This is a genomic window from Streptomyces sp. NPDC020884, assembly GCF_044333935.1.
GTDB lineage: Bacteria > Actinomycetota > Actinomycetes > Streptomycetales > Streptomycetaceae > Streptomyces.
The window spans coordinates 115,344-229,391 of sequence record NZ_JBIRRY010000004.1 but is presented as its reverse complement, the minus strand read 5'-3'; the positions used below and the strand labels follow the sequence as shown (position 1 = coordinate 229,391).

Annotated in this window: 98 protein-coding genes and 1 tRNA gene (1 of these 99 cut by a window edge); 37 read left to right on the top strand and 62 right to left on the bottom strand. The window is 72.8% G+C overall.

Going from position 1 to position 114,048, the window contains the following annotated elements:
- Positions 1–345: 345 nt before the first annotated feature.
- From ACH4UK_RS15245 to ACH4UK_RS15235, 3 genes are all read right to left on the bottom strand, one after another.
- The gene (locus ACH4UK_RS15245; RefSeq protein WP_398356519.1) at positions 346–1,836 is read right to left on the bottom strand and encodes a DUF6801 domain-containing protein; all 1,491 of its coding nucleotides are present in this window, start codon (positions 1,834–1,836) and stop codon (positions 346–348) included.
- Between the two features lie 389 nt (positions 1,837–2,225).
- The gene (locus ACH4UK_RS15240) at positions 2,226–2,882 is read right to left on the bottom strand and encodes a hypothetical protein (RefSeq protein WP_398356518.1); all 657 of its coding nucleotides are present in this window, start codon (positions 2,880–2,882) and stop codon (positions 2,226–2,228) included.
- 169 nt (positions 2,883–3,051) lie between these two features.
- Complete coding sequence (locus tag ACH4UK_RS15235) at positions 3,052–3,984, bottom strand: hypothetical protein (RefSeq protein ID WP_398356517.1); 933 nt, start codon at positions 3,982–3,984, stop codon at positions 3,052–3,054.
- 810 nt (positions 3,985–4,794) lie between these two features.
- On the opposite strand from ACH4UK_RS15235, the gene ACH4UK_RS15230 reads away from it, so the two are divergent.
- The 7 genes from ACH4UK_RS15230 (at position 4,795) to ACH4UK_RS15200 (ending at position 11,971) form a co-directional block, all read left to right on the top strand.
- The gene (locus ACH4UK_RS15230) at positions 4,795–6,009 is read left to right on the top strand and encodes a helix-turn-helix domain-containing protein (protein ID WP_398356516.1); all 1,215 of its coding nucleotides are present in this window, start codon (positions 4,795–4,797) and stop codon (positions 6,007–6,009) included.
- A gap of 201 nt (positions 6,010–6,210) precedes the next feature.
- Entirely contained in the window at positions 6,211–6,474 is a 264-nt protein-coding gene (locus tag ACH4UK_RS15225; RefSeq protein ID WP_398356515.1) for a hypothetical protein, read from the top strand.
- A 77-nt stretch (positions 6,475–6,551) separates the two neighbouring features.
- On the top strand, positions 6,552–7,025 hold the full coding sequence (locus tag ACH4UK_RS15220) for an SCP2 sterol-binding domain-containing protein (RefSeq protein ID WP_398356514.1): 474 nt from the start codon (positions 6,552–6,554) through the stop codon (positions 7,023–7,025).
- Positions 7,026–7,029: 4 nt separating this feature from the next.
- Entirely contained in the window at positions 7,030–8,244 is a 1,215-nt protein-coding gene (locus ACH4UK_RS15215; protein ID WP_398356513.1) for an acyl-CoA dehydrogenase family protein, read from the top strand.
- 419 nt (positions 8,245–8,663) lie between these two features.
- Positions 8,664–8,840 (top strand): hypothetical protein, encoded by a 177-nt coding sequence (locus tag ACH4UK_RS15210; RefSeq protein ID WP_398356512.1) that lies wholly within the window; start codon positions 8,664–8,666, stop codon positions 8,838–8,840.
- A 132-nt stretch (positions 8,841–8,972) separates the two neighbouring features.
- Positions 8,973–9,821 carry a hypothetical protein gene (locus ACH4UK_RS15205; protein ID WP_398356511.1) on the top strand — a complete coding sequence of 283 codons (849 nt, stop codon included), beginning with the start codon at positions 8,973–8,975 and terminating at the stop codon, positions 9,819–9,821.
- Between the two features lie 56 nt (positions 9,822–9,877).
- Entirely contained in the window at positions 9,878–11,971 is a 2,094-nt protein-coding gene (locus ACH4UK_RS15200) for an MDR family MFS transporter (protein WP_398356510.1), read from the top strand.
- 30 nt (positions 11,972–12,001) lie between these two features.
- On the opposite strand, the gene ACH4UK_RS15195 is transcribed toward ACH4UK_RS15200, so the two are convergent.
- The 3 genes from ACH4UK_RS15195 to ACH4UK_RS15185 form a co-directional block, all read right to left on the bottom strand.
- Complete coding sequence (locus tag ACH4UK_RS15195) at positions 12,002–12,589, bottom strand: GNAT family N-acetyltransferase (RefSeq protein WP_398356509.1); 588 nt, start codon at positions 12,587–12,589, stop codon at positions 12,002–12,004.
- Between the two features lie 77 nt (positions 12,590–12,666).
- Positions 12,667–13,101 carry a YchJ family protein gene (locus ACH4UK_RS15190; protein ID WP_398356508.1) on the bottom strand — a complete coding sequence of 145 codons (435 nt, stop codon included), beginning with the start codon at positions 13,099–13,101 and terminating at the stop codon, positions 12,667–12,669.
- 43 nt (positions 13,102–13,144) lie between these two features.
- Complete coding sequence (locus ACH4UK_RS15185) at positions 13,145–14,110, bottom strand: GlxA family transcriptional regulator (protein WP_398356507.1); 966 nt, start codon at positions 14,108–14,110, stop codon at positions 13,145–13,147.
- 52 nt (positions 14,111–14,162) lie between these two features.
- Here ACH4UK_RS15185 and ACH4UK_RS15180 point away from each other — a divergent pair, with 52 nt between their 5' ends.
- Positions 14,163–14,615, top strand: coding sequence for a cupin domain-containing protein (locus tag ACH4UK_RS15180; RefSeq protein ID WP_398356506.1), 453 nt, complete (start codon positions 14,163–14,165; stop codon positions 14,613–14,615).
- 2 nt (positions 14,616–14,617) lie between these two features.
- On the opposite strand, the gene ACH4UK_RS15175 is transcribed toward ACH4UK_RS15180, so the two are convergent.
- The 3 genes from ACH4UK_RS15175 to ACH4UK_RS15165 are packed head-to-tail and all read right to left on the bottom strand — an operon-like array spanning position 14,618 to position 16,564.
- Complete coding sequence (locus tag ACH4UK_RS15175) at positions 14,618–15,427, bottom strand: SAM-dependent methyltransferase (RefSeq protein ID WP_398356505.1); 810 nt, start codon at positions 15,425–15,427, stop codon at positions 14,618–14,620.
- Between the two features lie 40 nt (positions 15,428–15,467).
- Positions 15,468–15,704 carry a DUF397 domain-containing protein gene (locus ACH4UK_RS15170; RefSeq protein ID WP_398356504.1) on the bottom strand — a complete coding sequence of 79 codons (237 nt, stop codon included), beginning with the start codon at positions 15,702–15,704 and terminating at the stop codon, positions 15,468–15,470.
- Complete coding sequence (locus ACH4UK_RS15165) at positions 15,704–16,564, bottom strand: helix-turn-helix domain-containing protein (RefSeq protein WP_398356503.1); 861 nt, start codon at positions 16,562–16,564, stop codon at positions 15,704–15,706. The genes ACH4UK_RS15170 and ACH4UK_RS15165 overlap by 1 nt, the downstream gene beginning before the upstream one ends.
- Before the next feature lie 207 nt (positions 16,565–16,771).
- On the opposite strand from ACH4UK_RS15165, the gene ACH4UK_RS15160 reads away from it, so the two are divergent.
- Positions 16,772–17,248 carry an ATP-binding protein gene (locus ACH4UK_RS15160; RefSeq protein ID WP_398356502.1) on the top strand — a complete coding sequence of 159 codons (477 nt, stop codon included), beginning with the start codon at positions 16,772–16,774 and terminating at the stop codon, positions 17,246–17,248.
- The gene (locus ACH4UK_RS15155) at positions 17,242–17,679 is read left to right on the top strand and encodes a hypothetical protein (RefSeq protein ID WP_398356501.1); all 438 of its coding nucleotides are present in this window, start codon (positions 17,242–17,244) and stop codon (positions 17,677–17,679) included. Before ACH4UK_RS15160 ends, ACH4UK_RS15155 begins: the two co-directional genes overlap by 7 nt.
- On the opposite strand, the gene ACH4UK_RS15150 is transcribed toward ACH4UK_RS15155, so the two are convergent.
- The 9 genes from ACH4UK_RS15150 to ACH4UK_RS15110 form a co-directional block, all read right to left on the bottom strand.
- The gene (locus ACH4UK_RS15150) at positions 17,676–19,022 is read right to left on the bottom strand and encodes a 6-phospho-beta-glucosidase (protein WP_398356500.1); all 1,347 of its coding nucleotides are present in this window, start codon (positions 19,020–19,022) and stop codon (positions 17,676–17,678) included. The two genes, ACH4UK_RS15155 and ACH4UK_RS15150, sit on opposite strands and share 4 nt — an antisense overlap.
- A 135-nt stretch (positions 19,023–19,157) precedes the next feature.
- A complete protein-coding gene (locus ACH4UK_RS15145; RefSeq protein WP_398356499.1) occupies positions 19,158–20,702 on the bottom strand; it encodes a cytochrome P450 in 1,545 nt (514 codons plus the stop codon).
- A gap of 147 nt (positions 20,703–20,849) precedes the next feature.
- On the bottom strand, positions 20,850–21,464 hold the full coding sequence (locus tag ACH4UK_RS15140) for a GTP-binding protein (protein WP_398356498.1): 615 nt from the start codon (positions 21,462–21,464) through the stop codon (positions 20,850–20,852).
- The gene (locus ACH4UK_RS15135; RefSeq protein ID WP_398356497.1) at positions 21,445–21,816 is read right to left on the bottom strand and encodes a DUF742 domain-containing protein; all 372 of its coding nucleotides are present in this window, start codon (positions 21,814–21,816) and stop codon (positions 21,445–21,447) included. Before ACH4UK_RS15135 ends, ACH4UK_RS15140 begins: the two co-directional genes overlap by 20 nt.
- A complete protein-coding gene (locus ACH4UK_RS15130) occupies positions 21,813–22,220 on the bottom strand; it encodes a roadblock/LC7 domain-containing protein (RefSeq protein ID WP_006128841.1) in 408 nt (135 codons plus the stop codon). Before ACH4UK_RS15130 ends, ACH4UK_RS15135 begins: the two co-directional genes overlap by 4 nt.
- Positions 22,217–23,857, bottom strand: coding sequence for a sensor histidine kinase (locus ACH4UK_RS15125; RefSeq protein ID WP_398356496.1), 1,641 nt, complete (start codon positions 23,855–23,857; stop codon positions 22,217–22,219). Before ACH4UK_RS15125 ends, ACH4UK_RS15130 begins: the two co-directional genes overlap by 4 nt.
- Positions 23,858–24,316: 459 nt before the next feature.
- A complete protein-coding gene (locus tag ACH4UK_RS15120; RefSeq protein ID WP_398356495.1) occupies positions 24,317–24,823 on the bottom strand; it encodes a MarR family winged helix-turn-helix transcriptional regulator in 507 nt (168 codons plus the stop codon).
- Entirely contained in the window at positions 24,820–26,526 is a 1,707-nt protein-coding gene (locus tag ACH4UK_RS15115) for an FUSC family protein (protein ID WP_398356494.1), read from the bottom strand. The genes ACH4UK_RS15120 and ACH4UK_RS15115 overlap by 4 nt, the downstream gene beginning before the upstream one ends.
- A 49-nt stretch (positions 26,527–26,575) precedes the next feature.
- Positions 26,576–27,370, bottom strand: a complete 795-nt coding sequence (locus tag ACH4UK_RS15110) for a phospholipid scramblase-related protein (protein ID WP_398356493.1) — start codon at positions 27,368–27,370, stop codon at positions 26,576–26,578.
- A gap of 73 nt (positions 27,371–27,443) precedes the next feature.
- Here ACH4UK_RS15110 and ACH4UK_RS15105 point away from each other — a divergent pair, with 73 nt between their 5' ends.
- From ACH4UK_RS15105 to ACH4UK_RS15090, 4 genes are all read left to right on the top strand, one after another.
- Positions 27,444–27,875, top strand: a complete 432-nt coding sequence (locus ACH4UK_RS15105) for a hypothetical protein (protein ID WP_398356492.1) — start codon at positions 27,444–27,446, stop codon at positions 27,873–27,875.
- Positions 27,876–28,002: 127 nt separating this feature from the next.
- On the top strand, positions 28,003–28,653 hold the full coding sequence (locus ACH4UK_RS15100; protein ID WP_398356491.1) for a DUF3105 domain-containing protein: 651 nt from the start codon (positions 28,003–28,005) through the stop codon (positions 28,651–28,653).
- Positions 28,650–29,309, top strand: a complete 660-nt coding sequence (locus ACH4UK_RS15095; protein ID WP_398356490.1) for a DUF305 domain-containing protein — start codon at positions 28,650–28,652, stop codon at positions 29,307–29,309. The genes ACH4UK_RS15100 and ACH4UK_RS15095 overlap by 4 nt, the downstream gene beginning before the upstream one ends.
- 91 nt (positions 29,310–29,400) lie before the next feature.
- Positions 29,401–30,648, top strand: coding sequence for an ROK family protein (locus ACH4UK_RS15090; protein ID WP_398356489.1), 1,248 nt, complete (start codon positions 29,401–29,403; stop codon positions 30,646–30,648).
- Positions 30,649–30,711: 63 nt separating this feature from the next.
- On the opposite strand, the gene xylA is transcribed toward ACH4UK_RS15090, so the two are convergent.
- Positions 30,712–31,878: a xylose isomerase gene (gene xylA / locus ACH4UK_RS15085; protein ID WP_398356488.1), complete on the bottom strand. Its 1,167-nt coding sequence runs from the start codon at positions 31,876–31,878 to the stop codon at positions 30,712–30,714.
- A gap of 214 nt (positions 31,879–32,092) precedes the next feature.
- On the opposite strand from xylA, the gene xylB reads away from it, so the two are divergent.
- Positions 32,093–33,577, top strand: a complete 1,485-nt coding sequence (gene xylB / locus ACH4UK_RS15080; protein ID WP_398356487.1) for a xylulokinase — start codon at positions 32,093–32,095, stop codon at positions 33,575–33,577.
- Here the strand turns inward: xylB and ACH4UK_RS15075 are convergent.
- Together ACH4UK_RS15075 and ACH4UK_RS15070 are read right to left on the bottom strand one after the other, a co-directional pair.
- Complete coding sequence (locus tag ACH4UK_RS15075; protein WP_398356986.1) at positions 33,528–34,733, bottom strand: macrolide family glycosyltransferase; 1,206 nt, start codon at positions 34,731–34,733, stop codon at positions 33,528–33,530. The genes xylB and ACH4UK_RS15075 overlap by 50 nt on opposite strands.
- Before the next feature lie 90 nt (positions 34,734–34,823).
- The gene (locus ACH4UK_RS15070) at positions 34,824–36,440 is read right to left on the bottom strand and encodes an ABC-F family ATP-binding cassette domain-containing protein (RefSeq protein ID WP_398356486.1); all 1,617 of its coding nucleotides are present in this window, start codon (positions 36,438–36,440) and stop codon (positions 34,824–34,826) included.
- A 153-nt stretch (positions 36,441–36,593) separates the two neighbouring features.
- Between ACH4UK_RS15070 and ACH4UK_RS15065 the strand changes: the two genes are divergently transcribed.
- From ACH4UK_RS15065 to ACH4UK_RS15045, 5 genes are all read left to right on the top strand, one after another.
- Complete coding sequence (locus tag ACH4UK_RS15065) at positions 36,594–37,229, top strand: TetR/AcrR family transcriptional regulator (protein ID WP_398356485.1); 636 nt, start codon at positions 36,594–36,596, stop codon at positions 37,227–37,229.
- Positions 37,230–37,309: 80 nt separating this feature from the next.
- Positions 37,310–38,590, top strand: coding sequence for a VWA domain-containing protein (locus ACH4UK_RS15060; RefSeq protein ID WP_398356484.1), 1,281 nt, complete (start codon positions 37,310–37,312; stop codon positions 38,588–38,590).
- A complete protein-coding gene (locus ACH4UK_RS15055) occupies positions 38,590–39,438 on the top strand; it encodes a hypothetical protein (RefSeq protein WP_398356483.1) in 849 nt (282 codons plus the stop codon). Before ACH4UK_RS15060 ends, ACH4UK_RS15055 begins: the two co-directional genes overlap by 1 nt.
- A gap of 99 nt (positions 39,439–39,537) precedes the next feature.
- Complete coding sequence (locus tag ACH4UK_RS15050; RefSeq protein ID WP_398356482.1) at positions 39,538–41,118, top strand: aspartate:alanine exchanger family transporter; 1,581 nt, start codon at positions 39,538–39,540, stop codon at positions 41,116–41,118.
- Positions 41,119–41,222: 104 nt separating this feature from the next.
- Entirely contained in the window at positions 41,223–41,687 is a 465-nt protein-coding gene (locus tag ACH4UK_RS15045; RefSeq protein ID WP_398356481.1) for a hypothetical protein, read from the top strand.
- Here ACH4UK_RS15045 and ACH4UK_RS15040 read toward each other — a convergent pair.
- Positions 41,663–42,391 (bottom strand): GNAT family N-acetyltransferase, encoded by a 729-nt coding sequence (locus ACH4UK_RS15040; RefSeq protein ID WP_398356480.1) that lies wholly within the window; start codon positions 42,389–42,391, stop codon positions 41,663–41,665. The genes ACH4UK_RS15045 and ACH4UK_RS15040 overlap by 25 nt on opposite strands.
- Before the next feature lie 220 nt (positions 42,392–42,611).
- Here ACH4UK_RS15040 and ACH4UK_RS15035 point away from each other — a divergent pair, with 220 nt between their 5' ends.
- Positions 42,612–43,979 carry a cytochrome P450 gene (locus tag ACH4UK_RS15035; protein WP_398356479.1) on the top strand — a complete coding sequence of 456 codons (1,368 nt, stop codon included), beginning with the start codon at positions 42,612–42,614 and terminating at the stop codon, positions 43,977–43,979.
- A 51-nt stretch (positions 43,980–44,030) separates the two neighbouring features.
- Here ACH4UK_RS15035 and ACH4UK_RS15030 read toward each other — a convergent pair whose 3' ends face one another.
- The 14 genes from ACH4UK_RS15030 to ACH4UK_RS14965 all read right to left on the bottom strand — a co-directional run bounded on the left by ACH4UK_RS15030 (position 44,031) and on the right by ACH4UK_RS14965 (position 65,861).
- A complete protein-coding gene (locus tag ACH4UK_RS15030; RefSeq protein ID WP_398356478.1) occupies positions 44,031–45,005 on the bottom strand; it encodes an ABC transporter substrate-binding protein in 975 nt (324 codons plus the stop codon).
- A 1-nt stretch (position 45,006) separates the two neighbouring features.
- Entirely contained in the window at positions 45,007–46,989 is a 1,983-nt protein-coding gene (locus ACH4UK_RS15025) for an ABC transporter permease (protein WP_398356477.1), read from the bottom strand.
- Positions 46,989–48,155, bottom strand: coding sequence for a glycine betaine/L-proline ABC transporter ATP-binding protein (locus tag ACH4UK_RS15020; RefSeq protein WP_398356476.1), 1,167 nt, complete (start codon positions 48,153–48,155; stop codon positions 46,989–46,991). Before ACH4UK_RS15020 ends, ACH4UK_RS15025 begins: the two co-directional genes overlap by 1 nt.
- Positions 48,152–49,759 carry a GMC family oxidoreductase gene (locus ACH4UK_RS15015; protein ID WP_398356475.1) on the bottom strand — a complete coding sequence of 536 codons (1,608 nt, stop codon included), beginning with the start codon at positions 49,757–49,759 and terminating at the stop codon, positions 48,152–48,154. The genes ACH4UK_RS15020 and ACH4UK_RS15015 overlap by 4 nt, the downstream gene beginning before the upstream one ends.
- 103 nt (positions 49,760–49,862) lie before the next feature.
- Positions 49,863–51,365, bottom strand: a complete 1,503-nt coding sequence (locus ACH4UK_RS15010) for an aldehyde dehydrogenase family protein (protein WP_398356474.1) — start codon at positions 51,363–51,365, stop codon at positions 49,863–49,865.
- A 199-nt stretch (positions 51,366–51,564) separates the two neighbouring features.
- Positions 51,565–53,361: an aKG-HExxH-type peptide beta-hydroxylase gene (locus ACH4UK_RS15005; protein WP_398356473.1), complete on the bottom strand. Its 1,797-nt coding sequence runs from the start codon at positions 53,359–53,361 to the stop codon at positions 51,565–51,567.
- A 67-nt stretch (positions 53,362–53,428) separates the two neighbouring features.
- Positions 53,429–53,617, bottom strand: coding sequence for a hypothetical protein (locus ACH4UK_RS15000; RefSeq protein ID WP_398356472.1), 189 nt, complete (start codon positions 53,615–53,617; stop codon positions 53,429–53,431).
- Between the two features lie 105 nt (positions 53,618–53,722).
- Positions 53,723–54,889 carry a caspase family protein gene (locus ACH4UK_RS14995; protein WP_398356471.1) on the bottom strand — a complete coding sequence of 389 codons (1,167 nt, stop codon included), beginning with the start codon at positions 54,887–54,889 and terminating at the stop codon, positions 53,723–53,725.
- The gene (locus tag ACH4UK_RS14990) at positions 54,886–56,049 is read right to left on the bottom strand and encodes an alpha/beta fold hydrolase (protein ID WP_398356470.1); all 1,164 of its coding nucleotides are present in this window, start codon (positions 56,047–56,049) and stop codon (positions 54,886–54,888) included. Before ACH4UK_RS14990 ends, ACH4UK_RS14995 begins: the two co-directional genes overlap by 4 nt.
- A gap of 84 nt (positions 56,050–56,133) precedes the next feature.
- The gene (gene fxsT / locus ACH4UK_RS14985) at positions 56,134–60,567 is read right to left on the bottom strand and encodes an FxSxx-COOH system tetratricopeptide repeat protein (RefSeq protein ID WP_398356469.1); all 4,434 of its coding nucleotides are present in this window, start codon (positions 60,565–60,567) and stop codon (positions 56,134–56,136) included.
- On the bottom strand, positions 60,567–61,655 hold the full coding sequence (locus ACH4UK_RS14980; protein WP_398356468.1) for an AAA family ATPase: 1,089 nt from the start codon (positions 61,653–61,655) through the stop codon (positions 60,567–60,569). Before ACH4UK_RS14980 ends, fxsT begins: the two co-directional genes overlap by 1 nt.
- A complete protein-coding gene (locus ACH4UK_RS14975; RefSeq protein ID WP_398356467.1) occupies positions 61,652–63,187 on the bottom strand; it encodes a hypothetical protein in 1,536 nt (511 codons plus the stop codon). Before ACH4UK_RS14975 ends, ACH4UK_RS14980 begins: the two co-directional genes overlap by 4 nt.
- A 125-nt stretch (positions 63,188–63,312) precedes the next feature.
- On the bottom strand, positions 63,313–64,566 hold the full coding sequence (locus ACH4UK_RS14970; RefSeq protein WP_398356466.1) for a cytochrome P450: 1,254 nt from the start codon (positions 64,564–64,566) through the stop codon (positions 63,313–63,315).
- Positions 64,563–65,861, bottom strand: a complete 1,299-nt coding sequence (locus ACH4UK_RS14965) for a cytochrome P450 (protein ID WP_398356465.1) — start codon at positions 65,859–65,861, stop codon at positions 64,563–64,565. The genes ACH4UK_RS14970 and ACH4UK_RS14965 overlap by 4 nt, the downstream gene beginning before the upstream one ends.
- A gap of 329 nt (positions 65,862–66,190) precedes the next feature.
- Here ACH4UK_RS14965 and ACH4UK_RS14960 point away from each other — a divergent pair, with 329 nt between their 5' ends.
- From ACH4UK_RS14960 to ACH4UK_RS14935, 6 genes are all read left to right on the top strand, one after another.
- Complete coding sequence (locus tag ACH4UK_RS14960; RefSeq protein ID WP_398356464.1) at positions 66,191–66,913, top strand: response regulator transcription factor; 723 nt, start codon at positions 66,191–66,193, stop codon at positions 66,911–66,913.
- Positions 66,906–68,894 carry a sensor histidine kinase gene (locus tag ACH4UK_RS14955; protein WP_398356463.1) on the top strand — a complete coding sequence of 663 codons (1,989 nt, stop codon included), beginning with the start codon at positions 66,906–66,908 and terminating at the stop codon, positions 68,892–68,894. Before ACH4UK_RS14960 ends, ACH4UK_RS14955 begins: the two co-directional genes overlap by 8 nt.
- Before the next feature lie 135 nt (positions 68,895–69,029).
- Positions 69,030–69,452, top strand: coding sequence for a hypothetical protein (locus ACH4UK_RS14950; RefSeq protein ID WP_398356985.1), 423 nt, complete (start codon positions 69,030–69,032; stop codon positions 69,450–69,452).
- A 140-nt stretch (positions 69,453–69,592) separates the two neighbouring features.
- The gene (locus tag ACH4UK_RS14945) at positions 69,593–70,222 is read left to right on the top strand and encodes a class F sortase (RefSeq protein WP_398356462.1); all 630 of its coding nucleotides are present in this window, start codon (positions 69,593–69,595) and stop codon (positions 70,220–70,222) included.
- 137 nt (positions 70,223–70,359) lie between these two features.
- Positions 70,360–71,352 (top strand): sphingomyelin phosphodiesterase, encoded by a 993-nt coding sequence (gene sph / locus ACH4UK_RS14940; protein ID WP_398356461.1) that lies wholly within the window; start codon positions 70,360–70,362, stop codon positions 71,350–71,352.
- Positions 71,353–72,154: 802 nt separating this feature from the next.
- Positions 72,155–73,453 (top strand): hypothetical protein, encoded by a 1,299-nt coding sequence (locus tag ACH4UK_RS14935; protein ID WP_398356983.1) that lies wholly within the window; start codon positions 72,155–72,157, stop codon positions 73,451–73,453.
- On the opposite strand, the gene ACH4UK_RS14930 is transcribed toward ACH4UK_RS14935, so the two are convergent.
- Positions 73,368–75,521, bottom strand: a complete 2,154-nt coding sequence (locus ACH4UK_RS14930; protein WP_398356460.1) for a tetratricopeptide repeat protein — start codon at positions 75,519–75,521, stop codon at positions 73,368–73,370. The two genes, ACH4UK_RS14935 and ACH4UK_RS14930, sit on opposite strands and share 86 nt — an antisense overlap.
- Before the next feature lie 199 nt (positions 75,522–75,720).
- Here ACH4UK_RS14930 and ACH4UK_RS14925 point away from each other — a divergent pair, with 199 nt between their 5' ends.
- Positions 75,721–76,521 carry an N-formylglutamate amidohydrolase gene (locus tag ACH4UK_RS14925; RefSeq protein WP_398356459.1) on the top strand — a complete coding sequence of 267 codons (801 nt, stop codon included), beginning with the start codon at positions 75,721–75,723 and terminating at the stop codon, positions 76,519–76,521.
- 108 nt (positions 76,522–76,629) lie between these two features.
- Here ACH4UK_RS14925 and ACH4UK_RS14920 read toward each other — a convergent pair whose 3' ends face one another.
- The 4 genes from ACH4UK_RS14920 to ACH4UK_RS14905 all read right to left on the bottom strand — a co-directional run bounded on the left by ACH4UK_RS14920 (position 76,630) and on the right by ACH4UK_RS14905 (position 81,422).
- The gene (locus ACH4UK_RS14920; protein ID WP_398356981.1) at positions 76,630–77,853 is read right to left on the bottom strand and encodes a VWA-like domain-containing protein; all 1,224 of its coding nucleotides are present in this window, start codon (positions 77,851–77,853) and stop codon (positions 76,630–76,632) included.
- A gap of 128 nt (positions 77,854–77,981) precedes the next feature.
- Positions 77,982–79,238 carry an AAA family ATPase gene (locus ACH4UK_RS14915; protein ID WP_398356458.1) on the bottom strand — a complete coding sequence of 419 codons (1,257 nt, stop codon included), beginning with the start codon at positions 79,236–79,238 and terminating at the stop codon, positions 77,982–77,984.
- 164 nt (positions 79,239–79,402) lie between these two features.
- A complete protein-coding gene (locus ACH4UK_RS14910) occupies positions 79,403–80,869 on the bottom strand; it encodes a hypothetical protein (protein WP_398356457.1) in 1,467 nt (488 codons plus the stop codon).
- Between the two features lie 163 nt (positions 80,870–81,032).
- Positions 81,033–81,422: a VOC family protein gene (locus ACH4UK_RS14905; RefSeq protein WP_398356456.1), complete on the bottom strand. Its 390-nt coding sequence runs from the start codon at positions 81,420–81,422 to the stop codon at positions 81,033–81,035.
- A gap of 108 nt (positions 81,423–81,530) precedes the next feature.
- Between ACH4UK_RS14905 and ACH4UK_RS14900 the strand changes: the two genes are divergently transcribed.
- Positions 81,531–82,199 (top strand): TetR/AcrR family transcriptional regulator, encoded by a 669-nt coding sequence (locus tag ACH4UK_RS14900; protein WP_398356455.1) that lies wholly within the window; start codon positions 81,531–81,533, stop codon positions 82,197–82,199.
- 85 nt (positions 82,200–82,284) lie between these two features.
- On the opposite strand, the gene rbsD is transcribed toward ACH4UK_RS14900, so the two are convergent.
- The 16 genes from rbsD to ACH4UK_RS14820 all read right to left on the bottom strand — a co-directional run bounded on the left by rbsD (position 82,285) and on the right by ACH4UK_RS14820 (position 101,329).
- Complete coding sequence (gene rbsD / locus ACH4UK_RS14895; RefSeq protein WP_398356454.1) at positions 82,285–82,674, bottom strand: D-ribose pyranase; 390 nt, start codon at positions 82,672–82,674, stop codon at positions 82,285–82,287.
- Positions 82,671–83,594 carry a ribokinase gene (locus ACH4UK_RS14890; protein ID WP_398356453.1) on the bottom strand — a complete coding sequence of 308 codons (924 nt, stop codon included), beginning with the start codon at positions 83,592–83,594 and terminating at the stop codon, positions 82,671–82,673. The genes rbsD and ACH4UK_RS14890 overlap by 4 nt, the downstream gene beginning before the upstream one ends.
- A 62-nt stretch (positions 83,595–83,656) precedes the next feature.
- Positions 83,657–85,615 carry a substrate-binding domain-containing protein gene (locus ACH4UK_RS14885; protein WP_398356452.1) on the bottom strand — a complete coding sequence of 653 codons (1,959 nt, stop codon included), beginning with the start codon at positions 85,613–85,615 and terminating at the stop codon, positions 83,657–83,659.
- Entirely contained in the window at positions 85,605–87,191 is a 1,587-nt protein-coding gene (locus ACH4UK_RS14880; RefSeq protein ID WP_398356451.1) for a sugar ABC transporter ATP-binding protein, read from the bottom strand. The genes ACH4UK_RS14885 and ACH4UK_RS14880 overlap by 11 nt, the downstream gene beginning before the upstream one ends.
- Positions 87,188–88,204 (bottom strand): LacI family DNA-binding transcriptional regulator, encoded by a 1,017-nt coding sequence (locus ACH4UK_RS14875; RefSeq protein WP_398356450.1) that lies wholly within the window; start codon positions 88,202–88,204, stop codon positions 87,188–87,190. The genes ACH4UK_RS14880 and ACH4UK_RS14875 overlap by 4 nt, the downstream gene beginning before the upstream one ends.
- A 281-nt stretch (positions 88,205–88,485) precedes the next feature.
- Positions 88,486–89,643, bottom strand: coding sequence for an agmatine/peptidylarginine deiminase (locus ACH4UK_RS14870; protein WP_398356449.1), 1,158 nt, complete (start codon positions 89,641–89,643; stop codon positions 88,486–88,488).
- A gap of 67 nt (positions 89,644–89,710) precedes the next feature.
- On the bottom strand, positions 89,711–90,508 hold the full coding sequence (locus ACH4UK_RS14865; RefSeq protein ID WP_398356448.1) for an ABC transporter ATP-binding protein: 798 nt from the start codon (positions 90,506–90,508) through the stop codon (positions 89,711–89,713).
- Positions 90,501–91,490 carry an ABC transporter ATP-binding protein gene (locus ACH4UK_RS14860; protein WP_398356447.1) on the bottom strand — a complete coding sequence of 330 codons (990 nt, stop codon included), beginning with the start codon at positions 91,488–91,490 and terminating at the stop codon, positions 90,501–90,503. The genes ACH4UK_RS14865 and ACH4UK_RS14860 overlap by 8 nt, the downstream gene beginning before the upstream one ends.
- Positions 91,487–92,347 (bottom strand): ABC transporter permease, encoded by an 861-nt coding sequence (locus ACH4UK_RS14855; RefSeq protein WP_398356446.1) that lies wholly within the window; start codon positions 92,345–92,347, stop codon positions 91,487–91,489. The genes ACH4UK_RS14860 and ACH4UK_RS14855 overlap by 4 nt, the downstream gene beginning before the upstream one ends.
- A complete protein-coding gene (locus ACH4UK_RS14850) occupies positions 92,344–93,303 on the bottom strand; it encodes an ABC transporter permease (protein ID WP_398356445.1) in 960 nt (319 codons plus the stop codon). Before ACH4UK_RS14850 ends, ACH4UK_RS14855 begins: the two co-directional genes overlap by 4 nt.
- Positions 93,300–94,958, bottom strand: coding sequence for an ABC transporter substrate-binding protein (locus ACH4UK_RS14845; protein ID WP_398356444.1), 1,659 nt, complete (start codon positions 94,956–94,958; stop codon positions 93,300–93,302). The genes ACH4UK_RS14850 and ACH4UK_RS14845 overlap by 4 nt, the downstream gene beginning before the upstream one ends.
- Before the next feature lie 70 nt (positions 94,959–95,028).
- Positions 95,029–96,057, bottom strand: coding sequence for an agmatine/peptidylarginine deiminase (locus tag ACH4UK_RS14840; RefSeq protein ID WP_398356443.1), 1,029 nt, complete (start codon positions 96,055–96,057; stop codon positions 95,029–95,031).
- Between the two features lie 110 nt (positions 96,058–96,167).
- Positions 96,168–97,916 carry an urease subunit alpha gene (locus ACH4UK_RS14835; protein WP_398356442.1) on the bottom strand — a complete coding sequence of 583 codons (1,749 nt, stop codon included), beginning with the start codon at positions 97,914–97,916 and terminating at the stop codon, positions 96,168–96,170.
- The gene (gene ureA, locus ACH4UK_RS14830; RefSeq protein ID WP_398356441.1) at positions 97,913–98,623 is read right to left on the bottom strand and encodes an urease subunit gamma; all 711 of its coding nucleotides are present in this window, start codon (positions 98,621–98,623) and stop codon (positions 97,913–97,915) included. The genes ACH4UK_RS14835 and ureA overlap by 4 nt, the downstream gene beginning before the upstream one ends.
- A gap of 312 nt (positions 98,624–98,935) precedes the next feature.
- Positions 98,936–99,517: a TetR/AcrR family transcriptional regulator gene (locus tag ACH4UK_RS14825; protein WP_398356440.1), complete on the bottom strand. Its 582-nt coding sequence runs from the start codon at positions 99,515–99,517 to the stop codon at positions 98,936–98,938.
- Between the two features lie 84 nt (positions 99,518–99,601).
- Complete coding sequence (locus ACH4UK_RS14820; RefSeq protein ID WP_398356439.1) at positions 99,602–101,329, bottom strand: serine/threonine-protein kinase; 1,728 nt, start codon at positions 101,327–101,329, stop codon at positions 99,602–99,604.
- A gap of 177 nt (positions 101,330–101,506) precedes the next feature.
- Between ACH4UK_RS14820 and ACH4UK_RS14815 the strand changes: the two genes are divergently transcribed.
- Positions 101,507–102,115 carry a TetR/AcrR family transcriptional regulator gene (locus tag ACH4UK_RS14815; protein ID WP_398356438.1) on the top strand — a complete coding sequence of 203 codons (609 nt, stop codon included), beginning with the start codon at positions 101,507–101,509 and terminating at the stop codon, positions 102,113–102,115.
- Between the two features lie 182 nt (positions 102,116–102,297).
- The gene (locus ACH4UK_RS14810) at positions 102,298–103,446 is read left to right on the top strand and encodes an agmatine/peptidylarginine deiminase (protein WP_398356437.1); all 1,149 of its coding nucleotides are present in this window, start codon (positions 102,298–102,300) and stop codon (positions 103,444–103,446) included.
- A gap of 6 nt (positions 103,447–103,452) precedes the next feature.
- Here the strand turns inward: ACH4UK_RS14810 and ACH4UK_RS14805 are convergent, their stop codons facing one another.
- A complete protein-coding gene (locus ACH4UK_RS14805) occupies positions 103,453–103,890 on the bottom strand; it encodes a winged helix-turn-helix transcriptional regulator (RefSeq protein ID WP_398356436.1) in 438 nt (145 codons plus the stop codon).
- A gap of 111 nt (positions 103,891–104,001) precedes the next feature.
- Between ACH4UK_RS14805 and ACH4UK_RS14800 the strand changes: the two genes are divergently transcribed.
- The 5 genes from ACH4UK_RS14800 (at position 104,002) to ACH4UK_RS14780 (ending at position 109,691) form a co-directional block, all read left to right on the top strand.
- Positions 104,002–104,640: an NADPH-dependent F420 reductase gene (locus ACH4UK_RS14800; RefSeq protein ID WP_398356435.1), complete on the top strand. Its 639-nt coding sequence runs from the start codon at positions 104,002–104,004 to the stop codon at positions 104,638–104,640.
- 91 nt (positions 104,641–104,731) lie between these two features.
- Complete coding sequence (locus tag ACH4UK_RS14795; RefSeq protein ID WP_398356979.1) at positions 104,732–105,394, top strand: response regulator transcription factor; 663 nt, start codon at positions 104,732–104,734, stop codon at positions 105,392–105,394.
- A gap of 32 nt (positions 105,395–105,426) precedes the next feature.
- The gene (locus tag ACH4UK_RS14790; protein WP_398356434.1) at positions 105,427–106,713 is read left to right on the top strand and encodes a sensor histidine kinase; all 1,287 of its coding nucleotides are present in this window, start codon (positions 105,427–105,429) and stop codon (positions 106,711–106,713) included.
- Between the two features lie 105 nt (positions 106,714–106,818).
- A complete protein-coding gene (locus ACH4UK_RS14785) occupies positions 106,819–108,504 on the top strand; it encodes an alpha/beta hydrolase (RefSeq protein ID WP_398356433.1) in 1,686 nt (561 codons plus the stop codon).
- Positions 108,505–108,515: 11 nt separating this feature from the next.
- Entirely contained in the window at positions 108,516–109,691 is a 1,176-nt protein-coding gene (locus ACH4UK_RS14780; protein WP_398356432.1) for a metalloprotease, read from the top strand.
- Between the two features lie 94 nt (positions 109,692–109,785).
- On the opposite strand, the gene ACH4UK_RS14775 is transcribed toward ACH4UK_RS14780, so the two are convergent.
- Positions 109,786–109,873 (bottom strand) — tRNA-Leu (locus ACH4UK_RS14775).
- A gap of 164 nt (positions 109,874–110,037) precedes the next feature.
- Between ACH4UK_RS14775 and ACH4UK_RS14770 the strand changes: the two genes are divergently transcribed.
- Positions 110,038–111,342 carry a DUF2254 domain-containing protein gene (locus ACH4UK_RS14770; protein WP_398356431.1) on the top strand — a complete coding sequence of 435 codons (1,305 nt, stop codon included), beginning with the start codon at positions 110,038–110,040 and terminating at the stop codon, positions 111,340–111,342.
- Positions 111,343–111,410: 68 nt separating this feature from the next.
- Here ACH4UK_RS14770 and ACH4UK_RS14765 read toward each other — a convergent pair whose 3' ends face one another.
- The 3 genes from ACH4UK_RS14765 to eboE form a co-directional block, all read right to left on the bottom strand.
- Entirely contained in the window at positions 111,411–112,499 is a 1,089-nt protein-coding gene (locus tag ACH4UK_RS14765; RefSeq protein WP_398356430.1) for a sugar phosphate isomerase/epimerase family protein, read from the bottom strand.
- Positions 112,500–112,566: 67 nt separating this feature from the next.
- Complete coding sequence (locus ACH4UK_RS14760; RefSeq protein WP_398356429.1) at positions 112,567–113,967, bottom strand: nucleotide pyrophosphatase/phosphodiesterase family protein; 1,401 nt, start codon at positions 113,965–113,967, stop codon at positions 112,567–112,569.
- Positions 113,964–114,048: the end of a metabolite traffic protein EboE gene (gene eboE, locus ACH4UK_RS14755; protein ID WP_398356428.1), read on the bottom strand. It continues 1,091 nt past the right edge of the window; the window shows 85 of its 1,176 coding nt (coding positions 1,092–1,176); its start codon lies off the right edge, out of view; it ends in the stop codon at positions 113,964–113,966. Before eboE ends, ACH4UK_RS14760 begins: the two co-directional genes overlap by 4 nt.

The window sequence follows — 114,048 nt, the reverse complement described above, 5'->3', positions numbered from 1 at the left end:
CCCGGACCGGAGCGGAGCGAACGGGGCCCGAGCATGCCGAACGGGCTGGCTGGCAGGCGTTTTCGATCGGCACGTCTGGGACGCTACGGGCCGGTAACCTGACTTCGCAATACTGGGTACAGATTTTCCTCGGCGAGAATTCATGCGCCGCGCGGGGATTGTTCACGGGTGAGTAATTCCCGAGCCAAACCTGTCGGATGATGAGGAGTCAGACGACCGCCGGACCGTCCCGGGATCACTCCCGGGGACCGGTTCAAGGGACCAGGAAAGGAGCCCTCCCGGTCCTGGCGGACCGGAAGGGCTCGGGGCTGTCCACGCTGCGGCGGCCGGCCCGCCGCCCGGGGCTCACCGCTCCGGATCGGGCACCCTCGGCGGGCAGTCCGGCCCCTCCGGGTTGGTGGCCACGCACAGGGGCGCCTGGGTCATCTTGGTGTAGTTGTCGGCCTTCTTGCCCGGACTGGAGATGGCCGAGGTGAAGATCGGGTCGAGGTCCTCGGCCGCACCGCAGCCCTCGAACGGCGGGATGTGCGCGTATCCGGTCAGGGTGCCGCCGTACGCCACGAGGTAGCCGGCCGGCGGATAGCTCTGGCCGTACCCCCTCAGCACCTGCTCGAAGGGCCGTGCGGTGCGGCAGTCCGGGCCCACGTCCAGGGGCACCCCGTTCACCTGGACGTCGGAGAGCCGCATGACGAGCTGGGCCGTGACCGTCGTCTCCTCCGGATAGGTCGGCGTGTTGGTGACCGTGTGGGTGTGGATCGCCGCCGGGGGGCCGACCTGCTCCAGCGTCATGGTCGCGGTCGTCGGCATGAACCCGTAGGTGAGGAACGTGGCCTTCGTCGGGGGGAGTTGACGGCGGCCCTCGTAGTCGAAGTCGACCTCGGACGAGACGTCGACGGTCGAGGCGCAGGAGTCGTTGATGTAGCGCTTGTTGAGCACCACCTTCATGAACGCGGGCCCCAGCGCCGCCGCGCCGTCCAGCTTGGCGGCGTTGGCGTAGCCGGCCGCGTAGGTCTCGGCGGTGGTCATCACCCACTCGGGCGGGATCTCGATCGGGCAGCTGCCCGGGTCCTCGCCGTCGAGGGCTTCGAGCCGTTCGTCGGTGAGGGCGTCGATCTTCTCCCGCGCGGTGGGCGGCAGACCCTCGGCCGGGCGGGTGGGGGTCGGCTCCGGTGCCGGGTCGCTCTCCCCGGGCCGGGGGGCGGGGGCCGTGGGGTCGCTGCCGCCCCGGATCATGATCGCGGCCAGTTCGGCGTCCTGGCCCGGGGCCGGCTCGCAGGCGACGTCGAGCCCCGGGGGCGTGGTCGGCTCGCCGTTCTCGGTGTGCGAGGACAGCGAGAGGGCGAGCGCGGCGGGGGCCAGCGTCGCGCGCCCGGGGCTCCCGAAGGTGACGGTCGGCACGTCCCCGGTCGCGGTCAGGGCGAGGGCGCCTTCGGCGGGGAGGGCGACGGGAGGGGCGGTCAGGTCCTGCCAGGAGGCGTCGGCGGACCGGTCGCCGACGGTGTTGCGGACGGTGAGCCGCGCGACGGCCGACAGGGTGGCGGCGTCCAGATCGCCGAACCGGGCGAGCGCCGTGGGCTCCAGGTTCACCTGGACCGAGACCTGATCGGGGCGGATCTCCTCGCCCGTGCGGGCCGCGGTGGGGAGCACCGCCGAGACGAGGACGTCCACCTCTTCGGGCCCGGAGGGAAACGGGCAGGCGTAGCGGAGGGCGACCTCCGACTTCTGTTCCGCGGCGGCCGATTCGGCGCTGGGGACGAGCGCGGTGGCGACGACGAGCGCCCCGCCCACGGCCCAGTGGATCGGTCGTCTCGCTGCGGCGCGTGCATCGACGGTCATACGGATGTGTCCTTCCGGCGCGCGTGGGCCCAGAGATGGCCGGGATGGCGGGTCCACTCGGCAACGGCCCCTGCGGGCGGACGTCGAGCGGACGTCGAACGGACGTCGGGTGGCCTCGGCCGTGCTCCCACCTGCCGGGCACGGCCCTACCGACGGGTACGGTACGCACGCCGACGACGCCTGGGAAGGGCCGGGTTGCCGGTCGGATCACCGGCGCGCGGACTTTGGCAGACGGTGACAACCGGCCGCCGCGCCCTTGTCGTCGGGTGCGTGAAAAAGAGGTGCGTCCGGCCGGGTCCTTCGGTGTCCCGAGCGTCGCCGTGCCCGGCCGCCGGGTGCGCACGGCCGGGCACGACGTTCAGGTGCGGTACCTCATCGGCGGTGGGTCGTCACCCGCTGATGACCGGGGACTGGCCCGCTGCCGCGTTCACGATGGTGTACAGGCCCTGGAAGCTGGCGGTGGTGCCGACGATGCCGCAGCCGCCGCCGACCTTGTTGGCGATGGAGAGGGTGAGTCCGCCGCCCGAGGTGTCCAGGGTGCCGTTGCTTCCGCCCGCGCTCGGGTTGTTGTACTTGGCCGCGACCTTGCCGGTCACGTCGAAGGTGCAGGGGCCGAGGATGCTGCTCCCGGACACCTTCGCCGTGATCGACCGGATCTCACCGGTCGTCTGCCCGGTGGAGTTGGTCCCGGCGCCCGCCGCGTAGTCCAGGCCCCAGATCTCCCACGGCGGCGTGGTGGCCACCGTCCACGTCGAGCTGAACGGGCCGGTGCACGGCGAGTTGAACGAGATCGCCGAGATGGAGGCGAGCTTGGCCGGGCTCCCGGCGACCGGGGAGGTCGGGGCCGAGCCCGAGGCGGCGGAGGTCGCGCACTGGATCTTGTTGCCGTTGTTGTCGGTCAGGACGGTCACTCCGGCGCTGCCGTTGAAGGCGCCGGTCGGGCTGATCGTCCAGCTGGTCGGCGCGGCGACGGCCGACGGGGCGGCCAGGACGACGGATGCCGCGGCGGCACCGATCGCGGTCAGGACTCGGGTTCGCTTCAACATGGGGGTACTCCCTTTTCTCGTTCGGTCGGGGATTTCGCTGAACGTGACTGGAGAGGCGCTTGCACCGTGGTTCGCCGTGCCGGACGGTGCGGCACACGCGGCGGGGTTCACGGGGTCGGACGTGCGGGCTGGCTTCGCGTCACCTCCTCGTACCGGGGGGTGAGCGGCCCTACCGCTTCGCGGAGTGCCAGAATTCCGACAGCTTCCTGCCCTCGTCCGGCGCGAGGCCGGCCGGATCATAGGGGCTGCCGAAGTACGTCGAGGTGGCGTCCAGCGTCACGCTGTTCTTTCCGGCGGCGGACGGGAGGCCGGTCTTGAGGTTCACCGCCCAGTCAAGGAGCCCGGCTCCGCAGCCGCTGGCCCCCGGAACGGCGAACCCGGCATCGCCCTGGTCGGCGCCGTCGAAGGTGTAGCGCCCCATCTCCCCCTCGTCGTCCCGGGTTCCGTCGGCCGCGAACCGCTGGAGCGAAAGGCTCGGAGCCGTCACGTTCTGCGGCTTCAGGAGCACCGGATCGGCCGTGGTCCCGATGTAGCACTTGTCACCCAGGAACGGATTCTTGAGGTGGATGCGGACCGGGATGGTGAGAATGGGCTCACCGGCGGAGAAAGCGGCGCTCATATTGAAGTCGCGCGGCGTTCCCGCCGGTTCGATGGTGGCCGTCACACGGTTGAGATTGTTGTCCGTCAGCTGCCGGCAGATTGCTGATACGAAGGGAATTCCGCTGGGGCACATCAGCCCGATCAGCCCGCCCGGGATCTGGGCCGGGTCCGCGGTCAGCGCGCCCTCGGGCGGGGCCACCAGCGAGGCGTTGCCGTCGGCGCGCTGGACGACTCCGAGTTGCAGATCGGTGTGCCCGGTGGCGACCTCCGTCTTGCCCAGGGTGATGGATCCGGTGGCCGAGCTCGACGCTATGCAGGTGGCGATGGTGTTGACACCGTCCGCTGCCAGCATGGCGGGCGCGTCGACCGGGCAGCGGTCGAAGGGCGCCCAGTCGCCGTTGAGCTGGGTGGCGGCGGCTGCTGATCCGGTGGAGAGCAGCGCGCCGAATGCCGTGAATGCCGCGAGCATGCCTACGCGGGTTCGCTTGGAAACGGATCTCATGTCGTCCCCTCTGTCGGCCGCCGTGGCGCGGCCTCGTGCACGAAGTTGACCGGTTCTGCAACGCATGCCCGCACCGCGACGACCGTCGACGGTGATGGAGCCTCGGGTGGGCCCGGGGGCGGAGGATCGGAGCATCAAATTTCGGGCAGATTTCGTGACCGAATTGATCGAGGCGTGATGTTACTCGCGGGAAACAGGGCGACACAATCCGTCCGCCTAAGATTCTTTGCACCGCACTCTTTTTGATCCGGAAATGAGCATCGCAGCGGCGCTTCCTTATCAAGGAATGCGCACAGCGGGGCAGGGAATTGTGCACCGGCGGCCGGAACCCCGCGCGCCGTGCGTACGCGGTGCGGCCGGAGCGGGCGAGCGCGGAAGTCTCGTCGCCGCACGCTCACCGGTGGCGCGGAAATCGGCCACTCGGCCGGAAACATTCGCTGAAGAAGGGCCGCCCGCTCGCGTTCTCCATGGTGAGCCGCCCCTTCGCCCGGTCTCCGCCAGGGTCCGCCGACGCGACGCGCACCCTGCCGCGAACAACTCGGACGCGAGGGAACAGCTTTGTTGTCATCACCGGAGCATGCGGCCGAAATTCATTGTCCGAAAGCGCGTAGTGCCGCCCGACCTGCACAGAGGTCGCACCGTACGGTCGAGATGTGTGCCCCCTGCACTTCGATCTTGTCCAAGTGGTGTGCAGTGCCTGTTCCTTGGTCTATCTTCGTCGCGAACTTGGTACGCACCTGTCGGTTCGTGGGAGCGCTTTCCCCCACCGCCTCACCCCACCATCGGGCGCCGAGAGCAAGGGGACCTGTCATGCCACATCTCATACAGCCGTTGGATACCGACGACCCGCTGGGGCCGCTCCCGCAGGAATTCGCGGCGATCATGCGGCCCGAACTGCCCAGCCTCATCAAGGAAATCGGCGTCGAGGTCACCCGGGCCTATCCGGAATACGCCCGACTGCTCGACGGTCCGAACGGGCAGGCCATCCGGGTGGGCGTGGAACAGAGCCTCGCGTCCTTCGTCGACCTGGTGGCCGAGCCCTCCTCGCCCACCACGCTCCGGGACGACATGTGCCGGCGCTTCGGGCGGTTCGAGGCGTACGAGGGCCGGACCATGGACACCCTTCAGGGGGCCTACCGGCTGGGCGCACGCGTGGCGCTGCGGCGGGCGAAGAAGGTCGGGCAGAGCTACCACCTGTCCCCCACCCTGATGCTGAGCTTCGCCGACGCGCTCTTCGCCTACGTCGACGAACTGGAATCGCTTTCCCGGGAAGGCTTCCTCGAAGTGCAGTCCCAGTCCGGCGAGCACAGCGAGGCGCTGCGCCGCCGTCTGCTCCACCTCATCCTCGCCGGACGCCCGGTCCCCGGCAGCGCCATCGCCGATCTGTGCGAGCAGGTCGGCTGGCCGCTGCCGGAGGAGGTCACGCTGATCGCCGTACGCGCACCGGCGGAGCTGGACCGGCTCAGCGCGGACCGTGACCTGCTCGTCGATCTCAGCGCCCCGCAGCCGCACCTGCTGATCCCCGGAGCACTGGACGACGCACGAAGATCCATGCTGGCCCAGGCCCTGCCCACCACCCGTGCGGCGATCGGGCTGACCGTCCCCACGGCGCTCGCCTGCGAGTCGATCCGCTGGGCCCGCCGGGTGCTGGAGCTCGTCGACTCCGGCGTGATCGACGACGCCCCGCTGGTCCGCTGCGAGGACCACCTCACCACCCTGTGGCTGCTGTCCGATCCCGCCCTGCTGGACCAGCTCGCCAGGCGGGAACTGGCCGCCGTCGCCGGGATCAGCGCCACCCGCCGTGACCGGCTGGTCGAGACGCTGCGGATCTGGCTCGACACCCGGGGCACCGCGGCGCAGATGGGCGCACTGCTGGATGTCCACCCGCAGACCGTGCGCTACCGCATGCGCAGCCTGGAGACCATCTTCGGTGACCAACTCGTCGATCCCGAAAGCCGTTTCGCCACCGAGGCGGTGCTGCGCGCGCTGCGTCTGCGCTCCCGCTCCACCGGCACATCCCCCTGATCCGCAGCACGTTCGGCGCGCCGGGTCAACTTACCGGCGCGTAAGGCGAAATAGACGGTCAGTCCCAAACGGTTGCGACACGGAGACGTATCCGACGAGAAACCCGGAACCGCGTCCCGTACACAGGAAGGTATCTGCCGCCCACCAGGCGGCAGGACCCGTGCACCGCCTCCTGGCCAACCATCCGAGAGGGAAAGCCCCATGACCGCCTCGCACCTCCTCGTCCCCGTGCCGATCCCGGACCGGGTCGCCGCGCTGATCGGTTCGTGCATTCCGCCGCACATCCTCCAGGCGGAGTTCGACGCCGACTGCGCGGCCCGCGAGGTCCGCCGGTTCCGCGGTCCCCGGCTCGGCGTCGAGGACCAGGCCGACCGCGAGCAGGCCCTGTCCGACCTGGCCCGCGCCAACAAGGTGCTGTCCGCACACCACCCCCTGCTCGCGGTGGTGCCCGGCTCGCCCTTCTGACCCGGCGGCCCTTGCGAGGCGTCGCCGCTCCCCTTACCTTACTCTGAAGTAAGTTTACTCTGGAGTAAGGAACTGGCGTGGACGGAACCACCAGCGGCGGCCTCACCGACGACCTGTCCGGGCTCGACTTCGGGGCGATCGGGCCCGAGGAGTTCGCACGGATCGTCAAGAGCCTGTCCGCCAAGCAGCTCGCCGAGGTCCTGCACGGCGAGCTGCGCACCCGGATACTCGGCGAGGTCTTCGGCCGGATGAAGCAGCGGTTCCGGCCCGAAGCGGCCGGCGGCCTCACCGCGCTGATCCGCTGGAAGATCACCGGCGAGAGCGACGTGGTCTACGAGACCGCGATAGCCGACGGCGCCTGTCAGGTCACCCCGGGCCGCTCCGACGCCGAACCCCGCACCACGCTGGTGATGGGCGACGCCGAGTTCCTCAAGCTCGTCTCCGGCAACGGCAATCCGGTCACCATGTTCATGACGCGCAAGCTCAAGGTCGCCGGCGACGTCGGCCTGGCCTCCGGCCTCACCCGCTACTTCGACATCCCGAAGGCCTGAGCCCATGAGCTTCTTCTCCCTGGCCCTGACCGAGGAGCAGCAGGACCTGCGCAACTGGGTGCACGGCTTCGCCGCCCAGGTGGTCCGCCCGGCCGCCGCCGAGTGGGACGCCCGCGAGGAAACCCCCTGGCCCGTGATCCAGGAGGCCGCCCGGATCGGTCTGTACGGCTTCGAGTCGCTCGCCGACCTGTACGGGGACCCCACCGGGCTCTCGCTCCAGATCGCAAACGAGGAACTGTTCTGGGGCGACGCGGGCATCGGCATGGCCCTGTTCGGCACCTCGCTCGCGGTCGCCGGAATCTTCGCGTCCGGCACCCCGGACCAGCTCGCCGAGTGGGTGCCGCAGTGCTACGGCGACGAGGCCGACCCGAAGGTTGCCGCCTTCTGCGTCTCCGAACCGGGCGCCGGGTCGGACGTCTCCGCGATGACGACGAAGGCCCGCTATGTCGAGGCGAGCGACGAGTGGGTGATCTCCGGTCAGAAGGCGTGGATCACCAACGGCGGCATCGCCGAGGTGCACGTCGTCATCGCCTCGGTCGACCCGGCGCTCGGGGCCCGCGGCCAGGCCGCGTTCATCGTGCCGCCCGGCACGAAGGGCCTGACGGCGGGCCGTACGGTCAAGAAGCTCGGGCTCCGCGCCTCGCACACCGCGGATCTCTTCCTCGACGACGTCACCGTCCCCGGCCACTGTCTGCTCGGCGGGAAGGAGAAGCTGGACGCCCGCCTCGCACGGGCCCGGGAGGGCGGCACCGCCAAGGGCCAGGCGGCGATGGCGACTTTCGAGGTCAGCCGCCCGACCGTGGCCGCGCAGGCCCTGGGCATCGCGCGGGCCGCCTACGAATACGCCCTGGAATACGCGGGTGAGCGCGAGGCGTTCGGCAGGCCGATCATCGAGAACCAGTCGATCGCCTTCGCCCTGGCCGATATCCGTACGGAGATCGAGGCCGTGCGTCTGCTGATCTGGCAGGCCTCCTGGATGGCCCGCAACGACCGCACCTTCGACGCGGCCCAGGGCTCCATGTCGAAGCTGCGGGCCGGTGAACTCGCGGTCGCGGCAACGGAGAAGGCGGTCCAGATCCTCGGCGGCGCGGGCTACAGCCGGGAGCACCCCGTAGAGCGGATGTACCGCGACGCCAAGATCTACACGATCTTCGAGGGGACCAGCGAGATCCAGCGCCTCGTCATCGCTCGGGCGATCTCGGGGCGGCACATTCGCTGAGCGGGCGGGCGGGCTGCCCCGCGCCGGGCGGCCCGCCGGTCCGTCTGACGCCGGGTCGGCCGCCCGTCCCGGCCGGTCGGTGACGGTCGGCACATGTGATCCTCGTCGCCCCGGACGCGTACGAAGACGCCTGGGCGGAGGCGTGGAAGCCGCCTTCCGGGCCGGGCCACCGGAGGCCCTCACCGGGCGCGGCGGGCAGCGCGCATCCGGCGTCGACGCCCCGCCGCACGCCTGCGACGTGCGACAACGCCCCTCGGACCGCCTGGTCGTGGCGATACGTGGCGACGATGTGGAGAGGTCCGCGGCATGCCGAAGCCGGCGCGCCGGCGCCGCTTCGAGGCCGGGACGGCGGCTGCCCGTGGCGGGTCCCACACGCCCCATCGGTGCCTCGCGCGCCTCCGTGCCACTAGCCTCTTCACATGACCTCCACTTCGACCGAGCCGACCCCTGCCCGCCCGATGGTTGAACTGAACGCGGAGATCCGCGCTCTGGTCGCCGACGGCGGTGTGGTGTCGCCGGAGGGCCGCCGGGAGTACGAGCGGCTTCTCGTCGAGTGGGTGGCGGCCGTACGGGGCGGATCCGCGGGCGCTGTCTGATCCGTACGGCGGCGGGTGTCCGCCCGGAGCGGCGAGGGCCTCGGCACCACGGAAGCACCCCCTCCGCATGGCCCGGCCGGGATGTCGGCGATAGTGATCGTCCGTCCGCCTCCGCACCCCGGGAGAACCCCCATGACCGCCGCGTCACCCGTCGGCGCACGCCGCCCCTCCCTCCTGCTCGTCACCGATCTCGCCTACGAGGCGCGCGGCCGCCGCTACGGCGACGAGGACGTCTTTCTGGCTTCCCGGCTGCGCGAGGCGTTCGACGTCGCGCTGTGCCATCCCCGTGACGCGGCCGCGCTGCTGGAGGGGTTCGACACCGTGCTGGTCCGCAACAGCGGACCCGTGCTGCACTACCGGGACGCGTACGACGCCTTCTGCGCGCGGGCCCGGGAGCTGCGGACACCGGTCTACAACCCGCTGGGCGGGCGCGGCGACATGGCCGGCAAGGAGTATCTGGTCGAGATGAGCGGGGCCGGCTTCCCGGTCATTCCCACGGTGGACCGGGCGGCGGATCTGCCGGAGCTGCCCGACGTCCCGCAGTACGCGGTCAAGCCGAAGCGGGGGGCGGACTCGGTCGGGCTGCGGTTCGTCACGGCGGCGGAGGCCGGGGCCGAGCTGGAGCGGGCGGCCGAGGGCTCCCTGCTCGTGCAGCCGCGGATCGACTTCCGCCACGAGGTGTCCTTCTACTTCGTCGACGACGACTTCCAGTACGCGCTGTACGCCCCGGACCCGGAGCGGCGCTGGGTGCTGGAGCCGTACGCGGCGAGCGCGCGGGATCTGGCGTTCGCCCGGCGCTTCATCCTCTGGAACTCGCTCACGCACGGGATCCAGCGGGTCGACGCCTGCCGGACGGCGGAGGGGGAGCTGCTGCTCGTGGAGCTGGAGGACCTCAACCCCTATCTGTCGCTCGACCGGGTCGGCGAGGACGTCCGCGAGGCGTTCGTGGCGCGGCTGAAGACGTCGATCGCCTCGCTCTGACCCCGTCCGGCCCGCCCCCGCATGCGGGGGCGGAGGGCCGGTGTGAGGGTGCAGGGGTGACCACTGCCAGCGAGCAAGCCCCCGCCGCGCAGAGTGCCGCCGCGCCGCCGCCCGTCCTCGACCGGCGGCGGCGCAACATCGTCTTCGCGACGATCGTGCTCGGCATGCTGCTCGCGGCGCTGGACCAGACGATCGTGGGCACGGCCCTGCCGACGATCGTCTCGGACCTGGGCGGCGCAGCGCACATGTCGTGGGTGGTCACCGCCTATCTGCTCGCCGAGACGGTCGCCACCGTCCTGGTCGGCAAGTTCGGCGACCTGTTCGGACGGAAGCTGGTCTTCCAGGTCTCGGCGATCATCTTCATCACGGGATCGTTCCTGTGCGGCCTGGCGTCGGACATGCTGCTGCTGATCATCTGGCGCGGTATGCAGGGCATCGGCGCGGGCGGCCTCATGGTCACGTCGATGGCGTTGATCGCGGATGTGATCCCGCTGCGCGAACGGGGCAAGTACCAGGGCGCGATCGGGGCGGTCTTCGGCATCTCGACCGTGATCGGGCCGCTGCTCGGCGGGCTGTTCACCGACCATCTGACCTGGCGTTGGGCGTTCTACGTCAATGTGCCGATCGCCATCGTGGTGGTCATCGCCGCCGCCCGGAACATTCCGTCGGTGAAGGCCGCGGGGCGGCCGGTCATCGACTACCGGGGCATCGCGCTGGTCACCGTCGGGGCGAGCGCGCTGATCCTGGCGACGAGCTGGGGCGGGAACGAGTACGCCTGGGGCTCGGCCGTGATCATCGGCCTCTTCGTCTGCGGACTGATCGCCCTGGCCCTGTTCTGCCTGGTGGAGACGCGGGCCGAGGAACCGATGCTGCCGATGCGGCTGTTCCGGAACCCGGTGTTCACCGTCTGCTCGATCCTCAGCTTCATCGTGGGTTTCGCGATGCTGGGCTCGATGATCTTCCTGCCGACCTATCTCCAGTACGTGGACGGGGACTCGGCGACGCTCTCGGGGGTGCGGACGCTGCCGCTGGTCGTCGGTCTGCTGGCCGCCTCGATCTTCAGCGGCAACGTGGTGAGCAAGACGGGCCGCTACCGGGTGTTCCCGATCGTCGGGACCCTGGTCATGGCGGCGGGGCTGTTCCTGCTGTCCCGGATGGGGCCGGGCACCGGCGTGTGGCTGGAGTCGCTCTACATGGTGGTGCTCGGCCTCGGCATCGGCCTGGCCATGCAGGTGCTGACGATCGCCGTGCAGAACACCGTCGACTACGAGGACCTGGGCACGGCCACCTCGGGCGTGACGTTCTTCCGTACGCTGGGCAGCGCCTTCGGCACGGCGGTGTTCGGCACGATCTACGCCAACGCGCTGAAGCCCAACCTCACCGACGGCGTCGCGCGGGCGGTGGCAGCGGGCGGTGACCCGGCGGTGCTGGCCGGCGCCTCGCAGAGCCCGCAGGCCCTGCACGCACTGCCCGCCGCCCAGTCGGAACCGCTGGCGCTGGCGTACGCGGACACGCTGCACACCGTGTTCCTGTGGACGGTGCCCATCGCGCTGATCGGCTTCGTCGTGGCCCTGTTCCTGAAGGAGGTGAAGCTGCGGGACTCGGCGCGGCTCGGGTCGACGGACATGGGCGAGGGCTTCGCCCAGCCGGGCAGCGGGGATTCCGCGAAGGTCCTCGAATTCTCGGTGGCCGCGATCCTGCACGGCGCGGGCCCGGACACCGCCCGGCGGATCACCGCCGGGTCCGACACCCGCCTCGACACCGCGGGGGCCTGGGCGGTGATGCAGGTGGACCTCTTCACCCGGATGGTCGGCCACGCGGGCCTCGGGCTGATCGCGGCCCGGCACCGCATCCCGCCGGAGGTGCTGGTGCCGGTCTTCGACCGGATGATCGAGGAGGGTTTCCTGACGGGCGACGGCCGGATCTTCTCGCACACGGCGGCGGGGCGGCGCGAAGCGGCGGTGATCTCCGACGCCTGGGGCAGCTGGCTGAACGAGCGGCTGGCCGAGGACGGCGCACGCCCCGACGACCGTCAGCTCCGGGCCACCGTGGACGTGATCGCCAAGCGGCTGCTGGCGGAGGACCTGGCCCAGGAGCTGTCCCCCGCGGCCGGCCCCGGGGGCTCGACGCGGGTGGGGGCTCCGGCCTGACGCGGCAGCCCGGGGCGGTGCGGGCCGGGGTCAGAACTCCCAGGACCGGGGGCGGACGAGCGCCTCCCACTCCTCGCGGAGCAGGCCGAGGACGGCGTTGTCGTGGCGGCGGCCGCGGTGCAGGCAGGAGGACCGGCGCACGCCCTCCGGCACGAAGCCCGCTCCTCTCAAGGTGGCCAGGGCAGCCACGTTGTCGGTGTGGGTGACGGCCTCGATCCGGTGCAGGGGCAGCTCGCCGAAGGCCAGGTCGGTGAGGGCGGCGAGCGCGTCGGAGCCGAGGCCCCGGCGCCGGTGTCCGGGAGCGAGCAGGAGGCAGGCCTCGGCCGTGCCGTCGACGAAGTCCTCCTCGATGAGGGCGATGTGACCGACCGGGGTGCCGTCCGCCAGAAGGACGAGGAAGTCGTCGCGGTGGCGGTCCTCGACGTGGGACGCGATGCGCTCGCGGAGTTCCTGGAGGGAGCCGGGCCAGACGCCCGTCTCGTGGGCGGCCACCGGGTCGGCGCGCCAGTGGTGGATCAGAGCGGCGTCGTCGGGCTCGACGGGGGTGAAGGCGACGTCACGGCCCCGCCAGAATCGTTCCCGCGCGGCGTACGGCGTCGCTGCCTCGTCCTCGTCCATGCGCGGATCGTACGGTCGCGCGCGGGCCGCCGGGAAACCGATTTCGCGCGTCGGCCGAGCACCGCCCCGGACGCCGCTCAGTCGACGAAGACCGCCGTCGTGTAGACCCAGGCACCCTCGTGCCGGAGGAAGCGGCTCTGCTCGTGGAGGGAGTCGGGACGCCCGTCGTCGGTGTAATGGGCGCGGAAGGTGACCGTTCCGGTGGAGTGGAAGGCGGTGCCGTCCGTGGTGTCCAGGATCTCCAGGCGTACCCAGCGCATCGAGGGGTCGAAGTCGACGCCGGGCGGCCGGGTCTCGGGGTGCCAGGTGCGCAGCAGGTACGCCGCGTCCTGGACGACGAAGGCCGCGTACCGGGAGCGCATCAGCGCCTCGCAGGTCGGGGCGGCGGCGGTGCCGGCGTGGAAGCGGCCGCAGCACTGCCCGTAGGCGGCGGGCAGTCCGCAGGGGCACGGGGAGGCGGAGGTGATCCGCGCGGCGGCGGACACCCGCGGCCGGGAGGTGCGTCGTGACATGGGTCCATTGTGACGCGGGACGGCGGGCTCAGCGGGCCGGGGCTCAGCGGGCCGGGGCGAAGCGGCGGCGGTATTCGGTGGGCGTCAGCCCGGTACGGCGGCGGAGCTGGGTCCGCAGGCTGGTCGCCGTGCCGAGTCCGCTGACGCGGGCGATCACGTCGAGGCGTTCCTCGCCGCGCTCGATGAGACGGCGGGCGAGGGTGACGCGCTGCTCGGTGAGCCAGGCCAGCGGGGTGGTGCCGAGCTGGGCGCGGAAGCGGCGGTGGAGGGTGGCGGGGCTGACCGCGGCGCGGGCGGCGAGCGCCGCCACGTCCAGGCCGTCGGCCAGGTGCTCGGTGGCCCACTCGAGGAGCGGCCCGAGCGAGGCGTCGGCGGTCATGGGCACGGGATGCTCGACGAACTGGCGCTGGCCACCGTCCCGGTGGGCCGGGTGGACGAGCCGTCTGCTGACGGCCGCCGCGGTCTCGGCCCCGTGGTCGGCGCGGACGAGATGGAGCGCGGCGTCCAGGGCCGCGGCGCTGCCGGCCGCCGTGATCACCTGCCCGTCGTCGACGAAGAGGACGTCCGGGTCGAGGTCGACCCGCGGGTACCGGACGGTGAAGGCATCCGCCCATCTCCAGTGCGTGGTGGCCCGTCGGCCGTCCAGCACCCCGGCGGCGGCGAGCGTGAAGGCGCCGGTGCAGAAGCTGACGAGGCGCGCGCCGCGGGCGTGGGCACGCCGGATCGCCGCCAGGACGTCCGGGTCGGCCTCCTCCAGCGGGTCGGGCCGGTTGGGCACGATGACGGTGTCCGCGCGGTCCACGGCCGTCAGCCCGGGGACGCCGGAGAGCTGGAAGAAGCCGTCGTGCATGCGGACCGTCGGAGTGGGCGAGCAGAGGGTGAAGTCGTACCAGTCGAAGGGCAGCTCGGGCCGGCGCAGGCCGAAGAGCTCGGTCGCCACACCCATCTCGAAGGGATTGGAGCCGGCCGAGACGATCATGACCACCCGGTGCGAGGATTCTTTCGCCATCCGCGATTCGTAGCACTCACGGGCGGTGGGGTCCACCGCCCAGGATGGATCCATGAGCGACAGGAACGCGGCACGGCCCGCCACCGAACCGATCGCGCTGAGCACCGCGCTGGCCTCCTTCGAGGCGCTGTGGAGTCCGCGCATCGTGACCCGGGTCAACGACTACGACGTACGCGTGGCCAAGGTGGCCGGCGAGCACGTCTGGCATGTCCACGAGCAGACGGACGAGTTCTTCCTCGTGCTGGACGGAACGCTGGACATCGCTCTGCGCGACGGCGACAGCGGTGGCGAGCGGTCCGTGACCCTGGAGAAGGGTGCGGTCTTCGTCGTCCCGCGCGGCGTCTGGCACCTGCCCCGGTCCGGTGGCGGCGCCTCGATCCTGCTCCTCGAGCCCTCGGGCACCTCGACGGTGGGCGATGCGCACGACGAGGTACCCGGGCATGTGGACGTCACCACGGGACACGCTCTCGGCGCCGCGTCGGGCGCGGGCGGGCCGGCCCGCTGAGGTCAGGGTTTGCGGGCGACGCCCGCGTATCCGGGGATCGGCTCGTCGCCCGGGACGTCGATGACCTCGCCCAGCTCCGGATGCCAGGCGGCGGAGAGCGAGACACCCGGCTCGACCAGTTCGAGGCCGTCGAAGAACGCCGCGAGCTCGGCGCGGCTGCGGGGCCGCAGCGTCATCCCGCGCGCCCTGTACATGGCCCGTGCCTGCGCGGCGCCCTGCGGATCGAAGTCGCCGGTGGTGTGCGAGAGCACCAGATAGCTGCCGGAGGGAAGCTGCTCGACCAGCTGGTCGACCAGTTCGGCCGCGCCGTCCTCGTCGTCGATGAAGTGCAGCAGGGCCAGCAGCGACAGGGCGATCGGCCGGTCGAAGTCCAGGACCTTGCCGGCCTCGGCCAGGATGGTCCCGGGCCTGCGGGCGTCGGCCTGGATGTACTCGGTGGCGCCCTCGGGCGTGGAGCGGAGCAGGGCCGCCGCGTGGGCGAGCACGATCGGGTCGTTGTCGCAGTAGACGATGCGCGCGTCGGGGGCCGCCTGCTGGGCGATCTGGTGGAGGTTGGGCTCGGTGGGGATGCCGGTGCCGATGTCCAGGAACTGACGCACACCGCTCTCCGCGAGCCAGCGGGTGGCCCGGTGCATGAACGCCCGGTTGACCCGCGCCATGTCACGGCCCCGTGCGTCCAGGGCGAGCAGCTGCCGCGCCATCTGTTCGTCGACCGGGTAGTTGTCCTTGCCGCCGAGGAACCAGTCGTACATCCGGGCCGGATGCGGCTTGCTGGTGTCGATCTCGGTGGAGTGCTGTTCTTGGCCGGTCATGGCACGCTCCGTGGTCAGGGGTCCGTACGTCGGCGTGGACTCAGGTGAGAAGGAAGTCGGCCTGTCCGGCCTTGGCGCCCTGGATGAACGCGGCGATCTCGCCGTTGGAGTAGATGAGAGCGGGGCCGTCCGGATCCGCGGACTGGCGTACGGCGACCCGCCCGTCGGCGAGCTTCATGGCCTCGATGCAGTTGCCGCCGTTCCCTCCGCTCCACGGCTTGAACCAGCCTTCGGAGCCGAGGTCACCGGCCGGCATGCCGTTGTATATGTGATTCATCACAGCTCCTTGCGGAAGTCCCGGAGGATTTCCTTCGTGCGTTGTGCAGTTGCGGCCTGAGCCGCCATGCGGTCCATGACTTCGAGGTAGGAGGCCACCTCGGGGCGCGCGTCGAAGTAGACGGCTCCGGTCAGGTACTCGCTGTAGACCATGTCGGGGAGTTCGGGGACGGCGAACCGGAAGAGGACGAACGGCCCGTAGGTTCCCGGGTGGTGGCCGGTGGCGAACTCCGCGATCTGTAGCGTGACGTGGGGAAGCTCCGTGGCCTCGAGCAGCTTGTCGACCTGCCCGCGCATCGCCTGCGCGCTGCCGACGGGCCGTCGCAGGACGGTCTCGTCCATGATCGCCCACAGTCGGGGGGCGTCGTCCTTGGCCAGCAGAGACTGGCGTTCCATCCGCAGCGCGACATGGCGCTCGATGTCCTCGGGTCTGGCCTGGCCGACCGCTCCGGTCCGCATCACGGAGCGCGCGTAGTCCTCGGTCTGCAGCAGTCCGGGCACGAAGTGCGGCTCGTACATGCGCAGCAGGCTCGCGGCGCCCTCCAGGCTGACGTACATGCTGAACCAGTCGGGCAGGACGTCGTGGAAACGCTGCCACCAGCCCGGCTTGTTCGCCTCCTCCGCCAGCTCGACGAAGGCGTCGGCCTCCTGGTCGGCGACGCCGTACGCCCTCAGCAGCAGCTGGACGTAGGGGATCTTCAGCCCGACCTCGGCCGTTTCCATCCTGCGTATCGTCGCTGGGGCGACCCTGAGCACCTTCGCCGCCTGGTCACGGGTCAGACCGACCCGCTCGCGCAGATCCTGCAGGCGCTTGCCGAGAACGACCTGGCCCACAGTCGGGGCGGACCGCGGTTCGCTCACTTCAGACCTCCCCATGCGCTGTTTTGCGAGCAGTGTGCCATGCGTGCGCCCCCAACGACACAGTCACTCTGGAAATTTCAGAGTGCCTCTTGCCAAGTGTCATCGTCAGGGGGAGAGTTGACTCCCGAACCAGTTCGCTCAGTCATGCCCGCTCCCGAGCACCCGGGGAACGAAGCGTGACGCAGCCCCCACTGTGAGGAATCGGTCGTGGCACCTGGCAGTGCGCTCATCCCCCGGCTCATGGACCTCAGTCCCGGGACGGAGGCGCTCCGGTACTGCTTCGCGCTGCCGGCGCACCCCGAGTCGGTGGCGGGTGCGCGCGAGCTGGCGCGAGCCCGCCTGGACGCCTGGAAGCTGAGCCGGGACGCCTGTGACGCGACGGTGCTCATCGTCTCCGAGCTGGTGACCAACGCCGTGGTGCACACCGCGAGCACCCGGGTGGTCTGCGAGCTGAGCCGCCTCGGCAGACGCCTGCGGATAGCCGTGCAGGACCAGGGACACCAGCCCTGCGGCCCGCGGCTGCGCCGCTCCTCCGACGACGAGCACGGCCGCGGGCTGCTCCTCGTCGACGCGATGAGCAGCGCCTGGGGATCGCACGACGCCGGGGACGCCTCCGGGCGCATCGTCTGGGCGGAGCTGGCGGACGACGCGGAGCAGCAGTCCGGCACGGAGCAGCCATGCTGAAGAACGCGCTGTCCCGGCTGCGTGCGGCGCACCGGGCCCGGACGCCCGAACAGGACCGCGGCGGCCGGGTGCGGCTGGCTCTGCCGGCCTCGATGTCCGCCAGTCTGGGTTGCGACGCGGTCGGGGTGCCCGCTCGGCACGGCTTTCGCCTCATGTCCCATCTGCCGCGCACCGGCTGCGTCTTCGCCGACGCGGACCGCTGGTGGTGGATCGTCCCGGCCGGCTCCGACCTGGATCTCGACTGGCCCGAGCAGGTGACGTACGCGCGGGACGCGGACGTGCCCGGCGGCCGGCCCCGGCTGATCCACTCGCCGGACAGCCTCACCCCGTACACCCCGCCCATCCCGCTCTTCCTGATGGTCTGCCAGGTGACCGGGGTGGCCCCGCGGTGGGTCGCCGCGGGTGCGCCGAGCATCGTGTCCGCGCCTTAGGGCCCGTCGACGAAGGCGAGCCCCGGATGCACCTCGGTGTACCGGTCGAGCAGCCGCCGGGCCACCGCCACCGAATCGACCAGCGGGTGCAGTGCGAAAGCCTGGACGGCCGCCGCGCGGGACCCGCTCTCCGCCGCCTCCAGCACCGCCCGCTCCACCGCCTTCACCGCGGTGACCAGGCCGACCGCGTGGTACGGGAGGGGCGAGACGGCCACCGGGTGGGCCCCGTTGGCGTCGACGAGGCAGGGCACCTCGACGACGGCGTCCGCGTCCAGGGCCGAAAGGGTCGTGCGGTTGCGGACGTTGAGGATCAGCGAGGTGCGTTCGTTGCGGGCGACGGCTCGCATCAGGGCGAGCGCGACCTGTTCGTAGCCGCCGGACTCCAGGTCGCTCTCCGCCCGCTCCCCCGCCCCGGCGACCTCGCGGTTCTCGGCCATGTACGTCGCCTCGCGCTCGGCGCGGGTGCGGTCCCAGGTGGCCAGGGCGGGGGTGCCGGGCTCGCGCATGCGGGCGTAGAAGCCCTCCTGCTGGTCGCGGAGGAAGGCGCCCCGGGTCTGTTCGGCCTCCTGGTAGGCGCGCACGGCCTCGCGGTTGAAGTAGTAGTAGTGCAGGTATTCGTTGGGGATCGCGCCCAGCGTCCGGAGCAGTTCGGCGCCGAAGAGACGGCCCTCCTCGAAGGAGCCGAGCAGCTGGGGGTCGGCGAGCAGCCGGGGCAGTTCGTCCCGCCCGTCCACGTACAGACCGCGGACCCAGCCGAGGTGGTTGAGTCCGGCGTAGTCGACCCAGGCCCGGTCCGGGTCGGCGCCCAGGACCCGGGCGATGCGCCGCCCGAGACCGACCGGCGAGTCGCAGATCCCGATGACCCGGTCGCCCAGGTGCCGGGACATGGCCTCGGTGACGAGGCCCGCCGGGTTGGTGAAGTTGATGACCCAGGCCTGCGGGGCGAGGCGGGCGATGCGCCGGGCGAGGTCCAGGGCGACGGGGACGGTGCGCAGCCCGTACGCGATGCCTCCGGCGCCGACGGTCTCCTGCCCGAGCACGCCCTCGTCCAGGGCCACCCGTTCGTCGGCGGCGCGACCGGCCAGTCCGCCGACGCGGATGGCGGAGAAGACGAAGTCGGCGCCGCGCAGCGCCTCGTCGAGTTCCGTGGTGGCGACGACGGCGGGGGCGTCCGCGATGCCCCGGCCCTGTTCCTCCAGGACGCGGGCGACGGCGGTGAGCCGGTCGGCGTCGGTGTCGTACAGCGTGACCCGGGAGACGCGGCCCTCGGCGTGATCGCCGAGGAGGGCCCCGTACACCAGAGGCACCCGGAATCCGCCACCGCCAAGAATTGTCAGCTTCACGCTGCTCGATGGTACGGGCAGGTCCGGGCCGGCCGGCGTTGCCCACGCCCGCCCGCCGGGGCGCGCGCCGCAACGGCCCCGGGCCCGGGGCGTGATCCGGGGCCGGGGCCGTTGCGGTGCACGGTCGACGGTGGGTCAGTAGCCGCTCCACCAGCGGGCGACCGCCTGCCAGAGCCGGGCCGGGGCGGCCGGGCGGCGCTGTCGCGGGATCGTCGCCCCCGGAGCGGGGTGGGAGGGGGCCGGTTCGGCCGCGGGGGGTCCGGGCGGCGCCGGCCGGGGGGCGGGGGGCATGCCCGCCGCCTCGTGCCGGGGCTCGGGGACGGGCCTGGCCGGGGAGGAGATCTCCCAGTCTCCGGCCGGGCGGGTGGCGCGGGCCATCACCGAGAGCGGGTCGGCGTCCAGCTTCTGCTGCGGGCTGGGGGCGAACTTGACCGGCAGCTCGACCAGGTGGCGGGACATGATGTTGCCGACCCAGCGCAGGTCGCTCTCGCCGACGCCGAGCTCCAGGTCCGGCAGGCGCATGAGGAGGGCGTCGACGCCGACGTCGGCGATGGCGCGGCCGATGTCCTGTCCCGGGCACTCGTGGGGGCCGCCGCTGAACGCGAGGTGGGCGCGGTTGCCGCCCATGTCGGCGGCCAGGTCCGGGCGGACGACGGGGTCGGTGTTGGCCGGGGCGATCCCGACGAGCAGGGCGTCGCCCTCCTTGATCTGCTGGCCGCCCAGCTCGGTGTCCCCGACCGCCCAGCGGCCGAAGACTGCGGTGAACGGCGGCTCGTCCCAGAGGGTCTGCTCGACCGCCTCCGGCACCGTCATGTGCCCGCCGCTGAGCCGGGCGCGGAAGCGCGGGTCGATCAGGACCATGCGCAGCACGTTGGCGATGAGGTTGGCGGTGGACTCGTAGGCGGCGATGAGGATGAGCCGCAGATGCTCGACGACCTCGATGTCGGTCATCGTGGCCGGGTGCTCGATGAGCCAGCTGGCGAAGTCCGGCGCCGGATCGGCGCGGCGCCGCTCCACCAGGCGGGTCAGCACGGACACGATGTGGGCGTTGCTGGCCACGGCCGTCTCGGTGCCGCGGGTCATGTCCCGGGCCGCCTGGACGAGGCGCTCGTCGTAGTCCTCCGGCATGCCGAAGATCGCGCACATCACCATCATCGGCAGATGCTCGGCGAACTGGCCGACCAGGTCGGCGGTGCCCTTCTCGCAGAAGTCGTTGACGAGGCGGTTACTGAAGCGGTTGATGTGCCGGCGCACCCCGCGGGTGTCGATGCGCTCCATGCTGTCGGTGACCGCGCCGCGCTGCCGCTCGTGCTTGGCGCCGTCGGCGAACACGCAGACCGGCTGCCAGGTGAAGATCGGGGCGAGCGGGTGGTCCGGGGCGACGCTGCCGTCCTGGAGGGCCCGCCAGCGCCGCGAGTCCCGGGAGAACTGGGACGGCGTACGGGTGAGGTGGAGGTTCTCGCTGTGGCCGAGCACGAGCCAGGCGGGTACGTCGCCGTGGAGCAGGACCGGGGCGACGGTGCCGTGTTCGGCGCGGAGTTTGTCGTAGAGGCCCGAGGGGTTGTTCTCCGCCTCGGGGCCGTAGAGCCGGCGCAGTCCGCCGGGGCCGATGTCGAGGTTGTGGGCGGGGCACTGCGGCGGCGGGACGGCGCCGGGTTCGTGGTGGAAGGGGGTTGTCACAGGGGCTCCAGGGATCAGGATTCCAGGGCTGGTGCACAAGCGGGCGGGACGGGGCGTCCGGGCGCGGACCGGGCCGGGGACGTACGCCGGGGGATGGCGCGCGCCCCCGGTGCGGGTCCCGTCGCCGGGGCCCGGGGTGCGGGGGCGTCAGGCGAGGGGGACGGCCAGGCTGTGCAGATAGCGCATCAGGGTCATCAGCACATCGCGGCTGGACCCCCGCAGCCGGGCGTCGCAGTCGATCATCGGGACCTCGTCCGGCAGGTCGAGGGCCCTGCGCAGGGCCTCGACCGGGTGGTGCGGCGCGTCGGGGAAGGTGTTCACGGCCACCACGAACGGCACTCCGCGCTCCTCCAGCCGGCCGATGACGTCGAAGCTGACTTCGAGCCGTCTCGTGTCGATGAGGACGACCGCGCCGAGGGCTCCTTCGAAGAGGCCGTTCCACAGGAACCAGAAGCGCTCCTGGCCGGGGGTGCCGAACAGATAGAGGATCAGTTCCTCGCTGAGGCTGATCCGTCCGAAGTCCATGGCGACCGTGGTGGCGGTCTTCGTCTCCACCCCGGCGTTGTCGTCCACGCCGACGCCGGCCTGGGTCATGGTCTCTTCGGTCGTCAGAGGCCGGATCTCGCTCACCGAGCCGACCATCGTCGTCTTGCCGACGCCGAACCCGCCGACGATCACGACCTTCACCGCGGCGGTGGCCGTGGTGGGGAGGACGTCCTCACTGCGGGGTCCGGTGATCGTGTCAGAGCTTCTGAAGTCCATGCATCACCGCTTCGAGAAGGGACCTGTCGGGGAGAGTGGCGCGGACGATCGGCGCGCGCGACTCGATGAGCTCGGTCGCCAGGAGATCACTCAGGAGCGAGGTGACCACGCTGAACGGCAGGCTGAGGTAGGCGGAGATCTCGGCGACGGACAACGGGGCCTGGCAGAGCCGCAGGATGGCCGCCTGCTCGGGCTGGAACGTCGGCGAGGGCTCCGCCTGCGCGACGACCATCGTGACCAGGTCGAGCGCGGCCCGTTCGCTGTCGTCGAGATCGCCGGTGATCACGTACAGCCGTTCCGGATCGTGGAGATCCGGATCGGTCTTGCGGCGTTCTCGTCGAGGACCACTCATCCGGACTGCCCGCCGTGGCGGGGCGGACTGGTCAGGTGGGCTCCGATCCGCACGACCATGTCCCGCATCCGGGCACCGACCAGTCCGGCGTCGACGGTCTCGCCGGCCAGGACCGCGAGATACGCACCGGTCCCGGCCGCCATCAGGTAGAAGAAGCCGCCGGTCACTTCGATGACCACGAGCTTCATGAGGCCGTCGCTGTACGGGATCTCGGTGGCCACCGCGGCGGCCAGGCTCTGCAGTCCGGCGCAGGCCGCCGCCAGCCGGTCGGCGACGTCGGGGTCGCCGCCGTGCATGGCGATGCGCAGGCCGTCCGAGGAGAGCACCACGATCTGGTGGATGCTCGGCACGTCGTCGGCCAGTTCCTTGAGCATCCAGTCCATGTTTCCCCGCTGCTGGATCACTTCAGGTCTCCCTTGTCCCACGCGTCATCGGAGTCTTCGCCGTGCTGTCGTTCCTGCGGTACGCCGTTGACGGCCTTGGTGAAGGCGTCCAGCCAGAGGCCGGGCGGCTTCTCCTCGCCGCGTCCGCCGCCGGCGCCCTCGTCCCGGCCGGGCTGGGACCCGTTGGCGGGCGCGGGGGGCGGCGGGGGCTGCTGGGGGAGGTTGTGCGAGCCGAGCGGGGCGCGGCCCCGGCTGCGGCGCTGCGGCAGCCCGTTCTCGGTCCACTCGGTGACCACGGGAAGGTCGTCCTCCACGGCCGCCGCGGGAACCGCGGGGCGCGACGCGGCCGCGGGGGCGCCGGTGGCGACCGGTGCGGCCACGGACGGCACGGGGCCGGTGGCGGCGGGCTTGGGCTTGCGCTTGCCGGGCGGCGGGACCACGTGCTGGAGCTGCGACATGTCCAGCGAGCTGGTGGGCCGCGAGGTGGCGCCGATGCCGTGGGCGATGCCCGGGGCGGGGCCGGTGGTGATCATGTCGCGCGGCACGATGAGGACGGCGCGGACGCCGCCGTACGCCGACTGACGCAATGACACCTGGAGCTGGTACATCCGGGAGAGCCGGCCGACGACGGCCATGCCCAGGCGCGGGGACTCCCCGAGGTCGTTCATGTTGATGCCGGCCTGGGCCTGCGCGAGCATGTTCTCGGCGCGGGCGCGGGCCTCCTCGCTGAGGCTGACGCCGCCGTCCTCGATCTCGATGGCGATGCCGGTCTGCACCTCGACCGCGGTGACGTGCACCCGGGTCTGGGGCGGCGAGTAGCGGGTCGCGTTGTCGAGGAGTTCGGCGCAGGCGTGGATGAGCGGCTCGACCGAGGTGCCGACGATGGCGACCTTGGCGATCGAGTGCAGTTCGACGCGCTGGTACTCCAGGATGCGGGACATCGCGCCGCGCAGCACGCTGAACAGCGGTACGGGCTTGGGCCACTGGCGGCTGGGGCGGGCGCCGCCGAGCACGGCGATGGAGTCGGCGAGCCGGCCGATCAGCGCGGTGCCGTGGTCGATGCGCAGCAGGTCGTCGAAGACCTCGGGGTTGCGCCCGTAGTGGTCCTCCATCTCCCGCAGTTCACTGGCCTGGCGGTGCACGATCGCCTGGACCCGGCGGGCGACGCTGACGAAGGCGCGCTGGGCGGAGTCACGCCGTGCCTCCTCGTTGTCGATGACTTCGAGGACCTGGTAGATCTGCTCGCGCAGCGCCTTGGGCAGATGGCGGTTGGCCACGTCCGCGTCGACGATGTCGCGCATCACTTCTTCGGGCGAATTGCCCACCCGCAGACGCCGGATGGCGGCGGGCATGACCTCCTTGGTCAGCCGTACCGTCTCGGCGTCGTGCGAGAGGATGCGGTGCTCCAGGTAGGCGATGCGCTGTTCGTACTCGGCACGCTGGACGCGCATGGCGCGTCGTCGGCGGTGCAGCGCCACGGTGAGTACGGCGACCACGAGCGTGGTGATCGCGCCGCACACGGCGACCGGTATCCGGGCGGCCGGTGCGACCAGGGCCGCTCCGGCGACGGTGGCGCCGGCGAGCAGGGCCACGGGCAGCAGGACTACGCGGACGACGGGAACTTCTCTGTCGGTCGGCGGTGATTCAACACGAACCATCTAAAACCCTCTGGCGGTTGATTCCGGGATGTATGCGCACGTGAGCGGAGACTCGGGAACAAGTGCTCGAATTCGTCTCAACTCGACTTCACTGCGCGTGAGCTTAGCCAGATCAGAACAGTGCTTCGGCATATTCACCCAACCCTCTGCGGAAGCTCGCCGAGAGGAATACACTCACCAGTTTTTGCACGCAGCGCTGTGGACCGTGCGCGGTGAGTGAGCGAGGCCGAAAATGAACTGCCCTGGACTCCTCCCGTACCGACACACGGAATAAGTCACATGCCACACGCGGGCGTTACGGGGCAAATGGGCATGCCCTCAGCGCCTTGCACCCCACAGAACAGGCCAAGGCACAGGTGATCGAACCAGATCGAAAGGGACAGATTCCTGGTCGCCGGGCGGGTGGTACGAAAAGGCGCCGTGCTGACGCGCGCCCGAAAGCCCCCCTCGCCGGCGGGGTCAGCGCCGGGCCCCGCCGAGCCGCCCTTCCAACTGCACGAGCAACTCGCCCAGCCGAGAGGCGAGTTCGTCGCGGCCTCCCTGGTCGAGTCCGGCGAGCACCGCGCGTTCGTAGGCGAGCTGTTCGGGCAGCAGCCGGTCGACCAGGGCCCGGCCCTCGTCGGTGAGACGGACGTGGGCGACCCTCCGGTCGCGGTCGTCGCCCCGGCGGTCGACCAGGGCGCGGTCCTGGAGGGCGCGCAGCCGCTTGGTGACGGCGGCTCCCGAGGAGAAGGTCTCGCGGGCCAGCTCACCGGGGGTCAGCTCCCGGTCCGTCCGGCGTACGGCGCCGAGGAGGTCGAACTCGGCGCGGGTCAGTCCGGCGGAGCGCAGCGGGGCGTCCTCCGCCTGCTGGAGCAGGGCGGCGCAGCGGTTGATCCGGCCGATGATCTCCATCGGCCCGGTGTCGAGCCCGGGGTTGACGGCCTGCCACTGCCGCACCACCGAGGCAACGATGTCGTCGGTCACTCCGCTCCGATCGAAGGGGCGTGGACCGTAGGGGGTGTCTCGGGTCCCCGCCGTTGTGCTGTCGTGGCGAGCGTACGGTGTCCGGCCTGCTCCGCCGCGAGAAGACGCTGCTCGGGCAGGGCGCGCTGCCACCATTCACCCGCGGCGGTGTCGCCCGCCTCGCGCAGTTCGACGAGGCTCGCGGTGAGGGTCCGGCGCGCCCGGTCCCGTGCGGCGGGCGCGGCCCCGGGGTCGGCGAGGGCCCGCTCGGCGGCGGCGCGGGCCCGGCGGGTGGCGTCGAGCGCCCGCTCGACCCTCCCGGCCGCCCGCCGGTTGGTGACGAGCGCCGCGGCCAGGAAGCCGGCTGCCGCGCCGAGGACGGTGTCCAGGACCCGGTCGCCGATCAGCTCCCCGGCGGGGTGGGCGCCGCCGAACTCCAGGACCAGCAGGGCCATCGGGGTCACCGCGACGGAGCCGAGCCAGTAGTTGCGGGTGATGAGGGCCTCGGCGGCGAAGCTGAAGAAGAGGCAGCAGCAGACGAGGGCGAGCGGGCTGATCCGGGAGACCGGCAGGACGGCCGCGAAGACCAGGACGCCCAGGACGTTGCCGAGGGTCCGTTGCAGCGCCCGGTTCCACGACAGGGTGATATTGGCCTGGCAGAGCGAGGCGGCGGTGACGATCGCCCAGTAGGGGCGGCCGACGCCGAGCGCGGCGCAGAGGTATCCGGCGAGCGCGCAGCCGGCCAGGGTGCGGACGGCGACGGGCAGCAGCGGCGATCCGGGGCCGAGGCGGCGCAGCAGGGCGCGGCGGGCCGCGCGGCGGCTGTCGGGGGCCCGCAGGGCGGCGCGTTCGGCGTCGATCCCGAAGGGTTCGCCGGCGGTGCCGGACGGCGGCGGCGCGGGCACGGGCCCTCGCGCCCGGGTCAGGGCGGCCCAGGCCCGCAGCCGGTCCGGATCCACCGCTCCGGCCCCGGGGCGCGGGGCCGTGAAGGCCGCTTCGGCGTGCACCACGAGCCCCTCCAGGGACCGGCGTACGGGGGTGGGGCGGCCGGAGACGAGCAGGCACTGCCGGCCGGCGTGCACGGCGGCGGCCGCGGCGTGCCGGGTGCCGGGGCCGGGGGCGGCGGCGCACCCGGCCGCGGCCTCCAGGGCACGGGCGACGGCCCGGCGTTCGGGCCCTTCCCGGCGGACCAGGGCGGGCGCGACGGCGACCAGCCAGGCGAACGCGCCCGCGCCGAGGGTCAGGGCGAGGTGGCCGGGGATCTGCTCCGGGCGCTGCGGGGCGAAGAGGGCGGCGGAGCTGACGAAGGTGAAGATCACGGGGCCGGGCGGTCCGATCCGGGTGGCGTCGCACAGCGCCTTCTGGGCGGCGGCGAGCAGCGCGCCGACCGCGATGAGCACGGCGGTCGACCCGGTGAGCGACGCGGTGACCAGACCGACGGCGAGCCCGGCCGCCATGCCGAGCACCACGCCCGCGACGGCCACGGCCCGCCGGGCGTACGGCAGGCCGTGGCCGTAGAGCGCGCAGAGCGAACCGGCCATGGTGTAGATCACGAGGTCCAGCCGGCCGACCGCCAGGAGCGTCAGGTGGGGCACGGCGGAGGCGACGACCACGCTGAGGGCGGGCTTGAACCAGGTGTCCGAGGGCCGCGAGAGCCGGAGGGCCGAGGCCAGCGGGATGCTCCGGACCGAGGGCCGCCGGGGCCGTATGGATGTATCACTCACCCATACACGTTAACAAGTATTACACCTGTAAACAATCGACGCCGACCGGTCAGCCGAGACCCCGGGCGTCCTGCTTGAGGGCGGTGTCCACCGTCAGGGCCGTGGCGACGACCAGGCTGAGCAGCGGTTCGGGCAGCCGCTGGTGGATCTGGAGCACATAGTTGTCGGCCGTCGTGAACATGGTCTTCGCGAGGCCTTCCCAGGTCTTGGTGATCCGGGCGATCTCGGTGCCGTTGTGGTCGACGATGGAGAAGTTCCAGGCGCGCCAGTTCTCCGCCCTGATCGCACCGACCTGCGCACCGCCCGCCGTCATGGCGAAATTGATCTTGCCGATGGCGTTCTGCTGGACGATCTCGCCGACCGGCTGCCCGTCGGGGCGCTGGACGACGACACGCGACTTGATGAACTTCGCGGGGCGGGTCAGCAGCAGCTGCGGCCGGCCGTGCGCGTCGCGGATCTCCAGGCGGTGCGTCAGGTACTGGTCGATGCTGGAGACGAACCGGAGCACCTTGCGCAACGCGCTCTGGCCGACCTGGACGACCGAGCCGACGGTGGCGCCGTGCTGGTCGAACACCCGGTACTCGTTCGTGACCTCGATCAGCTTGGCCTTCTGGTTCACCACCAGGACCGGCTGGTCGAAGAGCGACCCTACGGACACGGCCTGCTGGGCGGGGATCCCGGCAGCGCCCGGGGCCTGCTGGGCCGCGGCGGCGGCGGGGGCCTGCTGCCCCTCGGCGGGATGGGTGTGCTCGGTCCAGCGGGTCCCGTCCCAGTAGCGCAGCAGCTGGGGCGCGCCATGGGGATCGGGGAACCAGCCCGCGGCTATGTTCGATTGCGTGGTCACTCGGGCACACTATCCCGCTAGCAGCGCGACCCATATTCTTTGAAACTTCATACACCCACTACGATGACGGGCGATGACCAGGGTGAGCACGCGGACCGACCGGCAGCGGCGCCGCTCCCGCACGCCCCTCGCCCTGGGCTGGGTGTTCTTCCTGCTGGCCATGCTCTTCTGCTGCTCGGTCACCACCTCGTCCGCCGCCGTGCCGGTCGCGGCGGGCCCGGCCGGCGTCGGCGCCGTCCGGGCGTTCACCCCGGCGCCCGACGCGGCCTTCGAGCCGGTCGTGCTGGCCTCCCCGTCGGACCGGGGTCTCGGGACCTCGTGCCACGGCGGCTCGACGCACTCGGTGGCCGTCGTGCTTCCCGCGTCGTCCGCCCCCGTGGCCCTTCCCTCGCCCGTGGCCTTCGTCCCCGCCGCCCCGCTCACCGGCGCGGCGGCCATCCGAGGTCCCGCGCACGACGGTGTGCGCTCCGTCGATCAACTGCGTCTCCAGGTCCAACGGATCTAGAAGCCGGGTCCGCTCTCCCGCCGCGCCCCGGCGCCGGTTCACCGGGAGCGGCCTTTCGTATGCCCTGCATCCCTTCCCCCTTCATGCATCGCCCCCGTATGCATCGGTTGAACGACGAGGACATCCCATGGCTTCCGCCAAGAACCAGAACAACCCCGCATCCGCACGTCGCGCCAAGCTCGAAGAGGCCCGCCGCAAGGAGCGCGCCCGCGAGCGCCGGGTCCGCATCATCACCATCAGCGCGGCGGTGGCCGTGGTCGCCGCCCTGGTCGCCGGAGGCGGCTACCTGATGTCCCAGGCGAACGAGAAGGACAAGAAGGAGGAGCAGGCCAAGACCTCGCCGGTCACCGGCGAGCGCAGCTGGGACAAGCTGACGCAGGAGCACGTGGCGAACAAGGTCGACTACCCGATGAACCCGCCCGTCGGCGGTGACCACAACCAGGTCTGGATGAACTGCAACGCGGACGTCTACGCCGACGAGATACCGAAGGAGAACGCCGTGCACTCGCTGGAGCACGGCGCGGTCTGGGTCACGTACAACGACAAGGCCTCGGACGCCGACATCGAGGCCCTCACCAAGAAGGTCAAGTCGACCCCGTACTCCCTGATGAGCCCGGTGAAGGACCAGAAGGACCCGCTGATGCTCAGTGCGTGGGGCAAGCAGGTCACGGTCAAGAGCGCGACGGACGCCCGCGTCGGGCAGTTCTTCACCAAGTACGTGCAGGGCCCGCAGACCCCCGAGCCGGGGGCCGCCTGCACCGGCGGGCTGGACAAGTGACCGCCCTCGCCCCCTCCGGTTCCCCCCGTCGGATGGTCCTCGCGGGAGCCTGCGTGCTGCTGCTGGCCCTGGGGCTGGTGGCGCTGATGGTCCAGCGTCCCTCCGCGGCCTCCCCGTCCGGGGCGTCCTCGGCGGCACGGTCCGCTCCGGCGGAGGACTCCGTGGACGCGGGCTTCGCCCGGGACATGGCGATCCACCACCAGCAGGCGGTCGAGATGTCGTTCATCGTGCGGGACCGCACCGACGACGAGGACGTGCGGCGGCTGGCGTACGACATCATCAACACCCAGGCCAATCAGCGCGGCATGATGCTGGGCTGGCTGGAGGTCTGGGGGCTGCCGAAGAGCGCGGCCGGGCCGCCGATGGCGTGGATGGGGCACACCCTCCCGCCGACGGACGACGGTTCGCTGATGCCGGGCATGGCCACCGACGCGGAGCTGGCGGCCCTCACGGCCGCGAAGGGCACGAAGGCCGAGGTGCTGTTCCTGCGGCTGATGACCGTGCACCACCGCGCGGGTGCCGACATGGCGCGGGCGGCCGCCGGTGCGGCGGAGACGGACGCCGTCAAGAACCTGGCGGCGGGCATGGTCCGCGGTCAGCAGTCGGAGATCGGTCTGATGGCGGACCTGCTGAAGGCCCGGGGGGCCAAGCCCTGAGCGCGGAGGGGGCGGTTCCGGCCGGACGGCCGGGGCCGCCCCCTCCCGCACCCCCGCCGGGAGCCCCGCATCGCATAGGCTCGGCGACGATATGAAGAGCATCCTCACTCCGCTGGGGCCCAAGGCCGACAAGGACACCGTGCGACGGCACAATCTGAGCCTGGTACTGCGCGCCGTGCGGGACGAGGGCGAGCGAGGCGAGGCGACCCGCGCCGGGGTGGCCGCCCGGGTCGGGCTGACCCGGGCCGCGGTGTCCTCGCTCGTCGAGCAGCTGATGGACAGCGGGTTCCTCACCGAGTCGGGCAAGACGTTCAGCGGGCAGGCGGGCCGCCCCGGCACCGCGCTCAAGGTGGCCCGCATCGGTCCGGCCGGGCTCGGTGTGGAGATCAACATCGACTTCGTGTCGGTCTGCGTGGTGGATCTGGCGGGCACCGGCCGGGTCCGGCGGACCGAACACCTCGACAACCGGGGCGCGCCCGCCGAAGAGGCCCTCTCAAGGGCGGCCCGGATCGCCGCCCGGACCCTGGAATCGGCGTACGAGCAGGAGTTGCGCCCGGTGGGTGCGGCGCTGGCGCTGCCGGGTCTGGTCTCCGGCGGCTCGGTGCGGCAGGCCCCCAACCTCGGCTGGAACGAGGTCCCGGCGCAGGAGCTGTTCGCGGACGCGCTCGCCGCCCTGCGTCCCGGGCATCCCGAGCTGCCGGTCACCTCGGAGAACGAGGCCAATCTCGCGGCCCTGGCCGAGCTGTGGTTCGGCGGCCTTGAGGACGTGCGCAGCTTCCTCTATCTGACCGGTGAGATCGGGGTCGGCGGCGCGCTCGTGCTGGGCGGCGAGCTGCTGCGCGGTGCGCACGGTTTCGCCGGGGAGATCGGGCATGTGGTGGTGGACCCCGCGGGGCCGGAGTGCCGGTGCGGGTCGCGGGGGTGCCTGGAGCAGTACGCCGGACAGGCGGCGCTGCTGCGGGCGGCCGGGATCGAGGGTCTCGGGGGCGCCTCCGGGGTCCTGGAGCTGGAACGGCGCGCGGAGGCCGGGGACCCGCGTGCGGTGGCCGCGGTCGGTGAGGCGGGCCGGATGCTGGGCCGGGTGCTGTCGGGGGCGGTGAATCTGATCGACCCGGACGCGGTGGTGCTCGGCGGGATCTACCGGGGCCTGATGCCGTGGCTGTCGCCTCCGGCCGACGGGGAACTGACCGGCCGTGTGGTGTCGGGGCTCTGGTCCCCCGGCAGCGGCCGGCTCCGGGCGTCGTCGGTGGCGGGCGACGCGGCGCGGGGCGCGGCGGCGCTCGTGGTGCAGGACGTGCTGGACGATCCGGTGGCGTACGCGGAGCCGTCCGGCGGGTGAGCGGGGGCCACTGACGTACGGAGGTTCGATCCGGTACGTCGGTGGCCTCCGCTCACCCTCGCGTCAGCGCACAGCGAGCAGGTGGTCCATGGCGAGCTGGTCCAGGGCCTCGAAGGCCATACCGCGTGCGGCGGCGGCGTCCACGTCGAAGTCCTCGTACGCGCTGCGGTCGGCGAGCAGGCTCGCCAGCCCCTCCCCCGCGGTGGGGCGGGCCAGTTCGTCCAGGCGGGACGCGCGCAGGGCGGCCCGCACCTCGGGGTCGGCGCGGAAGGCGGCGGCCCGCTCCTTGAGGATGAGGTAGTTGCGCATGCAGCCCGCCGCCGAGGCCCAGACGCCGTCGTAGTCCTCGGTGCGCGGGGGCTTGAAGTCGAAGTGGCGGGGGCCTTCGTAGCCGCTCTCCAGCAGGTCGACGAGCCAGAACGCCTGGCGCAGGTCGCCCGCGCCGAAGCGCAGGTCCTGGTCGTACTTGATGCCGGACTGGCCGTTGAGGTCGATGTGGAAGAGCTTGTCGGCCCACATGGCCTGGGCGATGCCGTGCGGGAAGTTGAGGCCGGCCATCTGCTCGTGCCCGGTCTCCGGGTTGACGCCGACCAGCTCGGGCCGCTCCAGGCGCTCGATGAAGGCCAGGGCGTGGCCGATGGTGGGCAGCAGGATGTCGCCGCGCGGCTCGTTGGGCTTGGGCTCGATGGCGAAGCGGAGGTCGTAGCCCTGCTCGACGACGTACTCGCCGAGGAGGTCGAAGGCCTCCTTCATCCGGTGCAGCGCGAGGCGCACGTCCTTCGCCCCGCCGGACTCGGCGCCCTCGCGGCCGCCCCACGCCACGAAGGTGGTCGCACCCAGCTCGACGGCGAGGTCGATGTTGCGCAGGGTCTTGCGGAGCGCGTACCGGCGTACGTCCCGGTCGTTGGCGGTGAATCCGCCGTCCTTGAAGACCGGGTGGGTGAAGAGGTTCGTCGTCACCATGGGCACGACGAGTCCGCTGCTGTCGACGGCCTGCCGGAAGCGCTTGACGATCGCCTCGCGCTCCGTGTCCGTGGAGCCGAAGGGGATCAGGTCGTCGTCGTGGAAGGTCACGCCCCAGGCGCCCAGCTCCGCGAGCCGCTGGACCGACTCGACCGGGTCGATGGCCGCGCGGGTCGCGTCGCCGAAGGGGTCCCGCCCCTGCCAGCCCACGGTCCACAGACCGAAACTGAACTTGTCATCCGGAGTGGGGGTGAAGCGTTCCGTCATGGTCCGACCGCCTTCGCCTGCCGTCGGGACGCTCGGCGGCAAGCCGGCACCCCTATTTGTTCAGTGTCATGACTAATCAAGCACACCGCACCCCCGACACGGAACCCCCTTGCCTCGGGGAGCGTCCCCGACCCCTGTGCAGGGGGCCGCTCATCCCGTAATTTGTTCGTGCCGCAGCCGAATGATCAGCCCCCGCAGCGCGAAAGAGGCCCTCATGCCGTCACCCGCCGTCGTCATCGGCGTGGACAGCTCGACCCAGTCCACCAAGGCCGCCGTCATCGACGCCGCGACCGGCGAGCAACTCGCCGTGGGGCGCGCCCCGCACGTGGTCACCGGCGAGGCCGGGGCCCGGATGAGCGATCCGGAGATCTGGTGGCGGGCACTGTGCGAGGCGGTGGCCGCCGCGCTGAAGGAGTCCGGGCTCCCCGCCCACGCGGTCACCGGCATCGCGGTCGCCGGGCAGCAGCACGGGCTCGTCGTGCTGGACGGGGCGGGCCGGCCGCTGCGCCCCGCGCTGCTGTGGAACGACACCCGCTCCGCACCGCAGGCCGCCGCCCTCACCGACACGCTCGGCGGGCCCGGGGCCTGGACCGCGCGGACCGGATCCGTACCGGTGGCGTCCATCACCGCCTCCAAGTGGCAGTGGCTGCGCGAGAACGACCCGTCGAGTGCGGCGAGGGCGGCGGCGGTCCGGCTCCCCCACGATTTCCTCACCGAACGCCTCTCGGGCATCGCCGCCACCGACCCCGGGGACGCCTCGGGCAGCGGCTGGTACTCCACCGCCACCGGCGGCTACGACCCCGAACTGCTGGAACTCCTCGGCCTCGACGCGGCCCTGCTCCCGGAGGTGGCGCCCACCGGCGCGACCCGGATCGGCTCGCTCACCGGGGCGGCGGCGGACGCGCTCGGACTGCCCGCCGGCATCGCGGTGGCGGCCGGCACCGGCGACAACATGAGCGCCGCCGTCGGCCTCGGGCTGGGCGGCGAGGGGCTGCTGGACCACCCGGCCCTCAGCCTCGGCACCTCCGGCACGGTGTTCGCCGCCTCCCGCACCCGGCCCGCGTCCACCGCGCTGAACGGGTTCGCCGCCGCCGACGGCACCTACCTCCCGCTGGCCTGCACCCTCAACTGCACGCTCGCCGTGGACAAGGTGGCCGACCTGCTGGGCCTGGACCGCGAGGACGCGGCGCCCGGCGGCGAGGCGGTCCTGCTGCCGTACCTCGACGGCGAACGGACCCCCGACCTGCCGACCGCCGCCGGGCTCCTGACCGGGCTGCGGCACGACACGTCCCGCCGGCAACTGCTGGGCGCCGCCTACGAGGGCGCGGCGGTCACCGTGCTGCGGGCCATGGACGAACTGCTGGCGGCCTGCGGCCTCGATCCCCACGCTCCCGAGGTCGCCGCCCGCCCGCTGCGGCTGATCGGCGGCGGGGCGCAGGGGCGGATGTGGTTGGAGACGGTGCGCCGGCTCTCGGGCCGCCCGCTCGTCATCCCGGGCAGCGGGGAGCTGGTCGCCCTCGGCGCGGCGGCGCTCGCCGCCTCGGCCGCGGGCGGCGGCGACCCGGTGGCGCTGGCGACGGCCTGGCAGAAGTCCGCGACGGACCGTCAGCTGCCGCCGGTGGAACGGGATGTGGAGACCTGGCAGCGGGTCACCTCGGTCCTTGGGAGCGCGTCCGGTCCTCTGCTCGGCGGTCCCTGACACCCCCGAGGGCCAGCATGTCCTCGATGAGGGCGGCGGCGCGCGGGATGCCGCCCTCGCTCCGGGCCTCGGCGCGCAACCGTGCGGACCGGCGGGCGGTTCCGGGGTCGGTGACCAGTTCGTCCAGGGCCGCTCGCAGGGTTTCGGCCGTGGCGTCCGGGGTGTCGATGCGGCGGGCCACGCCCAGCTCCACCAGCCGGTCGGCGTTCATGAACTGTTCGGCGCCCTGGGGTACGGCGATCATCGGGACGCCCGCGAGGAGTCCTTCGCCGCAGCCGCCCATTCCGGCGTGGGTGACGAAGGCGTCCGCCTGTTCCAGAATCGCCCGCTGCGGGACCCAGGAGTGCACGTCGACGTTGGGCGGGATGTCGCCGAGTTCGCGCGGGTCGGTGTACTTGCCGATCTGGAGCACGACATGCCAGCCGGGCAGATTCCCGTACGCCGCGATGCACTGGCGGTAGAAATCCGGCCGGCGGGTGTACGCCGAGCCGAGGGAGACCAGCAGGACGTTCTCCGCGCCCTCCGGGCGGGTCCACCGGTCGAGGTCGGCGCGGGCGTCGAAGCAGGGTCCGACGAAGGTCACCCTCTCGCTGTCGACCTTGTCGGCGCTGGGCTGCATGGCCCGGGGAATCAGCGCGAGGGCCCGCGCGGGAGGGCCGGAGAAGGCGTCCACGTCCAGGGTGGCCGCTCCGCAACCGGCGAGCCAGTGCGCGAACTTCTCCCGGTACGCGGTGGCACCGGGCAGCGCCCGCAGGTGCGCCGCGACCTCGTCCTCGTACCCCTCCCAGGCCACGAACGACGGGGACAGCTGCATGAGGGACCGTCCCTGCGATTCGGCGAGGGCGCGTGCCGCGTAGGCGCCGATGTCGTAGAGGTACAGATCCGCGGGATCGTGGTCGTAGGCGGTGTGCAACTGGGGCAGCGCCTGGACGGCGTCGTCGAGGAAGAGGTCCATGGCGGCGACGGGATCGGCGGGCCAGTTGTTGTCGGCGACCGGCAGCAGCGTGGTGCAGGGGACGAACTCGGCGCCGGTGGCCGTGATCAGGTCCGCCACAGCCGGGTCGTCGGCGTAGGAGACCCGGTGGCCGCGGGCCACCAGCTCACGGATGAGGCCGAGGCCGGGCAGGACGTGGCTGACGATCGGGGCGCCGACCATCGCGATGTGGGAGCGGCGCCGGGAGAGGCGTGACAAGAGTGATCACTCGCTTCGGGTAGGGGTGCGGAGGGAGACCGGAGGACGCCTCGGTCAACTGAGCGCGGGCACGCGGGCGGCCCGCAGGGTGAGCTGAGTACCTCGCCAGCGCCGCCGGAGCGACCGGTCGTGGCTGACGAGGACGACGGTGCCGGCGAAACCGGCCAGGGCGGCCTCCAGTTCCTCGGCGAGGGCGGGAGAGAGGTGGTTGGTGGGCTCGTCGAGCAGCAGGACGTCGGCGGGCCGGTCGACCAGCCGCGCCAGGGCGAGCCGCTGCCGCTGGCCGGTCGAGAGCCGGGCGACGGGCACCAACAGGCGGGTACGGTCGAACAGCCCGAGGGCAAGGAGCCGTTCGGCGTGTTCGTCCGCCTCCCCCGCCAGCCCCCGGGCGTAGGCGGCCAGCAGGGTCTCGTGCGCCGAACCGGGTGCCGGGTCCTGTGGGAGGAAGCCGATCCGGCCGCGCCTGACGACCTGCCCGCGGTCAGGGGGCAGATCATCGGCCAGGACGCGCAGCAGGGTGCTCTTGCCCACGCCGTTCCCGCCCGTGATCAGCAGGTGCTCGCCCGCCCGGACCGCCAGGTCGATCGGGTCGAGCCGGCCGGCGACCACGACCCCGGCGGCGTCGAGCACGGTGCCGTGCCGCTGTCCGGCGCGCAGCACGGGCGCGAAACCCAACGGTTCCGGAGGGGCCGGGACCGGGTGGGCCAGCAGGCGGCGCAGCCGTTCCTCGGCGTTGCGGACGCGGCCGGCCAGGGACTGCTGCACGCGGGCGCCCGCTTGGTTGTAGGAGAGCTTGTCGCCGTCCTTCATCGGCCGGCCGGGGGCCACCCGGCGGGCGGTGCCCGCGATCGAGTCCCGCGTCCGGTCGACTTCCTCGCACCACCGGTCGTGGTGCTGGACCCAGCGCCGGCGCGCCGCCGCCTTCTCCGCGAGGTAGCCGGCATAGCCGTTGCCGTACCGGACGACGCCGTGCCGGTCCCCGTCCACCTCCAGGAGGCTCGTAGCGACCTGTTCGAGGAAACGCCGGTCGTGGGAGACGACCACGGTGGTGCCCCGCCTGCTTCGCAGGTGCTCCTCGAGCCAGGTCAGGGCGGCCTCGTCCAGATGGTTGGTCGGCTCGTCGAGGAGCAGTGCCTCGGGGGCCGCCGCCAGCACCGCGGCGAGACGCAGCCGGGCCCGTTCGCCGCCGGAGAGCGCCCCCACGGCCGAGGCGCGGTCCACCTGTCGCAGGCCGAGGCCGTGCAGGGCTCGCTCCAGCCGGGCGTCGGCCTCGTAGCCCCCGCGCAGTTCGAAGGCCGAGACGGCCTCGCCGTACGCGTCGACGGCCGACGCGTCGCCGTCGGCCATCGCCGCCTCCAGGCGGCGCATCCGGGCTTCGATCGCCCGGAGATCGCCCAGCGCCCGGTCGATCACCTGCTGCGCCGTCATATCGGCCGGCAGGTCCTCGTCCTGGGCGAGGTAGCCGACGCCACCGTCGGCCCGCACGACGATCCGCCCCTCGTCGGGGCTCTCCCGCCCGGCGAGCAGTCGCAACAGAGTGGTCTTGCCGGACCCGTTCTCACCGACGATGCCGGTGCGCTCGCCCTTCGCGAGCGAGCAGGTCACGGAGTCGAGAACGGGCCTGCCGTCGAAGGCCTTGCTGACGGCCAGTGCGGTGATCTGTGTAGGCATACGGGCAACTCCGAAGCTGTCGTGGACGAAGCGGTGACGGTGGACCGCGAGGCCGGAGGGAAGCTTCGGAAGAACATCGGCGACTCCACTAATGCGACAGCTGTTGCTTTAAGATGGTGCCATGACCACCGCCACCGGGCAACCGGATTGCCGATGACCCCGCCGCTGGACGGCCCGCCGGACCGCCGACCGGGCGGCCGCACCGCGCGCATCCGCGCCCAGGTGCTGGATGCTGTCCGTGCCGAACTCGGCGAACACGGCTACGAGGGACTCACGATGGAAGGCGTCGCGGCCCGCGCCGGCGTGCACCGGGCGACGGTGTACCGGCGCTGGCAGGACGTGGGCGGCCTGCTCGCCGACGTTCTCGACGCGGCGGGCGAGGACGACTGGGCGCCGCCGGACACGGGCTCCCTGCGCGGCGACCTGACGGCCCTCAACGACGAGATCCAGGAGTCCCTGGTCATGCAGCCGTCGATCCCCCAGTCCCTGATGGCCGCCTCGTTCCGCTCCGCGCGGGCCGCCGACGCCCAGCAGCGGCTGTGGGAGGACCGGTACACACGCTGCGAGGCAGTCGTCGAACGCGCCGTCGGACGCGGCGAACTCCCGCCGCACACGGACGCCCGGCGTCTGCTGATCGCCGCCACCGCACCGCTCTACCATCAGCTGGTGCTCCTGCGGGCCGCCCCCGATCCCCGGATGCCCACCGACTCCGCGACCACCGCGGCCCTGGCCGCCGCGGCCGGTGCGTTCGCCCGCCCGGCGCCGGGCGAAGCGCCGGGCAGCCCCTAGGGGGCGGAGTCGCCGAGCACCAGCGGCGGGCCCAAAGGGCCCAGTTGGGAATACGAACTGATCTTCCATAAGATCCGGCGATGATCACTAGAAAACGGCTGACGACCGGGGTGGGCATAGCGCTCGCCACCCTGGCCGCCGGGCTCGGCACCGCGATCCCCGCCGCCGCCGACGAACCCCCCGCCGCCCCCTCCCCCAAGGTCGAGCTGGTGCTCGACGTCAGCGGCTCCATGCGCACCCGCGACATCGACGGGCAGTCCCGGATGACCGCCGCCAAGCAGGCGTTCAACGACGTTCTGGACGCGGTGCCCGAGCAGGTGCAGCTCGGCATCCGGACGCTCGGCGCGAACTACCCGGGCGAGGACCGCAAGGTCGGCTGCAAGGACACCCGGCAGCTCTACCCGGTCGGCCCGCTGGACCGCACCGAGGCCAAGACCGCGGTCGCCACCCTCGCCCCCACCGGCTTCACCCCGATCGGCCCGGCCCTGCTCGGCGCGGCCGAGGACCTGGAGGGCGGCGACGGCTCGCGCCGGATCGTCCTCATCACGGACGGCGAGGACACCTGCGGGCCGCTCGACCCGTGCGAGGTGGCCCGGGAGATCGCCGCACGCGGCACCCACCTGGTCGTGGACACGCTGGGCCTGGTGCCCAACGCCAAGATCCGCCAGCAGCTGACCTGTATCGCGGAGGCCACCGGCGGCACCTACACCGCCGTCCAGCACAAGGAAGAACTCTCCGACCGCGTCAAGCAGTTGGTGGACCGGGCCGCCGAACCCGTCGTCACTCCGGTGGCGACCGAGGGGGCCGCGAGCTGTTCCGCCGCCCCCGAGCTGAAGCCCGGCCTCTACACCGACCGCGAGAAGATCGGCGAACACCGCTGGTACCGCGTCGACGTGCTGCCCGGCCAGGAGCTGCGCGCCTCGGCGAGCGTGGCGGCCGACCGCGCCGTGGACGACGACTACGGGGTGCTGTTGCGGGCGGTGACGGTGCACGGACGGGAGATCGTCCGGGGTTCCGAGGCCGGGACCGGCCGCACCGATGTGATCTCCTCCGGGCTGCGCTATCCCAAGCCCGAGGTGGCGGACGGCGACGACGGCGACGGCAGGCCCGCCGCCGAGACCGTCTGCCTCCAGCTCGCCCATTCCTTCTCCGCGCCCGTCTCGGTGAAGCGGACCCCCGGTCTGCCGGTCGAGCTGACCGTGGACCTGGTGGACGGGCCGGACAACGCCTCGGACGTGGCGGCCTTCGGGCTCGGCCGCGGCTGGTGGCTGCTCGGCGCACTCGTCCTGACCGGACTGGTCGCGGGTCTGCTGACCGGCTGGATCTCGCGCTGGCGCGTCGCCGTATGGAGGACCAACTGATGCGTACGACCTCTCGCCGCACCCACGGCGTGCGACGCGCGCTCACCGGAACACTGCTCGCCGGACTGACCCTGCTCACCTCGGCCGGCGCGGCGGTCGCGGACGACCCGTCGGCGAGCGCGAGCCCCGCCGAGGACGGGTCGGGCCCCACGGAGGCCGGCACCGCCTTCCGCACGGCCACCGCGCTGAAGCAGGGCCGGACAGGCACCGCACAGGCCTCGGCCGGCGACTACCTGTACTGGGTGTTCCCGGCCGACGCCGGTCAGCGGCCCACCGTCGAGGCCACGGTCAAGCTGCCCGGGAGCGCCGCCCAGGATTCCGCCTCCACCTGGCAGATCGACGTGTACGACGGGCTGCGCCGCCGCCAGGCCTGTATGTACGGGCACCAGACCAGGAAGGCGGCGGCCGACGCGGCCACCGTCGAACTGTCCTGTGTGCTGCGGCCCGTGCGGTCCTGGTCCGATCCGTGGGCGAACGACCCGCTGCCCGGCAGCTACTACATCCGCCTCACAGTGGTGGACCTGCCCGCCGCCGCCCTCGGACTGCCGGTCGGCGTCGAGGTCAAGGCGACCGTGCAGGAGCAGGGCGGGGCCCGCGACGGGGGCGGCACGCTCGCCGAGCCGCTGGTGCCGGGCGTCTCGGTCGCCTCGGCGGGCGACGGGGACGCTTCGGCCGCGCCCCGGACGCTGTCCGCCGGTGAGCCGGAGGACGGCTGGGCCTCGGGCTGGTGGACCGATCGCTGGCTGTGGACCGTGGGCGGCGGAGTGCTCGCCGCACTGGCGGCCGTGTTCGGCTACTCGCTGACGCGGGGCCGGAGCCACCCGGCCGGAGCGCCGCGGGGCGTCTGACGATCCCCCGGCCGCTCCCCGGGTGGCGGCCTCCGCGGACCTCGAAGATCCTGGCCCCCGACAAGGGGCGGGATCTTCGAGGTCGGGGAGGCACGGCCGGTGTGGCAGTTCTTCGCGGACAACCCGTGGGTGGCGGTGTTCGCCGTGATCACGGTCGGCTCGCTGCTCGGCATGGCCCGCTTCGGGCCGGTACGGCTCGGCGCGGCCGGGGTCCTGTTCGCCGGCCTCCTCGTCGGGGCGCTGGACGAGGACATCGCCGCCGCCGTGCCGGCCGGGGTCTCGGCCCTGGGCCTGGCGCTGTACGTGTACACGGTCGGCCTGGAGTCGGGCCCCGCGTTCTTCCGTGAACTGCGCGGCCAGCTCCCGGTGATGGCCGGAGCCGTGGTGGCCCTGGCCCTCACCGCGGCGGTGGTCGGCTTCGTCGGGCACCGCGGGTTCGGGATCAGCGGGCCGTTCCTCGCGGGCGGCTACGCGGGCATCGGGACGACCACCCCCGGCCTGGCCGCCGCCCAGGACGCATCGGCGGACCCCACGGAGCCCGCCGTCGGATACGCCATCGGCTACCCGCTCGCCGTCGTCATCACGATCCTGTTCGTCGCGGCGATCGCGGCCCGCCGCCACTGGGCCGCCCGCCGGGACCCGGACTCGGGCCTGCCGTCCACGCTCATCACCCGTACGGTCCAGGTGGCCCGGGACATGCGCTGGGCGGACGTGCCCGGCGTGGCCGCGCACCGGGTGCTGGCCAGCGAGTACCGTCCGGCCGGCGGCACCGCCCGGGTCGCCCGGGAGGTGGACCGCCTCTCCCCCGGCGACCGGGTGGTCCTGGTCGGCGGCGAGGACGACGTACGGGCGGCGACGGAGACGCTCGGGGCCCTCGCACCGCGTCATCTGCTGGACGACCGCAGTGCGGTGGACTACCGGCGGGTCCTGCTCACCAACCCGGACCTGGCCGGGCACACCGTCGCGGAACTCGGGCTCGGCGCGAAGTACGGAGCCCTCGTCAGCCGGGTGCGGCGCGGCGACTTCGACATGCTCGCCCACGACGACCTGCTGCTCCAGCTCGACGACCGGGTGCGGGTGGTGATGCCGCGCGAGCGGACGGGCGAGGTCACCGCGTACCTCGGGGACACCGAGACGAAGGTCAGCGAGGTGAGCGCGGTCAGCCTGGGCCTCGGTCTCGCGCTGGGCTTCCTCATCGGCATCCCCTCCCTCACCCTGGGCTCCACCACCCTCGCCCTGGGCACCGGGGCCGGCCCGCTGGTGATGGGCATGATCCTCGGCTGGCGGCGGCGCACCGGACCGCTCGTCTGGACCCTGCCGACCCGGGCCAACCTGACCCTGCGCCAGATCGGATTGCTGCTCTTCCTCGCCGTCGTGGGGCTCACCTCGGGCTACTCGTTCCGCGAGAACGCCTTCTCGCTGTTCGGGCTGAAGCTGGCGGCGGTGCTTGCGATCGGCGCGGTGGTCAGCTACACCCTGATGGTGCTGGTCGCGAAGGCGCTGGGGCAGAGCCGGGAGCGGACCATGGGCCTGCTGTCGGGGTATGTCGGCAACCCGGCGATCGTGGCGTACGCCAACAGCCGGGCGAGCGACAGCCGGATCAACAACGGCTACTCGACGCTGTTCGCGCTCGCCATCCTGGTCAAGATCGTCTGCATCCAGCTGATCGTCGGCCTCTGACCCCGTAGCGAACGCCCCGTACTGAACAACCCGTACCGAACGGCCCCTACCGTCCGAACGAGCCCTACCCTGGGCCTCTCACCGGCCGTCGCGAAGGGAACGGGATGAGCGGGACGAGCACGTATGTACGGTTCCAGGGCACCGGGCGCAGCCCCCGGGGCCACTTCCCGGGCATCTTCGCGCTGGCCAACGGCCTGGCCCGGCAGGGCCGTCTGACCGAGGAGCAGCACCGCTTCTGGCGGGCGGGCAACGACTGGTACGACGCGGCCTACCCCGACCCCTCGCGCGTCGACCCGACGGTCTACGACCCGGCGGTGAACCCCGGTGCGGTCGCCTGGTTCAAGACCTCGGCGACGCATCTGCTCGACCGGATCCCGGGCTATCTCGCGCTGTTGGCCGCGCACGGGGTGCCGTGCGAGCGGCTGGAGTCGGCGGATCCCGGCCGGGTCGTGTACGAGGACGACGTACAGATCGTCGTGGTGCCCCGGCCCGGGAGCGGGGGCGCGGCGGGAGCGGCGGTCCGCGAGGAGGGGCCGGAGCCCGCTCAGGTCAGCCGTACGCTCAGCTGACGGCCCGTCTCCCGGTAGCCCAGCGCCCGCGCGACCCGGCGGGAGGCGGGCGGGCGGGCCCGCCACTGCGGCAGCAGTCCGGCCGTGAGGGCGTGCGCGGTCGCCGCGTGCGCCACCTGCCGGGCGAGGCCCCGGCCCCGTGCGCCCGGGGCGGTCAGCACACAGAGATGGGCGGTGTCCCGCGGCCAGTGCTCGTAGCCGGCGGCGGCGAGCACCTCCGTGCCGTCGCGTACGACGAACACCGGTGAGGTGACGTCGGCCAGGCCGCTCTCGCCCGCGTCGGACGGCCCCGCCTCGGCCAGCAGGGACCGCAGGGCGGTGTGTTCGGGAGCCAGACTCCCCACCGGGGTCGCCGCGGCCGTCGTCCCGGGACGGAGGCCGTCCGGGGCCAGGTAGCCGAGAGCGGCGGGCCCGAGGGTGTCGACCACCGGCAGCAGTCCGGAAACGGTGGTGGGATCGGTGAGCCCGTCGGTGGTCAGGCCGTCCAGTGCGGACCGTACGGCCTGGGCGGCGTGGCGGGTCGGCGCGGTGATCAGCGCGGCGTCCCCGACGGCCACCACGCCCACCCAGGACGGCGGCGCCAGGGACGACTCCGGTGCGACGAACACCGCCGGGCGGCCGGGGGTCCCGAAGGCGGCGTCCGGTTCGGCGGCCAGCTCCTGCCACAGCGCACGGGCACGGGAGACCAGCGGATCGGTCGGCATGGCGGGATTCTCGCACGCCGGGCGACGCCTCCCGGCAACTCCTCTGCGGACGAGCCGAGTTCTGCGTCTCGGCCCGACAACTCACGTACCGCGCATGGCTGGTGATGCTTTCCGGCCAGGCACCGGCCCCGCCCTGGTGGAGTGCCGCCCTCATCCTGTTCGATGGGAATCGGATGGTTGCGCGCCGGCCGTGGCGCGCCCCAGGGAGCGGAGTTCCTCGATGTCCACGCAGACCGGCCCGGCGCTCGACACCCAGCCTCGCGGCCATGCGTTCGTCCCGGGCCCCAAGGGGCTGCCGTTCCTGGGAAACCTTCCGCGGTTCGCGAAGAACCCTCTGGCCTTCTTCGAACTCCTGCGCGGCCACGGGGACATGGTGCGCTGGCGGTTCGGCCGCAACCGGTGTGTGTTCCTCGCCGATCCGGACTGCATAGGCGAGTTGCTCACCGAGACGGAGCGCACCTTCGACCAGCCGAAGCTCGGTGTGGCGTTCCGGACGGTGCTGGGCAACGGGATGATCGTGGCGCGGGGTCCGGACTGGCGGCGCAAACGCTCCCTGGTGCAGCCCTCGGTGCGGCCCAAGCAGGTCACGTCGTACGCGGCCACCATGGCGGACTGCGCGGTGGAGCTGGCGGACAGCTGGTCGGACGGTGAACGGATCGACGTCAAGCGGGAGATGGCCGCGCTGACGCAGCGGATCGCGGTGCGGACCATCTTCGGTGTGGACACCCCGGCGGACTCCGAGGCGATGGGCCGGGCGATGGACGTCGCCCAGATGGAGATCGGCAAGGAGTTCGCCGGGATCGGCGCGCTGCTCCCCGACTGGGTGCCGACGCCCGGCCGGGCCCGCATCAGGAAGGCGGCCGCCGTCATCGACGCCGAGGTGGGGCGGGTGGTCGCCCGGCACCGGGACGGCGAGGAGGAACGCCCGGACCTGCTCAGCCGGTTGCTCACCGCGGTCGACGAGAGCGGGACGCGGCTCAGCGACGAGGAGATCCGCGACGAGACGGTCACGCTGTACATCGGCGGCCACGAGACGACGAGTACGACGCTGGTGTGGGCGTGGCATCTGCTCGCCCGCAACCCCCGGGTCCGCGACGCGCTCGCCGAGGAGCTGGACCGGGTGCTCGGCGACCGGGAGCCCGGCTTCGAGGACTACGCCCGGCTGACGTACGCCCAGGCCGTGGTGAAGGAGACCCTGCGGCTGTACCCGGCGGTCTGGCTGATCACCGGGGTCGCGAAGGAGGGGGCGACGATCGGGGGCCTGCCGATCGAGGAGGGGACCCGGGTGTGGAGCAGCCAGTGGGCCACGCAACGCGACGCGCGGTGGTTCCCCGAGCCGGAGGAGTTCCGGCCCGAGCGGTGGGACGCGGAGACCGGTGACGCGATCCCGGAGTACGCGTGGTTCCCGTTCGGCGGCGGGCCCCGGGTCTGCATCGGCACCCGCTTCGCGATGGTGGAGTCCGTCCTCCTGCTGGCCGTGCTGGCCCGCCGCTTCACCCTGGACGTCGACCCGGGCGGGATCACCCCCGTGACGGGCCTGACGCTCCAGCCGGACCGGGACGTGCTGGCGACGGTCCGGGCGCGGTAGCGCGAGGGGCCGCCTGCGCCCGGCTCCGCCGAGGAGCCGGGCGCCGGAGCGTCAGTTCTTCGGAAGCCACTTCTTCCAGACGTCCGGGTGGCGCTCGATCCAGCGGTCCGCCGCCTCCTGGGGCGTGAGCTTCTGCTGGGCGATCATCTCGGAGACCTCGTTCTGGTCCTTCTCCGACCACTGGAACTTCTTCAGGAACGCGGACGCCTCGCCGCCGCGCTGGGCGAAGTCGGCGTTGAGGAACTTCTGCAGCGGTGTCGTCGGGTACGCGCAGTCGATGTCCGCCGGGTCCTTGGCCGCGCACTCGTCGGTGTAGGCGGGGAGCTTCACCTCGACCATCGGCACCTCGTTGAACAGCCACTGCGGCTGGTACCAGTAGCTGAGGAAGGGCTTCTTCTCCTTGGCGAACTGCTGGATCTGGGTGATCTGGGCCGCCTCGGAACCGGCGAAGACCACCTTGTAGTCCAGGTCCAGGTTCTTCACCAGGGCCACGTCGTTGGTGACGTAGGACGGCGAGCCGTCCATGAGCTGGCCCTTGCCGCCGCTCTCGGCGGTCTTCAGCTCCTCGGCGTACTTGTCGAGGTTCTTCCAGTCGGTGACGTCGGGGTGCTGGTCCGCCCAGTACTTGGGGACGTACCAGCCGATGTGACCGGTGACGCCGAGGTCGCCGCCGCGGACGATGGTCTTCTTCTCGTCGACGTACAGCTTCTCCTGGTCGGGGTGGCCCCAGTCCTCCAGGATCGCGTCGACGCGGCCCTGGCTCAGCGCGTCCCAGGCGGGCACCTCGTCGGTCTGCACGAGGTCGACGCGGTAGCCGAGCTTCTCCTTGAGGAGCTGCTCGGCCACGGCGACGTTGGCCTGGGCGCCGACCCAGGACTGGACGGAGAGCGTGACCGTCTTGACCCCGGCGGGGGCGGCGAACGGGGAGGACTGCTTGGTCATGTCGGCGGCGCCGCAGCCCGCCGTGGCGAGGAGGGCGGCGGCCGACGACAGCGCCGTGAGCAGGCGCGTACGGGAGCGGTTCATCTCAGCTCTCCTGTCGCTGGCGGCGGGTGGTGGGCTGGGTGACCCGGTCGAGCATCAGGCCCAGGCAGACGATCGCGGCTCCGGCGACGAGGCCGGTGGCCAGGTCGCCCTGGGCGAGGCCGAGGACGACCTCGTAGCCGAGCGCGCCCGATCCGACGAGCCCGCCGATGATGACGACGGCGAGGACCAGGACCACGGCCTGGTTGACCGCGAGCAGCAGGGAGGGCCTGGCCAGCGGGATCTGGACCTGGCGCAGTTGCTGTCCCGGGGTCGCGCCGAGCGAGCGGGCGCACTCCATCGCCGCCGGGTCGACGCCCCGCAGGCCCTGGGTGGTGATGCGGATGACGGCGGGCAGCGCGTAGACGACCGCGGCAGCGGCGGCGGGCGCGCGGCCGACGCCGAAGAGCGCGACGACCGGGATCAGATAGACGAACTGCGGCAGGGTCTGGAAGACGTCCAGGACCGGTCGCAGCAGCCGTTCCAGGCGTTCGCTGCGGGCCGCGCCGACGGCGACGCCGAAGCCGATGACCAGGGTGACCGCGACGGCGGCGAGCACCTGACTGAGGGTGTCCATGGAGGGCTCCCACACGCCGAGGACGCCGATCCCGGCCATCGCGAGGACGGCGGTGGCGGCGGTGCGCCAGGTGCCGATGGTCCAGGCGAGGGCGGCGACGATCAGCAGCACCGACCACCAGGGCAGCCCGGTGAGGCCGCTGCGCAGCGGGTTGAGGATGCCGCTGGTGAAGTGGGAGGCGAGGTCGGCGGTGCCGCCGACGACGGGCACCCCGGTGTAGAGGTGGTCGACCATCCAGTCCTTGGCGGTGTTCACCGGTCCGGCGATCGCCACCGTGACGTCCTCGGGCCAGACCCGGCCGTCGGTGGCCCGTCCGACGACGGCGACGACGGCGGTGGCCGCGGCGGCCAGGGTCCAGCCGCGCCATCCGCGCAGCAGGGCCGGGCCGGTGGGCTCGGCGCCGATGCGGCGGCCGGCCGCCTCGGTCGTCCGGTCCAGCACGACGGCCAGCAGCACGATCGGGATGCCCGCGGCGAGGGCGGCGCCGACGTCCACGGAGGACAGCGCCTGGTAGACGCGGTCGCCGAGGCCGCCCGCGCCGATCACGGACGCGATGACGGCCATGGACAGCGCCATCATGATGGTCTGGTTGAGGCCCAGGAGCAGTTCCTTGCGGGCCAGCGGGAGCCGGGCGCTCAGCAGGCGCTGGCGTCCGGTCGCGCCGAGCGAGGCGACGGCCTCCATGACGCCGCTGTCCGCGCCGCGCAGGCCGAGCGCGGTGAGGCGGGCCATCGGCGGGGCCGCGTACACGACGGTGGCGAGGACCGCTCCGGGCACGCCGATGCCGAAGACCAGCACCACGGGCAGCAGATACGCGAACGCGGGCAGCACCTGCATGGTGTCGAGCACCGGGCGCAGCACACGGAACGTGCGGTCCGACAGCCCGGCCGCCAGGCCGAGAACCAGCCCGAGCAGTACGGACGCGAGGACCGCGACGACCATCAGCGCGAGCGTCTGCATGGTCGGCACCCACATGCCGAGCAGTCCGCAGACCAGGAACGAGACGGCCGCGGTGAGGGCCAGCCTGAGGCCCGCCACGCGCCAGGCGACGGCGGCGGCGAACACCGTGACGCCGGCCCAGCCGAGGGCCAGGAGCACCAGATAGACACCGCGTACGGAGAGCACGACGGCGTTGCTGATGTGGCCGAAGAAGTAGAGGAACAGCGGGTGGCTGTCGCGGTTGGAGATGATCCAGTCCGTCACGTCGCCGAGCGGCGCGGAGAGGTCGGCGGTGAGCGCGCCGGGCCAGCTGCCGCCGCCCCAGCGGCTGTGCACGACGGGGACGACGATCAGGGCGACGAGCGCGAGCAGCAGGAGTTTCGCGGCGGACGGGCGGTCGCGGAGTGCGGCCAGCGGCCCCCGGCGCGCGCCCGCGGTGGCGGGGGCCGGGGTGGCCTGTGCGGTGGCCATCAGAGGGTCACCTCGCGGGAGCCGTCCGGCGCGTCGGGGCCGGTCGCGTCCGGGTCACCGGACGCGACCGGGGTCGCACCGGCCGTTCCGGCGACGACGTCCAGCAGGCACGCGTGGTCGACGACGCCGACGAGCCGGCCGCCGTCCATCACCCGGGCGGCGGGGTCGCCGGAGCGGGAGACCGCCTCGATGGCCTCGTAGACGGTGGCGTCGGGGCGCACGGCCGGGCCGCGCTCGCTCTCCCCGGCGCGGGCGGGCCGCATGGCTCCGGCGACGGTGAGGACCTGCTCGCGCGGCACGTCGCGGACGAACTCGCGGACGTAGTCGTCGGCGGGCGAGCCCACGATCTCCTCGGGGGTGCCGAGCTGGACGATGCCGCCGTCGCGCATGAGCGCGATCCGGGTGCCCAGGCGCAGCGCCTCGCTGAGGTCGTGGGTGATGAAGACCATGGTGCGGCCCTCCTCGCGGTGCAGCCGGACCACTTCGTCCTGCATCTCGCGGCGGATCAGCGGGTCCAGCGCGCTGAACGGCTCGTCGAAGAGGAGGACGGACGGGTCGACGGCGAGCGCGCGGGCGAGCCCGACGCGCTGCTGCTGGCCGCCGGAGAGCTGGGAGGGACGGCGGTCCTCCAGACCCGCGAGGCCGACCTTCTCCACCAACTCGGCCGCCTTGACGCGGCGTTCGGCCTTGCTGAGGCCCTGGATCTCCAGGCCGTAGGCGACGTTGTCCAACACCGTGCGGTGCGGGAGCAGTCCGAAGTGCTGGAAGACCATCGCAGCGCGGTGGCGGCGCAGTTCGCGCAGCCGGGCGCGGTCCATCGCGAGGACGTCCTCGCCGTCGATGGCGAGGGTGCCGCTGGTCGGCTCGATGAGCCGGGTCAGACAGCGTACGAGGGTCGACTTGCCGGAGCCCGACAGGCCCATGACGACGAAGACCTCGCCCTTGCGGACGTCGAAGGAGACGTCGCGTACGGCGGCGGTGCAGCCGGTGGCCTCGCGCAGTTCGGCGGGCGGGAGCGCGGCGTGCTCGCCGCCGGGGATCCGGTCGGCCTTGGGGCCGAAGACCTTCCAGAGGTTGCGGACGGAGAACACGGCGTTCTCGTCGGGCGCGGTGGCTCCGGCGTCCTTGGCCGGCTCGGCGGCCTTGAGGGTCTCGGTTCCGGTCATCGGACATCGCCTCCGGTGCTGGTGCTGGTGACCGGCGCGGTGTGACGCGCCCGGTCGGCGAGGAGTTCGGCGCACTTCTCGCCGACCATGAGGACGCCGATCATGGGGTTGACGGCGGGCATGGTCGGGAAGACGGACGCGTCGGCGATCCGGATGCCTTCCAGGCCCCGGATGCGCAACTGCGGGTCCACGACCGCCTCGTGGTCGTCGGCGGCCCCCATCCGGCACGTGCCGGCCGGGTGGTAGACCGTGTGGGCGACCTTGCGGGCGTACTCGCTGATGTCCTCGTCGGAGGTGACCTCGGGACCGGGGCAGACCTCGCGCTTGAGCCAGTGGGCCAGCGGCTCGGTGCGCGCGATCTCGCGGGCGAGCTTGATGCCGTCGACCAGGGTGCGGCCGTCGTGGTCGTCCTCGTCGGTGAAGTAGCGGAAGTCCAGGGCCGGCTTGACCCGGGGGTCGGCGCTCGTCAGGTAGAGGCGGCCCCGGCTGCGCGGCTTGGGGATGTTCGGGGTCATCGACACGCCGTGCTCGGGCTTCTCGTAGCCGAGCCGCTCCGGGTTGTCGGTGAACGGGATCTGGTAGAAGTGGAACATCAGGTCCGGGCCCCGGGATCCGGGGTCGCGGCGGACGAAGAGTCCCGCGTCGGAGTCCATCGCGGAGTTCTCCGGGATGGGCCCGTCGGTCTCCCAGACGATGACGGACTCGGGGTGGTCGAGCAGGTTCTCGCCGACGCCCGGCAGATCGTGGCGCACCTCGATGCCCAGCGCCTCCAGGTCCGCGCGCGGACCGATCCCGGAGTGCATCAGCAGCCGGGGCGTGTCCACCGCGCCCGCGCAGACGATGACCTCGCGGGCGGCGCGCAGCAGGATCTCCTCGCCGTCCTTCGTACGGACGTGTACGCCGGTGGCGCGGGAGCCGTCGAACTCCAGCCGGTACGCCCAGGTCTCCAGCAGGATGCGGAGGTTCGGGCGGTCGCCTGCCTCGATGTGCGGGTGGAGGTAGGCCACCGACGCGGAGGAGCGCTTGTTGTTCTCGGGGTGGTAGGCGAGGTCGAAGAAGCCGACCCCCTCGTGGAACGGCTTGCTGTTGAAGCTGTCCACGCGCGGGACTCCGGCCGCCTGCTGGGCGGCGTCGACGAAGTCGCGGGCGATGGCGTTGCGGTCCTTCTCGTCGACCGGGACGATGTTGTTGCGCAGCTTGGCGAAGTACGGGTCCATCGCGGCCGCGCCCCAGCCCTCGGCGCCGGCCTCGGCCCACTCGTCCCAGTCGCCGGGCAGCGGCTTGAAGCTGATCAGCGTGTTGTGCGAGGAACAGCCGCCGAGCACGCGGGCGCGGCTGTGCCGGATGTGGGAGTTGCCGCGCGGCTGTTCGGTGGTGGGGTAGTCGTAGTCGAGGTCACCGCCGAGGAGGCCGAGCCAGCGGCGCAGGGTGAGCACGTCGTCGCGGTCGATGTCGGTGGGGCCGCCCTCGACGACCGTGACGGTGACGTCCGGGTCCTCGGTGAGCCGGGAGGCGATGACCGATCCGGCGGTGCCGCCGCCGACGATCACGTAGTCGGCCACGGGGCCGTCGGGGACTGCGGTGCTGCGGGGGGTGGGAGGCATCGGTCACTGCTCCTTCTGCAAGGTTCGTGCGTGTGCGTGGTGCTGCGAACAGCCGGTCGGGACCGGGCGGATCCCGGAAGAGGGGGCCCGGTCCCCGCAGGCGTCAGCCGGCGAACCAGCGCTGGGGGCGCGGGTTCAGGTTCTGGTAGATGTGCTTGGACTCGCGGTACTCGGCGAGCCCGGTCGGGCCGAGCTCGCGTCCCGTGCCGGACTTCCCGAAGCCGCCCCACTCCGCCTGCGGCAGGTAGGGGTGGTAGTCGTTGATCCAGACGGTGCCGTGGCGCAGCCGTCCGGCGACCCGGCGGGCCCGGCCCGCGTCCGTCGTCCAGACCGCGCCCGCGAGGCCGTAGTCGGTGTCGTTGGCCAGCGTGATGGCCTCTTCCTCGGTACGGAAGGTCTCGACGGTGAGAATCGGGCCGAAGGTCTCCTCGCGGACCACCTTCATCCCGCGGTGGCAGCCGTCCAGGACGGTCGGCCGGTAGAAGTAGCCGCCCTCGGGCCGCACGTCGCTGGGGGCCGGGCGTTCGCCGCCGGCCCGGACGATCGCGCCCTCCGCGCGGGCGGAGGCGACGTACGCCTCGACCTTGGCGAGCTGCTGGGCGGAGACGAGGGGGCCGCACTCCACGCCGTCGAAGGTGCCCCGGCCGAGGCGGATGGCGTCGGCGCGGCGGGCCAGCTCGGTGACGAAGCGCTCGCTGACGGAGTCCTGGACGATCAGGCGGGCCCCGGCGGAGCAGACCTGGCCACTGTGGAAGAACGCGGCGTTCAGCGCCTGGTCGACGGCCGTGTCGAAGCCCTCCTCGGTGGCGCAGGCGTCGGCGAAGACCACGTTGGGGTTCTTGCCGCCGAGCTCCAGGGCCACCTTCTTCACGGTCGGCGCGGCGGCCTGGGCCACCTTCGTACCGCTGGCGAGGCCGCCGGTGAAGGAGACCAGGTCGACATCCGGGTGCTCGGAGAGCCGGGCGCCCACCGGGTCGCCCGCGCCGGTGACCAGGTTGGCCGCGCCGTCGGGAAGACCGGCCTCGGAGAGCAGCCGGATCAGGTGGACGGTGGAGAGCGGGGTGACCTCGCTGGGCTTGAGCACGAAGGTGTTGCCGGCGGCGAGGGCCGGGGCGATCTTCCAGCTGGCCTGGAGCAGGGGGTAGTTCCAGGGGGCGATCAGGGCGCAGACGCCGACGGGCTCGTGCACGACGATGCTGTGGATCTCGGGGTCGCCCGCGTCGACGACCCGGCCGCCGCTCTCGTTCATCACGAGGTCGGCGAAGTAGCGGAAGGCGCCTGTGACGTCGTCGACGTCGACCCGGCCCTCTTCGAGGGTCTTGCCGGTGTCGCGGCTCTCGGTGATCGCGATCTCCTCGCGGTCCCGCTGGAGCAGCTCGGCGACCCGGCGCAGCAGCCCGGCCCGCTCGGCGACGGGCTTGTGCGGCCAGGGGCCGTCGTCGAAGGCGCGCCGCGCCGCCGCGATCGCCGCATCGGTGTCCTCGACGCCGCCCTCAGCGACGACGGCCAGGACGGTGGCGTCGGCGGGGTCGAGGACCTCGCGCGTCGCGCCGGATCCGGCGGCCCGCCAGGTGCCGTCGATGTGGATGGAGCTGAGCGCCGACATGTCGATTTTCGCCTTCCGTGCCTGAAATGCCCCCTCCGGTTCGGCCGGGGCGTGCTGCGCGGTGGACCGGGATACGGCGCACCAGCGGCCTGGACCCCTCCCCAGTCCGGCAAAATGTATGCCGAGAATTTCACTCAGCGTGATGCGCCTCACGCGCGACGGGGCTCGGCGAGGGCTCCGTACGGCACATCGGGCCAGCTCAGGCGGGTGACGCCGGCCCGGCCAGCCGGCGGGCGGCCCGCTCCCACCCGTCCGGTCCGACCCCCGCGACGGCGGCGGCGAACCTCTCCGGGCGGGCGAGGAGCCGCCGGTGGCCGGGGTGGAGCGCGGTGTGCGCCAGCAGCCAGCCCGCCAGCAGATGCGGGTCCCCCGGTGTGCCGGACCAGCGCTCGCGGTACGCCTCCCGCGCCGACGCGGCCTCGCCCCGGACCAGCAGCACATCGGCGTGGCACGGCTCGGCCCGCGGACGGACGCCGTCCGGCGCGGCGTCCGGGCGGAGGTAGAGCGCACCCCGCACGTCCCGCCAGTGGGTGCGCTCGGCGGCCGGGACGAGGCGGGGCTGCCGTACGGGCGGCGGCGGGGCCCCGGAGCGCAGCGCCGCCGCCAGAGCGGCGCGCTCCTCGTCTCCGCACCGCAGATTGCGCAGCCGCCACTCGACCCGGTGGCCGGCCGCCGCCGCCCGCGCCCGCGCCACGGCCCGCCCGTCCACCGGTTCGCGCAGCCAGCCGTCGACGGTGCAGGTGAGCCCGGCGACCAGCCGGCGGCCGGGTCCGGTGAGCGCGGCCCGGGTCGCCAGGGTCCGCAGGACCATCCGGGTCTGGATGCGGCGGAGCGCGAACCGGAAGGGCGCCAGGTCCAGCGGGTCGGCCGCCCGGTCGCCGATCCGGTCCCGCCAGAACCCGGCGACGCCGACGAAGGCGTACGCCCCGTGGAGCAGCCCCGGCAGATGGCGCGGGTCCGAGCGCCACGGGGCGTAGTGCGCCTCCTCACGGTCCTCGTCGAGCATCGCGAAGAGGTGGAGCAGCGCACCGAGCTTGCTGTGCTGGAACTCGTGGACCATCGCCTCGGCGAGCGCCGCGCCGTCCGGGGGCCCGGCCACCACCATGGAGCCGAAGGCGTCCGCAGTGGAGGCGCTGAGCCCCTCGACCGGGCCGTTCGGCAACGGTCCGGGCCAGGGGACGATGCGTCTGATCTCCTCGGGGCGCAGACTGCCCGGCCCCGCGCCCCCGGCGTTCGGGCCGGAGCCGAGCAGCGTGACCGCTTCGGTGAAATGCCTTTGCCAGGCGGTGAGTTCGCCGGGGCTGAGCCGGCGTGGCGGAATCGGCCGGTCGAGGTCGCGGTAGGGGTCGGTGTCGTCGAGGGGCACCGCGGGGCCGCCCGGCCGGACCGGGAGGCGGTGCATCGGGCACCACAGGGCGCTGGGCGGCGCTTCGAGCGGCCTCAGAGCGAACGCCCGCGCGCCGACGGCCCGCCCGGCAGCGGTCAGCGTCAGCTCCCCGTCCCGGACGAGCGCGCGCACCGGCCGGAATCCCGGGGCCGGAGCGCCGGGCAGCCGGACCAGACCCAGCGTCGGCAGGGCCACCGCCCCCTCCCCCGCGGGCACGACCAGATCGGCGGACGTCCCGGCCCGCAGGGCGGCCACCACGGCGACGGCGGCCAGGTGCCCGGTCTCCACCCACAGCGGAGAGCCGACGGCGGTGCCGTGCAGCCGGCGCAGCGCATGGGCCAGCCAGCTGCCGACCTGCGGGCTGAGCAGCAACTCCTCCACAGAGCCCGGCCGGTGGGCCTCGGCGCTCTCGACGGTGCGCCAGATCGCGTCCAGGTCGGCGGGGCCGAGCAGCGCGGGCCGCTCCTCCAGCCGTCCCAGCAGCTCACCGAGGAGCACCAGGCGTCGGGCCCGCTCCGCGTCCACGAGAAAGGCCACGGCCTTTGCCGAACCGCCACCGGAGGCGAGTTCGTCGAACCAACGGCCGGGCATCCGCATAGGTCTGTTCACCCGCGCTCCTCTGTCCTGGTCCCGACGTGCCCGGCGGAATCCTCCGGCCGGGGCGGCCCGCAGGGCTTCAGTCGGCGCGGGCGGTGGGGGGTTCGCCGGACAGCGTGCTGGTACGCGCTCTTCGGATCTCCGCCAGCAGACGCGGTCCGGGCGCGGGAGCGAGGGCGCGCACGGCGGCCACGCTCACCTCGGTCAGATCCGCGAGGTCGGACTCCAGGTAGTCGGCCGGATTCCCGCCCGGTGCCGTCTGCTGCAAGGCCTGTTCCCCCTTTTTCGGTCCGGCGGCACACGATGCCACCCGTCCCTACCCATCATGACGAATGGGTTGCCTGCCGGAAACCCGTGCGATCACGCCGGTCGATCACGCCCCCGGCCGGTCGCCGACCAGGAACTCCCCCAGCGCATCGCGGAGTTCGGCCGATCTGCCGGGGTCGTCGTCGAGCAGCGTGACGGCCCGGAAGAGGTCCCATACCCCGTCGGGGCGCCTGCGCACCGTCCGCAGGATGCCCAGGATGTCGGTCCGGGGCACCGCGTGCCGTGGCATCCGGGCCACCAGGACAGGGTCCAACTCCGAAACCAGCGCCTGGCGTTCGTCCCGGTCGCCCATCAACGGGTAGGCGAGGAGCGCCTCGACGACCCGGACCAGCCCGCCGCCGCTCCGGTCGGGTCCGGAGCCGGCTCCCGCGACGGGCCCGGGTGGCGCGACGGGCCCGGGTGGCGCGACGGGCCCGGGTGGCGCGGGCGAGGCGGGCAGGTGCTCGGCGTGTCCGGGGCGGTACAGGTGGAGCGCGGGCAGCTGGGTGCGGATCCGCTCGGCGCGCAGCCGCTCGAAGCGGTCGCGGACAGCGGCGATGAGCGCCTCCGGGTCGGGTGCCGGATCCCCGGGCAGCGCGGACAGCTCGCGCAGCAGGATGTCCGAGAAGACGCCCAGACCGCGTACGGGGTCGTTGGCCGCGCGCTGCCCCCGGTCGGCCGCCAGCAGCACGTTCTGCTGGTGGACCCGCAGTCGCTGCCCGGCCGGGAGCGTCCCGTCCGGGATCGTGACGGCCGGGTTGTGGCGCTCCTCGAAGGTCTGGCAGGCGTCCACGACCCAGTTCTGCACGGCGAACCCGGGCAGGACATCGCTGCTGAAGCGGCGGCGGGCGGACTCCAGGTCGATGTTGCGGCGGTCTTCCTCGGTGGCGTCGGCGCAGTAGAGCCGCAGGTGTTCCTCCCGGTCCAGGACGCCGTGCCCGCCCCACCAGACCCAGAGCAGGTCGCCCTGCCGGGCGGGCAGTTCGTGGACCAGGACCCGCCGCAGGGTCTCGTGGTCGGCGGGCCGCCCCCCGGTGGCCCCGACCGGGCCGTCCGCCGGGGCGAGGTGCAGCAGGATGTTGGCGTCCGGCACACCGGTGGAGCGCAGCCAGTCCCGGAAGCGCAGGGCGTCACGGACCGGGCCTGGCAGCGTCCAGCGGGGCCCGGCGGCGTAGCGCTCGACGCCGACGACGAGCGCCACCACGCGGGCCGGGTCGACGGTGCGTGCGCTCACGGCAGCCGCTCCCCGATGGCGCGGTAGACGGCCGGGTCCGTCCAGTAGGCGCTGTGGGCGGCGGGGAACGGCTGCCGGTTGTCGGTCGCGAGGTCCTCGGCCCGGCCGGGGAACAGAGGCGCGGCCGCGTAGCCGAGCAGGTCGCGGCGGTCATAAATGTTCAGCCAGGCGGGGACGTGGGCGGGCAGCGGCTGCGGGTGCTCCAGGTGGGGCAACGCCCCTGTCTCGTACAGGAACGGCCCCTGCGAGCCCACCGTGACCAGCAGGCGGACGCCGGGGAGCGGGCCCTCGATCAGCGTGTCCAGGGCGATGATCCCGCCGAGGCTGTGCCCGAGCAGGACGACGGGCGGCTCCGCGGCGGCGACCAGCTCGCGCAGTGCGGCACGCAGGGGTCCGCCGCGCACGAGGAACTTGAGCACATCGCCCGCCGCCGGGTGGGCGGCCCCGGTGAGGGCGCGACGGCGGCGTACCGCGTAACGGGTGCCGAGCCGCAGCACGGGCCGGGCGACGAAGCGGCCCACCGGCCCACGGCCGGTGCCGGGCGCCGCGCCGCCGAGCTCCCCGGCGATCCGCTCCACCGCGGCGTCGCGGGTGGCGCCGTCGCAGATCACGGGCGCGTCCTCGGCGAGGGCCGCGCCGATCACGGCGGCGGCCAGCGCACGGGCCAGGAGCGTCGCCAGGGCTTCGGGATCCAGGGCGTCGGCGGCCGGGGCGAGCAGCGGACTCCGGGCCAGGGCGGCGGCCTTCGCGCCGAGGCCGGGACCCAGCTCCGGACCGGCCCGCTCGCCCCGGACGGCCAGCGCGGACAGCCGCTCCCGGAACTCCTCGTCGGGGAAGGCGGCGCCCGGGGGTATCTCTCCCGAGGGGCCGCGCGCGGCGGCGAGGGCCAGCTCGGCCTCCGGGTCGCGGTAGAGGCGCTCCCAGCCGGCGGTCTCCTCGTCGTCCTCGCTCCCGACGTCCCGTCCGGTGGCCCGGGACGCGTCGTGCGGGATGCTGGCCCCGTCGGCGGCGAGCCGCGCCCCGTACCGCTCGCCCCAGTCCAGGGGCACGACCCGCACGCCGGGCGCCACCTCGGCGAGCGAGGCGCTGACCCGCGCGTGCAGGGCTTCGGCGTGCGGCGGCCGCACTCCGGTGCCGTGGATGAAGATGACCGTGGTCATGTGTCGCCCCCGTCGGTGGTCCCGGCCGTCCCGGGCCGGCTGTCCGGTGTGTCCGGCCGGCTCAGGCGGCCGTGATCCGCTCCCTCACAACGGCATCACCGCCACGTCGCATTCGATGCGCTGGTGCAGCCGTGCGGAGGTCCGCCACGGATGCTGCTCGCCCAGGACCCGGGTCAGTCCTTCCACCGCCTGGGCGTTGAGCCGGTCCGCCTCGGCCGAGCGGCCCAGTCCGCGCTGGTCCAGCGAGAGGTTGGCGACGCAGGCGAGGGTGAAGGGATGGTCGGCGCCCGACACCTCGGTGAGCAGCGGCAGGGTGGCGCTGTCGACCTCCAGCGCACCGGCGAAGTCCAGCCGGGCGTAATGGTCGTTGGCCCGGCCCAGCGCCGCCGCAAGGGCGTAGACGTGCCGTTCGCCCAGGTCCGCGCGGAGCCGTTGCCCGGCGATCGTGTCCAGGCGCTCGGCCTCCTCCACATCGCCCATGGCCCGCAGCGTGGCGGCCACGTTGACCATGGCGCACATCGTGTACGGGTGGTGCTCGCCGAGGATGTCGCGGTAGCGGCCGAGGATCTGCCGGCCGAGCCGCCGGGAGTCTTCCAGCCTGCCCGCGATCCGCCGGTCGACGACGGCCGCCAGAGCGGCCCCCAGCGTCTCCGGGTACTCCGCCCCGTACCGGGTGGTGAACTGCTCGAGGACCGCCTCGGACAGCTCCGCGGCACCTTCCAGATGGCCCGCGCGGCGGCGGCAGATCGCGAGGTTCAGCGCGGCTCGGATCGTCGCGGCGTTGGTCGCGCCGAAGTGGGTCAGATGCGTCTGGTACGTCGACTCCTGGAGGGACCTGGCCTCCAGGAAGTCGCCCGCCTCGCGGACGTCCGTCGCCAGCGACCTCAGCGTGTTGAGCGTAAGTCCGCTGGTGGGCCCGTACAGCAACTGGCGCTGCCTGACGGTCTCCTCGTCGATCTCCTGGGCTCGCCGGAACTCTCCGCTCACCCGGAGCGAGATGCCGTAGCTGTGCGCCGCGCTCAGCGTCGTGGGGTCCTCCGGGCCGTAGAGGTCGCTCGACCGCTCGAAGGCCTCGGCGTCCAGGTCGCGGGCGGCGTAGAAGTCGCCCCGGTAGCGCAGCGAACCGGCCATCTGGAGCATGGAGTCGATGAGCTCCTCCTCCGGGATCGGCGCGCTGCGCGAGGTCTCCAGGGCCTGCTCGCTCAGCGCCGCGGCCTCCGCGATCCGGCCGAGGTGCTGGAGGTAGAAGCCGAGCATCTTGGTGATCCGGATGACGTGCAGGTCCTCCTCGCCCGACTGCTCGTGCCAGGCCTCCCACGCCTGCCGGGTCAGGTCCGCGCCCGTCTCGTGGGCGCCCCAGTAGTAGAGGAAGGTGACCATGTCGAAGACCAGGTCACGCACCCAGGCGTCGGAACTGCCGACCGCCTCGGAGGCGATCACATGGGGCAGCAGTCCGAGGTAGGCGGGCCACTGCTCCGGTGAGGCGGGTCCGCCGGGCTTGGCGGTGGTCAGCAGCAGGTGCGCGGCGTTGCGCATCTGCTCCCGCTCCTCCGGCTCCATCCGGGCGACGATGACGTTCTGCATCAGCCGGTGCATCTGGAGCGTGCCGGCCTTGTGGTCGAGGCGGACCAGCGAGAGCTTGCTCAGGTCCCGGGTGGCACGGGCGAGCAGCAGCGGGTCGCGCAGCACCCGGTCCAGCTCCGGGGTGATCTGGACGTTGCGGCCGCCGCGGAGCATGCTCAGCGGGATGGGTTCGGGGGCCATGCAGGCGCAGATCTGGAGGAGTTGGCGGGCGGCCGGGTTCTCGGCGGACAGCCGGCCGAGGGAGATGTCCCAGACCGCGGCGACCGGCAGGGGGTAGTCGGGCGACGGGGCCAGTTCGAGGATCTCGGGGCGGCGTTCGTCCAGCAGCTGGAGGTACTCGTCGACCGGCATGCCGGTGGCCGCGTGCCAGGCGCCGGCCTGTTCGATGGCCAGCGGCAGATCGCCGAGCGCCTCGGCCAGCCGGTCGGCGTCGTACGTGCTCAGTCCGCGGGCCCGGCGCTTGAGCAGGGCGATGCTCTCCTCACGGTCGAAGACGTCGACGCTGAGCGGCGTCGCGACCCGCTCCCACTCGCGGTTGCGCGAGGTGACGATGATCTTTCCCGGGCCGCCGTTGGGGAAGTAGGAGCGGACCGCCTCGATGTTCTCGGCGTTGTCGAAGACCAGCAGCCAGTTGCCGAAGGGCTTTCCGGTGCGCAGGGCCTCGCGGACGGCGGGCACGGCGGTGTTCGCCTGCGGTCCGACCTCCAGACCGAGGCTGCTCGCCAGCTCGGCGAGGGCGGCCAGGATCAAGCTCTCCTTCTCGGCGGGGATCCACCAGATGACGTTGTAGTCGCCGCTGTGCCGGTAGACGTACTCCACGGCGATCTGCGATTTGCCCACGCCGCCGAGGCCGTGCAGGGCGTGCGGGAGGACCGCCGTCGTCTCGTCCTCGGCCAGTTGCCGCCGCACGGCCTCGAGAAGCGCCTCACGGCCCGTGAAGTTGGGATTCTTGGGCGGCACGTTGCCCATGATCTTCGGCTGACCCGAACGGACGAAGCGTACTTCCGGCGCTTTGACTTCCATGTCCTCGTGAGCCCTCCGGGCGGTGTTGTCAGCCGGTGCCGAGATGTCAGCTGCTGGGGGTGTCGTGGGCGACACGGGTCCTCCTGGTGAAACGACGCCATTCGAGGGCAGCTTTGCCCAATTCCGCGCGCCTCCCATCGGTTTTGCCCCGATCTCACCCGGCCGGGCCGAGGGGCCGTCCGACGGGCGCACCAGACGGGCGGCCACCCGGGCGGCCCGGCCCGCGTAGGGGCCTGCCAGCGCCCGGAGGACGGCCAGTTCGATCCGGAGCCAGGGCCGGGCCCCGGGCTCCGGGCCGGGCAGGGCGGTGCGCACCGGGTCGTGGAGGGCGGCGCGCAGGCGTGCGCCGTGGCCCTCGCCGGTGCGCAGCTCCGCCAGCAGGCTGACGGTGCGCGCGAGTTGGGTTCTGGTGCTGGTGGCGAGCAGGGCCTCACGCACGTCGTCGGCGAAGTCCGGCCCGCCCTCGTCGTCGGTGTCCCAGTCGATCAGCCCGCCCATCATGACCTCGGCGAGGTGCTCGGGGCCGGCGTCCGGCAGGGCCAGGTCGCGCAGCTCCTCGATGACGGCGAAGTCCATCGGGGCCAGGGCCAGCAGCACCGCGAGCTGCCGGGCCAACGGGCTGGCGAGCGAACGGAACCTGCGTACGGCGGCGGCCGCCGCGCGGGGACCGCCGATGACCGGGGTGCGCAGTCCGGGGGCCGAGGCGCCCTTGGCCATCGCGCCGGCCAGGACCACCGGCAGCGTGCGTCGCACCCCGCGCTCGCCGGTCACCAGGTCGGCCCAGGCACGGAAGGACCCGGCGCGCACGCTGAGCACCGGCACGGGCACGGTCTCGTCGTCCGGTTCGGGCAGCGGCCGGACGGGGTCGCGCAGGCCGTGCGGCGGGCGGCAGTGGAAGCGCCGGTTCAGCGCGCCGAACCCCCCGGCGTCCAGTTGGGCGCGGAAGGGGAACAGCGAGGAGCGGTGGCGCAGATAGGGCGGCAGGAGGTGGACGAGCGCGGTGGGCCCGCCCGCGGCGAGCCGCTCCAGTAACCGGTCGGCCCCGATGCCGGCCCAGCCGTGGGCGAGTCCGTCCGTGACGACGAGGAAGAGCCGCGAGCCCCGGCCGTCGAGCAGTTCGGCGGGGTCGCCGTCGCGCCCGCCGGGCCAGCGCAGGAAGGGGTCCTGGTCGGCGGCGGGCAGGGTCACACCGACCGTGCGGACATCGCGGAAGGCCCCGCTGCGGGCGGCTTCGTCGGCGATCCGGCGGACGGTGCCGTGCCACGGCGGCATGGTGGGGGCGCGGTCGACCAGGAGCACCAGGTCGAACGCCCGCTCCCGGTCGGGGAGGAAGTAGGGGACCCACAGCCCGTCGGTGAGCCCGTGCTCGGCGGTGCTCTCCTCGTCCAGCGTGCTCCGGCTCCCGGTGGGCACCCTGCGGCCCAGCCCGCGCAGGGACCTGGCCAGCCGCAGCGGGGCCGTCCGCACGGCCCGGGGGCCGGGGCCGGGCAGCCGGTCGGGGCCGGTGCGCGTGCGCTCCCGGACGGTCCGGATCTCCCGTTCGTACGCCGGTGGTCCCGGCAGCCCGGAGACCCCGGGCACCGCGTCGGGCCCGGGGCGGGACGGCGCGTCGGGGACCGGGTCGAGCAGGGGGTCGGGCGTCCCGGCGGGCCGGGGGCCGTCGGGCGACGCGTGGGCGGGGCGGGGCGCGCCGGAGGGCCGTTCGGCGTCCGGTCGGTGATCCGGGGCGGTGGTGCGGTGGGCGTCGAGCCGGGCGGCGGCGAGCCAGGCGGCGTCGGCGAGCTCCATCCAATCGGCCCCGCCCGGGTCGTGCGGGCTGCCGTCCTCGGGTCGGTCGCCGGTGTCGCGATCGGGGGAGTCGGCCGGCACGGACGCGGGGCCCGGAGCACGCTCCCTGGGCAAGCCGTTCATCAGCGGCCCTTCGAGAGGTCTCGGAGGAGCATCTCGATGAGCTTACGCCCGTCGGCATCGGGTTGAAAACCGCCCGCGGTCGTCAGCTGGACGGCGTTGAGCAACTGGTCGATCGACTGTGTGCCGCCGCCGCGCAGGCGGTTCTCGAACTCGTCCACCAGCGCCTCGACGCCCTCCGGGCGTCGCCGCAGGTGGCTGACGACGATGCCGATCAGCTGCTCGCGGCCCGGCGGCAGCATCTCCAGCGGCAGACAGCGTCGGCGGAACGCGGCGGGGAACTCCCGTTCGCCGTTGCTCGTGATGACGACGACGGGGAACTGCGCGCATTCCACCCGGCCGCCCTCGACGCCCGCCGTGCCGCGCGGGTCGTCGGTGAACACGGTCGCCGACTCCTCGTTGCTGCGGACGAGTTCGGGGATCTCGTAGCTGCCGTTCTCCAGGACGTGCAGGAGGTCGTTGGGCAGGTCGATGTCGCTCTTGTCGAGCTCGTCGACGAGCAGCACCCGGGGGCGCTCGTACGCCAGCAGGGCGGTGCCGAGCGGGCCGAGGGTGACGAAGTCCCCCAGCGCGGGGGGCTTTTCGCCGCCCGCTGCCTGGCCCTCCTGACCGGTCCCGGTGCTGCCGGGGCCGGGGTCGGCGGTCTCGGCGGCCCGCCAGGCCGCGATGGCCTGGGCGCGGCCGATCGCGTCGTAGGCGTACAGGCCGTCCTTGAGCGTGGAGCGGCTGACGACGCTCCAGGGCAGGACCCGGCCGAGCCCCAGCTCACGGGCGATCAGATAGGCCAGGGTGGACTTGCCGACGCCCGGCGGACCGGTGATGAGCAGCGGGCGGCGCAGCAGCAGGGCCGCGTTGACCGCGTCGATCTCCTCACGGCGCAGCTGCGGCCCGTCCTGGATCCGGCCGAGGCGACGGTCCGCCGCGCGGTCGTCCTCGGGCGGGGGCGGCTGGAGGGGCCCGCCGGGGAACGTGCGCCAGGGCGGCGGCGCGGGCAGCTCCGGCGGCCGGCCGTCGGGCGCCTGCCCGGTGGCGTGGAAGACCCACCACGAGGGCGGCGACGGCGGCGGTGCGGCAGGGGTCTGTCCGGTCATGCCGACAACAACTCCTCACGATCGACCAGTCGGTGAGGATCGTCCCAGAGGAAGGCGATATGCCGGCCCACCCAGAGCGGGCCGTTCTCCTCGATCTCCGCCCCGATCCTCAACCTGTTCACCGTTTCCGGCAGTTGCGCGTACGGATGCCCCAGCAGCAGGGTGAGCAGCTCGCTGGAGTGCGAGGTGCCCTCGGCCCTGCGGTCCCAGGCGGCGAGACCGATGCCCTCGACGACGGCGGCCTGCAGCGCCTCCAGGCCGTGCCCCTGGACGGCGGGGGCGTCGAGGATGACCGCGGTCAGCGATTCGTCGCCGGCGAGATGGGCGCGCCAGCGTTCGAACCCGTCCCGGTCGGCGGCCTTCCAGCGGTGGGCGGCCGGGGCGGGCGCGGTCCGCAGCCGATCCCAGCGGGCCTGCCAGCGGCGCAGCTGCCCGGCGTCGCCGCGCATCCGGTCCAGGCTGCGCAGGTGCACGCGGTAGCGCATGCCGATCGGCCAGGGCCTCAGGGCTCTGCTACCCAGTTCCAGGCGGGCCATGTCGTGGTTGAGCAGCTCGAAGGGCAGCAGGAACTCGACGTGCACCGGGCCCTGTTCGCCGCCTGCCGGACCGGCGGCCCACAGCGCCTCGCCCTGCTCGACGGCGCGTTCGACCGCCCCGGCCAGGGTGTCCAGCGTGACGGTCTCCACGGGGCTCGGCTCCGGCCGCCAGTAGCCGGGCGCCTTGTTGATCCAGTGCCGGACGAAGACGTCCGGCGAACCGTCGTGGGCCGGGTCGACCATCACGACCAGGCACCGGGGCACGGCCGGGTCGGGGGCGACGGGCCGGTCGAGGCGCTGCCGGCAGGCGGCGAGCGCCGCCGCCGCGCCGGGCGCCGCCGCCGCGCCGGGCGCCGCCGCACGGGCGTCATCGACCGGCGCGGCCGGGTCCCCCGCCGCCCAGCTGTCCGACCACCGGCGCAGCGGTGCGCCCCGCTCGGCCGACAGGGCCGCGGCCGCCTCGACCAGCACGACCGCGGCGGGGAGGCCGTCGGCGCGTGCGGTCATGTCCTGGGCGTGGTCGAAGAGTTCGGCCGGGGTCCCGCCGTCCGGCAGCTCCCCGGGCAGCTCCTCGCCGAGCAGGGCGCGCAGGCGTCCGGCGTCGACGTCCCTCGCCTCGCCGAGCAGTCGGCGCGCCTGGCGGGCGACGTCCTCGGCGAAGAGGGGCGCGGGCCGGAACGCCGGCCGGTCGCCGTCGGTCCGGATGCCCGCCTCGGCGGCGATCCGCTCGGCGTCGTCCTTGCCGGAGACGGCGCGGACCGCGTAGAGGATCGCCTCGGGGCCGCCGGGCCGGTGGATGACCTTGCGGACCAGATGCATCATGTCGATGCGGGGGGTGCTGTCCGGGTAGGTGAGTTCGACGTCGAGTCGGTACGCCACCGCGTCCACGAACTCGAACCGCTGCCCCCGGTCCTTGACGCAGTCGAGCAGGGTCAGCGCATCGACCAGGATCTGCACCAGGTCCGGTCCCGGGTACCCGTGCGGGACAGCATTCATCGCCGACCATCCCCCGCCGAGTCGGTCCAACTCACATGGCTGACGGCGAAGTTACCACGATCGAATCTTCGGCAACCAGGATCTATTCCGTCCTCCCGGGCCCCGCCCGTCCGGCCCGCGGGCCGTCAGCCGAGGCGGACCGGGAAGGCGGCCATGTCGTTCTGCGTCATCACCGGGAGCTTGGTGATCTCCGCGTCCGGGACGGCGAGGCCGAGTCCGGGGAACCGCCCGAACAGGGCGGGCAGCGCGATGCCCGCCTCGACGCGCGACAGGGCCGCGCCGGGGCAGATGTGCGGGCCATGACCGAAGGTCATGTGGCGGCTGCGCGTGGAGCGGGTGATGTCGAAGGCGTCGGCGTCGGGGCCGTGCTGCTCGATGTCGCGTCCGACGGCCCGGTAGGAGATGACGACTCCCTCGCCCTTCCGGATCGTCTCGTCGCCCACGGTCATGTCCTCGGTGGCGAACCGCATCAGCAGGTGGGTGGTGGGGGTGTCCCAGCGCAGCGTCTCCTCGATCACCGCGTCCCAGCCCACCTCCCCGGCCAGCACCATGCGCAACTGGTCGGGGTGGGAGAGGAGGGCGCGCACCGCGTTGAGGACGAGGCCGATGGTGGTCTCGTGCCCGGCGGCGACCATCGCCTTGAGGTTGCCCACCACCTCCTCCTCGGTGAGCGGCTCGCCGCCCTCCTCGGCCAGGATCAGCGCACTGGTGAGGTCGTCCGTCGGCCGGGCGGTCTTCTCCCGTACGAGGTCGGTGTAGAAGACGTCCAGCTCGGCGAGCAGGGCCAGGCGTTCGTCCTGCGGGGTGAGCATCGAGAAGAACGCCTTGTACTGCCTGGTCAGCATGGCGTGCTGGGACTCGTCGACGCCCATGAGCAGGCCGACCACCCGCATCGGCAGCGGCTGGGCGAACACCGCCTTCAGGTCGACGACCCCGTCCTCGCCCCGGCCGGCGTCCAGGGCGTCCAGCAGTTCCTCGGTGAACTTCTCGATGTCCGGCCGGATCGCTTCGAGCCGCCGCGGGGTGAGCGCCTGCGAGGTCTTGGTGCGCAGCCGCCGGTGCTCGGCCCCGTCGACGGTGAACATGGAGCGTCCGGCGTCGATCATGCCGATCAGCGGCCACGCGTGCGTGACCGCCCCGCTCTGCCAGAGCCCCCAGGCGTTGATGTCCTTCACCAGCCGCGGGTCGACGAGGAGCCGACGGGCCTCGGCGTGCCGGGTGACGGTCCAGGCCGGCACGCCGAGCAGGTCGATCCGGGCGAGCACACCGGCGTCGCGCAGCCGCGCGGTCTCCCCGTCCAGGTCCTGGACCAGGGGATCGATGGTGATGACCCCGGCACTGCGATCGGCTTGGGCGGCTTCGGCGTGCGGGCAGTTCACAACGCGTCTCCTGTCGTGCGGACGGGGGTGAAACGGACGGGCAGCGCGGTCATCCCGCGCAGGAAGGCGGACGGCCGGCGGACCAGTTCGCTCGCGGGGACGGCCAGTTCGAGGTCGGGCAGCCGGTCCAGCAGCACCTCGATGCCGGTGCGGGCGATGATCTCGGCGATCTCCTGGGCGGGGAAGGGGCAGCGGTACTCGCCGTGGCTGAACGCCAGGTGCGCACTGTTTCCGCCCTGCCCGGAGCGGGCGACGGCGGTGACCTGCTGCTGGATGTGCGGGTCGGCGTTCGCGGCGCCGAGGCCGAGGAGCAGCATGTCGCCGCGGGTGATGTTCTGTCCGCCGAGCCGGGCGTCGCGCGCGGCCCAGCGCCCGGCCAGGATCTGGGTGGGGGCGTCCTCCCAGAGCACCTCGTTCATGGCCTCGGCGACACTGTGCCGACCGCCGGACAGGGCGTCGGCGAACTGGTCCTCGGTGAGCATCAGCCGGGTGGAGTTGCCGATCCAGTCGGCGGTGGGCAGGTGCCCGGCCGCCGTGATGGCCATCAGGTCGAGCGCGTACTCCTCGTCGGTGAACGCTTCGGGGTGGGCGAGCATCCGGGAGGTCACGTCGTCCCCGGGCCGTGCCCGTTTGGCCGCCACCAGCCGGTGCATGTGCTCGCCGAAGCGCAGGTGGGCCTTCTGGGCCCCGGGCCCGCCGTCGGCGAGGTCCTTGAGCACCCGGGCGATGTCGGCGCCCTCGTCGTCGGGGAAGCCGACGAGCCGGGCGAGCACGAGGACGGGCAGGGGCTCGGCGAACTCGGCGACCAGGTCGGCGGTTCCCCGGCTGCACACGGCGTCGATGAGCCGGTCGGCCAACTGCTCGCAGTGCTGCCGGATCTCGAAGGGGTCGGCCGCTTCGAGGGCCGGGACGACCATCTCGGCGTGGCGCCGGTGCTCGGCCCCGGCGGTGAAGTAGATGGACGGCATGGGGGTGCCCACCATGGGCAGCAGCGGCCAGTCGGCCGGGATGTTCTCCCATTGGTTCCACAGGGAGACGTCCCGGGGGTACAGCTCCCCGTCGCTGGTGACCTGGTGGAGTTCCCGGTAGCCGATCACGAGCCAGGCGGGAAAGCCGCCGGGCAGCTCGACCGGGACGACGGGCCCGTGTTCGCGCCGCATGGACCGGTAGAGCGCCTGGGGTTCGGTGTGGAAACCGGGCCCGCTGAGCGCGACGGCACCCGGACCGGCGCCCATGGGACAGCCTCCGCCGGCGCCGGCCGGGGACGCGGGCGTGGCGGACGAGGGGTTCGTCATCGTACGGACTCCAGTGGCGGCGGCTTCGCGCGTTGTGACCATACGATCAACGCGGCACCACTATAAGGAGGTTGCGTGAACCACTGGGGTCGTTCGCGCTCATTTCCGCCCGGCTTCTGGCCGATTCGCCCCCGCCTTCCGCCATTTCTCTTATGACATCTGCTCACTATTGATCATAAAGTCGACACCGGAACGGGTCACCGCCGAGCGCCCGTTCTCTTTCGGGACCACGTCCGGAGCACGTCCGGAGCACGTCCGAATCACGTCCGGATGCCGCGTCGCCCGACACCCGAGTCGTCCCACCGCTCCGTCGCTCTACGATCGGGGGCGTGTGCGCAGACGTCATAGTTGCCGAGGACGACGAGAAGCAGGCCGAGCTCGTACGCCGCTATCTGGAACGGGAAGGACACGCCGTACGGATCGTGGGCGACGGCCTCGCCGCGCTCGACGCCGTCCGGCACCAGGAGCCCGACCTGCTCGTTCTCGATGTGATGATGCCCCGGGCCGACGGTCTGGACGTGGTGCGGGTGCTGCGGGCCGAGGACCGCGGGCTCCCGGTGCTGATGCTGACCGCCCGCTCGACCGAGGACGACCTGCTGCTCGGCCTCGACCTCGGCGCCGACGACTACATGACCAAGCCCTACAGTCCGCGGGAGCTGATGGCCCGGGTCCGCACCCTGCTGCGGCGGACCCGGCGGCCCGCTCCCCCGGAGCCGGTGACCGAGGACCCCGTCCTGCGCGTCGGCACCCTCGTGGTCGACCCGGAGCGGCACGAGGTGTCGGTGGGCGGCGAGACCGTGGAGTGCACCCCGGGTGAGTTCCGGATCCTGGCGGCGCTGGCGGCGGGACCGGACCGGGTGTTCAGCCGGCAGCGGCTGCTGGAGGAACTCCACGGGTTCGACCGCTACATCAGCGACCGGACCGTCGATGTGCACGTCATGAACCTGCGGAAGAAGATCGAGCGGGCCCCGCGGCGGCCGGAGCGGCTGCTCACCGTCTTCGGAGTCGGCTACAAGCTCACCGACCCGGCGAAGGCGGCCCGGCGTGCGTAGGGCGCGCGGCGGGGACGGCGGCCTGCGCGGCGGGCCGGGCCGGGCGCGGCTGCCGTTGCGCCGGAGCCTGCTGGGGCGGCTGCTGGCCGTGTCGGCGCTGGTGGCCGCGTGTTCGGTGGCGGCCACCGCCTGGATCGCCGTACAGACCACCTCGGGGGCGATCAAGCAGGAGCAGGGGCAGAACCTCACCGCCGACGCCCGGATCTACGACACGCTGCTGGACTACGCCGCCCGCAACCCGACCTGGGACGGGGTCGATGCGACGGTGCGGGAGCTGGCCCGGGAGTCGGGCCGCCGGGTCGCCCTGACCACGCAGAGCCGGCAGCCGCTCGCCGACTCCGCCACCGCGACGACCGCACCCGCGCTCCCGCCGCAGGCGTCCGCCGTGGTCGACCCGTTGTCCGTGGACACCGTCCTGGCGGCGCGCGGCGCCGACGGGCAGGGCACGGCGGCCGACCGGATCGATCCCCGGGCGGTCGGGCCGTTCCGGCTGTCGGCGGCCGACAGCACGGCCTTGCGGCGGACCGCCGACGACAAGGTGGAGTGCCTGAACCGGGCCGGGATCGCCTCGGACGTGGTGGTCGGCGCGAGCGGCCGCCCCCGGGTGCAGGTCGTGGGCAACGACCCCGAACGCGCGCTGAGCACCCGCTGCGATCTCGCCGCACTGGACACCCCCACCCGTTCGGAACAGAAGGCGCTCGACGCGCTCACCGAGCTGGCCGACGCCTGTCTGAAGCGCCAGGGCCGCGAGGGCGTGCGGCTGAACAACGACCTGTCCTGGGGCGATCCGGATTCCGTCTCCGTGCCCGTGCCCGTGCCCGGCGACGCCGGGCCCCTGGCGCCGCGCCCGGAGCCGACGCCGCGCGACGCCCGCCCGCAGGAGGCCGCCCCGTCCGTCGCCCCGACGGAGCGCACCGGGGAGGGCGACCGGGCCATCGCGTCCTGCGTGGGGACGGCCCGCAGCGAACAGCTCAGCTCCTATGTAGCCTCCCCCACCCTGCTGTTCATCGGTGACGAGGGCGGCGCGACCCTCCCGGGCTTCGACCTCTCCGCCGCGAACACGGCCAAGATCGCCGGCGCCGCGGCGCTCGTGCTGGCCCTCACCGTGGGCGCGTCGGTGTTCGCGGGGGCCCGGCTGGTGCGCCCGCTGCACGCGCTGACCGGGGCCGCCCAGCGGATGCGGGACGGGGAGCAGCCCGCATCCGTGCCCGTCTCGACGGACGACGAGATCGGGCGGCTGGCCACGGCGTTCAACGACATGTCCGCGCACCGGGCGCGGCTGGAGGAGCAGCGCAAGGCCATGGTGAGCGATGTCGCCCATGAGCTGCGCACCCCGTTGAGCAACATCCGGGGCTGGCTGGAGGCCGCCCAGGACGGACTGGCCGACCCCGACCCGGCGTTCGTCTCCTCGCTGCTGGAGGAGGCCGTGCAGCTCCAGCACATCATCGACGACCTCCAGGACCTGGCCGCGGCCGACGCCGGGGTGCTGCGCCTGCATCCGGCGTCCGTCGAGGCCCGTGACCTGCTGAGCCAGGTCGCCGCAGCGCACCAGGCACGGGCGGAGAGCGCGGGCGTCACGCTCGCCGTCGCGGCCACCGCCCCGGGCCCGGCCCTGCGCGCGGACCCGGTCAGACTCCGGCAGGCGGTGGGCAACCTGGTGTCCAACGCGGTGCGGCACACCCCGGAGGGCGGGCGGGTGACCCTGCGCGCATCCGCCTGCGAACAGGGCGAGGGGTCGGTGGTGATCGAGGTGACGGACACCGGGTCAGGCATTCCGGCCGAGGACCTCCCCCATGTCTTCGATCGCTTCTGGCGCGCCGAGAAGTCCCGCAGCCGCCGTACGGGAGGCAGCGGCCTCGGCCTGGCCATCGTCCGCAAACTGGTCGAGGCCCACGGCGGCACGGTGGACGCGACGAGCACCGAGGGCGAGGGGTCGACGTTCGTCCTGCGGCTGCCCGGACCGACGCCGTCGGGCCCCTGATGGGATGACCACAGCGTTCTGACAGCTTCTTCATATCTCCACGCCAGCCTGACGTCATGCCCCGTCCCCGGTGCGAACAGGCATCCGGGACCGTCACGGGGCCGAGTCCGGAATGGAGCCATCCGTATGACCGCTTTGACCTCTCGCCCCACCCTGCGTGCCGTCGTCCTCGCCGCTGTCGCGGCGGGTGCGGTGCTGGTCCCGTCCGCCGCCGCCTTCGCCGACACCTCCCCGAAGCCGTCTGCGCCCGTCGAGGCCGTGCCGTCCCCGGAGCGGAGCGAGGCCGCCGCGGAGACCCCGCGGGAAGCCGCGCCGTCGGTGGCCCCGCGCGGCGGTGTGGCGGCGGGCGACCGCCCGGCGCCCGCGCCGACGGAGGCCGGCCCGCAGCAGGCCGCCCCGGCCGTCACGCCGCGCGGCGGCGTCGCCGCCGGCGAGCGCCCCGTCAGCGGCGACAACAGCACCGCGGTGCTGGCCGGTTCGGTGGCCGGGGCCGCGCTGCTCGCGGGCGCGGGCACGATCGTGCTGCGCCGCCGCTCGGCGGACGGCCGCAACGGCTGACCCGCACCGCTCACCACCGCTGACCGTGGCGCCGTCCCGCACCGGGGCGGCGCCACTCCCGCGCCACGCGCGCCACCGCGCCCCTCCCTTCCCCGTCCTGCCCCGTCCTGCCCTGCCCTGCCCTGATTCCGGAGTCCCCTGTGCCGTCCCGTACGCCCCACCGCTTCCGGCGGACCGCCGCCCTGTTGACCGCCGTCGCGGCCTGCGTCGCGCTGGCCGGCTGCTCGTCCGCCGAGCCCACCGGAGCCGCCGCGACCTCCTCCCCTTCGGCGCAGGGCGGGGCGGGCTCCACTGCGGCCGCGCCGCCCCGGACCGATGAGCCGGAACAGCCCGCTCCCACCCAGGTCTCGATCCCCTCGATCGGCGTGCAGAGCACGCTGATGGAGCTGGGGCTCAACGCGGACGGCACGGTCGAGGTCCCGCCCGCGGAGAAGGGCATGACGGCCGGCTGGTACAAAGGCGGGTCCGCGCCCGGCGCACCGGGACCTGCCGTGCTGATCGGCCACAACGACACCCGCTTCGGACGGGCCGTCTTCCACGACCTCAGGAAGATCCGCAAGGGCGCCGAGGTGCTGGTCCGCGACGGGGCGGGGAAGACCCTGCGCTTCACGGTCACGGGAAAGGAAGCGGTCAGCAAGAACGCGTTCCCCACCGAGAAGGTCTACGGTCCGACGAAGGACAGCACCCTGCGGCTCATCACCTGCGACGGGGAGTTCGACGCGGAGGGCCATCCGGTCGACAACCTCATCGTGTACGGGACCCTCGCCTGAGAGAACGGCGCCCCGGCCGGCAATCCGGATGGCAGCCGTCCGGACAGACTCGTGCCATCCGATGTCTACCCGTGGGTAACTGCCGCTGCTTTGATGGGGGCACCCAGTCCACCCCCCACTACACCGCAGGAGACCTCGTGCCGAACACCGCGCTCCGCCGTCTGACCGGCGTGGCCCTGTCCGCCACCCTCGCCGGCGTCACCCTGGCCGTGAGCTCGCCGCAGGCAACGGCCGCCGAGACCGCCGCCGATACCCCCTCGCTGCGGGTGCTCTCGTACAACGCGTTCCTCTTCAGCAAGACCCTCTACCCCAACTGGGGCCAGGACCACCGAGCGGCGGAGATCCCGAAGACCTCGTTCTTCCAGGGCAACGATGTCGTGGTGATCCAGGAGGCCTTCGACAACGGCGCCTCCGACGCGCTGCTGCGGAACGCCTCCGCCCAGTACCCGTACCAGACCCCGGTGGTCGGCCGGAGCAAGAGCGGCTGGGACGCGACGGGCGGTTCGTACGCGGCGGCGACCCCGGAGGACGGCGGCGTCACCATCCTGAGCAAGTGGCCGATCGTGCGCCAGGAGCAGTACGTCTACAAGGACGCCTGCGGCGCCGACTGGTGGTCGAACAAGGGCTTCGCGTACACGGTCCTGAACGTCAACGGCGCCCGGGTCCACGTCGTCGGCACCCATGCCCAGTCGACCGACCCCGGCTGCTCGGCGGGCGAGGCCGCGCAGATGCGCAGCCGGCAGTTCAAGCAGATGGACGCGTTCCTCGACGCGAAGAACATACCGGCCTCGGAACAGGTCGTCGTGGCGGGCGACTTCAACGTCGACGGGCACTCGGCCGAGTACGCGTCGTTCCTCTCCGACGCCGGCCTCACCGCACCGGAGAGCCGGACGGGCCACCCGTACTCCTTCGACACCCGCGACAACTCCATCGCCTCCGAGCGCTACCCCGACGACCCGCGCGAGGACCTGGACCACGTGCTGCACCGCGTGGGCCACGCGAAGCCGACGGGCTGGAAGAACGACGTGATCAAGGAGGAGAGCGCGCCGTGGACGGTCTCCAGCTGGGGCACGAGCTACACGTACACGAACCTCTCCGATCACTACCCGGTGATCGGCTCCGGCCAGTGACCGCACGCTGACCAGGCCGTCCCTTCCGGCTCCGCACCGGACGGGACGGCGACGTCCCCGGCCCTCTGCCGATATATCGTGGCCAGCGCTTGTGTCCGGGAGCGCGGGAGGGCCGGTATATGGACGAGGGGCAGGGCCCGTGGATACGGGTGCCGGTCGGGGACGACGCGGCGCGCTGGGCCACGCGGGTGCGGTGCCGTCGTGTGCTGCTCGTCGTGCACAACGTCACCTCGGCGACCCGGCTGCTCGACGTCCTGCCGCTGTTCCACGACGACCTCGGGGTGCAGCTGCTCGCCACCTGCACGGGTTCGTCGGCGTTCCGGTCGGGCGTCGCCGACCTGCTCGCGGACATGGGGGTGCCCGTGCTGCCGTGGGAGCAGGCCCTCGCGACGCCGGTGGATCTGGCGATCTCGGCCAGCTTCGGCGGTGAACTGGCCGACCTCCAGGGGAAATTGATCATACTTTCGCACGGTATTGGCTATACTAAGAGGCTGGCAGCACCGAGCACCGAGCACCGAGCACCGAGCACCGAGCACCGAGCACCGAGCACCGAGCACCGAGCACCGAGCACCGAGCACCTAGCACCGGATCGGGGCCGGGGGCCGGGCCGGATGTGGACGCGGTGTCCCGGGATGCTCCTCCCCCCGTCTTCGGGCTCGCTCCGGACTGGCTGCTCTCGGACGGCGTTCCCCTCGCCGACGCCCTCGTCCTCTCGCACCCCGAACAGTTCGACCGGCTGGCCGCCGCCTGCCCGGAGGCGCTGCCCACCGCCGTACTCGCGGGCGACCCCTGCTTCGACCGGATGCTGGCGGCCCGCCCCTACCGCGACCGGTTCCGCAGGGCGCTCGGTGTCGGGCGCGGCCAGCGTCTCGTGCTGCTCAACTCGACCTGGAGTCCGCAGTCGCTGCTGGGCGACGGAGGTGAGGACGGCGAGGGCGGCGGGTCCGGCGACGACGTACTGCCCGCACTGCTCCCCCGGCTCACATCGGAACTTCCCGCCGACGAGTACCGCATCGCCGCCGTCCTCCACCCCAACATCTGGCACGGTCACGGCCCCGGCCAGATCCGGGCCTGGCTGGACCGGGCCAGGCGCTGTGGCCTGGCGCTGATCGACCCGTTGGAGGACTGGCGGCAGGCGCTCGTCGCGGCCGACCTGGTCATCGGGGACCACGGTTCCGTCACCTATTACGCCGCCGCGCTCGGCACCCCCGTACTCCTCGGGGCCGCGCCCCTGGGGGGCCTCGACCCCGATGCCCCCATCGCCGGCTTCATCCGCACCGCGCCGGGACTCGACGCCCGGTCGCCGCTGCGCGGCCAGGTGGACGCGCTGGTCGAGAACCACACCCCGCAGGCGGGTCCGATGCGCTTCACCTCCTCGGTGCCCGGCGAGGCGGCGGTACGGCTGAGGCGCGTCTTCTACGAGCTGATGGCAGCCCCCGAGCCGCCGGGCCGGGCCCTGCTCGTACCCCTGCCGCTGCCCGCCCCGGAACCCGCCCCCCGGACGGCTCCCCTGCGTGTGCTGACGCGCTTGCACACCGGGGCGGAGGTCGCCGTGACCCGGTACGCCGATCCCGTCCGGGAGCCGGCGGGCGCGGGGGACGGCCATCTCGCCGTGCACGAGGACACCCGAGATCCGGGGCAACTCGGCCTGGCCGACGTCATTTTCCGGGCGGGCTCCCCGGACGACCCCCGGCTCGGCCCGCCCGGCCGGTGGACCGCCGAGGTGCTGGCCCGCCACCCGCACTGCGCGCTCGCGGCGTACGTCACGGGACCCTCGTCCTGCGTCGTGCGGACCCGCGACGGAGCTCTGCTCCGGCTCACCGCCGGAGCGGAGGCCGACGCGGACCCGGCGGCGTACGCGTCGGCGGTGCACGCCTGGCTCGCGGCGGGGAGGCCGAGGGCCGCGCTGATGGCGGACGGCCTGACCGTCCGCACGGGCAGCACCGCGCACCCCGTGGTGATCACGGCGGAGGCGGACGACACCGGGTCGAGCGGAACGCGGCAGGCCCCCCGCGCTACTCCCGCGGACCCGAGCACCGACCGCGCAAACGGCGCAGATGCTCCACGTGCTGGTCGGCGTTCTCCTCGGACAGGATCCTGATCGCCTCGTCGACGAGCGGCAGCGCGGCGGCGGGCTCCTCGCGGGCCAGCAGGACCTCGGCGAGATCCGTGAGGGCCCGAGCGGTGTTGTAGGCCTCGCCGTTCGCCCGGAAGGCGGCCAGCGCACGCTCCACCTGCGCCTGGGCCTCGTCCAGCCGCCCCAGCCCCCGCAGCGCGCGGCCCCGGTGGCGTTCCAGCAGGGCGCGCGCCCGGGGGACGTCCGCCGCGCCTTCGCCGTCGGGGCCGATGCCGCCGAGAACGGCGTACGCCTCCTCGAAGCAGTCGTGGGCGTCCTGGAAGCGCCACTGCCGCAGCCGCAGCAGGCCGAGGAACTCGACGGCGGAGGCCAGCCCGCGGGTGTGCCCGGCCGCCCGCTCGTCGCGCGCGGCCGCCGCCGCTTCCGCACCGGCCTCGTCCCAGAGCTGCAACTCACCCAGGGTATGAGCCAGTTGAGCGTGCAGTGCCCCTGCGGCCCGGCTGCCGGGGACCTGGTCGTCGGCGACCGCTGTCCCGATCCGCAGAGCCGGGAGCACCGCCTCGTGGTGGCCCGCCTTGAGCTGGAGCGGCCACAGGGCCCGGCAGAGCGTCAGCACCGTGTCCGGCTTTCCGAACTCCTCGGCGGTCGCGACGGCTTCGACGAGGTTGGGCAGTTCGACGGCGAGCCGCGCCACGGCGTCCCCCCGCCCCAGGCCGACGTCGCCCGGACCCTCGGCCAGGGCGTCCGGCACCCGCCAGCTCTCCGGGAGCGCGGCCCGCGCCGCCGTCACCGACAGCCGCAGGTAGTGGTCCACGGCCCGGGTCGTGGCGGCCGAGCAGCCGCCGATGCCCTCCTGGCGGTAGGCCGCTTCCGCCGCGTGGGCGCGGACGGACGGCCGGTAGCGGTAGCGGCCGTTGTCCGTGTGCTCCAGCAGCAGCACGTCGGTCAGCCCGCCGAGCAGCTCCTCGGCGGCGTCGGCGTCGATGCCCGCGACCCGTGCCGCCGCCTCCGCGTCGAAGGCGGGCCAGGGCCGTAGCCCCATGAGGCGGTACAGCCGGGCCGCGTCCGGCTGCAGCAGCCGGTAGGCGTCCTCCGCGGCCGTGCGCATGGGGTCGCTGTCGCTCACCGTGAGACCTCCCGTCGGTTCATGAGGGGGTGGCGGGGCCGCGGGGAGCGGCCCGGCGTCGAGGAGCCGGGGTGCGGCGGCGCGCAGGGCGTACGGCGAACCGCCGCAGCGTGCCAGCACGGCGGGCAGCGTCGCACGGGCCGAGCGCATGACCTCCTTGCCCACGATCTTCGTGAGCAGGCGCGCCGCGTCCCGGTCGCGGAGGGGCCCGACGGGCACCGGGAACGCGTCGAGACCCGGGAACGGACGCCGGGCGACGACCAGCGTGAGGACGGAGGGGGCGGAGGTGAGCAGCGGTGCGATCTGCGCGGCGGAGCGGGCGTGATCGAGGACGAGGAGCAGCTTGCGGTCCGCGACGATACGGCGGAAGGCATCGATGCGCTCCGCCTCCGAGGGTGGGATCTGCCCTTCGTGCAGGCCGAGTTGGCGCAGCAGTTCCCGCAGGGCGCTGCCGGCGGTGCGCCCGCTGCCCGCGCCGCGGCGGCCGAGGTCCACGTAGAGCTGCCCGTCCGGGAACAGGTGCTCCGCGCGCCAGCCCCAGTGCACGGCGAGGGCGCTGGTGCCCATGGAGTCGTCCCCGTGCAGAAGGGCGACCCGGGGGCGCCCGTCCGCCTTGCGGCCCGCCTCGCGGTCGAGCAGCTTCATCGCCGATTCGCGGTCGGTGAAGAAGCGTACGGAGGCGGGCAGCCGGGGCCGCCCGATCGTCGCCCCGGTGGTCTGCACGGTGCGGGCGAACGCGCTCCACGTCCGGGCGAGTTCGGGGTCGTCGCGCACGCTGTCGTGGATGATCCGCGCGACGGCGTCCCGGTCCTCGGGCCGGGTCGGTGCGACGACTTCCCGTCCGGCCATCCGCCGCACCAGCCCGCCGGCGGTTTCCCAGGCCCACTTGCCGGCCTCGCTCGCCACGCCCGATCCGACGGCGCCGAGGACCGCCGTGATGGCGGCCATCGATATGGGATCCAGCATGCGGTGCGCCCCCTGTTCCCGTCGGTTCGCCCGGTGCACCCCTCCCGGGCACCGTCGCGACCGACCACGAGGATCAACGGTAGCCGCTGGACCTGCACGGTGACGGGGCGCCAGAAGAACGGACAGGCCGCCCGGCACGGTCCGGGGCCGGTCCGGGATGCTGGTGCGGGAACGTACGAAGCACACCGAAGGAGTACCCGTGAGTGATCCGCAGCAGCCGTTCACCCTCATCCCGGGAGCTGTCGACTCACCGGTCCTCCTGCACGTACCGCACGGATCCCGCCACCTCCCCCAACAGGTGCGCGAGGGAATCACGTTGGACGATGCGGACCTGGAGCGCGAGCTCGACCACATCACCGACGCCCACACCGCCGAACTGGCCGCCGCAGCGGCGGCGGCCGCCCCGTCCGCCCCGTGGCGCTTCGTCAACCACCACTCCCGGCTGGTCGTCGACCCGGAGCGCTTCCCGGACGAGCGGGAGGAGATGCTCGCCGTCGGCATGGGCGCCGTCTACACCCGCACCACCCACCGCGAACAGCTCCGCCCACCGGGCACCGACCCCGGCCCTCTGCTGGAGGCGTACTTCCACCCGTACGCCGACGCGATGACGGCGGCGGTCGAGGCGCGGATCGCCGCCGCGGGCCGCGCGGTGATCATCGACGTCCACTCGTACCCGACCGCGCCCCTCCCCTACGAGCTCCACGGCACCGGCTCCCGCCCGCCCGTCTGCCTGGGCACCGACCCCTTCCACACCCCGCCGGAACTCCTCGCGGCGGCCGAGGCGGCGTTCGGCGGCCGCGTCGGTCATGACGGCATCGGGCGCGACACCCCGTTCGCCGGTACGTACGTCCCTCTTCGGCACTACGGAACGGACCGCCGGGTCACCGCCCTGATGATCGAGATCCGCCGCGACACCTATATGAGCGAGCCGGGCGGACCGGCGGGACCGGGGCTCGACGCACTGGCCGGGGCGCTCGCGGAGCTGGTGGGGCAGGTGTGATCCATCCGGCCGCCACGTCCGTACCTCCGTACGCCCGTACGCCCGTGAGATCGGGCCCATGTGCCGCATGCCGTGCGGGTGTTGCGGGCTCCGCAGCAGGCGCCTGAGTCAGCCGATCTCCACCACCCGCGCCCAGGCCGGCGGCCTGTCCGGAACGTAGTCGGGGTTGTCCTCGATGGAGGACCCGCTCCTGCGCTGCCGCGGGAACAGGCCGACGACCGTCCGGCACGCCGGTTGCGTCGCGGGCCACGGTGTCTGGCCGTCGGTCAGGATCACGATGGCGTCGGGGCGGGGATGGGACCGCAGCGCCTTGGCGAAGCCTGTCCGCAGATCCGTGCCGCCCCCTCCCACCAGCGGGATGCCCTCGGCCTGGCACAGCGGATGCACGACCCTGGTCGCCGCGTCGCACGCGAGGACGGTGACCAGGTCGCGGCGGCCGCCCACCGCACGGGAGATGGCGGCGACTTCCAGGAGGGCGCTGCCCAGTTCGGCGTCGCTGACCGAGCCGGAGGTGTCGATGACCACGGAGACCCGGGGCGGCCTGCGGCGCAGGCTCGGCAGGACGACGCCGGGCAGTCCGGCGGAGCGCCGCGAGGGGCGGCCGTAGGAGTAGTCCTCCCCCGCGCCGCCGCTCGAAGCCGCCGAGCGGACGGCGGCGCCCAGCAGATCCCGCCACGGCTGGGGAGGGTGGAACGCCTCCTCCGCCCACCGCTTCCACCCCTTCGAGGCGTTCCCCGGACGGCCGTTGATGCCCTGCGCCACCCGGAAGCGGACCGCGTCCTGCTCCTGGGCGCTGAGCCCGTCCGCCCCCTCGGGCCCCAGCTCCCATTCCCTGTCGAGCCCGTCGGCGCCGCTCCCGCAGTCGAGCCAGGCGAGGTCCTGGGTCCGGGGGCCGAGTCGGAACTGGCGCAAGTAGTCCTCCATCAGTTCGCCGGGCGGCAGCCGCAGTGTCGACGGATAGACCACGCCCTTCGGCCGGGCGAGGCCGTCGCCGTACACATCGTCGTTGATCTCGCAGTCCGCGGCGATGTTCATCCGCAGCCGGTCCCCCGGGCCGGTCAGCCCGCGCTGCCGGGCGACCCGGTCGCTGCGCCCGTGATGGTCGCGGAGCAGGTGCGAGACCTCGTGGACCCAGACCCCGGCCAGCTCCTCCACCGGGGTCCGGGCCACGAAGGCGGGCGAGACGTAGCACCGCCAGTACCGGTCGACGCCCATCGTCGGCACCCGCCACGACTCCACGGTGTGCAGGGCGAACAGGGCCGTCGCCAGATAGGGGCGGGCGCGGGCGGCCTGGAGGCGGGCGGCGAAGAGCTTGTCCCGGTCGAGCGCCATCGGCGCGGGCGAAGTCGCCTCCGTGGTCGGGTGTGGAGTCGCCTCCGGAGTCGCCTCTGGAGTCGCGGGTGAGGTCGTGCTGGGCCCGCCCGGAGGAGGCGGCGGCGGCGGCGGCGTAGCGTCCTCGGTCATCGGCCCGCCTTCGCCCCGACGCGGGCCACCCGGTCCGCCGCGCGGTCCGCCCGCTGGGACAGGGACACCACTCCGGCGAGATCCTCGATGGCCGCCGGTACGTCCCAGTCCTCCTGCCGCAGCGCGGCGAGCGTGGTCGCGGGGACGACCACCAGGTCCGGGGCTCCGGTCTCCAGCGCCCGGACGAGGAGCGCCCACGCGGCGTCCCAACGGGCCCGGTCCGGGCGGTTGCGGACCGCCGCGACGACGCCGTCGAGCGCTGCCTGCCGGAGATCTCCGCGCTCGGGCAGGACGGCGCCCGCCGGGTCGGCGAGCAGCAGCTCGGGGTCCGGAAGGTCCATCCGGTCCAGACTGGCCAGCAGCTCCAGCCCAGGGCCGTCCCCGACCGTGCCCCGGACCAGCAGGGACAGCACCTCCTTGGAGGATCCGGCGGCGGTCGCGAAGGCGATCAGGCACAGGGTCATGTCCCAGCTGCGCGGCGACGGCCACGGGCCGCCCCGACGGGTCTCCGTACTCGGCAGCCGGTGGACGAGGGTGGGACGGGCGGAGAGGAGCCCGCACACGGCGCGGCGGGCGAGGTCCACGGCGTCGGACAGCTTCTCGGGGTCGAGCTGCGGCAGGGTCGCACGCGGCCAGGTCCCGGCGAGTCCGCGGACGACGACCTCGTGGTCGTGGGCCCACTGGAGGTGGACGAAGCGGTTGGCCAGCGGGGGGCTCAGCTCCCAGCCGTCGGCCGCCGAGGAGCGCGGGTTGGCGGCAGCCACGATCCGTACACCGGGCGGGAGTTGGAGTGCGCCGATGCGCCGCTCCAGTACGAGGCGGAGCAGCGCGGCCTGCACGGCGGGCGGCGCGGTGGACAGTTCGTCGAGGAACAACAGCCCCCGCCCTGCGCGTACGAGACGAACGGCCCAGTCCGGCGGGGCCATCGGGACGCCCTGCTCGGCGGGGTCGTCCCCGACGATGGGCAGTCCGGAGAAGTCGGACGGCTCGTGCACGCTGGCGATGACCGTGGTGAGCGGCAGGTCCAGGGAGGCGGCGAGCTGGGTGAGGGCGGCGGTCTTGCCGATCCCGGGCTCGCCCCACAGGAGTACGGGCAGGTCGGCGGCGACCGCCAGCGTCAGCGCCTCCAGTTGGGTGTCGGGGCGCGGCTCGGTGGTGGTGTCCCGGAGCAGGGCCATCAGATCGCCGGCGACGGCGAGTTGGGCGTTGGGGGCGGAGTCCGTGGGCAGGGCGGACGGAGCGTTCGAGAGCATGGGTGATCACCTGAGGTATGTGAGAGGGCCAAGGGGCACGGGCGAGTGCCGGGAGGATGGCGCGTGGTTACGGGGAGGGTGATGGCGCGTGATGACGGGCGGGTGGTGGTGACGCGTGGTGACGGGCGGGGGGTGTGAGGGGCATCGCCCTCTCACCCGCCGGATCAGCGGACGGCGTTGCGGCGCTGTCGCGGAGCGCGGGCCATGGGGTGGTCGAGGGCCGGGCGGAAGTGGACGGGGCCGGGCCCGAACAGGTCGGCCCGGAACAGCCCATAGGTGATCCGCCGTCGCGCGGCGGCCTCCAGTTCGTCCCGCAGAGGGCCGTTGCGCAGCACCGCGTCGGGGCCGAGCAGGCCTTCGACGACGGCCAGCGCACCGGCGATGTCTCCGTGGTCGAGACGTTCACGGACGCCGGTCAGGCAGTCCGGCCGGCGGTGCGCCTCGTCGATGGCCTGGAGGCAGGGCAGCGGCGTGCCGGTCAGGGCGACCAGCAGCTCTTCGCGGCGGACCTCGGCCGGGTCGTGGTCCAGCGGAGCGAGGGCCCCGTCGACGAGTCCGATCCGGTGCCGCTCTCCCCGGCACGCCACGAGGCGTGGCTGTCCTGCCGGTTCGGCGGTCCGCGAGCGGGCCGGGGCGGGGTCCGCCGGCGGCAGCTCCGGCAGAAGGGCCCGAGCGACCAGCGGGTGCAGCTGACCGGCCTCGATCGAACCGGAACGGATCAGGTCGAGATCGGGCAGCACCCACGTCGCCGCGTCGGGCAGCACCGGTGACCTGGCGGCCGCACCCGGGTCCGTGGTCCCCGCCGCGATCCGCGCGACCGGCGTCCCCTGGTGGTTCTCGCCCGTATCCAGGCGCAGGAGGAGGCGATGCCGGCCACCCAACCGCACGCTCACCGTGCCGTCCGGCCCCCGGCCTTCGGCGCGGAGCAGGATCGCCGCCTCCGCCGCCCAACGGTCGACGGCACAGCGCCGGTCGGGCGGCACGGCGGACCACAGGTCCGGGTCGAAGGCCTCGGCGGCCCGGCCGGCCGGCCGGTCGTCGAGCCCGGAGCGGATCCGCAGCTCATCGGTCCTGCGCGCATCCCACAGGTGCCGGTGCAGATCGAGGCGGAAGCGGCGGCTCGGATGGGGGTGGGGATGAGGGTGGCCGCGGACGCCCGGCACGGCGTACGACCCGTGCCACAGCGTCAGGCTGATCCGCTGCCCGGCATCGGCCCAGGCCGGCGGGGTCCGGACGACCAGATACAGCGGGCCGGGGCGGTCGTGCTCCGGCAGGTCGTAGCGGGCCAGCGCGACGGTCAGCCCCGGGCGCAGCAGGCCGTGGGGGGCGATCCTCGGCAGGTGCCAGCGCAGCAGGTCGGGGGCCAGATGGCGAAGGTCCGCCCGGATGCGGGCGGCGACTTCCGGTCCGTGGGCACGTGCCACGGCGCGGAGTTGGAGGTCCACGTCGACGCCGGCTGCGGCGCATGCGCCGGACCAGTCGCCGGCCTGTCGGCGGGCGGTCGCCGTCTCGATCATGGTGGCCGGTACAGCGAACTCGCGTACACGCGGCCAGAAGGACAGAGAGGTGGATCCGGCGGAAACGGACGGGTGACTTGTGCGGGAATCCCGATTCGCGATGTGAGTGAGCATCAGCACTCACCTTGCGCGGACGGGTCCCCCAATCTGTTCATGGAGTGATTCATCGTGGAGAGCATAGCTCGCCGCGACGGGGATGCGCCAGGATTGTTCTCGCCCTCGAACTCGCCCTCCTGCTCTCCCTCCTGGACTTTCCCTTCATCTCACCGGAGTCGGGTCACCCCTCGGCAGGCGTGACCCACTCGACGAACTGGACGATCACGCCGTTGGGGTCGGTGACCTGGAAGAGGCGCTCCCCCCAGGGCTCTTCGCGCAGCGGCAGGGTGATCTCGACGCCCGCGGTGCGCAGCCGCTTCTCCTCGGCCTCCAGGCCGGTGAGCGTGAAGGCGAGGATGAGCCCGGAGGCGTGCCGGTCGCGCTGGTCGGCCGGCAGGACGTCGATGCCGCGGCGCAGCAGGACGATGTCGACGGCTGCGTCCTCGCGGGCGAGGGAGGCGAAGTCCTCGGTGGCCACCGCCTCCTGGTAGCCCAGGTGCTCGGTGAAGAACGCCCTGGACGCGGCGACGTCGTCGACGGTGAGGGAGACGGTGGAGGCGGTGATGTACACGGGGGCTCCTTGCCTGACGCGGCGGGATGATTTTTACGCTGGACGTAACTTTAGCCCGAGCGCACCTCGATGGTCAACAAATCATTACCACCGACGTAAACTTCTTTCATGAGCAACCACGCAGGCGATGCCGAGGCGGTGGGCCTCCGGGAGTCCAAGAAGCGGGAGACCCGCCAGCTGATCTCCGACCAGGCCACCCGGCTCTTCATGGAGCAGGGCTTCGAGCACACCACCATCGCGGAGATCGCCGAAGCGGCCCGGGTCGCCAAGAAGACGGTGACCAACTACTTCGCGCGCAAGGAGGACATGGCCCTCGACCATCAGGACGTGTTCGCCGCGAGCCTCGCGGACACCGTGGTCTCGCGGGCGTCCGGCGAGTGCGCCCTGATGGCGCTGCGTCGCGCCTTCCTCGCCTCCGTGGCCGCGCAGGATCCGGTCGCCGGGTTCGCCGGGCCGGAGTTCACGCGGATGATCGCGGACAGCCCCACCCTCACGGCCTGCCTGCGCGGGCTGCACGACCGTCGGGAGGAAGCCCTGGCCGAGGTGCTGGCCAGGGCGACGGGGGCCGGGGCGACGGGGCCGGGGGCCGGGGACATCACGCCGCGTACGGTGGCGGCCCTGCTCGGCGGGGTGCACCGCGTGCTCTTCGGCCGCATCCAGGAGCTGACCCTCGCCGGGCGGACCGACGCCGAGATCGCCGCGGTCCTGACGGAGGAGGCGGAGCGCTCCTTCGACCTGCTCGAACCCGCGCTCGGCGGCTATGCCGTGGCCGACTGAGCGGGCAGGGGAGAGACGGCGGAGGACGGGCCGCTCCCCCGGTGTCGGGGGCGACCCGTCCTCGTACGCTCGCCGTCCGTGCCGCTCAGAAGAAGACCCCGCACCGCAGCAGCACGTTCGCGTACGGCCGGGCCTCCCCGGTTCGTACGACCAGGCGGGCGGCCGGTGTGAGGGCCTTCAGATCGTCGTGCGGGACCAGTTCCAGCCAGGGGAAGTGGCCGTCCAGGAGCGCGGCGGCCTCCGGGTTGGCCTCGCGGATCTCCTCGGCGGCCGTCGCGCCCTCCACGGCCAGCTCGTCGAGCAGACCGTCCAGGACCTCGGCGAACGACGGGGTCCCGGCGCGGAAGGCCAGGTCGACGACGCGGGGGCCGGGTGGGATCGGCATGCCGGCGTCGCAGATCAGGACGCCGTCGCCGTGGCCGAGTTCGGCGATGGCGCCCGCCAGGTGGCGGTTGAGGATGCCCGACTTCTTCACAGCGCGTCGACCTCCTCCAGCGTCGGGAACGACTCCTGCGCCCCGCGCGCCGTGACCGCCGCCGCGCCCACCCTGACCGCGAAGGCAGCCGCCTCCCGCAGCTCGTCGCCACGGCCCAGCCGCCAGGCCAGGGCCGCCGTGAACGCGTCCCCGGCGCCGGTCGTGTCGACGGCCTCGACCTTCGGGCTGACCAGATGGTCCAGGGAGTCCGTGCGGCGGTCCGCCACCAGGGCCCCGGCGTCGCCCAGGGTGATCACGACCGAGCGCGGGCCGAGCGCGAGCAGCGCCGGGATCCAGTCGTGCGGGGTCTCCCCCGCGTCCCCGCCCAGGATGTACCGCGCCTCGTGCTCGTTGACCACCAGCGGATCGCAGGCGGCGAGCACCTCATCGGGGAGCGGGGCGGGCGGGGACGGGTTGAGGACGAGGCGGGTGTCCGGCCCCCGGCCGCGTACCGTCTCGGCCACCGTGTCCAGCGGAATCTCCAGCTGTACGGAGATGACCCGGGCGGCCGCCAGCAGCGGGGCCGCCGCCCGGACGTCCTCGGGCGTCAGGCGTCCGTTGGCCCCCGGCGAGACGACGATGCTGTTGTCGCCCGAGGGGTCGACGGTGATGAGCGCGACGCCCGTGGGGGCCCCGCCCACCAGGACGCCGTCCGTGTCCACGCCCGCCGCGCGCTGGGTCTCCAGCAGCAGGCGTCCGTGGTCGTCGTCGCCGATCCGGGCGAGCAGAGCCGTCCTGGCACCGAGGCGGGCGGCGGCCAGGGACTGGTTGGCGCCCTTGCCGCCCGGGTGGACGGCCAGGTCGGAGCCGAGGACCGTCTCGCCGGGCGCGGGGCGGCGCTCGACGCCGATCACCAGGTCGGCGTTGGCCGACCCGACGACCAGCAGGTCGTACCGGTCGTCGGGGGCGTTGTCGTACATGTGCGTGCTTCCTGCTTTCGTCGGTCCGGGGTCGACAGGCCGGTTCACGAACCGGGGGACGGTCAGGAGAAGTCGGCGACGTTCTCCCGGGTGACCACCTTGACCGGCACCTTCACCGTGCTCTCGACATCCTCGTCCTTCGCGGCCTTCACGGCGTTCTGAACGGCGATCTTCCCCAGTTCGGCGGGCTGTTGGGCCACCGACGCGTAGAGCGTGCCGGCCTCGACCGCCTTGAGGCCGTCCGGGGTTCCGTCGAAGCCGACGACCGAGACGGACTTCCCGGCCTTGCTGCCGAGCGCCTTGACCGCGCCGAGCGCCATCTCGTCGTTCTCGGCGAAGACGCCGGTGACGCCGGGATGCGACTGGATGAGGTTGGTCATGACGTCCAGGCCCTTGGTGCGGTCGAAGTCCGCGGGCTGTTTGGCGACCACCTTGATGTCCGGGTACGCCTTGAGCCCCTCGGCGAAGCCGGCCCCGCGCTCACGGCTGGCGGAGGTGCCCGCCGTGCCCTGGAGGATGACGATGCTGCCCTTGCGGCCGAGCTTGTCGGCCAGCGCGTCGGCGGCGAGCTTGCCGCCCGCCACGTTGTCCGAGGCGACGAGCGTGGCGGTGTCCGCCTTGTTGACGCCGCGGTCGGCGGCGACCACGGGGATATCCGCCTTGTTGGCGGTGCGGACGCCCGGTCCGACGGCGTCCGAGTCCACCGGGTTGACGATGATCGAGGAGACGCCCGAACTGGTGAAGTTCTGGAGCTGGTTGGCCTGCTGGGAGGCGTCGTTCTGGGCGTCGGTGACGGTGAGGTCGATGCCCGCCTTCCGGGCTTCCGCCTGCGCGCCTTCCTTCATCTGCACGAAGAAGGGGTTGTTGAGCGTGGAGAGGGACATGCCGACCTTCGTCGTGCCGCCGGAGGAACCGGAGTTGAAGAAGGAGACCCCGCCGACGACGACGGCCACGCAGAGGGCCGCGCCGCCCAGCTTGAGGGCGTTCCGCCGTCCGGAGCCGGGTGCGCCGGGCGCCGCGCCCGCCGAGGAGGCCGCTCCCGAACCGGCCTTGCGGCGCAGCGTGTCGAGCAGCACGGCCAGCGCGATGACGACGCCGATGACGACCTGCTGCCAGAACGCCGACACGGACAGGAGGTTGAGCCCGTTGCGGAGCACGGCGAGGATGAGCGCGCCGATCAGGGTGCCGGACGCCTTGCCGACGCCGCCGGCCAGGCTGGCGCCGCCGATGACGACGGCGGCGATGGCGTCGAGTTCGTACCCCTGGGCCGCCTGCGGCTGGGCGGAGACGAGGCGCGAGGCCAGGACGATGCCCGCGACGGCGGCGAAGAGACCCGACAGGGCGTAGATGACGATCTTCTGGCGCTTGACCCGGAGTCCGGAGAGCCGGGCCGCCTCCTCGTTGCCGCCGATCGCGTACATCGAGCGGCCGATGAACGTACGGCCGAGAATCAGCGCGGTGATCAGTCCCATCGCGATCATCACGAGGACCGGTACCGGCAGCCAGCCGCCGAGCGTGTCGCCGAGTCGCGAGACGGACTCGGGGAAGGCGATCGGGCTGCCCTGCGAGATGACGAGGGAGAGGCCCCGGGCGATCGAGAGCATCGCCAACGTCGCGATGAACGGCGGGAGTTTGCCGTACGAGACGAGAGCGCCGTTCACGAAGCCGCAGGCGATGCCCGTGGCGATCGCGAGGACCACCGCGAGGACCACGGGCACCCCGGCGGACGTCGCCGACCAGGCGAGGACCGTCGCGGAGAGTGCGGCCACCGAGCCGACGGACAGGTCGATGCCCGCCGAGACGATGACGAAGGTGACGCCGAAGGCGAGGATGGCGGTGACGGCCGCCTGGACGCCGACGTTCAGCAGGTTCTGGGTGGTGAGGAAGTCGCCGGAGAGCAGCGACATCGCCACCACCAGGACGACCAGGGCGCTCAGTGCGCCGTTGTCGAGCAGGACGCGGCGTATCACGGAGACTCCGCCGCCCGTTCCCGCGTCACTCTTGGCTGTCTCAGTGGCCACGGGGGCCCTCCTCTTCCTTCTTCGGGGCGGGTTGTTCGGTGGGGGCCGGGGACCGGGTGGCGGCCGGGGCGCCGACGGCGAGGGCCATCACCGCGTCCTGCGTGGCGTCGCCCGCGGGGAGTTCCCCGGCGATCCGGCCCTGGGCCATGACGAGCACCCGGTCGCTCATGCCGAGGACCTCCGGCAGATCGCTGGAGATCATCAGGACGGCGTGCCCGGAGGCGGTGAGCTCGTTGATGAGCTGGTAGATCTCGACCTTGGCGCCGACGTCGATGCCCCGGGTGGGTTCGTCGAGGATGAGCACCCGGGTGTCGGCCAGCAGCCACTTGCCGATGACGACCTTCTGCTGGTTGCCGCCGGACAGGGTGCGCACGTGCTGGCCGAGGCCGGACATGCGGACGCCGAGCTGCTGGGCGATCCGGGCGGCGGCCGTGCGCTGCCCCTTGAGGTCCACGAGCCCGGAGCGGGTCGCGGACCGCAGGGTGACCAGGCCCAGGTTCTCCTGCACGGAGGCGTCCAGGACCAGTCCCTGGCCCTTGCGGTCCTCCGGTACGAGGCCGATCCCGGCGCCCATCGCGGCGGGGACGTCGTGCCGGGCCAGCCGCTCGCCGCGTACGTCGACGGTGCCGGCGTCGTAGGGGTCGGCGCCGAACACGGCGCGCGCCACCTCCGTGCGCCCGGCCCCGACGAGACCGGCGAGGCCGACGACCTCACCGGCGTGCACGTCGAAGCTGACGTCGTGGAAGACGCCGTCGCGGGTCAGCCCGCGCACGGACAGCAACGCGTCGCCCGGGTCGGGGCGTTCGCGTGGGTACTGCTGCTCGATGCTGCGGCCGACCATGAGCTGGACGAGTTCGTCCTCGGAGGCCGACGCCGGGACCTGGCCGATGCTGCGGCCGTCGCGGAGGACGGTGACGCGGTCGCCGAGAGCGGCGATCTCCTCCAGGTGGTGGGTGATGAAGACGATCCCCACGCCGTCCTCACGCAGTTGGCGCACGATCGCGAAGAGCTTGTCGACCTCCTCGGAGGTGAGCACGGCGGTCGGCTCGTCCATGATCAGCACGCGGGCGTCCAGGCTGAGCGCCTTGGCGATCTCCACCATCTGGAGCCGGGCGATGCCCAGTTCACGGACCTTGGCTTCGGGGCGTACGTCCACGCCGACGCGGCGCAGCAGCTCCGCCGCGTCCGCCCGCATGCGCCGGTGGTCGATGAGCCCGAAGCGGCGCGGCTGGCGGCCCAGGAAGATGTTCTCGGCGACGGTGAGGTCGGGTACGAGGTTGAACTCCTGGTAGATGGTGGCGATGCCGAGCCGTTCGGCGTCCTGCGCGTTGTCGATGCGCACCTCGCGGCCCTCGGCCAGGATGCGGCCGCGGTCGGGCCGGTAGGCGCCGGAGAGCATCTTGATGAGCGTGCTCTTGCCCGCGCCGTTCTCGCCGAGCAGGACATGGACCTCGCCTCCGCGGAGGTCGAAGTCGACGTTGTCGAGCGCCACCACGCCGGGGAAGGTCTTGCGCAGACCCTCGATGCGCAGCAACGCCTCTGGTGCGGGCACCAGTTTCCTCTCCGGTGCGCTCACCGGTCGCTCCTCTGGTTCGTTGCGGCCCCGCCGCACGAGCGGCGTACGACGAGGCGGGCGGGCAGGGTGACGGACTGCGGGGTCCGTCCTTCGATGCGGTCGACCAGCGCGCGCACGGCGGCCCGTGCCAGGTCCGCGGTCGGCTGGGCGATGGCGGTGATCGGCGGGTCCGTGTGGACGAACCACGGGATGTCGTCGAAGGCGGCCAGCGCGATGTCGTCGGGAACCCGCAGCCCGCGGGCCCGGATGGCGTCCAGCGCGCCGAGCGCCATCAGGTTGTCGGCGGCGAACACGACCTCGGGCGGGTCGGGCAGGGCCAGAAAGCCTTCGGTGACCCGGCGGCCGCTGGCGGCCTGGAAGTCGCCCTGGCCGATATAGGCCGCGGGCAGCGCGAGACCGAGGTCCCGCAGCGCGTCCCGGAAGGCCTCGACGCGCTCGTTTCCGGTGGTGGTGGCGGCGGGCCCGGCGATGATGGCGAGCCTGCGGTGTCCGAGTCCGTGCAGATGCGCGACGAGATCCCTGATCGCGCCCGTGCCGTCGGCCCGGACGACGGGGACGTCGATGCCGGGGATCCAGCGGTCGACGAAGACCATCGGGGTGCCGCTCAGGGCGACGTCCCGCATCAGCGGGGAGCCGCCGTCGGCGGGCGAGACGAGGAGCCCGTCGATCCTGCGGTCGATGAGCGTGCGGATGTGATGGTCCTGGAGCTCGGGCCGCTCGTCGGCGTTGCCGATGATGACGCTGTAGCCGAGTGCGCGGGCCTCCTCCTCGACGAAGCGGGCCAGCTCGGTGAAGTAGGGGTTGAGCACGTCGCTGATGACCAGGCCGAGGGTGCGGGTCTGCGCGGTGCGCAGCGAGCGGGCCACCGCGTTGGGCCGGTAGCCGAGGGCCTCGACGGCGGCGAGGACGCGGGTGCGCGCCTCTTCGCTGACGGACGGATGGCTGTTCAGGACGCGCGAGACCGTCGCGACGGACACGCCCGCCTCGGCCGCGACATCTTTGATGCCCGCCATGTCCGGACCACCTCCTTGTGGTTTCCGTACACCTCGATACCCGGGGGCGGCCGGTGCAGGACCGGTGGCGCGACGCCATGGAATCGATTACACGGATGATTGGAATCGATTACACGACGGAAAGCAATACCCCCTCCCGCGTCCGAGACCGGATCGTGACGGGAGGGGTGAACGGCTACGGAGCGCTGCGCATGACTACGGAGGGCTATCGGTGAGGTGGGGGCTGGGGCGGCGCGGGCCGGGTCCGCGCCGCCCCCTACCGGGCCTTCACCCGGCTCGGGCTACGCCGCGGGCTGCTGCTGGGTGACGCAGTGGATACCGCCGCCTCCCGTGCCGAGGCGGTCGATGTCGAGCTGCTCGACAGTGCGGTCGGGGTAGAGCCGGGCCAGTACGGCCTTGGCCGCCGCATCCGCGCGGGAGTCGCCGAAGTGGCCGCAGATGACGGCGTCGTTGCACAGGTAGTAGTTCGCGTACGAGGCGAGGAAGTCCGGGTCGGTGGAGCGGATCCTGTCGTAGTCCGGGCCCTGGAGTCGTGTCACGTCCATCGGACCGCCCCCGGCGGTCGTCGACCCGGTGAGGATGCGGTGCTGCTGTCGGGCGTCCTCGGCGTAGGCGTCGTTGTCGCTCGACAGCGGCATCTGGACGAGGGCCTCGCCCGGGGCGAGGAAGCGTGATGTGGCGTCGACGTGGTCGTCGGTGATGTCCTGCCCGTAGACGCCGTCGAACCAGATGACCTTGGACGCGCCGTACGCCGCGCACATCTCGGCCGTCAGCGTCCGCTCGGACATTCCGGGGTTGCGGTTGCGGTTGAGCAGGCTGCTGCGGGTCGCCATCAGGGTTCCCGCGCCGTCCTGTTCGATGGCGCCGCCCTCACCGACGAACTCGGCGTAGGTGAACGGTGCGCCGGTGTACGCGGCGATCCGCTCGGCGACCAGCGCGTCCTTGGCGTGCGCCTGCTTGTCGCCCCAGCCGTTGAAGTTGAGGCCCACCGCGTCGAGGCCGCCGGCTCCGTCGGTGCGGAACACCGGGCCGGTGTCCCGCATCCAGCAGTCGTCGACGGGGATGGAGCTGATGACGGTGACCGATGTGCCGCACTGGGAGCGCGCCTTGGCCGCGCTCGCCGAGTTGGCCAGCATGATGACCGGCTCGTACCGGGCGATCGTCCGGGCGATCAGCGCGATGTCGGCCTGGATGCCGGCGAGCGTTCCCCGGCCCCAGATCGCGGTGCTGTCGGGCCAGGCCATCCAGGTGCGGGTGTGGCGGACGTCCTCGACGGGGACGCGGTAGGCGCCGGCGGCGGGCCGCCGGACGGGCGCGGCGCCCGCGCTGCCCTGGACGGCGGCCAGGGCGGCGCCCGCGGCGGTCAGCCCGGCGGCCGCCAGGAACCGGCGCCTGCTGGACCCGGGGGCCGAAGGTGTGCGGGGGGTGCTGTCGCTCATGTGATGCCTCCTGTTGTCTGCCCGCGAAGGGGTACGGGCCTTACGGGGAGCGCTCGGTGACGGGGTGTCACAGAGCCTGCCGGGCGGCGGCGATCCGCTCCGGGTCCCAGCCGGGGTGCGGCACGGAGTCCAGGAGCAGTCGGGTGTAGGGGTGTCGGGGTGCGGCGAGGACGTCGGTGGTGGCGCCGGCCTCGACGATCCGGCCGTGCCGCATGACGATGACGTCGTCGGTGACGCAGCGCACGACGCCGAGGTCGTGGGTGATGAAGAGGTAGCCGACGGCCGTCTGTTCGCGGATGTCGGCGAGCAGGTTGAGGATCTGCGCCTGGACGGACACGTCGAGGGCTGCGACCGCCTCGTCCAGGACCAGGACGGCCGGCTCGACGGCGAGGGCGCGGGCGATCGCGACGCGCTGGCGCTGGCCGCCGGAGAGTTGTCCGGGCCTCGCGTCGGCGGCCCGGGTGGCGAGGCCCACCTGGTCGAGGAGTTCGCGCACCCGGCGGGGGTGGTCGCGGTCGGGGAAGTGCAGGCGCAGGGTCTCGTGCAGCGCCGAGGCGACGGACGTTCGCGGATCGAGGGAGAGGTAGGGGTCCTGGAAGACCATCTGCACCTCGCGGGCGCGGGCGAGCCGCCGGGCCCGTCCGCGTACGGTCGCGGGGCGGTTCCTTCCGCCCACCACGACCTCGCCGGAGTCGGCCCGTTCGAGGCCCACGACGATCCGGGCGGTGGTGGTCTTCCCGGAGCCGGATTCGCCGACGATGCCGAGGGATCCGCCTTTCGGCAGGGTGAAGGACACCGCGTCCACGGCGTGTACGGATCCGTAGGCGCGCGTCAGGTTCACGGCCTGGAGGGCAGGGTCAGGCATCGGCCGGGGTGCTCCTTCCGAGACGGTCGCTGTGGTGGCAGGCGGCCCGCTGTCCGGGCCGGCCCGGGACCGGCCGGGGCTCCGGGTCGCGCTGGTCGCAGACCTCCGTGGCCAGCGGGCAGCGGGGGGCGAAGAGGCAGCCGGTCAGCTCCGTGCGCAGGTCGGGTGGCAGGCCCTCGATGGCCGGGAGCCGTCCGGAGGGCGCGTCGAGGCGGGGGGTGGAGGCGAGCAGCGCCGCGGTGTAGGGGTGGCGGGGGCGGGCGAACAGGTCGTGTGCGGGGCCGCTCTCGACGATCCGCCCGGCGTACATGACGCAGACGCGGTCGCTGAGTGCGGCGGCCAGGTCGAGGTCGTGCGTCACGAAGAGCAGACCCGTGCCGAATCGCTCCTGGAGCCGGCCGAGGAGGGCGACGACCTCGGCCTGGGTGGTGACGTCGAGTGCCGTGGTCGGCTCGTCCGCGAGCAGCAGGGAGGGGGCTCCCATCAGGGCCCCGGCGATCATGACGCGTTGGAGCATGCCGCCGGAGACCTGGCCCGGGTACTTGCCGGGGACGGAGTCGTCGACGCCCACCGCCCGAAGGAGTTCGGTGGCGCGGGCGGCCGCGTCGGCCTTGCTCATCGCCCCGGTCAGGACGACGCCTTCGGTGAGGAAGTCGCCGATGCGGCGCAGCGGGTTGATGGCCGCCCTGGGGTCCTGGAAGATCATCGCGGCGGTGCGGGTGCGCAGGGCGCGGACCCGCTCGGCGCTCATGGTGAGGACGTCGTCGCCCGCGACGGCGACCGTGCCCCCGGTGACCGCCCCGGGCGGCAGCAGCCGCAGGGCGCTGCGCGAGGTGAGGGTCTTCCCGGAACCCGACTCGCCGACGAGCGCGACGGTCTCGCCCTCGGCGACGGTCAGGTCGACCCCGTCCAGAACGGGTCGCGCGGTGTCGGGGAGCGTGATCCGCAGCCCTTGGATGTCGAGTGCGTACGTCGTTCTCATGGGGTCCTCCTGGCGACCCGGTCGGCCCAGCGCTCGCCGACCACGTTGAAGGCGACGACGGTCAGCACGATCAGGACGCACGGCAGGACCGCGGACAGCGGGTAGCCGTGCTGGATGGCCGTCTGGCCGTCGAAGACCATGCGGCCCCAGTCGGGGGTGAGCGGAGGAACGCCCAGTCCGAGGAAGGAGAGACCGGCCAGGTCCATCAGCGCGTAGCCGAAGTTGATGGTGGCCTGGGCGAGGACGACCGGGGCGATGTTGGGCAGGATGTGGCGTACGCAGATGGAGAGCGGGGAGTGGCCCTGCACCCGGTAGGCGCTGACGTAGGGACGCATCCGTTCGGCCAGGACGAGGGTCCGGGTGAGTCGGCTCACGTAGGGCAGGTAGGCCACCGCGAGAGCGATGACGGGGGCGAGCAGGCCCTCCCCGTGGACGGAGATGACGAGGATCGCCAGCAGCATGCCGGGGAACGCGAAGACGAGTTCCGTACTGCGCGAGAGCACGGAGTCGAGCCAGCCGCCCCGCCAGGCCGCGGCCGTGCCGACGGCGACACCGAGCAGGGTGGAGAAGGCGACGACGCCGAGCGGGCCCAGCAGGGAGGCACGGGCTCCGAGCAGCAGTCGGGAGAGGGTGTCCCGGCCGGCCGCGTCGGCGCCCAGGGGGTGGTCAGCGGTGGTACCGGCGAGGGCGTCGCCGAGGTCGACCGCGTTCGGGTCGTAGGGGGCCAGCCAGGGGGCGAGGAGTGCGCAGAGGACGACGAGAGCGACGAGGGCCAGGCAGAACGCGTAGAGGGGCGCTCCGGCCGAACGGGACCTGATCCGGGAGAGACCGGGTCTGCGGGTGAGGACGGCCGTCATGCGGCGGCCCCCCGCGTGCCGAGGGCGATCCGTGGGTCGACCACCGGGAGGAGCAGGTCGACGAGGAGGTTCACCGCCATGAACAGGGCCACGATGATCAGGGAGATGGCCTGCACGGTCGGGAAGTCCTTGGTGCTGGTGGCGAGTTCGAGGAGCTGGCCGATGCCTCCGACGCCGAACGCGGTCTCCACGAGGATCGTGCAGACGAGCAGCGTGGAGACGATCAGGCCGCCGGTGGTCAGCACGGCGCCCAGGGCGTTGCGCAGCACATGACGGCGGATCACGTGCCGTTCGGGTACGCCGCGGCTGCGGGCGACGGTGACGTGCTCGCCGCCGAAGGCTTCGAGCATGGCGGAGCGGGTGACGCGGGCGAGCATGCCGATCAGGTAGAGGGCGAGAGCGACGGCCGGGAGGGTGAGATGCCACAGGGTGTCGAGGAGGCCGTCGCCGGAGCCGCTGCTGGGGAACCAGCCGAGCTTGACGGCGAACAGCCCCTGCAGCAGGACGGCCGCGACGAACGAGGGCGTGCCCACGGCGACGGTGGTGCTGATCAGCACGGCCGTGTCGGTGGCGCCGCCGCGCACGGCCGCGATCCGGCCGAGGAACAGCCCCAGGGCGACGACCACGGTCAGCGCCATGGCGATCAGCAGCAGGGTGGTGGGCAGGCGGTCCGCGAGGAGGCCGGAGACGTCCGTGCGGTAGGTGAAGGAGCGCCCGAAGTCGCCCTGCGCCATGTCGCCGAGCCAGCGGAGGTAGCGGACGGCGAAGGGGGCGTCCAGGTGGTACTGGGCGTTGATCGCGGCGACGGCGTCGGGAGAGGCGGACCGGCCGGTGAGCAGGAAACTGGCCGGCGAGCCGGGGGCCAGGTACATGGCGCCGAACACGACGAACGAGGCGACGAGGAGCGTGGCGGCCATCTCCGCCACGCGCCGCGCGGCGAATCTCAGGAGGTTCACGGGGCGGCCCCCACGTCGGCGGCCCACGGGTAGTAGAGGTACGCGATGGTGGTGGGGGCGCCGGTGATCCTCCTGTTGAGGAACACGGAGGTCGGCCACTCGGCGACCGGGATCCACAACAGGCGCTCGGCGGCGTGCTGTTGGAGCTTCGCCACGATCCCGGCGCGCCGCCCGGGGTCGTATTCCGCGGTGGCCCGCGCGACGCCTTCGTCGAACTTCTTGTCGCTGTGTCCGGCGAAGTTGAGGTACGCGCCGGTCTTGAAGTTGGCCAGCAGGTCCAGCGGATCGGTGATGGAGTTGTAGTAGGTGAGCGGGAACATGTCGATGCCCTCGCGCGCGCCGGGGTCGGTGAACAGGGCGGTGAAGGCGTTGGGGGCGATCGACTTGAGCCGGATGTCGAGCCCGATCTGTGTGCCCGCCGCCTGGACCGCGGTGGCCAGGAGGGAGACGTCCTGGCCGATGGAGCTGGTCGCCACGGTGAGCTTCGCGCCGGTGGCACCGGCCTCCTCGATCAGCTCTCTGGCCCGGTCGAGGTCCGCCTCGGCCGGCGGCAGCCCGTCGAAGGCGGCCTTCCGCGTGGCCTGGGGCGTGCCGGCCCAGGCGGCGCGCGTGGTGAGCGATCCGGTGGGGTTGCCCGCGCCCCCCAGCCCGGCCTTCACGAACCCGGTCCGGTCCAGCGCCAGGGAGAGCGCCCGGCGCACGCGCAGGTCGCCGAGCGGCCCTTTCAGGTTGGTGATGCTGACGTTGACCGTGCTGAGGCCCTCGCCGAAGTAGAGGGTGCCCGCGCCGCTCCCCCGCAGGCGGGCGTAGCTCTCGGTGGGAATCAGGTAGCCGCCGTCGACCTCGCCACTGAGCAGGGCGTTGGTCCGGGCGGACGGGTCGGTCAGGAAGCGGAACACGACCGCGGCCGCCTTCGGCCTGGCGCCCCGGTAGTCCTCGAACCTCTCCAGTTCGAGGGCCTGGCCCTTGTGCCAGGCGCGGAGCCGGTACGGCCCGGTGCAGGCGAGGCCCCCGGTGGTGCCGTAGTCCCGCCCCGCCTTCTCGACGCCCGCCCGGGAGGCCACGACGCCCGCGGCGGTCGCCATGTACTGCGGGAACTGGGAATCAGGCCGCTTCAGCTCCACCGTGACCTGGAGCGGACCGGTCCGGGTGACGGCGGTGACGTTCTGGAACATCTGGGCCCAGGCCGCGGCGTTGTCCGGGTCGCGCTGCCGTTGGAGGCTGAAGACCACGTCGTCGGCGGACATGGTGCGGCCGTCATGGAAGCGGACGCCTTCGCGGAGGTCGTAGACCCAGGTGGTCGGGTCGGGGTTCGTGGCCCTGCGGGCCAGGCCCGGCTCGACGGTGAGGCCCGGGGTCCAGCGCATCAGGCTCTCGCAGACGTTGGACAGGATCGTGTTCTGCGGGTAGTCGAAGGCGACCGTGTAGTCCAGCGTCGGCGGTTCCGCGTACACGGCCCAGGAGAACGAGTCGATCGCTCCGGCGGCCCGGGGGGTGCCGGCCGACAGGGCGAAGGAGCCGGCGGAACCCGCTCCGCCGTTCGGCGGTCCGGCGCAGGCCGCCAGCACCGCGAGGCCGGCCAGTGCGCCCGTCATCGCGGTGTACCGGCCGCACGGGCGGCGTCCGCCGGTGCGGGGCCGGGGTGGCTTGGTCATCGTGGCTCTCTTTCCGTGCGGCACGGCGGAGGGACGGGGCGCCCGACCGCCGGCCGGATGGTGGACGGGGTCATGCCGGGCGCGGCGCGGCGGGGATCTGCTGGGTGATGCAGTGGACGCCGCCACCGCCGTACGCGATCGCCGGAGCCCGTACGCCGACGACCTTGCGGCCGGGATAGGCGGTGGCGATGGTCCGCAGGGCGGCCTCGTCCTGCGGTGCGCCGGCCACGGGGACGACGACGCCGCCGTTGGCGACGTAGAAGTTCAGGTACGACACCTCGACCTCGCCGCCGGCGATGCCGGTGAAGGAGGTCTGCGGGATGTCGATGATCTCCAGCGGCCGCCCCTGGGCATCGCTCGCGACCTCCAGCACGGCCCGGTTGGCGCGCATGCGGGCGTAGTCGGGATGCGTGGGGTCCTCGGGAAGCGAGACGACGACCGTGCCGGGCGCCGCGAAGGCGCAGACGCCGTCGACATGGCCGTCGGTCTCGGTGTCGAGCAGTCCCCCGTACGGAAGCCAGATCACCTGGGTGACGCCGAGCCGGGCCTTCAGCTCGGCCTCGATGTCCTCCCGGCGCAGGCCGGGGTTCCTGTTCGGGTGGAGCAGGCACTGTTCGGTGGTGATCAGCGTGCCCTCTCCGTCCACGGTGATCGCCCCGCCTTCGAGGACCATGTCGGAGTGGATGCGCTCGACCGCCAAGTGCTCGAGCAGCAGGCCGCTGACGCGGTCGTCGGAGTCGAAGGGCGCGTGCTTGCCTCCCCAGGCGTTGAACCGGAAGTCGACGCCCGCGCGGCGGCCGCTTCCGTCGAGGACGAAGAGCGGGGCGCTGTCGCGGAACCACGAGTCGTCGAGGGGCAGTTCGATGACGCTGACGTCACCACCGCACCAGGCGCGGGCGTCCTCGCCGCTGCCGGGGGGAGCGACCATGGTGACGGGCTCGAACTCGGCGATCGCACGGGCGACTTCGGCGTACTCGCCCTTCGCCGGGGTAAGGACCTCGCCCCACAGGTCGGCCCGGGTGGGCCAGGCCATCAGGCACCCCTGGTGCTCGGACCACTCGGCGGGCATACGGAACGACGAGGCCATGACGGAACTCATTTCTGTCGTGCTCAACATGGAATATCGACTGAATTTTCAGTCAGCTTCTGGGACATGACCGCGGTAGGTCCGCTCCATGTCCCAGACGTGGGCGCCTGGGGAGGAGTGATTCAGAGGAAATAGAGGCGGTTGAGGGAGACGCTCGAGGCCGGTTCCGAGCGCAGGGGCCGCCCGTCCAGGCTGACCAGGCCGTCGCGCGCGTCGACCTGGACCTCCCCCGTACGGCTGTTGGCGACCATGTCCGCCGGGCCGATGCCGCGCGTGCCGCGCACGGCCACCCGCCGACGACGCGTCACGAGCGTGTCGTGCGGACCGCCGAACGACTCCGAATCGGCGGCCGCACGGCTGACGAAGGCGACCGAGAGATCCGCCGGCGCGGCCCCGTGCGCACCGAACAGCGGTCCCAGGACGAGGGGTTCGCAGGAGTCGGTGGCGGCGTTGGGGTCGCCGGTGACTCCGTAGGCGGGAAAGCCGTTCTTCAGCACCAGTTGCGGTTTCGCGCCGAAGAAGGCCGGGCGCCAGAGCACGACGTCGGCCATCTTGCCGACCTCGATGGACCCGATCTCGTGGGCGAGCCCATGGGCGATGGCCGGATTGATGGTCAGCTTGGCGATGTACCGGAGCACCCGGGCGTTGTCGTCGTGCGGACCGTCGCCCTCCAGGGGGCCCAGCTCGGCCTTCATCTTGCCCGCCATGGCGAAGGTGCGCCGGATGGTCTCCCCGGCGCGGCCCATGCCCTGCGCGTCGGAGGAGGTGATGGCGATCGCGCCGAGGTCGTGCAGCACGTCCTCCGCGCCCATGGTCCCGGCCCGGATCCGGTCACGGGCCAGGGCCGCGTCACCGGGCAGGTCCGTCTTCAGCGCGTGGACCGAGACGATCATGCCGTAGTGCTCGTCGATCGCGTCCCGCCCGAACGGCAGCGTGGGGTTGGTGGAGGAGCCGATGACGTTCGGCACGCCCGCCATCTTGAGCACGTTCGGCACGTGACCGCCGCCGCACCCCTCGATGTGGAAGGCGTGGATCGTCCGGCCGTCCAGAACGCTGAGGGTGTCCTCGACGGTGAGGCACTCGTTGAGGCCGTCGCTGTGCAGGGCGACCTGGACGTCGTGCTCGTCGGCGACGCGCAGGGCGGTGTCCAGGGCGCGGGTGTGCGCGCCCATGTCCTCGTGGACCTTGAAGCCGCAGGCCCCGCCCTCGACCAGCGCCTCCACCAGCGGGGCGGGGTCGGAGGACGAACCCCGCGCCAGAAAGCCGATGTTGACGGGCCAGGCGTCGAAGGCGTTGAAGGCGTGCCCCAGCGCCCAGGGGGAGTTGACTCCGACGCCCCAGGCCGGGCCGATCTCCTGGCCGATGACCGTCGTCACGCCGGACGACAGGGACGCCTCCATGATCCGCGGCGAGAGCAGATGCACATGGGTGTCGACGGCGCCGGCGGTGGCGATCAGCCCCTCCCCCGAGACGATCGTCGTGCCGGTGCCGACGACGATGTCCACGCCGTCGAGCGTGTCCGGGTTCCCGGCGCGGCCGATCGCGTGGATACGGCCCCGGCGGATGCCGATGGACACCTTGCGGATGCCCTGTACGGCATCGATGACCAGGACGTTGCTGATCACCACGTCGCAGGTCTCGGACACGGCGGCGGCCTTGAGATGCAGGCCGTCGCGCGCGGTCTTCCCGAATCCGGCGAGGAACTCGTCCCCCGGCTTCTGACTGTCGGACTCGACGCGCACCACCAGCCCGGAGTCGCCGAGTCTCACCCGGTCGCCGGCGCGGGGGCCGTGCACGGCCGCGTACTCCTGCGGATCGATGTGCCGGCTGCCGGGCGCGCAGTGGTCGCTGTGCCGGGAGGGCCTGCTCATCCGGTCGCCTCCGACTCTCCGTGCGGCGGGGGTGCGCCGAGGTAGCCGCGGGCGGAGGCTCGGCGCAGTGCCGCTTCCTTGGCGCCGGGGGCGTCGAGGAAGCCGTCGACCAGGCCGGCGAAGCCGAGGACCGACCGTGCCCCGCCGATCGGGACGAGGCCGATCTCGGCCGTGCACCCGGGGTCGAAACGCGTCGAGGAGCCGGCCGGGGCGGCCGGCCGCATGCCGTAGGCGGCGGCCCGGTCGAAGCTCAGCCGTGGGTTCGCCTCGAAGAAGTGGAAGTGGGACGTCACGCTGATCGGCACCGACGCGGTGTTGCGCACGGTGAGCAGCAGGGACGGTTCGGATCCGGCGTCGGCCGGGCCGGGCAGCACGGCCCCGGGGGCCAGGTCGCCCAGACGGCCCCCGCCGAAGGGATCACCGACCACGGCGAGCCGGGAGCCGTCCTCGAAGACGGCCTCGACCTGGACCTCGGTGACCACGTCCGCGACCCCGGGCAGGACGTCGCCGGGCATCAGGACGGATCGGCCGCGCTCGATCGCCACGGCCAGCCGATGCCCGTCTCGGGCCGCCTCGCACACCGTGTCCGCGATCAGCGCGGTCGCCTCGGGGACGTTGAGGCGGAGCCCCCGCGCCCGGCGGGCGCGGGCCAGTTCCGCCGCGGTGAACAGCAGCAGCCGGTCCCGCTCCGTGGGCGTCAGCGGCATGACTGCCTCTGACGGGCCGCGTGGGCCCGCACCTGGATCACAACTGTCAGCAGCACGCTCTTCCTCCGGAATGTCGTTGCGCGAATCGGACCGCACGCCAGATCGCCCACGGGAACCGCACCGGCCGGACCACACCCCGCCGACGGCGAAGACCGTCACGCTTCCGACAGGCCGGGGCGGCGGTTCGAGGCGGGGGTCGAGAGGGAGCCCATCGGGCTCGCCGTGGCATCACTGTGGCACTGGCTGAAAATTCAGTCAAGAGTTGCGGTACGGGAAACCCGGCGGGAAGCCGCCCGCTGGAAGAGGGAGTCGCTACCGCGGTTCCAGGCCGGAGAGCTCCGCTGCGATGCCGCCCTCCATGAGGGTCCTCGCATGGTCGATCCCGAGCCCGCCGCTGAGCCAGCGCATGCTCAGCCCCTCCAGCAACGCCGTGAGCCGCTCGGCCGCGGCCGCGAGCTTCGCGGCCGGGGCCATGGGCCTCACCTGCCCCAGCAGGGAGGCCACCTCCTGCACCCACACCAGCGTCGCCCGAGCGAGATCCTCCCGCAGCGCCGAGTCGAAGACGGCACTCGCGCGCAACTCCCCCCACGCCGCGCTGTTCTCCCGGACCTCCGCGGTGTCCTGCAACTCCAGCAGCAGAGTCTGTTCGAGCTCCTCGCGCGGCCCCAGCGGCGGTGCGTCCGGGCCGCGGAGCGTCGTGTAGCGCTCCGCCCGGTCGTTGATGAACTCCAGCGTGTGGCGGAGGATCCCGGTGCGGTCCTTGAAGTGGTAGTAGATCAATCCGGTGGACACGCCCGCTTCGGCCGCGAGTTCCTCCACGCGCAGACCGCGGACACCGCGCCGGGCGATCACCCGTGCGGCCGCTTCGAGAATCCGGGTATTACGGGACGCCATGACGACCAACCTACCGGTCCGGCCCCCACCAGCCGCACCCGGCAGGCGTCCCGCCCCAGGGGCGCCCGGCCTCGGGCGGCCGGGTCATCCCGCCCCGGTGTAGCGGCTCAGCACGACGGTGACGGACCCGTCCTCCGGCTCCGCCTCGACGAGCCGGAGGATCGCGATCTCCCTCCCGTCGGGGCTGCGGACGCAGAACGGGCGTTCATCGGCGAGATCCTCGAACGGCAGGTCGGTCACCGGCTCGGTCGCGAGCCCCCGTTCGCAGTCCGCCGGGCTGAGGACGTAGCCGGCCGCGACGAAGGCGTCGCCGTCCTCCGGCGGCACGAACGCGTCCCCGCTCCGCGCCAGATACCAGGACGAGGTCTCGGCGGGGACCACTTCCCCGGCCTGGAGGTCGAATTCGTAGGTGTCGTCGGGGGCGGTCAACTCGGCGTCCGCGTAGGCCGGTGTGTAGCGGGCGGGGGGTGGCGGCGTCGACGCGGCGGGAGACGTCGACGGATCCGGCGCGGACCTCGCCGGACCTGGACGCCGTGGCGCGTCCGGGGAGTGCGCATCGGCCCGGTCCGGACGGTCCGAGCGGTGCAGCGCGGCAGCGGCGGCCACCAGCACGACAGCGACGACGGCCCCCACGACCACGCCCCGGATCCATCGCGTGCGCCGGGGACGCCGCCGGCCCCGGCCCCACCCCGCCTGCCCGGCACCCTCTTCGGGGCCGCCCGGGAGGTCGGGGGCCCGCGCCCCGTACGCCCTGTCCACCCCGTACGCCTCGTCCACCCCGTACGCCTCGTCCGCCCTGTCCGCCTCATCCATCCCGTCCGCCCCGGAAGCGGACCGCGCCCGGGTGGGCGCGGGCGGGGCCTGGGTGGGCGCCAGGTGCACCGGGGCCGCCGGCCCGTGTTCGCCGCCCTGCCCGATCTCCCCGTGCAGACCGGGAGGAAGCCAGCCCTGGGTGAACTCGAGCGCGGGGACGACACGGGCGTGGTCGTGCACGGCCGCGATGATGTCGTCCGGCAGCGGCCGGAGCCCCGGCTCTTTCAGCAGGCAGGCTTCCAGCAGATCGCGCAGGTCGGGCGCCACCCGCGAGAGGTCGGGCGGCTCGTGCACCACCCGGTACAACGTGGCCGACTCGGGCCCGGACCCGAAGGGCGGTGCGCCACCGGCCACATACACGGCGAGCGCGCCGAGCGCGAAGACGTCGGCGGCAGGAGTCACTGGCAGCCCCATGGCCTGTTCGGGCGCCATGTACGCGGCGGTGCCGATGCGCAGACCGGTACCGGTGAGATCGGTGGCGTCGGCTGCGCGGGCGATGCCGAAGTCGATGACGCGCGGACCGTCCTCGGCGATCAGGACGTTGGCGGGCTTGAGGTCCCGGTGGATGACCCCCGCCGCATGGATGACCTGCAACGCCTCGGCGATTCCGGCGACGAGCAGCAGCACCGTGCGCGGCGGAAGCGGCCCGTGGCGCTGGACCGCCTGCGCGAGGGAGGGGCCGGGGACGTAGGCGGTGGCGAGCCAGGGAACCGGATCGTCCACCCCGGAGTCGATCACCTGGGCGGTGAACAGTCCGTGGATACGTCGGGCGCTGGCGACCTCGCCGGCGAACCGCAGCCGGAATCCGGGGTCCGCCGCGAACTCCTCCCGCACCGCCTTGAGGGCGATGGGCCGCCCGCCCCGGGTGTGGGCGAGATACACCACACCCATGCCCCCGGAGCCCAGCCGGCCGTGGAGGCGGTAGCCGCCGATCTCCCGCGGGTCATCGGCTGACAGCGTCGGGCGGACCGGGTGCGTCCCGGAGGGCTGAGTGAACATGCGCTGGCTCTTTCGACGAGGCGGAACGGGCGGGCGAGAGGGCCCGGAGGCGTCCGTCGGGGAACTCGAGCGGACCTGACCGGCCGGACGATCGTGCACTTGACTAAAGTTTCAGTCAACACGTCATCGATATCGACCGGCGTCCCGGGAGGACGCCCTCATGAGGAGGAGCACGCGGTGAGCGACCGCAGAACGACCATTCTCGAAGCAGCGGCCACCGTCATCGCCCGCCGCGGCATACGGGGACTGCGGGTCGAGGAACTGGCGGCGGAGGCAGGCGTCTCCAAGGCCCTGATCTACTACCACTTCGAGGACCGCACCGGCCTGCTGCGGCGGACCCTGGCCTTCGTCAGCAACCGCGCCGAGCGGTACACCAGCGGGCAGGCGGCCACCGCCGCGGCGACCGGCCCGCTGCACCGACTGGAGCAGGCGCTCCTGCTGGAGCTCCAGGACCTCCCCCACGTACGCGAGAACAGCACCGCCTGGGGTGAGCTGCGCGCGAGCGCCGTGTTCGACCCCGAACTGCGGGGCGAGCTCGCCCTGGCGAGCACGATCTGGGTCAGGGAGGTGGCCGACCAGCTGGGCGAGGTCCGGCCGACGGCGCCGGAGTCCGCGCTCACCGCCGGCGCCGAGCGGCTGACGGCGCTGCTCGAAGGGCTCAGCGCCCGGTGGCTCAGCGGCACCCTGCCCCTGACGGAGGCCCGCACCCGGATGCGCGAGGCGATCGGCATGGAGGTGGCCCACCTCGCCCGGACCCCCGGACCCGCTGACCCCCGGACCCACTGACCCCCGGCCTCCCGGACTCCCGACCTGCGGCACGCCGACCGACCCGACCAGACTTGACTGAATTTTCAGTCAGTGTCACAGTGCCGTCAGTACCGAACCGGTCCGCGCGCCGGGGCCGCGGACCGCCGCGCCGCACCCCGCGCCCCCGGATAGCCTGTGAACGTCCACGATCGGAGCCCATCGTGACCCACCGTCCCCCCACCCGTCGTACCGTCCTGCGAACCCTTTCCGGACTCGGCGCACTCGCTTTCGGGGCTGCGGCCTGCGGCCCCGACGAGTCCGGGGCCGTCGGGGCCGGCTCCGGCCGCGCGTCCGGAGGAGAGCGCCGTTTCGGTGCGGAGTGGGACAGCCACGCACGCACCTTCATGTCGTGGCCCGCCCTGGAATCGGTGTGGGCGGAGGACCTCCCGTACGTCCGCGAGGACATCGCCCGCATCGCCCGCGCCATCGCGAAGTACGAGTACGTCGTCATGATGGCTCGGCCCGACCAGCAGAAGGCCGCCCAGCGGGCCTGTGGCTCCCAGGTCGAGGTCATCCCGCTCGCGGTGGACGACATGTGGGCCCGCGACACGGTCCCGGTCTTCGTCGAGGAAGGGGACGAGGTCATCGGGGTCGACTTCAACTTCAACGGCTGGGGCGACAAGCAGGAGCACACGAACGACGCCCGGGTCGGCCGCACCCTCCTGTCGAAGTACGGGATTCCGCGGGTCGAGGCCCCTCTCGTCTCCGAAGGCGGCTCCTTCGAGACCGACGGCGAGGGCACCCTGCTGGTCACCGAGAGCTCGATCGTCAACGAGAACCGCAACCCGGGCATGAGCCGGGACGACGTCGAGGCCGACCTCATCGAGACCCTGGGGGTCGACAAGGTGGTGTGGCTGAAGGGGGTGCGCGGCCAGGACATCACCGACGCCCACGTGGACAGTCTGGTCCGCTTCACCGCGCCGGGCGTGGTGCTGCTGGATCAGGCCTTCCCCGGCACGCCCCCGGATTCCTGGTCACGCGCCGCCGACCAGGCCAGGGAGGTGCTGAGCCAGGCGACCGACGCCCGGGGCCGGCGCTTCGAAGTGATCGAGCTGCCGCAGCCCGACCTCGACAGGATCACCGGCGAGGGCGACGACTTCGTGTCGACGTACGCCAACTTCTACGTGGCCAACGACTCGGTCTTCATGCCCAGGTTCGGCGACCGCAAGGCCGACGACCGGGCCAGGGGAATCCTCCAGGAGCAGTTCCCCGACCGCGACATCGTGCCGGTCGTGATCGACACGGTCGCCTCCGGAGGCGGCGGCATCCACTGCGCCACGCACGACCAGCCCGGCAAGCCGGTCGACTGACCCCCGTCACCGCACGGAACGGCTGCCCGTGCCACCGGCTCGATCCAGGTGCTCGGCATCGTGTGCCTCGCGAGCGAGATCGATCTGTTCGATGTTCTCCTCGGCCCAACGGGTCATCGCCTGCATCACGGGCACCAGGGTCTGTCCCAGGGGGGTGAGCGCGTAGTCCACGCGTACCGGCACGGCCGGCGTGACGGTGCGCGAGAGCAGACCATCACGTTCGAGGCGACGCAGGGTCTGGGTGAGCATCTTCTGGCTGGCCCCCGCGATCGCACGAGCCAGCTCGCCGTAGCGGCGCGGGCCCTCGGCCAGCTCCTTGAGGACGAGAGCGACCCACTTCTCGCCGATGCGGTCCAGAAGCCGGTTGGTCGGGCAGTCGGCGAACCGGGCCTGATGCGCGATACGGGCCTCGGCCCGTCGTCGAGCGGCTGTGCGCGTGGTCATGGCATCCCTTCACGTGCGCCGGCCACCTTGAAGTGCGTACTCCCGCTCAACGGTAGCGCCGCCTAACTTCGCTCCTGGGCCATCCCCGTACGATCAAGGAGCGAACCAGGCATGTCGACGATCAGCGTTCTCGGCTCAGGCAGCGTGGCTCGGGCCCTCGCCGGCCAACTGCACGGCGTGGGGCACCGAGTCGTCGTGGGCTCCCGGGCTCCGCAGACGACAGCGGCCGACTGGACCGGGTCCGGAGTACGCGTCACGGGCCTGCTGGACGCGGCCGGTTCGGCCGAGGTGGTCATCAACGCGACGCCCGGCTCGGCGTCGCTGGAGGTGCTCACCGGCCTCGCGGCGCCGCTGACGGGCAAGGTCCTGGTCGACGTCGCCAACGCCACCGCGTTCGACTCCGCCGGCTTCGCGTCGGCACTCCTGTATCCGGGCAGCAGCCTCGCCGAGGAGATTCAGCAGGCGCTGCCCGACGTACGTGTGGTGAAGACCCTCAACACCCTGCACGCGTCGGTCATGGCCGACCCCACCGGCCTGACCGTCGCTCCCTCCGCCTTCGTGTCCGGGAACGACGCCGACGCCAAGAGCATCGTCGGCCGTCTCCTTGCCGACCTGGGCTGGCCGCCGGAGTGGATCATCGACCTCGGGGACGTGAGCACCGCCCGGGTGCCCGAGGCGTTCGTGCTGATGGTCAGCGGTCTCGTCGGTGCGCTGGGACCCGTGCCCTTCGGCATGGCCATCGCCCGATGAGACGCGGCATACGTGACCTGTCTCCGGCCCGCACAGCGCCCCGGGCGTGGCCGGTCCCGTCCGCCGGAGAGCTAGTCTGAGCGACGTGCGCGTGCTAATCGTCGAGGACGACGACAATCTGCGGTTCGGGGTCGCCGCCGCCCTGCGGGCCGCGGGGTTCGCCGTCGACGAGGCCGCCGACCTCCCGCAGGCCGACGAGGCGCTGTTCGTCACCGCGTACGACTGTGCCGTCTTCGACCGGATGCTTCCGTCCGGCGACGCCGCCTCGTACCTGGAGGAGATGCGCCGTGGCGGCCGGGCGGTGCCTGTGCTCTTCCTCACCGCTCGCGACTCGGTCGCCGACCGCGTCGAGGGCTTCGCCAGCGGCGGTGACGACTATCTGGTCAAGCCGTTCGCCGTCCCCGAGCTGGTCGCCCGGGTCCGGAGCCTCTGCCGGCGTTCCGCGGTCGTCCGCCCGCCCGTCCATCAGGTCGGCGACCTGGAGGTCGACACCGCCCGCCGGCGCGTCCGCCGTGCCGGTGTGCTGCTCACGCTGACGGGCCGGGAGTTCGCCGTCCTCGAGATGCTGGCCGTGCGCGGCGATCAGGCGGTGTCCCGGGCGGACCTGCTGGAAGGCTGCTGGGACGAGATGGCGGAGCCCCAGTCCAACGTCCTGGACGTCCTGATCTCCCAGCTCCGCCGCAAGCTGGGGGATCCGCCGCTCATCCACACGGTCCGCGGCGTCGGGTATCGGCTCGCGCCGGACGGCGAGTGATGAAGCTGCCCGCCCGTCTCCGCCGGTCACGGATGCTCACTCCGACCGCGAGGGTACGTCGGCTGCGGCGGCGCATCACCGCGCTCTTCGCGCTCACCAGCGCGGTGGGGCTCGTGATCATGGCGGTGTTCGCCGTGCGCAGCGACGACGCCCGATGGCGCGAGCAGCTGGACCGGACGTTGAACGTGGACACCAGCTGGGCCGTCGGTCTGCTGGAGACCGAGGAGGACGACCGGCTGGACACCAGCACCCTCGTCGACGCGCTGGGCACCGGCTGCCCGCCCCTCGCGGTGCTGTCGGTGGCGCCCTCGAAGGACCGGGCGGAGGACCCCGACATGGTCGTCGAGCACGCTCCGGACCGTTCCTGCCTCTCCGTCCGTGCCGCAGACGTACGGGCGGCGGCGACGGCGGCCGTGCTCCGTGACGATGCGGTGACGGTCGACCGGCGGACGACGGACGGCGAACCGGTCCGGATGTTCGGCATGCCCTTCTACCACCCGGACGCCGTCGAAGGAGACCGGCCGCAGGGCGTCATCGTCGCCTCGGCGGCGACCTCCGAGCAGTTGGCCGACCACCGTCGGCTGCTCTGGCTGGTGACGGGGGGCTGCGCGCTGCTGGTGCTCGTCTCGGCCGCCGTCGGCCATCTGCTGTCCGGGCGGGCCGTCCGGCCGGCACTGTCCGTGCTCGGCCGGCAGGAGGCGTTCCTCGCCGACGCCGCGCACGACCTGCGGACACCGGTCGCTTCGCTGCGGACGCTCGCCGAGACGGCGCTGCGGGGCGAGACGGACAGCACCGATGTGCTGAGGCGCACGCTGCGGCTGGCGGAGGGCATGGGAGGGCTGGTCGACGGGCTGCTCACCCGGGCCCGGCTGATGTCCGGTACGGCGACGCCGGCGCGGGAGCCGCTGCGTCTGGACCAGCTGGTGGAGGCGGTCGTCGCGGACGCTCCGGTCGAGGATCACCGGGTGACGGTCCGGACCGAGGAGAGCGTCGTGAACGCCGATCCCGACCTGGTGCGCAGGGCCGTGGCCAATCTGCTGGGCAACGCCCTCACCCACGGGCACCGTCCGGGGCAGCCCGCGGATGTGCGGATCAGCGTCGGGCGGGACGGATCGGTGACGGTCGACGACGCGGGGCCGGGGCTGCCGCCGCAGCCGGCGGGCGCTCCGTTCGAGCGGTTCCGCAGCGGGGCGGGGTCCACCGGCCTCGGGCTGTCCATCGTCTCCTGGGTGGCTCACGCGCACGGCGGAACCCTGACCGCCGACCGGGGTGACCGCGGCGGCGCCCGCTTCGTCCTGCGCCTGCCCACCGGCGCCTGACCGACCCGCGGGCGCGCCGGCGGCGGCGCTTCCCCGGTCGTCCTCATCAAATCCTCAGCATCGGCCCGGCAAGCTCCCGGACGAACCGAACAGGGGAGCACCACCTTGATCCGCGCTGTCCGCCGTCCCGTCCTGGCCCTCGTCCTGGCCGTCGTCGGCGCCACCACCGTCGCCGCCTGCACCACGGCTCCGATACCCGCCCCGAAGGGGCCGAAGGCGGCGGCAGGCCGCATCGACCCCGCCGACCGGCCCGAGCTGAAGGTCTTCTACCAGCAGAAGCTGAAGTGGACCGAGTGCGGGGACCACGAGTGCGCCGAGCTCACCGTCCCCCGGGACTACGCACACCCGCAGAACGGGAAGACCTTCGTCCTGCCGGTGGCGCGCGCGGTCACGGCCGAGCCCGCCGAGCGGATCGGTTCGGTCATCGCGAACCCCGGCGGACCCGGCGTGTCCGGGGTGACGTCCCTCCTGGAGGAGGGCATGGCCGAGTCCTTCACCCCCGAGGTGCGCGCCCGCTTCGACGTCGTCTCCTTCGACCCGCGGGGTGTGGGGGGAAGCTCGCCCGCTCTGACCTGCGAGGGAAGCGAGGAGGACACCGAAGGGACAACCGAGCCGGCGCAGGAGGAACGGGCGGAGCCGGCGGAGACGGCCCCGGAGCGCGCTGCCACCGATCCGTTCTTCCCGAGGACCGAGACCGAGCGCGCCGACCTCGTCTCGGCCGCCGAGCAGGAGGCGGAGGCCTGTGTGCGGCACAGCGCCGCGATCGTGCGCCATGTCGGCACGGAGGACGTCGCCCGGGACGTGGACGTGCTGCGGGCGGCCCTCGGGGAGTCCCGGATCACGTACTTCGGCTGGTCGTACGGGACCAGCCTGGGCACGGCGTACGCCGAGCAGTTCCCGCGCCGCGTCCGCGCCATGGTCCTCGACGGTGCCGTCGACCCGGCCCTCACCTGGTCGAAGCGTGCCGTGAGCCAGGGCGTCGGCTTCCAACGGGCGGTCGACGACTACGCCACGTACTGCGCCGAGATCGCCGGGGACAGCTGCCCCGGCAGCACCCCCGAGGAGATCCACGAACTGATCGACGGGCTGTTCGAGCAGACCGCGCGGGAACCGCTGCCGGTCGACGACGACGCGTGGGGCCTCGACCCCGACACGCTGCTCAGCGCGCTCGTCCTGTCGATGTACACGCCGGAGGACCAGTGGGATGACCTCTCGGAAGCACTGGCCGACGCGGCACGCGGCGACGGTACGCAGTTGGCCGGGCTGGCCCAGTACACGGAGCCGGCGACCGACGACTCCGAGGACGCCGGGAGCTCGGACGCCGCCGCCCCTTCGGACGCACCGGACGACGGCGGCGAGCCCGGCCCGGAGACGCCCGCCGACAACAGCGACGCGGCGCTCCTGGCCGTCAACTGCTTCGACGTCCCGCACCCGCGCGACCCACAGGCGTACTGGAAGGCCCTCGCCCCCGCCCGGAAGGCCGCGGGCCGCTACGGCACCTCGAACGTGACCACCTCGCTCACCTGCAAGGACTGGCCCACCAGCACGCACAAGCCGCACCGCGTGAGCGCCGACGGCGTCCCGCCCGTCCTGGTGGTGGGCACCACCGGTGACGCCGCCACCCCCTACGAGGAGGCGGCGAGCCTCGCCTCCCAGTTCCCCGGCGGAGCACTCCTGACGTACGAAGGCCTGGGCCACACCGCCTACGGCCGCAGCAACTCCTGCGTCACGCGGCACGTCGACGACTACCTCATCGAGCCGAAGACGGTCCCCAACGGGACCGTCTGCTGAAGGAGAGCGCCGTGTCCGCACCCCTGATCCCTCCCCGCCGGCGCGGCACCGGCGCGATCGCCCTCGTGTCCCTGTTCGGGCTGCTGCTCCCGACCGGGGCGTGCGCAGGACCGGACGAGCCCCGCGCCGGGGCCTGTCTGAGCGGCACCCTGACGTACGACTACCGGGACGCCGAGGCGGGCCGGGAGAAGCCCCTGGTCACCGCTCCGGCCCGGAACGCCGACTGGGAGCTGTGGGGCAGGACGTCGGCGAAGGCGTCGGCCCGCAGACTCGCCTCGGGAATCACCGACGGCGGCGACGGCACCTTCACAGCGTGCTACAAAGCGGCCGGCACCCTGCCGGAAGTCCATATGAGGTTCCGCTCCAGCAGCACCGACCTGTGGCGGGTCGTCAGAGACCGGACCTCGCAGAGGGAGTACAGCTTCGACTCGGCCTCCCGCTTCGACGTCTCCGCCGGCCGGAGCCTCGGCACCGTGAAGGTGCCCGCCAAGATCCAGAACGCCTGGCACGTCGTCGACACCCTCAACCTCCTCTACGGGAAGCGCGGCAATCCCGCGTCGGACTGCTGGACCGGCCACCAGGAGACCGGGAGGTGCGACCGGCTCACCTTCGTGTGGGAACCGGTCGAGAACCCGGACTCCGGCTACTGGGACCACCAGGAGCCGCAGGACAACCCCGAGGGCACGAACGCCGTGATCCTCTCGGGCGCCATGACCGACTCCAAACACCTGATCCTCCACGAGGCCGGGCACTGGTGGCAGTGGCAGCTCCACCACCGCCGGTTCCCGGTGGTGACGGACTGTTCCCCGCACTTCGTCGACCAGCACAGCTCCGCGACCTGCGCATGGACCGAGGGGTTCGCCGACGCCGTGGCCGCCTACGTCCTGGACGACTACCGCTACGTGGACGAGAACGGCGGCGAGACCGGTTTCGTCAACGACGCCGCCACACCGGGCTGGGACTCCGGTGACACCGTCCAAGGGCGTGTGGGCAGCTCCCTGCTCGACCTCTGGGCCGAGGACGGTCCCGACGGCGGCACCTGGGACAGGACCATCGGGCTCATGACGCGGGAGAAGAGCGACGACTTCCGCGAGTTCTTCATGGAGGACCGGCCCGAGGCCACCCCGCCCCTCGACACCACCGGAGCGGCCAGGGACATCATCAACCGCCACACCATCGATTACTGACGTCTGCTCCTGCAAAGGAAGCCGGCCAAACAAAAGAAGCCGGTCAAAGCGACGAAGTGTCGCTCTGACCGGCTTCATTGGGTCGTTTGACCGCTGGTGTCCGAGGGGGGACTTGAACCCCCACGCCCGATAAAGGGCACTAGCACCTCAAGCTAGCGCGTCTGCCATTCCGCCACCCGGACAAGGTGTCTGTCGTTCGCAGCGTGTTCCCCGCGGCGACATGGAAAACAATACCAGGGGTTCGGCGCGCCCTTCACCTGCATATCCGGTGGTCAGTGCGGTGCGGCGTGCCGGTGGGACCTCGGCCTCCCCGGTCTGCGGAGGTCCCGGGGCTACCTTCGCGTCCATGAGTGATCGCGGCTACCGCCGGCCCCGTCCGCTGTCCCCTCTGCGGGAGCATCTGCGCGAAACGTTCTGGTTCGCCCCGACCATGGGGTTCGTCTGCGTGTTCGCGCTGTGGCTGATCGCCACCGAACTCGACGACGCGATCGTCACGCTGCTCCAGCGGGAGGAGGCGTACGACGAGCTCAGCCAGCTCATCGCGTTCTCCCAGGACACGAAGACGATCGTCACCACGATCAGCTCCGCGATGATGACCTTCATCGGTGTCGTGTTCAGCATCTCGCTGGTCGCGGTGCAGATGGCCAGCGGTCAGCTGACACCCCGGGTCGTGCGGATCTTCGTCAGGAGCCGGATCAGCAAGCTCACGCTGACGGTGTTCCTGGCGACGTTCCTCTTCTCGCTGCTCGTGCTCTCCTCGTACGAGAGCGAGAGCGACCCTCGCCTGGTGGTCTCGGTCCCGCTGGTCCAGAGCCTGCTCATCCTGGTGCTGCTCGGGCTGAGCCTGCTCCTGTTCGTCGTCTACGTGAGCGCCACCTTGCGGCTGATGCAGGTGGGGCCGGTCGTCGACAAGATCGCCCGGGACTCGTTCCGGGTGCTGGGCAGGATGCCGAGGGGGCCGCAGGGCGACGACGAGCCGGGGCCGGAGACCGCGCGGGTGATGCATGAGGGACGCGCCGGGGTGCTGCGGGACGTGAACACGGCGCGGCTGGTGCGGGCGGCGCGGCGGCAGGACGTCGTGTTGCGGCTCATCCCCCGGATCGGGGACTTCGTGGTGCCGGGGACTCCGGTCCTCGCCGTCCACGGCGGGGCCGTGCCGCCGCGGCGACGGCTGCGGTACACGGTGTCCGTGGCGGTGGAGCGCACCCTCCACCAGGACCTCGCGTTCGGACTGCGCCAGCTGACGGACATCGCGCTGCGGGCCCTGTCGACGTCCGTGAACGATCCGACCACCGCCGTGCAGTGTCTGGACCGGATCGTGCAGTTCCTCGCGGCCGTGGCACAGCTGCCGCTCGGCACCGTCCACCACCGGGACCGCGCCGGGCGGGTGCGCCTCGTGCAGGAGGGTCCGGGGTGGGACGACCTGGTCGACCTCGCCTTCGAGGAGATCCGCTGGTGTGTCGCCGGGAGTCCCCAGGTGACGCGCCGGCTCATGGCGGGGCTCGACGACCTGCTGCTCCTGGCCCCCGAGGACCGGAAGAAGTCGCTGGTCAGGCATCGATCGCTGCTCGTGCAGACCGTGGAGCGCACGGTGCCGGTGACCGCCGACCGGGAGTTCGCCCTGCTGCCGGACCGGCAGGGAATCGGGTAGGCGCCACCTCTCGGCGGGCGGTGCGGCCCGGCCGTCGGAGAAGGGCTCCGGCGGCCGGGCCTCGCGTGTCAGTCGCCGCAGCGGCCCTCGCGCAGGGAGTGCAGGTGCTCGCTCGACTTGCGGGCGAAGGCGAGCGACTCGACCGGGTTGTCGTGCTCGGTCTGCCAGTGGTGGTACGTCCGGCCGTGGTGGGTCCGGCCCGTGACCTTGGACAGGAACGACTTGTAGTCGATGTCGCCGTCGCCGACGTCCGACATGCGGTAGCCGTCGCGCGTCGTGTCGTCGCGGACGCCGTCCTTGACGTGGAACAGCGGGTAGCGGTTCGGGTTCTTCAGGACGTACTTCAGCGGGTCGAGCGGGGCCGGGCTGCCGTCCACGCGCTTACTGAAGCGGAACTGGGCGCAGAACGCCCAATAGATGTCCAGCTCCAGGTAGACGAGGTCCGGGTCGGTCTCTTCGAGCAGCACGTCGTAGAGGCGTACGCGCGGCTTGTCGGTCGCGAAGGAGAACTCCTCGGCGTGGTTGTGCTGGTAGAACTTCATGCCGCGCTTGCGGGCGGCCGCCCCGTAGATGTTGAACTCCTCCGCGGCCCGCTTCCAGCCGTCGACCGTGTCGCCGTATCGGAACGGGCCCGAGGCCGTGCCGATGTGCTTGAGGCCGAGGGCCTGGGCGTCGTCCAGGACCTTCTCCAGGTTCTGGGCGAAGGTGTAGGCGCCGGGGTTGTTGTCGTCGTAGTAGCCGACGTGGCTGCCGATCGGGTTGAGTCCGTGGTCTCGGGCCAGCCGCTTGAGCTGGGCCAGGGTGATCGCGCCGGCCGAGCCCTGGGTGTAGCCCGCGAACTCGATCTCGTCGTAGCCGTACTTCTCCAGCTCGGCGAAGACGGGGGCGAAGCCGAGCGTGGAGACCTGGTCGCGGAGGCTGTAGAGCTGGATGCCGAGGCGGCCGGGCGGCAGGACGGGCTTGCCCTTGCCGTGCCCGTGACCGTGGTCGTGGCCGTGCCCATGACCCTTGCCGGGTCCCTGGCCGCGGTCGCGGCTGTCGGCCTGCGCGCTCGCGGCGCCGATGATCGTGGCGGCGGTGGCTCCGGCGGCGACACCGAGGATGTTGCGGCGGCTCAGTCTGCGGGCGAGTTCGGTGTCCTTGGAGGTGCGGCTCATGTTCGGGTATCTCCCTTGCTGACCTGACGGGGTGAGTGGTGCGGTGCCGGATGCGTGACGGGGATTGTCAGTGCAGTCCGGCAAGCTGGAGGAGCAGGGACTTCACTTCGGTGGCCCTGACCCGGTCGGGGAATGCGTGGGGGGTGGAGCAGAGGATGAGCGGGCCTTCGTCGTCGCTCTCGGGGAGGCGGCCGTGGCTGCCGCGAATGGGCGAGGGATCCAGGGGCACGACCGCCATGCGGTAGCGCATGCCGAGCTTCTTCCGGGCCACGGCGGAGACGGCCTTGATACGGACGTAGGGGTCCTGGGGGTCCATGAAGAGCTCGACGGGGTCGTAGCCGGGTTTGCGGTGGATCTCGACGAGCTGGGCGAAGTCGGGGGCGTGGGCGTCGTCGAGCCAGTAGTAGTAGGTGAACCAGGCGTCCTTCTCCGCGACGGCGACGAGTTCACCGGAGCGGGGGTGGTCCAGGTGGTGGGCTTTCTTGCCCTCGTCGTCCAGGATCTGCTCGATGCCGGGCAGGCCTTCCAGAGCTGCCCGGGTCGCCTCCAGGTCCTCGGGCCGGCGTACGTAGATATGGGCAATCTGGTGATCGGCGACCGCGAAGGCCCGGGAGGTCATCGGGTCGAGGTATTCCATGCCGTCCTGGGTGTGGACCTCCAGCAGACCCGCCCGGCGCAGGGCCCGGTTGATGTCCACGGGCCGCTCGACACGGGTGATGCCGTACTCGGACAGGGCGACGACGGTGCGTCCCTGGGTGCGGGCGTCGGCCAGCAGCGGGGCGATGGCCGCATCGAGGTCGGCGGCGGCCCGGTGGGAGCGGGGGTCGTCGGGGCCGAAGCGCTGGAGGTCGTAGTCGAGGTGGGGCAGGTAGCACAGGGCAAGATCGGGGGTGCGGGTGGTGATGATGTGCCGGGTGGCATCGATGATCCACTGGGAGGAGACGAGGTCCGCCCCGGGACCCCAGAAGTGGAAGAGGGGGAACGTGCCGAGCAGGTCGGTGAGTTCGTCGTGCAGGGCGGGAGGCCGGGTGTAGCAGTCGGGTTCCTTGCGGCCGTCGGCGTAGTAGACGGGGCGCGGGGTGACCGTCCAGTCGGTGTCCGCGCCCATCGCGTACCACCAGCAGATGTTCGCGACGGTATAGCCGGGATGGGCCCGGCGGGCCGCGTCCCACAGCCGGTCACCCTCAACGAGCCCGTTGTGCTGACGCCACAACAGGACATCACCCAGCTCACGGAAGTACCAGCCGTTCGCCACGATCCCGTGCTCGGCGGGCATCGTCCCGGTCAGGAACGTCGACTGGGCAGCACACGTCACAGCCGGCAACACCGTGGACAACGGCGCCTGGGCACCCTGCTCCCCCATCGCCCGCAGATTCGGCATATGCGCCAGCAACTGCGGCGTCAGACCCACCACATCCAGGACGAGGAGCGGCGTGGGACCGGGGGTGGGGGTGGTGTCGTCGGTCATGGCAGTTCCTTGAGGCCGAGGTCGACCAGCAGGTCGCGGGCAAGAGTCAGTTCAGCGGCGATGCCGTCAGCGAGCTGGGTA

What these genes read in the sequence shown, in the direction of transcription:
- ACH4UK_RS15125 (WP_398356496.1), bottom strand. Translation starts at nt 23,857, where the DNA reads ATGGTTCGTGTTGAATCACCGCCGACCGACAGAGAAGTTCCCGTCGTC.
- ACH4UK_RS14990 (WP_398356470.1), bottom strand. Translation starts at nt 56,049, where the DNA reads ATGACCACGGTCATCTTCATCCACGGCACCGGAGTGCGGCCGCCGCAC.
- ACH4UK_RS15195 (WP_398356509.1), bottom strand. Translation starts at nt 12,589, where the DNA reads ATGGACGAGGACGAGGCAGCGACGCCGTACGCCGCGCGGGAACGATTC.
- ACH4UK_RS15030 (WP_398356478.1), bottom strand. Translation starts at nt 45,005, where the DNA reads ATGAACCGCTCCCGTACGCGCCTGCTCACGGCGCTGTCGTCGGCCGCC.
- ACH4UK_RS15190 (WP_398356508.1), bottom strand. Translation starts at nt 13,101, where the DNA reads ATGTCACGACGCACCTCCCGGCCGCGGGTGTCCGCCGCCGCGCGGATC.
- ACH4UK_RS15055 (WP_398356483.1), top strand. Translation starts at nt 38,590, where the DNA reads ATGCGTACGACCTCTCGCCGCACCCACGGCGTGCGACGCGCGCTCACC.
- ACH4UK_RS14765 (WP_398356430.1), bottom strand. Translation starts at nt 112,499, where the DNA reads ATGAGCCGCACCTCCAAGGACACCGAACTCGCCCGCAGACTGAGCCGC.
- ACH4UK_RS14935 (WP_398356983.1), top strand. Translation starts at nt 72,155, where the DNA reads ATGCTGGCGGCCCGCCCCTACCGCGACCGGTTCCGCAGGGCGCTCGGT.
- ACH4UK_RS15155 (WP_398356501.1), top strand. Translation starts at nt 17,242, where the DNA reads ATGCTGAAGAACGCGCTGTCCCGGCTGCGTGCGGCGCACCGGGCCCGG.
- ACH4UK_RS15170 (WP_398356504.1), bottom strand. Translation starts at nt 15,704, where the DNA reads ATGAATCACATATACAACGGCATGCCGGCCGGTGACCTCGGCTCCGAA.
- ACH4UK_RS14800 (WP_398356435.1), top strand. Translation starts at nt 104,002, where the DNA reads ATGTCGACGATCAGCGTTCTCGGCTCAGGCAGCGTGGCTCGGGCCCTC.
- ACH4UK_RS14965 (WP_398356465.1), bottom strand. Translation starts at nt 65,861, where the DNA reads ATGACGAACCCCTCGTCCGCCACGCCCGCGTCCCCGGCCGGCGCCGGC.
- ACH4UK_RS14930 (WP_398356460.1), bottom strand. Translation starts at nt 75,521, where the DNA reads ATGCTGGATCCCATATCGATGGCCGCCATCACGGCGGTCCTCGGCGCC.
- ACH4UK_RS15225 (WP_398356515.1), top strand. Translation starts at nt 6,211, where the DNA reads ATGACCGCCTCGCACCTCCTCGTCCCCGTGCCGATCCCGGACCGGGTC.
- ACH4UK_RS14975 (WP_398356467.1), bottom strand. Translation starts at nt 63,187, where the DNA reads ATGAATGCTGTCCCGCACGGGTACCCGGGACCGGACCTGGTGCAGATC.
- ACH4UK_RS15070 (WP_398356486.1), bottom strand. Translation starts at nt 36,440, where the DNA reads ATGCCTACACAGATCACCGCACTGGCCGTCAGCAAGGCCTTCGACGGC.
- xylA (WP_398356488.1), bottom strand. Translation starts at nt 31,878, where the DNA reads ATGACGGAACGCTTCACCCCCACTCCGGATGACAAGTTCAGTTTCGGT.
- ACH4UK_RS15205 (WP_398356511.1), top strand. Translation starts at nt 8,973, where the DNA reads ATGACCGCCGCGTCACCCGTCGGCGCACGCCGCCCCTCCCTCCTGCTC.
- ACH4UK_RS14820 (WP_398356439.1), bottom strand. Translation starts at nt 101,329, where the DNA reads ATGTTCACTCAGCCCTCCGGGACGCACCCGGTCCGCCCGACGCTGTCA.
- ACH4UK_RS14875 (WP_398356450.1), bottom strand. Translation starts at nt 88,204, where the DNA reads ATGGCGGGCATCAAAGATGTCGCGGCCGAGGCGGGCGTGTCCGTCGCG.
- ACH4UK_RS15105 (WP_398356492.1), top strand. Translation starts at nt 27,444, where the DNA reads ATGACCAGGGTGAGCACGCGGACCGACCGGCAGCGGCGCCGCTCCCGC.
- ACH4UK_RS15010 (WP_398356474.1), bottom strand. Translation starts at nt 51,365, where the DNA reads ATGTCGGCGCTCAGCTCCATCCACATCGACGGCACCTGGCGGGCCGCC.
- ACH4UK_RS15175 (WP_398356505.1), bottom strand. Translation starts at nt 15,427, where the DNA reads ATGACCGGCCAAGAACAGCACTCCACCGAGATCGACACCAGCAAGCCG.
- ACH4UK_RS14805 (WP_398356436.1), bottom strand. Translation starts at nt 103,890, where the DNA reads ATGACCACGCGCACAGCCGCTCGACGACGGGCCGAGGCCCGTATCGCG.
- ACH4UK_RS15045 (WP_398356481.1), top strand. Translation starts at nt 41,223, where the DNA reads ATGAGCGGGACGAGCACGTATGTACGGTTCCAGGGCACCGGGCGCAGC.
- ACH4UK_RS14920 (WP_398356981.1), bottom strand. Translation starts at nt 77,853, where the DNA reads ATGGCGCTCGACCGGGACAAGCTCTTCGCCGCCCGCCTCCAGGCCGCC.
- ACH4UK_RS15015 (WP_398356475.1), bottom strand. Translation starts at nt 49,759, where the DNA reads ATGCCTCCCACCCCCCGCAGCACCGCAGTCCCCGACGGCCCCGTGGCC.
- xylB (WP_398356487.1), top strand. Translation starts at nt 32,093, where the DNA reads ATGCCGTCACCCGCCGTCGTCATCGGCGTGGACAGCTCGACCCAGTCC.
- ureA (WP_398356441.1), bottom strand. Translation starts at nt 98,623, where the DNA reads ATGCCGCTGACGCCCACGGAGCGGGACCGGCTGCTGCTGTTCACCGCG.
- ACH4UK_RS14855 (WP_398356446.1), bottom strand. Translation starts at nt 92,347, where the DNA reads ATGACGGCCGTCCTCACCCGCAGACCCGGTCTCTCCCGGATCAGGTCC.
- ACH4UK_RS14825 (WP_398356440.1), bottom strand. Translation starts at nt 99,517, where the DNA reads ATGGCGTCCCGTAATACCCGGATTCTCGAAGCGGCCGCACGGGTGATC.
- ACH4UK_RS15230 (WP_398356516.1), top strand. Translation starts at nt 4,795, where the DNA reads ATGCCACATCTCATACAGCCGTTGGATACCGACGACCCGCTGGGGCCG.
- ACH4UK_RS14870 (WP_398356449.1), bottom strand. Translation starts at nt 89,643, where the DNA reads ATGAGCGACAGCACCCCCCGCACACCTTCGGCCCCCGGGTCCAGCAGG.
- ACH4UK_RS14865 (WP_398356448.1), bottom strand. Translation starts at nt 90,508, where the DNA reads ATGCCTGACCCTGCCCTCCAGGCCGTGAACCTGACGCGCGCCTACGGA.
- ACH4UK_RS15040 (WP_398356480.1), bottom strand. Translation starts at nt 42,391, where the DNA reads ATGCCGACCGATCCGCTGGTCTCCCGTGCCCGTGCGCTGTGGCAGGAG.
- ACH4UK_RS14790 (WP_398356434.1), top strand. Translation starts at nt 105,427, where the DNA reads ATGCTCACTCCGACCGCGAGGGTACGTCGGCTGCGGCGGCGCATCACC.
- ACH4UK_RS15240 (WP_398356518.1), bottom strand. Translation starts at nt 2,882, where the DNA reads ATGTTGAAGCGAACCCGAGTCCTGACCGCGATCGGTGCCGCCGCGGCA.
- ACH4UK_RS14860 (WP_398356447.1), bottom strand. Translation starts at nt 91,490, where the DNA reads ATGAGAACGACGTACGCACTCGACATCCAAGGGCTGCGGATCACGCTC.
- ACH4UK_RS15140 (WP_398356498.1), bottom strand. Translation starts at nt 21,464, where the DNA reads ATGGACTTCAGAAGCTCTGACACGATCACCGGACCCCGCAGTGAGGAC.
- ACH4UK_RS14840 (WP_398356443.1), bottom strand. Translation starts at nt 96,057, where the DNA reads ATGAGTTCCGTCATGGCCTCGTCGTTCCGTATGCCCGCCGAGTGGTCC.
- ACH4UK_RS14760 (WP_398356429.1), bottom strand. Translation starts at nt 113,967, where the DNA reads ATGACCGACGACACCACCCCCACCCCCGGTCCCACGCCGCTCCTCGTC.
- ACH4UK_RS15215 (WP_398356513.1), top strand. Translation starts at nt 7,030, where the DNA reads ATGAGCTTCTTCTCCCTGGCCCTGACCGAGGAGCAGCAGGACCTGCGC.
- ACH4UK_RS15180 (WP_398356506.1), top strand. Translation starts at nt 14,163, where the DNA reads ATGAGCGACAGGAACGCGGCACGGCCCGCCACCGAACCGATCGCGCTG.
- ACH4UK_RS15235 (WP_398356517.1), bottom strand. Translation starts at nt 3,984, where the DNA reads ATGAGATCCGTTTCCAAGCGAACCCGCGTAGGCATGCTCGCGGCATTC.
- ACH4UK_RS14770 (WP_398356431.1), top strand. Translation starts at nt 110,038, where the DNA reads ATGAGTGATCGCGGCTACCGCCGGCCCCGTCCGCTGTCCCCTCTGCGG.
- ACH4UK_RS14910 (WP_398356457.1), bottom strand. Translation starts at nt 80,869, where the DNA reads ATGCTCACTCACATCGCGAATCGGGATTCCCGCACAAGTCACCCGTCC.
- fxsT (WP_398356469.1), bottom strand. Translation starts at nt 60,567, where the DNA reads ATGAACGGCTTGCCCAGGGAGCGTGCTCCGGGCCCCGCGTCCGTGCCG.
- ACH4UK_RS14835 (WP_398356442.1), bottom strand. Translation starts at nt 97,916, where the DNA reads ATGAGCAGGCCCTCCCGGCACAGCGACCACTGCGCGCCCGGCAGCCGG.
- ACH4UK_RS14980 (WP_398356468.1), bottom strand. Translation starts at nt 61,655, where the DNA reads ATGACCGGACAGACCCCTGCCGCACCGCCGCCGTCGCCGCCCTCGTGG.
- ACH4UK_RS15100 (WP_398356491.1), top strand. Translation starts at nt 28,003, where the DNA reads ATGGCTTCCGCCAAGAACCAGAACAACCCCGCATCCGCACGTCGCGCC.
- ACH4UK_RS15090 (WP_398356489.1), top strand. Translation starts at nt 29,401, where the DNA reads ATGAAGAGCATCCTCACTCCGCTGGGGCCCAAGGCCGACAAGGACACC.
- ACH4UK_RS15135 (WP_398356497.1), bottom strand. Translation starts at nt 21,816, where the DNA reads ATGAGTGGTCCTCGACGAGAACGCCGCAAGACCGATCCGGATCTCCAC.
- ACH4UK_RS14900 (WP_398356455.1), top strand. Translation starts at nt 81,531, where the DNA reads ATGAGCAACCACGCAGGCGATGCCGAGGCGGTGGGCCTCCGGGAGTCC.
- ACH4UK_RS15075 (WP_398356986.1), bottom strand. Translation starts at nt 34,733, where the DNA reads ATGGTCGGCGCCCCGATCGTCAGCCACGTCCTGCCCGGCCTCGGCCTC.
- ACH4UK_RS15025 (WP_398356477.1), bottom strand. Translation starts at nt 46,989, where the DNA reads ATGGCCACCGCACAGGCCACCCCGGCCCCCGCCACCGCGGGCGCGCGC.
- ACH4UK_RS15245 (WP_398356519.1), bottom strand. Translation starts at nt 1,836, where the DNA reads ATGACCGTCGATGCACGCGCCGCAGCGAGACGACCGATCCACTGGGCC.
- ACH4UK_RS15185 (WP_398356507.1), bottom strand. Translation starts at nt 14,110, where the DNA reads ATGGCGAAAGAATCCTCGCACCGGGTGGTCATGATCGTCTCGGCCGGC.
- ACH4UK_RS15020 (WP_398356476.1), bottom strand. Translation starts at nt 48,155, where the DNA reads ATGACCGGAACCGAGACCCTCAAGGCCGCCGAGCCGGCCAAGGACGCC.
- ACH4UK_RS15035 (WP_398356479.1), top strand. Translation starts at nt 42,612, where the DNA reads ATGTCCACGCAGACCGGCCCGGCGCTCGACACCCAGCCTCGCGGCCAT.
- ACH4UK_RS15065 (WP_398356485.1), top strand. Translation starts at nt 36,594, where the DNA reads ATGACCCCGCCGCTGGACGGCCCGCCGGACCGCCGACCGGGCGGCCGC.
- ACH4UK_RS14915 (WP_398356458.1), bottom strand. Translation starts at nt 79,238, where the DNA reads ATGCTCTCGAACGCTCCGTCCGCCCTGCCCACGGACTCCGCCCCCAAC.
- ACH4UK_RS15060 (WP_398356484.1), top strand. Translation starts at nt 37,310, where the DNA reads ATGATCACTAGAAAACGGCTGACGACCGGGGTGGGCATAGCGCTCGCC.
- ACH4UK_RS15210 (WP_398356512.1), top strand. Translation starts at nt 8,664, where the DNA reads ATGACCTCCACTTCGACCGAGCCGACCCCTGCCCGCCCGATGGTTGAA.
- ACH4UK_RS14845 (WP_398356444.1), bottom strand. Translation starts at nt 94,958, where the DNA reads ATGACCAAGCCACCCCGGCCCCGCACCGGCGGACGCCGCCCGTGCGGC.
- ACH4UK_RS14890 (WP_398356453.1), bottom strand. Translation starts at nt 83,594, where the DNA reads ATGTACGACAACGCCCCCGACGACCGGTACGACCTGCTGGTCGTCGGG.